The sequence below is a fragment of the Jatrophihabitans sp. genome (assembly GCA_036389035.1).
GTDB lineage: Bacteria > Actinomycetota > Actinomycetes > Mycobacteriales > Jatrophihabitantaceae > Jatrophihabitans_A.
In genome coordinates this window covers 1-115,343 of the sequence record DASVQQ010000034.1, presented here as the reverse complement: position 1 = coordinate 115,343, position 115,343 = coordinate 1, and the positions used below count along the sequence as shown (strand labels likewise).

94 protein-coding genes, 1 pseudogene and 1 riboswitch (1 of these 96 running past the window's edge) are annotated in these 115,343 nt (G+C 69.7%); of the genes and pseudogenes, 55 read left to right on the top strand and 40 right to left on the bottom strand.

The window, feature by feature from the left end; translation table 11 throughout:
- From VF557_18150 to VF557_18125, 6 genes are all read right to left on the bottom strand, one after another.
- Positions 1 to 881, bottom strand: the 5' portion of a protein-coding gene (locus VF557_18150; protein HEX8082139.1) for a heavy metal translocating P-type ATPase. Its footprint begins 1,441 nt before the window's first position; the window shows 881 of its 2,322 coding nt (coding positions 1-881); the start codon lies at positions 879 to 881; its stop codon lies off the left edge, out of view.
- A 28-nt stretch (positions 882 to 909) separates the two neighbouring features.
- The gene (locus VF557_18145; protein ID HEX8082138.1) at positions 910 to 1,947 is read right to left on the bottom strand and encodes a heavy-metal-associated domain-containing protein; all 1,038 of its coding nucleotides are present in this window, start codon (positions 1,945 to 1,947) and stop codon (positions 910 to 912) included.
- Positions 1,944 to 2,156 (bottom strand): heavy-metal-associated domain-containing protein, encoded by a 213-nt coding sequence (locus VF557_18140; GenBank protein ID HEX8082137.1) that lies wholly within the window; start codon positions 2,154 to 2,156, stop codon positions 1,944 to 1,946. The genes VF557_18145 and VF557_18140 overlap by 4 nt, the downstream gene beginning before the upstream one ends.
- 613 nt (positions 2,157 to 2,769) lie before the next feature.
- Positions 2,770 to 4,323, bottom strand: coding sequence for an MFS transporter (locus tag VF557_18135; GenBank protein ID HEX8082136.1), 1,554 nt, complete (start codon positions 4,321 to 4,323; stop codon positions 2,770 to 2,772).
- Between the two features lie 174 nt (positions 4,324 to 4,497).
- Complete coding sequence (locus tag VF557_18130) at positions 4,498 to 7,299, bottom strand: AAA family ATPase (GenBank protein ID HEX8082135.1); 2,802 nt, start codon at positions 7,297 to 7,299, stop codon at positions 4,498 to 4,500.
- A 90-nt stretch (positions 7,300 to 7,389) separates the two neighbouring features.
- Positions 7,390 to 8,154 (bottom strand): HD domain-containing protein, encoded by a 765-nt coding sequence (locus VF557_18125; protein ID HEX8082134.1) that lies wholly within the window; start codon positions 8,152 to 8,154, stop codon positions 7,390 to 7,392.
- Between the two features lie 260 nt (positions 8,155 to 8,414).
- On the opposite strand from VF557_18125, the gene VF557_18120 reads away from it, so the two are divergent.
- The 3 genes from VF557_18120 (at position 8,415) to VF557_18110 (ending at position 11,679) form a co-directional block, all read left to right on the top strand.
- The gene (locus VF557_18120; GenBank protein HEX8082133.1) at positions 8,415 to 9,797 is read left to right on the top strand and encodes an alpha/beta hydrolase; all 1,383 of its coding nucleotides are present in this window, start codon (positions 8,415 to 8,417) and stop codon (positions 9,795 to 9,797) included.
- 58 nt (positions 9,798 to 9,855) lie between these two features.
- Positions 9,856 to 10,023: a hypothetical protein gene (locus VF557_18115; GenBank protein ID HEX8082132.1), complete on the top strand. Its 168-nt coding sequence runs from the start codon at positions 9,856 to 9,858 to the stop codon at positions 10,021 to 10,023.
- Positions 10,024 to 10,239: 216 nt separating this feature from the next.
- Positions 10,240 to 11,679 (top strand): MFS transporter, encoded by a 1,440-nt coding sequence (locus VF557_18110; GenBank protein ID HEX8082131.1) that lies wholly within the window; start codon positions 10,240 to 10,242, stop codon positions 11,677 to 11,679.
- 382 nt (positions 11,680 to 12,061) lie between these two features.
- Here VF557_18110 and VF557_18105 read toward each other — a convergent pair whose 3' ends face one another.
- On the bottom strand, positions 12,062 to 13,123 hold the full coding sequence (locus VF557_18105) for a hypothetical protein (protein HEX8082130.1): 1,062 nt from the start codon (positions 13,121 to 13,123) through the stop codon (positions 12,062 to 12,064).
- Between the two features lie 666 nt (positions 13,124 to 13,789).
- On the opposite strand from VF557_18105, the gene VF557_18100 reads away from it, so the two are divergent.
- The 5 genes and pseudogenes from VF557_18100 (at position 13,790) to VF557_18080 (ending at position 20,818) form a co-directional block, all read left to right on the top strand.
- On the top strand, positions 13,790 to 15,307 hold the full coding sequence (locus tag VF557_18100) for a class I SAM-dependent DNA methyltransferase (protein ID HEX8082129.1): 1,518 nt from the start codon (positions 13,790 to 13,792) through the stop codon (positions 15,305 to 15,307).
- Entirely contained in the window at positions 15,307 to 16,428 is a 1,122-nt protein-coding gene (locus tag VF557_18095; GenBank protein HEX8082128.1) for a restriction endonuclease subunit S, read from the top strand. Before VF557_18100 ends, VF557_18095 begins: the two co-directional genes overlap by 1 nt.
- A pseudogene (locus VF557_18090) lies at positions 16,425 to 16,694 on the top strand (winged helix-turn-helix domain-containing protein). The gene VF557_18095 and the pseudogene VF557_18090 overlap by 4 nt, the downstream one beginning before the upstream one ends.
- A 242-nt stretch (positions 16,695 to 16,936) precedes the next feature.
- A complete protein-coding gene (locus tag VF557_18085) occupies positions 16,937 to 17,347 on the top strand; it encodes a restriction endonuclease (protein HEX8082127.1) in 411 nt (136 codons plus the stop codon).
- A 57-nt stretch (positions 17,348 to 17,404) separates the two neighbouring features.
- Positions 17,405 to 20,818, top strand: coding sequence for a DEAD/DEAH box helicase family protein (locus VF557_18080; protein ID HEX8082126.1), 3,414 nt, complete (start codon positions 17,405 to 17,407; stop codon positions 20,816 to 20,818).
- Positions 20,819 to 20,875: 57 nt separating this feature from the next.
- On the opposite strand, the gene VF557_18075 is transcribed toward VF557_18080, so the two are convergent.
- The 4 genes from VF557_18075 to VF557_18060 all read right to left on the bottom strand — a co-directional run bounded on the left by VF557_18075 (position 20,876) and on the right by VF557_18060 (position 28,425).
- The gene (locus VF557_18075; GenBank protein HEX8082125.1) at positions 20,876 to 21,460 is read right to left on the bottom strand and encodes a hypothetical protein; all 585 of its coding nucleotides are present in this window, start codon (positions 21,458 to 21,460) and stop codon (positions 20,876 to 20,878) included.
- A gap of 189 nt (positions 21,461 to 21,649) precedes the next feature.
- A complete protein-coding gene (locus VF557_18070) occupies positions 21,650 to 24,808 on the bottom strand; it encodes an efflux RND transporter permease subunit (GenBank protein HEX8082124.1) in 3,159 nt (1,052 codons plus the stop codon).
- A 16-nt stretch (positions 24,809 to 24,824) separates the two neighbouring features.
- On the bottom strand, positions 24,825 to 25,220 hold the full coding sequence (locus tag VF557_18065; protein HEX8082123.1) for a hypothetical protein: 396 nt from the start codon (positions 25,218 to 25,220) through the stop codon (positions 24,825 to 24,827).
- Between the two features lie 31 nt (positions 25,221 to 25,251).
- Complete coding sequence (locus VF557_18060) at positions 25,252 to 28,425, bottom strand: efflux RND transporter permease subunit (GenBank protein ID HEX8082122.1); 3,174 nt, start codon at positions 28,423 to 28,425, stop codon at positions 25,252 to 25,254.
- A 490-nt stretch (positions 28,426 to 28,915) separates the two neighbouring features.
- Between VF557_18060 and VF557_18055 the strand changes: the two genes are divergently transcribed.
- Positions 28,916 to 31,267 carry a DUF3376 domain-containing protein gene (locus VF557_18055; GenBank protein ID HEX8082121.1) on the top strand — a complete coding sequence of 784 codons (2,352 nt, stop codon included), beginning with the start codon at positions 28,916 to 28,918 and terminating at the stop codon, positions 31,265 to 31,267.
- 74 nt (positions 31,268 to 31,341) lie between these two features.
- Here VF557_18055 and VF557_18050 read toward each other — a convergent pair whose 3' ends face one another.
- A complete protein-coding gene (locus VF557_18050; protein HEX8082120.1) occupies positions 31,342 to 32,580 on the bottom strand; it encodes a cytochrome P450 in 1,239 nt (412 codons plus the stop codon).
- A 180-nt stretch (positions 32,581 to 32,760) separates the two neighbouring features.
- Between VF557_18050 and VF557_18045 the strand changes: the two genes are divergently transcribed.
- A complete protein-coding gene (locus tag VF557_18045; protein ID HEX8082119.1) occupies positions 32,761 to 33,759 on the top strand; it encodes a branched-chain amino acid ABC transporter permease in 999 nt (332 codons plus the stop codon).
- Complete coding sequence (locus VF557_18040) at positions 33,756 to 35,453, top strand: ATP-binding cassette domain-containing protein (protein ID HEX8082118.1); 1,698 nt, start codon at positions 33,756 to 33,758, stop codon at positions 35,451 to 35,453. The genes VF557_18045 and VF557_18040 overlap by 4 nt, the downstream gene beginning before the upstream one ends.
- 5 nt (positions 35,454 to 35,458) lie before the next feature.
- Here VF557_18040 and VF557_18035 read toward each other — a convergent pair whose 3' ends face one another.
- Both VF557_18035 and VF557_18030 read right to left on the bottom strand, forming a co-directional pair.
- The gene (locus VF557_18035; protein HEX8082117.1) at positions 35,459 to 36,796 is read right to left on the bottom strand and encodes a hypothetical protein; all 1,338 of its coding nucleotides are present in this window, start codon (positions 36,794 to 36,796) and stop codon (positions 35,459 to 35,461) included.
- Entirely contained in the window at positions 36,759 to 37,277 is a 519-nt protein-coding gene (locus tag VF557_18030; GenBank protein HEX8082116.1) for a hypothetical protein, read from the bottom strand. Before VF557_18030 ends, VF557_18035 begins: the two co-directional genes overlap by 38 nt.
- A gap of 130 nt (positions 37,278 to 37,407) precedes the next feature.
- On the opposite strand from VF557_18030, the gene VF557_18025 reads away from it, so the two are divergent.
- Positions 37,408 to 38,667: an ABC transporter substrate-binding protein gene (locus tag VF557_18025; protein HEX8082115.1), complete on the top strand. Its 1,260-nt coding sequence runs from the start codon at positions 37,408 to 37,410 to the stop codon at positions 38,665 to 38,667.
- Positions 38,668 to 38,691: 24 nt separating this feature from the next.
- Here VF557_18025 and VF557_18020 read toward each other — a convergent pair whose 3' ends face one another.
- The 4 genes from VF557_18020 to VF557_18005 form a co-directional block, all read right to left on the bottom strand.
- Positions 38,692 to 39,102 (bottom strand): hypothetical protein, encoded by a 411-nt coding sequence (locus VF557_18020; GenBank protein ID HEX8082114.1) that lies wholly within the window; start codon positions 39,100 to 39,102, stop codon positions 38,692 to 38,694.
- A 17-nt stretch (positions 39,103 to 39,119) separates the two neighbouring features.
- Positions 39,120 to 40,202 carry an NAD-dependent epimerase/dehydratase family protein gene (locus VF557_18015; GenBank protein HEX8082113.1) on the bottom strand — a complete coding sequence of 361 codons (1,083 nt, stop codon included), beginning with the start codon at positions 40,200 to 40,202 and terminating at the stop codon, positions 39,120 to 39,122.
- A 43-nt stretch (positions 40,203 to 40,245) separates the two neighbouring features.
- Positions 40,246 to 40,998, bottom strand: coding sequence for a GAF and ANTAR domain-containing protein (locus tag VF557_18010; protein HEX8082112.1), 753 nt, complete (start codon positions 40,996 to 40,998; stop codon positions 40,246 to 40,248).
- Between the two features lie 132 nt (positions 40,999 to 41,130).
- The gene (locus VF557_18005) at positions 41,131 to 41,550 is read right to left on the bottom strand and encodes a DUF5313 family protein (GenBank protein HEX8082111.1); all 420 of its coding nucleotides are present in this window, start codon (positions 41,548 to 41,550) and stop codon (positions 41,131 to 41,133) included.
- A 291-nt stretch (positions 41,551 to 41,841) separates the two neighbouring features.
- Between VF557_18005 and VF557_18000 the strand changes: the two genes are divergently transcribed.
- The 5 genes from VF557_18000 to VF557_17980 all read left to right on the top strand — a co-directional run bounded on the left by VF557_18000 (position 41,842) and on the right by VF557_17980 (position 50,449).
- Entirely contained in the window at positions 41,842 to 42,873 is a 1,032-nt protein-coding gene (locus VF557_18000) for an acyl-CoA desaturase (GenBank protein ID HEX8082110.1), read from the top strand.
- Between the two features lie 259 nt (positions 42,874 to 43,132).
- Positions 43,133 to 43,534, top strand: coding sequence for a hypothetical protein (locus tag VF557_17995; GenBank protein HEX8082109.1), 402 nt, complete (start codon positions 43,133 to 43,135; stop codon positions 43,532 to 43,534).
- A 229-nt stretch (positions 43,535 to 43,763) separates the two neighbouring features.
- Positions 43,764 to 45,299 carry a S8 family serine peptidase gene (locus VF557_17990; GenBank protein ID HEX8082108.1) on the top strand — a complete coding sequence of 512 codons (1,536 nt, stop codon included), beginning with the start codon at positions 43,764 to 43,766 and terminating at the stop codon, positions 45,297 to 45,299.
- Positions 45,245 to 47,857 (top strand): EAL domain-containing protein, encoded by a 2,613-nt coding sequence (locus VF557_17985; protein ID HEX8082107.1) that lies wholly within the window; start codon positions 45,245 to 45,247, stop codon positions 47,855 to 47,857. The genes VF557_17990 and VF557_17985 overlap by 55 nt, the downstream gene beginning before the upstream one ends.
- 99 nt (positions 47,858 to 47,956) lie before the next feature.
- Entirely contained in the window at positions 47,957 to 50,449 is a 2,493-nt protein-coding gene (locus tag VF557_17980) for a lysylphosphatidylglycerol synthase transmembrane domain-containing protein (protein ID HEX8082106.1), read from the top strand.
- Between the two features lie 313 nt (positions 50,450 to 50,762).
- Here VF557_17980 and VF557_17975 read toward each other — a convergent pair whose 3' ends face one another.
- Together VF557_17975 and VF557_17970 are read right to left on the bottom strand one after the other, a co-directional pair.
- On the bottom strand, positions 50,763 to 51,554 hold the full coding sequence (locus VF557_17975; GenBank protein ID HEX8082105.1) for a PIG-L family deacetylase: 792 nt from the start codon (positions 51,552 to 51,554) through the stop codon (positions 50,763 to 50,765).
- Positions 51,551 to 52,909: a glycosyltransferase family 4 protein gene (locus VF557_17970; protein HEX8082104.1), complete on the bottom strand. Its 1,359-nt coding sequence runs from the start codon at positions 52,907 to 52,909 to the stop codon at positions 51,551 to 51,553. The genes VF557_17975 and VF557_17970 overlap by 4 nt, the downstream gene beginning before the upstream one ends.
- Positions 52,910 to 53,285: 376 nt before the next feature.
- Here VF557_17970 and VF557_17965 point away from each other — a divergent pair, with 376 nt between their 5' ends.
- A complete protein-coding gene (locus VF557_17965) occupies positions 53,286 to 54,182 on the top strand; it encodes a DMT family transporter (protein ID HEX8082103.1) in 897 nt (298 codons plus the stop codon).
- Positions 54,183 to 54,306: 124 nt separating this feature from the next.
- Positions 54,307 to 56,538, top strand: coding sequence for an AAA family ATPase (locus VF557_17960; GenBank protein HEX8082102.1), 2,232 nt, complete (start codon positions 54,307 to 54,309; stop codon positions 56,536 to 56,538).
- A 122-nt stretch (positions 56,539 to 56,660) separates the two neighbouring features.
- Here VF557_17960 and VF557_17955 read toward each other — a convergent pair whose 3' ends face one another.
- On the bottom strand, positions 56,661 to 57,296 hold the full coding sequence (locus VF557_17955) for a transglycosylase family protein (protein ID HEX8082101.1): 636 nt from the start codon (positions 57,294 to 57,296) through the stop codon (positions 56,661 to 56,663).
- Positions 57,297 to 57,456, bottom strand: a riboswitch (cyclic di-AMP (ydaO/yuaA leader). It lies immediately after the preceding gene.
- A gap of 121 nt (positions 57,457 to 57,577) precedes the next feature.
- Positions 57,578 to 58,273: a hypothetical protein gene (locus VF557_17950; protein ID HEX8082100.1), complete on the bottom strand. Its 696-nt coding sequence runs from the start codon at positions 58,271 to 58,273 to the stop codon at positions 57,578 to 57,580.
- Between the two features lie 65 nt (positions 58,274 to 58,338).
- On the opposite strand from VF557_17950, the gene VF557_17945 reads away from it, so the two are divergent.
- On the top strand, positions 58,339 to 58,800 hold the full coding sequence (locus tag VF557_17945) for a hypothetical protein (protein HEX8082099.1): 462 nt from the start codon (positions 58,339 to 58,341) through the stop codon (positions 58,798 to 58,800).
- A 64-nt stretch (positions 58,801 to 58,864) separates the two neighbouring features.
- On the opposite strand, the gene VF557_17940 is transcribed toward VF557_17945, so the two are convergent.
- Complete coding sequence (locus tag VF557_17940; protein HEX8082098.1) at positions 58,865 to 60,076, bottom strand: MarP family serine protease; 1,212 nt, start codon at positions 60,074 to 60,076, stop codon at positions 58,865 to 58,867.
- Between the two features lie 216 nt (positions 60,077 to 60,292).
- On the opposite strand from VF557_17940, the gene VF557_17935 reads away from it, so the two are divergent.
- The gene (locus VF557_17935; protein HEX8082097.1) at positions 60,293 to 61,264 is read left to right on the top strand and encodes an aldo/keto reductase; all 972 of its coding nucleotides are present in this window, start codon (positions 60,293 to 60,295) and stop codon (positions 61,262 to 61,264) included.
- 184 nt (positions 61,265 to 61,448) lie between these two features.
- Here the strand turns inward: VF557_17935 and VF557_17930 are convergent, their stop codons facing one another.
- Entirely contained in the window at positions 61,449 to 62,798 is a 1,350-nt protein-coding gene (locus VF557_17930) for a hypothetical protein (protein ID HEX8082096.1), read from the bottom strand.
- Positions 62,799 to 63,282: 484 nt separating this feature from the next.
- Here VF557_17930 and VF557_17925 point away from each other — a divergent pair, with 484 nt between their 5' ends.
- Complete coding sequence (locus VF557_17925; GenBank protein HEX8082095.1) at positions 63,283 to 63,990, top strand: SRPBCC family protein; 708 nt, start codon at positions 63,283 to 63,285, stop codon at positions 63,988 to 63,990.
- A gap of 585 nt (positions 63,991 to 64,575) precedes the next feature.
- On the opposite strand, the gene VF557_17920 is transcribed toward VF557_17925, so the two are convergent.
- The 3 genes from VF557_17920 to VF557_17910 form a co-directional block, all read right to left on the bottom strand.
- Positions 64,576 to 65,079, bottom strand: a complete 504-nt coding sequence (locus VF557_17920; protein HEX8082094.1) for a hemerythrin domain-containing protein — start codon at positions 65,077 to 65,079, stop codon at positions 64,576 to 64,578.
- A 300-nt stretch (positions 65,080 to 65,379) separates the two neighbouring features.
- Entirely contained in the window at positions 65,380 to 66,687 is a 1,308-nt protein-coding gene (locus VF557_17915) for an MFS transporter (protein ID HEX8082093.1), read from the bottom strand.
- Between the two features lie 163 nt (positions 66,688 to 66,850).
- On the bottom strand, positions 66,851 to 67,495 hold the full coding sequence (locus VF557_17910) for a hypothetical protein (GenBank protein HEX8082092.1): 645 nt from the start codon (positions 67,493 to 67,495) through the stop codon (positions 66,851 to 66,853).
- On the opposite strand from VF557_17910, the gene VF557_17905 reads away from it, so the two are divergent.
- Together VF557_17905 and VF557_17900 are read left to right on the top strand one after the other, a co-directional pair.
- A complete protein-coding gene (locus VF557_17905) occupies positions 67,446 to 68,177 on the top strand; it encodes a hypothetical protein (protein HEX8082091.1) in 732 nt (243 codons plus the stop codon). The genes VF557_17910 and VF557_17905 overlap by 50 nt on opposite strands.
- 24 nt (positions 68,178 to 68,201) lie before the next feature.
- Positions 68,202 to 68,432: a hypothetical protein gene (locus tag VF557_17900; GenBank protein HEX8082090.1), complete on the top strand. Its 231-nt coding sequence runs from the start codon at positions 68,202 to 68,204 to the stop codon at positions 68,430 to 68,432.
- Positions 68,433 to 68,653: 221 nt separating this feature from the next.
- On the opposite strand, the gene VF557_17895 is transcribed toward VF557_17900, so the two are convergent.
- Positions 68,654 to 69,223: a hypothetical protein gene (locus VF557_17895; GenBank protein HEX8082089.1), complete on the bottom strand. Its 570-nt coding sequence runs from the start codon at positions 69,221 to 69,223 to the stop codon at positions 68,654 to 68,656.
- A 650-nt stretch (positions 69,224 to 69,873) separates the two neighbouring features.
- On the opposite strand from VF557_17895, the gene glp reads away from it, so the two are divergent.
- From glp to VF557_17865, 6 genes are all read left to right on the top strand, one after another.
- Positions 69,874 to 71,121, top strand: coding sequence for a gephyrin-like molybdotransferase Glp (gene glp, locus VF557_17890; GenBank protein HEX8082088.1), 1,248 nt, complete (start codon positions 69,874 to 69,876; stop codon positions 71,119 to 71,121).
- 97 nt (positions 71,122 to 71,218) lie between these two features.
- Positions 71,219 to 71,626: a TOBE domain-containing protein gene (locus tag VF557_17885; GenBank protein HEX8082087.1), complete on the top strand. Its 408-nt coding sequence runs from the start codon at positions 71,219 to 71,221 to the stop codon at positions 71,624 to 71,626.
- Positions 71,619 to 72,398 (top strand): molybdate ABC transporter substrate-binding protein, encoded by a 780-nt coding sequence (gene modA, locus VF557_17880; protein ID HEX8082086.1) that lies wholly within the window; start codon positions 71,619 to 71,621, stop codon positions 72,396 to 72,398. Before VF557_17885 ends, modA begins: the two co-directional genes overlap by 8 nt.
- Positions 72,395 to 73,246, top strand: coding sequence for an ABC transporter permease (locus VF557_17875; protein HEX8082085.1), 852 nt, complete (start codon positions 72,395 to 72,397; stop codon positions 73,244 to 73,246). Before modA ends, VF557_17875 begins: the two co-directional genes overlap by 4 nt.
- Positions 73,243 to 74,502, top strand: coding sequence for an ABC transporter ATP-binding protein (locus tag VF557_17870; protein ID HEX8082084.1), 1,260 nt, complete (start codon positions 73,243 to 73,245; stop codon positions 74,500 to 74,502). Before VF557_17875 ends, VF557_17870 begins: the two co-directional genes overlap by 4 nt.
- Positions 74,503 to 74,609: 107 nt before the next feature.
- Positions 74,610 to 75,092, top strand: coding sequence for a TIGR03668 family PPOX class F420-dependent oxidoreductase (locus VF557_17865; protein HEX8082083.1), 483 nt, complete (start codon positions 74,610 to 74,612; stop codon positions 75,090 to 75,092).
- A 111-nt stretch (positions 75,093 to 75,203) separates the two neighbouring features.
- On the opposite strand, the gene VF557_17860 is transcribed toward VF557_17865, so the two are convergent.
- From VF557_17860 to VF557_17845, 4 genes are all read right to left on the bottom strand, one after another.
- Positions 75,204 to 76,613, bottom strand: coding sequence for an NADP-dependent succinic semialdehyde dehydrogenase (locus VF557_17860; GenBank protein HEX8082082.1), 1,410 nt, complete (start codon positions 76,611 to 76,613; stop codon positions 75,204 to 75,206).
- Between the two features lie 60 nt (positions 76,614 to 76,673).
- On the bottom strand, positions 76,674 to 77,429 hold the full coding sequence (locus tag VF557_17855) for an SRPBCC domain-containing protein (protein ID HEX8082081.1): 756 nt from the start codon (positions 77,427 to 77,429) through the stop codon (positions 76,674 to 76,676).
- On the bottom strand, positions 77,401 to 77,856 hold the full coding sequence (locus VF557_17850) for a metalloregulator ArsR/SmtB family transcription factor (GenBank protein ID HEX8082080.1): 456 nt from the start codon (positions 77,854 to 77,856) through the stop codon (positions 77,401 to 77,403). Before VF557_17850 ends, VF557_17855 begins: the two co-directional genes overlap by 29 nt.
- A 415-nt stretch (positions 77,857 to 78,271) precedes the next feature.
- Positions 78,272 to 78,460: a hypothetical protein gene (locus tag VF557_17845; protein HEX8082079.1), complete on the bottom strand. Its 189-nt coding sequence runs from the start codon at positions 78,458 to 78,460 to the stop codon at positions 78,272 to 78,274.
- 378 nt (positions 78,461 to 78,838) lie between these two features.
- On the opposite strand from VF557_17845, the gene VF557_17840 reads away from it, so the two are divergent.
- Positions 78,839 to 79,447 carry an ATP-binding protein gene (locus VF557_17840; GenBank protein HEX8082078.1) on the top strand — a complete coding sequence of 203 codons (609 nt, stop codon included), beginning with the start codon at positions 78,839 to 78,841 and terminating at the stop codon, positions 79,445 to 79,447.
- A gap of 890 nt (positions 79,448 to 80,337) precedes the next feature.
- On the opposite strand, the gene VF557_17835 is transcribed toward VF557_17840, so the two are convergent.
- Positions 80,338 to 81,528, bottom strand: a complete 1,191-nt coding sequence (locus VF557_17835) for a CapA family protein (protein ID HEX8082077.1) — start codon at positions 81,526 to 81,528, stop codon at positions 80,338 to 80,340.
- A gap of 124 nt (positions 81,529 to 81,652) precedes the next feature.
- Here VF557_17835 and thrS point away from each other — a divergent pair, with 124 nt between their 5' ends.
- Entirely contained in the window at positions 81,653 to 83,761 is a 2,109-nt protein-coding gene (gene thrS / locus VF557_17830) for a threonine--tRNA ligase (protein ID HEX8082076.1), read from the top strand.
- The gene (locus VF557_17825; GenBank protein HEX8082075.1) at positions 83,758 to 84,309 is read left to right on the top strand and encodes an HIT domain-containing protein; all 552 of its coding nucleotides are present in this window, start codon (positions 83,758 to 83,760) and stop codon (positions 84,307 to 84,309) included. The genes thrS and VF557_17825 overlap by 4 nt, the downstream gene beginning before the upstream one ends.
- Before the next feature lie 22 nt (positions 84,310 to 84,331).
- Here the strand turns inward: VF557_17825 and VF557_17820 are convergent, their stop codons facing one another.
- On the bottom strand, positions 84,332 to 85,129 hold the full coding sequence (locus tag VF557_17820; protein ID HEX8082074.1) for a hypothetical protein: 798 nt from the start codon (positions 85,127 to 85,129) through the stop codon (positions 84,332 to 84,334).
- 156 nt (positions 85,130 to 85,285) lie between these two features.
- Between VF557_17820 and VF557_17815 the strand changes: the two genes are divergently transcribed.
- The gene (locus VF557_17815; GenBank protein HEX8082073.1) at positions 85,286 to 85,699 is read left to right on the top strand and encodes a VOC family protein; all 414 of its coding nucleotides are present in this window, start codon (positions 85,286 to 85,288) and stop codon (positions 85,697 to 85,699) included.
- A 53-nt stretch (positions 85,700 to 85,752) separates the two neighbouring features.
- Positions 85,753 to 86,613 (top strand): GNAT family N-acetyltransferase, encoded by an 861-nt coding sequence (locus VF557_17810; protein HEX8082072.1) that lies wholly within the window; start codon positions 85,753 to 85,755, stop codon positions 86,611 to 86,613.
- Between the two features lie 135 nt (positions 86,614 to 86,748).
- Here the strand turns inward: VF557_17810 and VF557_17805 are convergent, their stop codons facing one another.
- The 3 genes from VF557_17805 to VF557_17795 form a co-directional block, all read right to left on the bottom strand.
- Entirely contained in the window at positions 86,749 to 87,129 is a 381-nt protein-coding gene (locus VF557_17805; protein ID HEX8082071.1) for a hypothetical protein, read from the bottom strand.
- A gap of 508 nt (positions 87,130 to 87,637) precedes the next feature.
- Positions 87,638 to 87,997 (bottom strand): hypothetical protein, encoded by a 360-nt coding sequence (locus VF557_17800; protein HEX8082070.1) that lies wholly within the window; start codon positions 87,995 to 87,997, stop codon positions 87,638 to 87,640.
- A gap of 234 nt (positions 87,998 to 88,231) precedes the next feature.
- Positions 88,232 to 90,334 carry an elongation factor G-like protein EF-G2 gene (locus VF557_17795; protein HEX8082069.1) on the bottom strand — a complete coding sequence of 701 codons (2,103 nt, stop codon included), beginning with the start codon at positions 90,332 to 90,334 and terminating at the stop codon, positions 88,232 to 88,234.
- A 171-nt stretch (positions 90,335 to 90,505) separates the two neighbouring features.
- Between VF557_17795 and VF557_17790 the strand changes: the two genes are divergently transcribed.
- The 9 genes from VF557_17790 to VF557_17750 all read left to right on the top strand — a co-directional run bounded on the left by VF557_17790 (position 90,506) and on the right by VF557_17750 (position 98,005).
- Positions 90,506 to 91,117 carry a CDP-alcohol phosphatidyltransferase family protein gene (locus VF557_17790; GenBank protein HEX8082068.1) on the top strand — a complete coding sequence of 204 codons (612 nt, stop codon included), beginning with the start codon at positions 90,506 to 90,508 and terminating at the stop codon, positions 91,115 to 91,117.
- Complete coding sequence (locus tag VF557_17785; protein HEX8082067.1) at positions 91,114 to 92,046, top strand: phosphatidylinositol mannoside acyltransferase; 933 nt, start codon at positions 91,114 to 91,116, stop codon at positions 92,044 to 92,046. Before VF557_17790 ends, VF557_17785 begins: the two co-directional genes overlap by 4 nt.
- 46 nt (positions 92,047 to 92,092) lie before the next feature.
- Complete coding sequence (locus tag VF557_17780) at positions 92,093 to 93,343, top strand: glycosyltransferase family 4 protein (GenBank protein ID HEX8082066.1); 1,251 nt, start codon at positions 92,093 to 92,095, stop codon at positions 93,341 to 93,343.
- 66 nt (positions 93,344 to 93,409) lie between these two features.
- Positions 93,410 to 93,970, top strand: coding sequence for an NUDIX hydrolase (locus VF557_17775; protein ID HEX8082065.1), 561 nt, complete (start codon positions 93,410 to 93,412; stop codon positions 93,968 to 93,970).
- 106 nt (positions 93,971 to 94,076) lie between these two features.
- Positions 94,077 to 95,174 carry a DUF3048 domain-containing protein gene (locus tag VF557_17770; protein HEX8082064.1) on the top strand — a complete coding sequence of 366 codons (1,098 nt, stop codon included), beginning with the start codon at positions 94,077 to 94,079 and terminating at the stop codon, positions 95,172 to 95,174.
- A gap of 107 nt (positions 95,175 to 95,281) precedes the next feature.
- The gene (gene pdxS / locus VF557_17765; GenBank protein HEX8082063.1) at positions 95,282 to 96,223 is read left to right on the top strand and encodes a pyridoxal 5'-phosphate synthase lyase subunit PdxS; all 942 of its coding nucleotides are present in this window, start codon (positions 95,282 to 95,284) and stop codon (positions 96,221 to 96,223) included.
- 94 nt (positions 96,224 to 96,317) lie between these two features.
- Entirely contained in the window at positions 96,318 to 96,611 is a 294-nt protein-coding gene (locus VF557_17760) for a DUF2277 domain-containing protein (GenBank protein ID HEX8082062.1), read from the top strand.
- A gap of 6 nt (positions 96,612 to 96,617) precedes the next feature.
- A complete protein-coding gene (gene pdxT, locus VF557_17755) occupies positions 96,618 to 97,259 on the top strand; it encodes a pyridoxal 5'-phosphate synthase glutaminase subunit PdxT (GenBank protein ID HEX8082061.1) in 642 nt (213 codons plus the stop codon).
- On the top strand, positions 97,256 to 98,005 hold the full coding sequence (locus VF557_17750) for a YebC/PmpR family DNA-binding transcriptional regulator (protein HEX8082060.1): 750 nt from the start codon (positions 97,256 to 97,258) through the stop codon (positions 98,003 to 98,005). Before pdxT ends, VF557_17750 begins: the two co-directional genes overlap by 4 nt.
- Before the next feature lie 55 nt (positions 98,006 to 98,060).
- Here VF557_17750 and VF557_17745 read toward each other — a convergent pair whose 3' ends face one another.
- Complete coding sequence (locus VF557_17745) at positions 98,061 to 100,310, bottom strand: MMPL family transporter (protein ID HEX8082059.1); 2,250 nt, start codon at positions 100,308 to 100,310, stop codon at positions 98,061 to 98,063.
- Between the two features lie 218 nt (positions 100,311 to 100,528).
- Positions 100,529 to 101,335: a site-2 protease family protein gene (locus VF557_17740; protein ID HEX8082058.1), complete on the bottom strand. Its 807-nt coding sequence runs from the start codon at positions 101,333 to 101,335 to the stop codon at positions 100,529 to 100,531.
- 144 nt (positions 101,336 to 101,479) lie between these two features.
- On the opposite strand from VF557_17740, the gene ruvC reads away from it, so the two are divergent.
- The 8 genes from ruvC (at position 101,480) to VF557_17700 (ending at position 111,106) form a co-directional block, all read left to right on the top strand.
- A complete protein-coding gene (gene ruvC / locus VF557_17735; GenBank protein ID HEX8082057.1) occupies positions 101,480 to 102,079 on the top strand; it encodes a crossover junction endodeoxyribonuclease RuvC in 600 nt (199 codons plus the stop codon).
- Entirely contained in the window at positions 102,076 to 102,684 is a 609-nt protein-coding gene (ruvA, locus tag VF557_17730; protein HEX8082056.1) for a Holliday junction branch migration protein RuvA, read from the top strand. The genes ruvC and ruvA overlap by 4 nt, the downstream gene beginning before the upstream one ends.
- Before the next feature lie 28 nt (positions 102,685 to 102,712).
- Positions 102,713 to 103,750, top strand: coding sequence for a Holliday junction branch migration DNA helicase RuvB (gene ruvB / locus VF557_17725; protein HEX8082055.1), 1,038 nt, complete (start codon positions 102,713 to 102,715; stop codon positions 103,748 to 103,750).
- Between the two features lie 100 nt (positions 103,751 to 103,850).
- Entirely contained in the window at positions 103,851 to 104,222 is a 372-nt protein-coding gene (locus VF557_17720; GenBank protein HEX8082054.1) for a preprotein translocase subunit YajC, read from the top strand.
- 152 nt (positions 104,223 to 104,374) lie between these two features.
- Positions 104,375 to 106,552: a protein translocase subunit SecD gene (secD, locus tag VF557_17715; GenBank protein ID HEX8082053.1), complete on the top strand. Its 2,178-nt coding sequence runs from the start codon at positions 104,375 to 104,377 to the stop codon at positions 106,550 to 106,552.
- Entirely contained in the window at positions 106,552 to 107,643 is a 1,092-nt protein-coding gene (gene secF, locus VF557_17710; protein HEX8082052.1) for a protein translocase subunit SecF, read from the top strand. Before secD ends, secF begins: the two co-directional genes overlap by 1 nt.
- Positions 107,640 to 108,185: an adenine phosphoribosyltransferase gene (locus VF557_17705; protein ID HEX8082051.1), complete on the top strand. Its 546-nt coding sequence runs from the start codon at positions 107,640 to 107,642 to the stop codon at positions 108,183 to 108,185. The genes secF and VF557_17705 overlap by 4 nt, the downstream gene beginning before the upstream one ends.
- A 143-nt stretch (positions 108,186 to 108,328) precedes the next feature.
- Positions 108,329 to 111,106 (top strand): bifunctional (p)ppGpp synthetase/guanosine-3',5'-bis(diphosphate) 3'-pyrophosphohydrolase, encoded by a 2,778-nt coding sequence (locus VF557_17700; protein ID HEX8082050.1) that lies wholly within the window; start codon positions 108,329 to 108,331, stop codon positions 111,104 to 111,106.
- A gap of 61 nt (positions 111,107 to 111,167) precedes the next feature.
- On the opposite strand, the gene VF557_17695 is transcribed toward VF557_17700, so the two are convergent.
- Positions 111,168 to 112,052 (bottom strand): peptidylprolyl isomerase, encoded by an 885-nt coding sequence (locus tag VF557_17695; protein ID HEX8082049.1) that lies wholly within the window; start codon positions 112,050 to 112,052, stop codon positions 111,168 to 111,170.
- Positions 112,053 to 112,286: 234 nt separating this feature from the next.
- Between VF557_17695 and VF557_17690 the strand changes: the two genes are divergently transcribed.
- From VF557_17690 to aspS, 3 genes are all read left to right on the top strand, one after another.
- Positions 112,287 to 112,973, top strand: coding sequence for an MBL fold metallo-hydrolase (locus tag VF557_17690; protein HEX8082048.1), 687 nt, complete (start codon positions 112,287 to 112,289; stop codon positions 112,971 to 112,973).
- Positions 112,970 to 114,355 (top strand): histidine--tRNA ligase, encoded by a 1,386-nt coding sequence (gene hisS, locus VF557_17685; protein HEX8082047.1) that lies wholly within the window; start codon positions 112,970 to 112,972, stop codon positions 114,353 to 114,355. Before VF557_17690 ends, hisS begins: the two co-directional genes overlap by 4 nt.
- 63 nt (positions 114,356 to 114,418) lie before the next feature.
- The coding region (aspS, locus tag VF557_17680) for an aspartate--tRNA ligase (GenBank protein HEX8082046.1) at positions 114,419 to 115,343 on the top strand (925 nt) is incomplete at its 3' end.

Genomic DNA, 115,343 nt, shown 5'->3' with positions numbered 1-115,343 from the left:
TCGACTGCGGAGCTGCCGGAGGCGATGACACCGTCGGTGGCGATCTTCTCGCCGGGACGGACCACGAACTCGTCGCCTTCGGTGAGCTCGGAGGTCGGGATGCGGACCTCGACGCCGTCTCGGATGACTGCGACGTCCTTGGCGCCGAGCTCGAGCAGCGCCCGTAGCGCGGCACCGGCTTGGCGTTTGGACCGCTTTTCGAAGTAGCGGCCGGCGAGCAGGAACATGGTGACGCCGGCAGCGACCTCGAGGTAGATGTTCGCGGCGCCGTCGGTGGGCTCGACGGTCAGCTCGAACGGGTGGGTCATCCCGGGGGTGCCGGCGGTGCCGAGGAACAGTGCGTACAGCGACCACAGCAGTGCCGACAGGGTGCCGAGGGAGACCAGGGTGTCCATGGTGGCGGCGCCGTGACGCAGGTTCATCCACGCGGCGCGGTGGAAGGGCCAGGCTGCCCAGAGCACCACGGGTGCTGCCAGGGTCAGGGACGCCCATTGCCAGTAGTCGAACTGGAACGCCGGGATCATCGACATGGCGATGACCGGCACAGCGAGAGCGACTGAGCCAACGAGGCGCTGTCGCAGGGCGAGGAGCTCGGTGTCTGGCTGGTCCTCGTCCGAGGCGTCGACGGTGGCCGTGTTGTCCTTGCTGCGCGGCAGGGAGGCGGTGTAGCCGGCCTTGGCCACCTCGGCGATGAGGACTTCGGTGTCGACCCCTTCGGGGGCTCGGACCTGCGCCTTCTCGGTGGCGTAGTTGACCGTGGCAGTGACGCCGTCAAGCTTGTTGAGCTTCTTCTCGATCCGCATCGCGCAGGAGGCGCAGGTCATCCCGCCGATCTCGAGCTCGATGCTGGGGCCCAGGGTGTGGGCCGGGGATGCAGTCATGGGTTCCTCCTTCAGTGTGTGATGCGGATCAGTGACCGTGACCGTCGCCGGACTCGGCGCCCGGGTCGGCATCCGTGTCGGGCTTGGGGTCGGCGGGTGTTTCGTTGTTCGCGTGGGTGGAGTCGGCGTGTCCGGCCTCGTCGGTAGCGGTGGCGGTGGTGTCGACGACGAACGGGGCGCTGTGGACCTTTCCGTCGACCTGGAAGTCCAGGTACAGCAGGTAGCGGCCTGCGGTGGGCAGCTCCGCGACGAACCCGACATCGGGCCCGGCGGTGTCGCCCTGAGTGGGCTCGTCACCTTCGGGGTGGACGTGGAGGAAGGCCAGGTCGCCGTCGCGCAGCGCGACCAGGTGGCCGAACGCGCCGAGGTAGGGCTCCAGGTTGGTGACGGGCTTGCCGTCCTTGGACACGGTAAAGGTCAGCTCGGAGCTGGACCCGGCGGTCACCTGGCCGGTCAGGTCCACGGTGTACCCGTCCACGGTCGCGGTGTTGGTCGCCTCAGGGGTGGCGGGGGTGAACTGGCCGGCCACCTCGACCGTGCGGGTCAAGGTGATGGTCTCTCGGGTCTCGTCGGTGTCGGGGACGAAGTCGGCGTAGATGCGGTAGGTACCGGCCTCGGACCACTGCCAAGGCAGCGACCAGGTGCCGTCGGCGTCCATCGTGGGGTGCACGTGGCGGAACTCGGTGCCGTCGGTGCGGACCACGATCAGGTGAAGCAGTCTCTCGTGCGAGGTGGCGAAGCTCGTCAAGGCTTGGCCGTCTGCGTCGAGGATGCGGAACGACAGGTCCCCGGCCCGGTCGGCCTCGGCAGGAGCGGCGACGGGCATGAGCAGGTAGCCGCCGTGGGCGCTGGTGACCCCGGGGACGGCAGCGCTGGTCTGGGCGGGGGTGCTGGCGTCGTGGCCGCCGTGGCCGCCGGTGGTGCTGTCCATGTCGTGTCCCTTGGCTTCGTTGGTCCAGTTGCTGACGGTGCTCTGCGGGACGCCGGCGTCGGCGGCGACGAATGCGCCGCCGAAGACGAGGGCCAGTCCTGCGCCGTACGCGCCGAGTCGGGTTGCGGTGTTCACGAGGCGCGCACCGCCTTGTAGCCGGCCTCGTCGACCGCGGCGAGGACGGCGTCGTCGTCGACGGGGGAGGCGGAGGTGACGACCAGCTTGCCGGTCTGCGCGCTGACCTCGATGTCCTGGACGCCGGGGACGGTGCTGACTTCCTCGCGGACCGACATCTCGCAGTGCCCGCACGTCATGCCGGTGACCTGGTACTCGGTGGTGTTCATCGCTGACTCCTGACTAGAAGGTGAGTAATACGTATAGGGGGATCTGAGTGCGCTAACCCTATACCCCCCAGGGGTATTTTTACAAGTTGCGGTCTAGTCCATGGGGCGGGCTCTGGGGGCCTTATTGCGTTGGAACCCAGCGTGCGCTGCCGCCCTGTCCGTCCCCTGTCCAAGCGGCTCCGCTGCAGCACCCGGCAGCGCTGAGGACAGCCGCTCGACAGCGATGCCTGCCCAGCCCACGACGGTTATGAGTGGATTTACGTTCTGTCCGGCCACGGCGGCTCTGCTCGGAAATAGGGACTGGGTCATTGGACCCGGGGAGGTCGCGGAGTTCGAAACCCGGGTGCCGCTCTGGTTCGGAAGCCTCGGGCAGGAGCCGGCGGAGATCCTGAGCATCTTTGGCCGTCCTGGGGAGCGCATGAGCATCCGGGTCGGTCCGGCTCGGGAGTAAGACGTGTGCGGCCACGGAATGGGACCGGCGCGAAAGGGGATTGTGCCGGTCGCTTGAAGCGCCGAGGGATGGATGTGGCGAGCCAGGAGCCCGGACCTCCGAGGGGGCGGAAGTCCGGGCTCGCTTGGTGGCCCGCTGCGAGGCGGCGTGTGTGTGGCTTGGTCAGTGGTGCATGTGCATCGCCGCGCCTTCGGCTCGGACTGCGGGCATCCGCAGGTACGCGAACACGGCCATCACGGCGGCGATGCCGGCGGCGGCGAGAAACCCGCGGGGGAACCCCTCGATGACACCGGTCACGCTGGTAAGGCTGCCGGCCGTGCTAGCGACCGCCGAGATGACGGCGACGCCGAGGGCAGCGCCAACCTCGTGTCCTGTCATGAGAAAGCCGGAGGCCATGCCAGCGTGCTGCGGCGGGATGCCGCCCATCGCGGACACCGAGACCGGGACGAAGACCATGCCCACACCGAGGCCAATGATGACCATTCCGGGAAGGACGTCGGTGGCGAAGCCCGCCCCAGTGGATGCCTGGGCGAGGAGGGCCGCACCGCCGGCCACCAGGAGCAGGCCGATCGCGGCGATGGTGCGCGGTGTGCCGTGGGCGAGGGCGTGCTTGGCGAGAACGGTGCCGACGGTGATGGCCAGGGCGAGCGGGATGAATGCGACGCCGGCGCGGATGGCGGAGTACCCCATCACGGTCTGGACGAAGATGGAGGTGAGGAAGACGGCGCCCACGAGGATGCCGGTGACGCCGAGCATGACGGCCGTGCCAGAGACGAGCGACTTCACCTTCCACGTGTGCGGCGGGACGAGCGGGTTCGCGACGCGACGCTCCATGCGGATGAACGCGACAGCGAGCAGCGCGGAGGCGGCCAGGGCGAGGAGGACTCGCGGCGAGAGCCACCCGTGCTGTTCGGTGGCGCCGAGGGCGTAGACGAGGGCGACGAGGCTGCCGATGACGGTGGCGGCGCCGGTCAGGTCGAACTGATTCAGCGAGGCCCGCGGCGTCGTCACGGCGGGGATGACCTTGAGGCCGGCCAGGAGCGCGACGGCGCCGATGGGGGCGTTGATCCAGAAGATGGTCTGCCAGCCGGCCCAGGTGGTCAGGCCGCCGCCGAGCAGGGCTCCGGCGGCGACGCCGAGAGAGCCGACGGCACCCCACAGGGCCAGGCCGGTGCGGCGCTGTGCGCCGGAGTAGGTGGTCATGATGATGGACAGTGCGGCTGGGGTCATCAGGGCGGCGGACAGCCCTTGGGCGGCGCGGGCGGCGATGAGCTCGGTTGCGCCGCCGGCGAACCCGCTGACGATGGAGGCGATGGTGAACACGGCCAAGCCGGTCAGGAACACCCATTTGCGGGAGAGCAGGTCGGCGATGCGGCCGCCGAACAGCAGCCCTCCTCCGGACATCATGAGGTAGGCGGTGACGACCCACTGCATGTCCGAGCCGTCCAGACCAAGGTCGCGTCCGATGGTCGGTAGGGCGGTGTTGACCACAGAGATGTCCAAGACGACGAGAATCTGCGCGGCGAGGGCAAGGGCCAGGACGGCCCAGGATTTGCGCGGCCCGTTGTCCGTGTCGCCGTGGTGCGCACCTGTGTGGTGGGCATGGGCATCAGCGTGGGTGGCAGCAGGCCCGTGACCGTGGTGGGCGTGGGGTGCGTGGACGGGGTGCGTGGCGGTGTGGACCGCGAGCGGTTCGGCGGCGGGCTTGGCGTGCATGACTACTCCTCGACGAGGTGCTGGCTGGGGCGGTTTCCTGTGGTCGCACCGGGGGATGTGCTGTGGCGGTGTGACATCTACCGTCGCCGGAACGCCAGCGGGTCGCGCCGGTCAAATGGCCGGGGTATCAGCGGCCCTCAGACAAGGGCGCCAACGCGGTCGGCTGAAAGGGCTTCAGCTGAAGTCGAGCCGGGCGAGCTCGGTCCGCGAGCTGACTCCGACCTTGGTGAACACGTTCCGCAGGTGGAACGCCACCGTTCGTGGGGACACCCAGCACTGGGCGGCGACGTCCTTGTTCGACAGCCCGGTGCTGACCAGCTGGGCGATCTTGCGTTCCATCGGCGTCAGGTTCAACAGGGTGGACGGGTCGCGTTTACGGGCGGTCTCCCCGGAGGCTCGAAGTTCTTGTTCGGCGCGGGCGACGAGGGGGGTGGCGGCCAGGTCGGTGAAGGTCTCCAGCGCGGACCGCAGGTGGGTGCGGGCGTCGACGCGGCGGTTGGTGCGACGCAGGAACTCTCCGTAGGCGAGCTGGGCCCGCGCCAGGTCGTAGGGGCGCGAGGCGTGCTGGTAGTGGCCCACCGCCCGCTCGAATGCCGCAGTAGCGTCGGCCGGGTCCGCCGCCGTCAAGGCCCGACCCAGGTCGAGGGCGGCCAGCGCCCACGGGTGGTTGGTCGCGGTCGCGAACGGGGTGAGCTCCGCGACCCAGGCCAGGGCCTGCTTCCTGTCGCCGGCGCGCACGGCTGCTTCGATGCGGTCGACTGTCGCCATCCGATGCAGAGCGGGGACTCGCATTCCGGACAGGTGGTGCAGCGCTGCGGGGGCGTCCCCTTCGGCGGCGGCACGGCTGCCTTTGGCCCATCGGGTCGCGTCGTGGACGGGATCGGTCAGGATTCCCAGCGGGTGTCTGGCCACGATGTCTTTGACCTCTGCCAGGTGGCGGTCGAAGTCGTTGCTGCCGGATAGAGCGGCCAGGAGCGTTAGCGATGCCAGGGGTGCCGCGGTCAGAGTGGGCTGGCCGACGCTGCGCGCCAAGGTCAGGGCTTCATCGACGGAGCTTCGCATGGCAGTCCACGCTCCGGTGGGGAGCTGGGCGAACGCGAGCCGTTCCAGCGCGTAGATGACGACCATGCCGGCCCCGTGTTCGCGGGCGGTGGACACCATGGCGGAGTAGTAGAACCGGGCGCCCTCGTCGTGGCCCAGGTGGAGGGCGGCGTTGCCGAGGTTCCCCATCACGTCCAGGTCTTCGACCTGGCGTCCAGCCTCCAGTGCGTCCTCGAGGGTGGCGGCGGCGCGGGCCCAGTCACCTTCGGCAGAGGCGGTCAGCGTGCCTAGCAGCAGCCGCAGGCAGGCGGTGCGCTGGGTGTCAGCGTCGGTCTGGGTCAGTAGGCGCGTCAGCACCTCAGCGGTCAGGGCAGCTCCGCTGTCGCTGCCGTAAATACGGTTCAGGGCGGCCGCGCATGCCATCTCCAACGACCGACCGGCATCGAAGTCGGCGACAGTTCGCGCCGCCACGGTGAAGATCCGATGGGCGGAGACGGCGGAGCCGACGTTGACCTCGATGCGAGCCCGGAGCCGGTCGATGTCGGCTCGTAGCAACGGGTCGGCAGCCAGCTCACGGGCTGAGCTGGCCAGCGCTCGGGCGCGTACTGCCTGCCCGGCCGCCCACGCGGTGCGCGCGGCCCCGAACAGGCGTGCCGCACGGGCTGGCTCGTTCGCCGTGAGGGAGGCGGTTCGCTCGTAGGCGTCGGCTGCGGCGACGTGCCCGCCGCGCTGTTCGGCGCGAACGGCCACCTCGCACAGGGCGTCTGCGATGTCGGCGTCGGGTCCGTCGATTGCGGCGGCACGGTGCCACGTCGCCCGGTCCGGGTCGTCCGATCCGACCGCGTCCGCCAACGCGCGATGTGCCTGGCGCCGTTCGAAGCTGGTAGCGGCCTGGTACACCGCGGACCGGACCAGGGGGTGCCGGACCTCGACGACATCACCGGTGAGAGTCAGCAGGCCGGACCGTTCGGCATCCTGCCACGCGTGCGCCTGCACACCCAGAACACCGGCTGCCTGGCGCACGGTGCCTGCCCTACCGGTGGCGTCGGCTGCCGCTACCAGGAGCAGCGTCTGCACCTGTTCGCTGAGTCGGCGGCACCTGTCCAGGAACGCGCGCTCGACCCCGGCGGTCAACGCCAACTGTGGTGGCAACGGCGCGTCGCCGTGCAGCTGAGCGGGACTCAGCCCACTCGGCAGTTCCAGCAGGGCCAGGGGATTCCCACCGGTATCGCTCACGAGCCGGTCGGCGACCTCACTGGGCAGCCGATCACCGCTGCGCTCGCCGAGGAGTTGACGGGCTGCGTCGTCGTCCAGGCCGCCCAGTTGCAGCACGGGAAGTCCTGGCGGGGTGAACGCTGCCGCTCCGGCCTCGCCGGTGCGGGCGGCGAAGACCATGGCGACGGGGTCTGCGGACAACTGGCGGGCGGCGAACAGCAACGCGTCCGCCGATGCCGAGTCCAGCCACTGCGCGTCGTCCACCACACACAACAGGAGTGCGCCTACGTCGGCTGCCTCGGTCAGCACAGACAGGGTCGCGACCCCGACCAGGAACGGATCAATGGTGGGACCGTCCTCAAGGCCGAACGCGACCCGCAACGCACGCGCTTGTGGGGCTGGCAGCCGGTCGAAGTTCGTCGCGGGACGCAGGAGGCGGTGCAGCGCGGCGTAGGGCAGCGGTGACTCGGACTCCACACCGGCAGTGCGAAGGACGCCTGCGCCTCCGCCCCCCGCGGCCTGCTCTTGGGAGGTCATCAGGTCGTGAAGGAGGGCGGTTTTGCCCACGCCGGGCTCTCCCAGCACAACCAGCACACCAGCGGTTCCGGCGCGCGCTTGCTCCACCAGGGCGGCGAGCTGCGCGCGTTCCCGCTCGCGGCCGTGTAGCACCAGCCGACCGTACCGCTCGCAGCGACCGCCACACGGGGCATCCCGGCACATTGACCGGGCGACACCCGCCGCCCAGGACCCGTGTATCGCAGTCCGAGCGAAGGTTCAGTCGTGGGCGGGGCTGAGCCTGACCTGACAGGGTCACTCCTGGAACGGGGCAAGGGAGATGGCGGCTGTGAAGGCGCCATACCGGCGCAGCAGCCTTGCCCGGCCGCGCGGGACCCGGGCTGCCTCGTCCGCCCACGCCAGGGCGAAGTACTTCTTGAAGCTCTCGCGGGGGTGTTCGCGGACGGCGTCAGCCAAGGTGGCGCTAGGCAGCTCCCAGCAGCGCAACCCAGCCACATCAACGCCTGCTCCCGCGGACAGCAGGTAAGCGACCGGTCCGGCGGCGAGGGTGACACGAGGGCTGTGGTGCATGGTGATGGCCGTCTGCAAGGTCTCGGTTGCCGCCGTGGACAAGCCGACCTGTTCGGCGACGTCCCTGGCCACGCGTGCTGAGGTGAGGGTGAAGTCGTCCCGCCCGGTGGCCATGACCAGGCCGGTGTCGTGCAGCAGCGCGGCCGCGAACAGCAGCTCGGCATCGACCTCAACCTCGCCGAGCTCGCCCAACGCCCGGCCGAACCGGTACGTGCGGTAGCTGTGGTTGAGCAGGGTTGGCGGCAGGGCGCGGGTGGCGGCGTCCTCCGCGGCGCGCGTCAACGGCGAGTCGGGCGGCGCCAACCGGGCAGCCGGCACGTACGCGTTCCTGCCCGAGTTGAGGTGGGCGAGAACGCTGAGACGGCCGACAGCGTTGCCGACGTGGACACGGGCAAGGTCAGCGACGAGGCGACGTCTCTCGCAGGGTTCGAGGCGTCCGCCCGTGCGGTGCGTCCAGTCGACGGTTCCCACGGTCATAGCGGCGTTCATGTCGTTCTCCTTGCTCACGGTTGGTCGTCTCCGACTGTGGCGCACGAGCGCCGGGCTCGCCCCGGTCAAGTGACCGGGTTCCTGACCACCATGCGGCTGTGCAGGCCGGGCACGTGCGAGGCGCCCCCAACGCCGTGGCGGCAGCCCAGCCTGTCCCGGCTGCCGTTGGCCTACCCGATCAATCCCGGCCATGTGACCGGGGCGAGCAAATCTCGTCACCGCGACAGTTGTTCCGCGGCCGCCGCACCGGGCGGCCAGGAATGGGGAACATCATGACTACCGCAACCCGCACATCAACATCCGTCCCGACCAGCGTGCCGGCCACGCCGACTGGCTCGGTCGGCCGCATCATCGCCGCCTCCTTGGCCATCGGAGCTGTGGGCGCGGCAGCCCTGACGTTCGCTTTTCTGCCGAACGCGTCCGAGGCTCGCATCGTCGGCGGCGCGATCGTCGCGTTCGCTGCCGGCTGGGCGATGCTCGCCTGGCTCACCACCCGCAGGACGACGTGCCCGCAGCGGTGGGCGTACGTCCCCGCCACCGTCCTGGCCACGTCGGGCGTGGCGCTGCTGGTGGTCAACCCGGGTGAGCCGGCCATGACCCGCCTTGCTTGGGTGTGGGCGCCGGCTTTGGTGGCTCTGGCTGTGTGGGCCCAGCGGCGCACCCGCCAGAACGTCCCTGGACGAGGCCGCCTGCTCATCTACCCTGTCACGCTCGTGATGCTGTTGGCCGGGCTCGGCGGCCTGTACCAAGTCACGTCCAAGGCGCCCGACGTCACCGCCGGCGCCATGCCGGGCAGGCTTGTCGACGTCGGCGGGTACCGCCTGCACCTGGCCTGCACCGGCACTGGCGCACCCACCGTGGTCCTGCTCAACGGCCTTGGTGAGACGTCGCCGCTGTGGGCACGCATCAATCCGTCCATCGCCGCGACGACCCGCGTCTGCGCGTATGACCGCGCAGGACAGGGCTGGAGCGACGACTCACCCAACCCGGCCGATGCCATCAACGCTGCCACCGACCTGCACCGCCTGCTGACCGCCGCCGGGGAGCCCGGCCCGTTCGTGCTGGCCGGTCACTCCAGTGGCGGCGTGCACGCCCTCATGCACACGCACCTGTACCCCCACGACGTGGCCGGAGTGGTCCTTCTCGACAGCGCCAGCCCGCACCAGGCAGACCTGGTGAAGCCGTTCAACGGTGAATACCAGCTCATGCGGCGCGTCCTGGCGCCTGCGCCCACCTTGTTCCGGTTCGGCGTCGGTCACCTCATCGGCGCGTTGAGCACCCCGATGCTGCCCGGTGCGGCCGGTGAGCAGGTGTCCGTGTTCGCGAACAGTCCTCGTGGCATGGCGAACATGCGGGCCGAGCAGGCCGCACTGCCTGACACGTTCGGTCAGGCTCAGGCGCTCACCACGCTCGGCACCACCCCGCTGGTCGTGCTCACCGCGAAGGACAACGTCGACCACAAGCCGGGATGGGGCACCGCTCAAGACCAGCTCGCGACCCTGTCGACGAATACCCGGCACACGGTCGCCGACCTCAACCACATGGCGTTCCTGACGGACCCGGCAGGTTCGGCCCTGTCCATCACCGCCATCACCGACGTTGTCACTGCAGTCCGCACCCACACCCCGGTGCGCACCCCGTAGCACCACCGCCCGAGCACCTTCGGACTACCGAACCCCCGGTCACCTCATCCCCTTCCAGGTGACCGCCAAGGCCGCCGCCATCCCCTGCACGGCAGCGACCGGCCTGGGAGCGGCCCGCACCACTGCCGGGCCGCTCCGACGCCCCAACCGGTTGCGGAGTCCGCGCTGGGTGCTGCTGCACCCGCGGGTCGAGCTGCTTGGCGACGGCGGGAATCCGCGGCTTTGAAACGGGCCGGTGGCACGATAACCTGCCGGGCCCGCAGCACGCCCGTGGACGTGGTCACAACGAAGGCGCCGTCCTCGCGGTGCATCCGCAGCACAAGCGAGTTCAGCCGCACAGGAACTTGAGATCCGGTTTCCCGGCCATTTCGCCGGGGTGAGCCCTCAGCGCCAGCGCGATGGTGGGCGTAGGCCACACCCCACCTCGCCGAAGGAAGCCATTGTGTCCACCACCATCCAGACCAGGCCCACCGCGACCCATCAACGTGAGGGCGTCAAAGACTCGGGCGTCAGCGCACGCCGCCGCCGCTGGGCTGCGCTCGGGCTGCTGGTGTCCGCCCAGTTCGTCGTCATGCTCGACACCTCCGTCGTCAACGTTGCACTGCCCTCCATCCAGGCCGACCTGCGCCTCAGCCCCACCGCCGTCACTTGGGTCATCAACGCGTACGTCCTGGCCTTCGGCGGCCTGCTGCTCCTGTCCGGTCGTGTCGCAGACCTGTTCGGGCGCCGCCGCATGTTCGTCGCAGGCTCCACCCTGTTCATGGTCGGCACCCTGCTGGCAGCGTTTGCAGTCAACCAAGGGCTCATGGTCACCGGCCGCATCGTCCAAGGGGTCGGCGCAGCAGCACTCAGCCCGGCCGCGATGTCGCTGCTCCTGCTCACCTTTCCGGGTGAAAAGCGGGCCAAGGCCATGAGCATCTGGGGCGCTGCCTCAACGCTCGGAGGAGCAACCGGTGTCATGGCTGGCGGGCTGCTGGTCGGCTCCTTGGGCTGGTCATCGGTCTTCTTCGTCACCGTGCCCGTCTCCGTCGCCGCGGTCATCATGGCCCCGACCGTCCTTGATGAGGCGGCGCGTGGTGCGCGACGTCGCTTCGACGGGCTCGGGGCAGCAACCATCACCGGTGCAGTCATCGCCTTGGTCAACGGCGCCCTCGGCGGCGCCGACCACGGCTGGACGTCCCTTCCGGTTGTCGCGAGCCTGGCCGGCTCCGCCGTTCTCATCGCGCTCTTCGTGAACGTCGAGCGCCGCACCACCGACCCGCTCGTGCCACTCGAACTGTTCAGCAACCGGACCCTGTCCACCTGCGTCGCCCTCGCGGTCCTCGGCGGAGCCGCCCGTGCGTCCACGTTCGTGCTCGTCGCCCTCTACCTGCAGCAGGCACTGGCCATGGCTCCGCAGCAAGCCGGGCTCGCAATGGTGCCGACATCACTGACCGGGTTCGCCGTCTCCCTCGCACTTCTGCCGCGAACGCTGCGCACCCTCGGCCCGCAGCGCACCCTCGTCATCGGACTCGTCGTCCTCGCCGCCGGCCACCTGTGGCTGGCAAACGCGCCGCTCGGCGCCGGCTACCTGGTGGCCGTCCTGCCCGGTCTCCTGCTCGTCGCCCTCGGCGTCGCGCTCAGCTTCACACCCACCACCATGGTCATCGCCGCGGCCGCGCCTGCGTCGCACACCGGGCTCGCGTCCGGGCTCGCCGGGTCAGCGACCCAGGTAGGCGCGGCACTTGGCACCGCCATGTTCACCGCGATCGGCCTGTCCGTGGCAGAGGCGGGCACCGGGACGCTAGGGGCAACCGGGTTCTCCGCAGCGTTCACCGCAGCTGCAGTAGTCGCACTGGCAACCGCTGTATTCGGGTTGACGATCACCCGCACCCAGCGATGAACTGCCCACGCCCACCTGCTCACGCGAGCCGGAGTGCCAGAGCATCGGGCCAGCGAGTGTCCCGCCCAGTAACAACCATCTCTGACGAGTTGCCACATCTCCATACCCAGGGCCGCGTGACGGCGTCCCCTGAAGCCGACTTTGATCAAGGACTTGGAGTTAACGCTTTACCGATAGGAGGGAGATCCTCACATGCTGGGACGCTGACCTCCTCGCAAGTGACGTTATGTCGTGTGGATGCTTCGTGTTGAGCCGGCCGGGCAGCTGGAAGTGCATCTGGCGGGCAGCCTTCGGCCTACCTCAGCGGTGACGGGCGTAGCGGTCTCGATACCCGGGCCTAGCTTCAGGAATCACAGGGCGGCTCAAATGTTGCGCGTCGGGTTCATGCTGCGTTGCTGTGCTTTCGGTACCGCGAAACGGTACGCGTGCTGGTCGAGAGAATGGCGGCGATGGTCGGTATGGATCGACCACGGTCGGACAGTCGCCGGACCACTTCGACTTGCTCGGCGTGGGTGAGTCGGACCTCGACGTCGCCGCTCATCGCCCGTTCGATGGCGATTTCGTCGAAACCGTCGTTCCGAGAGCTGAATACGCATGCAGTCGGACCTGGATCCGGATCGTCGTCTATGTCGTCCCAGGCAAGCGGTGGAAGCCAGTGGTGCTTTGCCGCGTGTGCTCGAGCTGCGGCGCTTGCTCTGCGCTGAGCGGCGAGTAGGTGTGGGGGCTCGGCGTCCCAAAGCCTCTCGTACATCTCCTGGACGAGATGACGTGTCCGAGCAGTGACTGAGCGACTGGCCATGCTGCGGCGGAGGTTGGCCGGTGATCGGCCCAATTCGTCGGCCAGCAATTCTTGGGCCCAGCCGATCGCGACGAGGGCTTGCAGTCGGCGGCGGGTTCCGGTGGCGTCGACGCGGCTGTTCGCAGCGCGGCTGCTGTCATCGACAGGCACGGCGAGGATGCGCTCGGCGGTCTCGTGGCGGATCTTCCGAAACGGTGGCTTGCCGTTGCTGGAGGGGTAGATCAGGCCGCGCAGGTGGCTGGGGGACAGCCCGGTGAGCTTTGCGATCTGATCGACGCCGATCCCCGCTGCGCGGAGGGATGCGATGTGGGCACGCGACGGTGAGGCGTCGATGTAGGGCTTCCATCGGCCATAGGCGCGTTCCCGGTGCAGCCGGTTGCTGACCGCGGTATTGGCGGCGGTGCAGCTCGGACAGCGACATTGGTCACGCACGTACGCAGTGCGGGTGCCGTGCAGGTGCCTGGCTCTAGGGTGTTGACAGTTGCGCTTCGGGGCGCACCTCGCCCGATCAGCCCGTCGCTGGGCGAGTTCGGTGCGGCGCAGCTGCTTGGCGCAGGAGTGTCGGGGGTGGTGGTGCTCGGCCATCGCCTCGCTGATGTAGGTGGCGTTGAAGCCGCAGCGAGGGCAGGAGCGAGTGTTGCTCATGTCCCGCTCGCCTCCCCTCCTGGTCACCCGTTTACTCGCACCTTCGAGCGCACTGTACTTTTCGTACAGTGCACCGTTTGGATGCCTTGCAAAGCTGTGGACAGTCAGCCGACGGTCGTGGCCATGGCCCAATCGAGGGCTTACTTTTAGTGATCGCGTGCAGCCGCAGATTTCCAGCACGATGGAATGGCCAGGACGGCCTGACGTGGCTAGCCCTTGGGGGTGACTCTTAGGGCCCCTCCGGTTGGAGCCGCTCGTCCACCGGAGACGGATCCGGAGCCGGCTGGGCCACGCTGGGGCCACACCGCAACCGCAAGAGACCGTTGCCAGCCGTGTCAACCAACATCGGAGGTCCCGGAAACCGACGGGTCCAACGCCACTAAGAGCAACCAACGCTCCCGGGAAAGCATTCACACGGCAGGGGTCACTGGTTCGATCCCAGTATCGCCCACCATCCTCAAGGCCCCGGATTCCGGGGCCTTCAGTTATTTTGAGACTCTCGTCGACTGATCGAAGTCGGCCTGTGGGCATCACTTTGGGTATCAGTGACGTCCGGTTGGAATTCCGCATTGACTGGATTACGCCGCGTCACCAAACACCAGGTCTGAGCTGAATGGCCCATGCCGCATTCAGCGTCATTGACGAGCGCTGACTAGGCTTCCCGGCGTGATAACAGGTGAGCTGAAGAACAAGGTCGACCGCGTCTGGGACGCATTCTGGTCCGGCGGCATCGCCAACCCGCTGGAGGTTATCGAGCAGATCACCTACCTGCTGTTCCTGCGCCGCCTTGACGAGCTGCAGACCCTTGCCGAGAACAAGGCCAACCGCACTGGCCGGCCCCTGGACCGCGTCATCTTCGATGGCGGCACCACTGACCCTCGCCGGTGGCAGAGCTTCAAGCAGGCCGACCCCGCCTCGATGTTCAGCACCGTCTCGGAGCAGGTCTTTCCTTTCCTCCGCGCTCTGGGAGGCGAGGACTCCACGTACTCCAATCACATGAAGGATGCCCGGTTCACCATCCCGACGTCGGCGCTGCTGTCCCGCGTCGTGGACATGCTCGACGACATCCCGATGACCGACCGGGACACCAACGGCGACCTGTACGAGTACATGCTGGGCAAGATCGCCAGCGCGGGGCAGAACGGTCAGTTCCGCACCCCACGGCACATCATCAGCTTGATGGTCGAGATGATGGAGCCGAAGGCCAAGGACGACATCTGCGACCCGGCCTGCGGCACCGCCGGCTTTCTGGTGGCGGCAAGTGAGCACCTGCGCCGCGAACACCCGAACTTGCTGCTGAACGCCGAGTCGAGCCGGCACTTCAACCACAGCATGTTTCACGGCTACGACTTCGACAGCACCATGCTGCGCATCGGCAGCATGAACATGCTGCTGCACGGCATCGAGGCGCCAGACATCCGCTATCGCGACTCGCTGTCCGACGGCGCAAGCGACGAGGCCGACTTGTACTCGCTGATCCTTGCCAACCCACCTTTCGCCGGTTCGCTGGATTACGAGTCCACTGCTAAGGATCTGCAACAGGTGGTCAAGACCAAGAAGACCGAACTGCTGTTCCTCGCATTGTTCCTGCGGCTGCTGCAGACCGGCGGACGGGCCGCGGTTATCGTTCCGGATGGGGTGCTGTTCGGCTCGTCGAAGGCGCACAAGGAGCTACGGCGCACGCTGGTCGAGGACCACAAACTCGATGGTGTGGTCAAGCTGCCGAGCGGAGTTTTTAAGCCCTACGCGGGCGTGTCGACCGCGATCCTGCTGTTTACCAAGACCGGTGTCGGCGGCACTGATCACGTCTGGTTTTACGAGGTGACGGCGGACGGCTGGTCACTGGACGACAAGCGCACACCGCTGCTTGCCGAGGACAAGCTCGGCCCACGACCGGCGGCTGGGCTATCAGAGGACGAGCACGCGAAGAACAACCTGCCGGATGCGCTTGCTCGCTGGCGCTCACGCGATGCGGAGGAGCGTTCCCGTGGGCGAACTGAGCAATCGTTCTGCGTTGCAAAGGATGATATCGCAGCGGAGGAGTACGACCTGTCGTTGAACCGCTACAAGGAGGTGGTGCACGACAAGGCAGAGCACCGGCCGCCACTGGAGATAATCGCCGATTTGGAGCGAATTGAAGGTGAGATCCTGCAAGGTCTGTCTGATCTGAAAGCTATGCTCTAATGTCTTGGCCAACAGTAACGCTCGCCGATCTCTGCGAGTTCAAATACGGCAAAGCACTTCCGGCGGCGAACAGGACGCCAGGCAGTGTTCCTGTCTATGGTTCTAATGGCCAAGTTGGCAACCATGATACGTCAATAACACATGGACCAGCGGTGATCGTCGGACGTAAGGGATCGGTCGGCGAGGTCCACTATTCGCCGAATCCTTGTTGGCCGATCGACACGACGTACTTCGTAGACCAGACGGCGACTACTGCCGATCTTCGCTGGCTCGCGTACAGGCTTCAAGGCCTCGGCCTAACGCGGATGAACAAGGCTGCTGCCGTTCCAGGCTTAAACCGCGCCGACGCATACCGCCTTAGCTTGCTTTTGCCGCCGATCGAGGAGCAGCGAAGGATCGCGGACATCCTGGACCGCGCCGAAACTCTGCGCGTCAAGCGCCACCAAGCACTCGCCCACCTCAACGACCTCACTCGGTCGATTTTCCTTGAGATGTTCGGCGAACGGGCTTACAAATGGACCACCTTCAAGGTCGTTGATCTCGTCGACACAGACGCTGGCGGAATGAGGACTGGTCCATTTGGCAGCCAGTTGTTGCACAGCGAATTCGTAAATGAGGGCATTGCTGTGCTTGGTATCGACAATGCGGTGACAAACCGTTTCACCTGGTCCGAGCGGCGATACATCAGTCCTCAAAAGTATGCGCAACTCGCTCGATACACTGTCAACCCAGGGGATGTTCTAATCACGATCATGGGTACGTGTGGGCGGGCAGCAGTTGTGCCCGGAGACGTACCAGTTGCTATCAACACAAAGCATTTGTGCTGCATCAGCCTTGATCGAACGCGCTGCCTCCCCGAGTACCTGCATGCTTACTTCCTTCAACACCCTGCCGCACGTGACTATTTGACTAGAACCGCCAAGGGCGCGATCATGTCAGGGCTTAACATGGGAATCATCAAGGCAATGCCGGTTTCAATCCCACCCCTTGAGGTCCAGATCGAGTTCGTGATGAGGCTTCGCGCCGCAGAAGGCACCGGAGAAAGGTGTAAGGCGCAGCTTGCCGGATTAGACGGGCTGTTCACGTCGCTTCAGCAACGAGCGTTTGCGGGGACGTTGTGAGCGCGCCGGTGGAGCTGCCGACCTGGGAGGGGTTCCTGGCACCCGTCTTGCAGGTGGCCTCGGACGGCCGGGTGCGAACGCGACGCGAGATGTACGCCGATGTCGCCGACCACATGCGCCTGACCGAAGCTCAACGGGCGGAGACCCTCAAGTCCGGGCAGGGCAAGGCCGACAATCGGATTGGCTGGGCGATGTCATTTCTCGTCCGAGCCGAGGCCCTGACCCGTCCGCGTCGCGGATCTTCTGTGATTACCGATGCTGGCCGCACGCTGCTGGCGGCGCATCCGAACGGCATCACCGAGAAAGACCTGCAGGCTATCCCTGCGTTTCGCGATTACGTTCCAATCGAGCGATCCGGCTCGACACGCGCATCCATAGCTTCCGAACCTGTCGAGACCGTGCTCGACCCGGTGGAGCAGATCGAGCAGGGCATCCAGCGCATCAACGCCGACGTTAGCGCGCAGCTGCTCAAGCGACTGCGAGAACAGGATCCCGCCTTCCTGGAGCAATCCGTGCTGGACGTGCTCGTCGCGATGGGTTACACGGCGGCACCGACGGGCAGGCTCGCCGCATCGGCGGCACAGGCGACGGTGGAGTCGACGGCGTCATTGATCAAGACAAGCTTGGACTGCAGCGTATTTACGTGCAGGCCAAGCGTTATGGCGCTGACAATACGGTTGGCCGTGAGGCGATCCAGGCATTCGTCGGTGCGCTGCACGGACGCAACGTGACCCAGGGCATCTTCATCACCACCAGCCGGTTTTCGCCGGGCGCAGTGGATTACGCCAGAAACATCGGCACCAGAGTCGTGCTCATCGACGGAGCCCGACTGGCCGAGCTGATGATTTCCTACGGCATAGGAGTGCAGCAGCGCGAGACCTACCGAGTAGTCGATATCGATGAGGACTACTTCGAATAACTGGCTGCCCGGCGTGCAGACTGGGATGATCTACGTCGGCCCGAAGGAAGGAGCGCGGTGAGCAACTTCGCGTTCCTGCGTGCCGAGTGGCCGGAGCTGTTCGGCGAAGCGGTCCGGGCCGAACGCAACGGCTACTCCGACCCTCGCGCGGCCTGCTTCTACGCCCGCCGCGCGTTGGAGTTGACGGTTAGCTGGCTCTACGAGGCCGACCGCACGCTGCAGCAGCCATACCGCGACGATCTCTCCGCGCGGTTGTTCGAGCCGACATTTCGAACACTGGTCGGCAATGACATCCAGACCAAGGCGGACCTGATCCGCCGACAAGGCAACGCAGCGGTGCACAGGAGCCGGCCGGTGTCGCCGAATGATTCGCTGCCGGTGTTGGGACAGCTGTTCCAACTGCTCTACTGGCTGGCTCGCAATTACACCCGCGATCCGGCGAATGTCCCGTCCGCCGCCCTGCAGTTCGACCCAGAGCTGGTTCCCCGGCCACTGTCACCGCAGGCCAGGATGCAGCGGCAGGCCGAACTGGCCGAGCGGGAGCGAGAGTATGCCGAGGCGGACCGCCGGTTGGCCGAGGAGCGGGAGGCGAACGCAGCGCTGCAGGCCGAGCTCGCCGAGCTACGCAAGCAGGTCGCCGCTGCGAAAGCGGTCAACGAGGCCCAGCCGGACAAGCACGACTACGACGAGGCGACCACCCGCGACCTGTTCATCGACGTCCTGCTGAAAGAAGCCGGCTGGGCACTGGACCACCCGGAAGCCCGTGAATACCCGGTGACCGGCATGCCCAACGCCGAGGGCACCGGATTCGTCGACTACGTGCTCTGGGGTGAGGACGGCAAGCCGCTCGGCGTGGTCGAGGCCAAGCGCACCCGCCGCGACGCCAAGGCCGGCGAGCAGCAGGCCAAGCTCTACGCCGACTGCCTGGAGCAGCGGTTCGGCCAGCGACCGGTGATCTTCTACACCAACGGCTACCAGCATTGGATCTGGGACGACACCGACTACCCGCCACGGCCGGTCGAAGGCTTTTACACCCGAGACGAACTGGCGCTGCTGGTACAGCGGCGCACCACCCGCAAGGCGCTGGCCGACCTGCCCATCAATGAGGGAATCGTCGAACGGCACTACCAGCAGCGCGCGATCCGCCGAATCGGCGAGACGTTCGAGGGCAAGAGACAACGGCAGGCGCTGGTCGTGATGGCCACCGGTGCAGGCAAGACGCGTACCGTCATCGCGTTGACCGACCTGCTGATGCGGGCCAACTGGGCCAAGCGAGTGCTGTTCCTTGCTGATCGAGTGGCGTTGGTCAGCCAGGCCGTCAACGCGTTCAAGGCTCACCTGCCCGAAGCGACGACCGTCAACCTGGTCACCGACAAGACCGCCGACGGCCGCGTCTACGTGTCGACCTACCCGACCATGATGGGGCTGATCAATTCCGGTGCCGGCGACTTGCGCAAGTTCGGACCCGGCTTCTTCGACCTGATCGTCATCGACGAGGCTCACCGGTCGGTCTATCAGAAGTACCGTGCGATCTTCTCGTGGTTTGACTCACTGCTGGTCGGGTTGACCGCGACGCCGAAGGACGAGATCGACCGCAACACCTACCGGCTGTTCCATCTGGAGGACGGCGTTCCCACCGACTTCTACGACCTGCCGCAAGCCGTCGATGAGGGATACCTGGTGCCGCCCAGGGCGGTGTCGGTGCCGTTGAAGTTCCCTCGCGAGGGCATCCGGTATGACGAGTTGTCCGAGGAGGAGAAGGACGACTGGGATTCTCGTGAGTGGGACGAGGACGGCGACGTGCCGGACCTGGTTGCCTCCGACGCCGTCAACAAGTGGCTGTTCAATGCCGACACCGTCGACAAGATGCTCGAGACGCTGATGCTCAGGGGTCACAAAGTCGCCGGTGGCGATCGGCTCGGCAAGACGATCATCTTCGCCCGTAATCAGGACCATGCTGATGTCATCCGCGCACGCTTCGACGCCAACTACCCCGAGCACGCCGGCTCGTTCGCGCGGGTCATCACCTACCGGACGGAGTACGCGCAAAGCCTGATCGACGACTTCGCTGTCAGGGACAAGGCACCGCATATCGCTATCTCGGTCGACCTGCTCGACACCGGCATTGACATCCCCGAGGTCGTCAATCTGGTCTTCTTCAAGCCGGTCCGTTCCAAGTCGAAGTTCTGGCAGATGCTCGGCCGCGGCACCCGGCTGTGCCCGGACCTGTTTGGACCCGGTCAGAACAAGCAGGACTTCTTCCTCTTCGACTTCTGCGGCAACCTCGAATTCTTCAACACCGATCCCGCGACGGCAGAGGGCCGGGTCGCCGCGTCGCTGGCAGAGCGGTTGTTCGCCGCCCGGCTGGCGTTACTCGCCGGCCTCGACACCGAACTACCCGATGACACTGACGAGGCCGAGCCGGACGGCACCCGTAGCGATCACGGCCTGCGGGCGGACATCGCCCATACCCTGCACGACATCGTCGCTGGCATGAACGTGCACAACTTTGTGGTGCGCCCGCACCGACGCTGGGTCGAGCTGTACAGCGACGGCAGCCGATGGCACCGCCTCTCCGCCGATGACGCCCGTGAGATCGCCGAACACCTCGCCGGACTGCCCAGCAACGTGCGCGATGACGACGAGACGGCCAAACGCTTCGACCTGCTCATCCTGCGGCTTCAGTTGTGCGTGCTCGCGGCCGAGCCCGGTTTCGATAGGCTGCGCGACCAGGTCCGCGACATTGCATCGGCGCTGCTGGAAGTGGTCAACATTCCGGCCGTCGCCGCTCAACAACAGCTTCTGGACGAGGTCGCCGGCGAGGAGTGGTGGGTCGATGTCACGCTACCCATGCTGGAACTGCTGCGTCGCCGGGTCCGCACCCTCGTTCGCCTGGTGCCGAAGGCACGCCGGTTCATCGTCTACACCGACTTCGAGGATCAGCTCGGCGACGCCACCGAGATGACCCTGGCCGGGTTACCGGTCGGAACCGATGTGCAGCGCTTCGAGGCGAAGGTGCGCGTATACCTGGCCACGCACGCCGATCACGTCGCGTTACAGAAGCTGCGGCGCAACCGCCCCCTCACCGCCGCCGACCTCGCCGAGCTGCAGCGCATGCTCACTGAATCCGGTGCCGGCGATCCAGCCGAACTCGACCGCGCTGCCGAGCAGGCGAAAGGGCTTGGTCTGTTCATCCGCAGCCTTGTCGGCCTTGACCGTGAGGCAGCGGCCGACGCTCTTTCCGGATTCATCGCCGGACGCACCCTGACCGCGAACCAGCTCGACTTCGTCAACCTGATCATCACCTACCTGACCGAGCACGGTGTCATGGACGTCGGCCGGCTCTACGAAGCGCCGTTCACCGACCACGCTCCAGCCGGTCCTGAGGCGTTGTTCAGCGGCTCTGACATCGACGCCCTCGTCGAACTCCTCGATCAGGTCCGCGCGACCGCGTCACCGGACGTGGCTTGAGCTGACAGCGCTCAACGGACGGCAGGCCCCGAAGGGGACTGCTGCCGGCGACGGTTCTCAGTCCCGCTCGCCTGAGCGGTCGATGGCAGCCTGCAGGCGGTGGGCCAGGGCAGCGCCGCGGTCATCGGCGGCGGCGTGCCGGTTGAGCCGGGTACGAGCCCGGTCGGTCGCAGCCGCGCGTCGGTCGATAGCGGCGGCCGCCAGATGCTGGGCGACGTGGTGGAGGTCGTCCCGGATGGCATGGCGTTCGATGCTGGCAGCGATCAGTGGCCCGGTTTGGGCCTCGCTGCGGGCCTCCGCTTCGATCAGCGAGTGGCGGGACGCTTCGGTGCCGGCCGCTACGTGCTCGGCCCGGGCTGCTTCGACGACTGCGAGGGCCGCTGCCCAGAGCTTGCCGTCCTGGCGGTCGGCGTCGTTCAACCGCTGGTGCGCCGCCGTCGTCCAGCCGGCCGCTTCCCGTTCGCGGCCGGTCGCGGCCTCGTCGCGCCGCGCGGCGCTCGCGTCGTGCTCCTCTGCGGCCTGATCGCGCAGGCGGGCGGCCTCGTCGGCACGGTCGGCTTCCCGGTCGCGGTCGGCAGCCGAGATCCACCAGGCTGGACGAGTGCGGCGGTGAGGCCAGTTGTTGGCGGCTGCTTCGTCCATCCAGGCACTCCTAGCGGATACGCGAGAGTGCGGGGGGGGGCACCCTTGATCGGCCTGGCTTAGCCGACCGTTGATCTCCCGTCCCACCCTACAGAAGAAGTGGGGTGCCAGCGCCGTTTGCGGCCTCGGCCCGCCTGGTGCGAGGGCATGGAGCAGGAAGCGTGGCTGGTTTCCAGCCAAGCAGGGCACTCAGCGGACGGCGGGTTGCGGCTCCGGCGCGCTGCTCACGACCTTGCTGGAATCAGGCTCATTCCGCCGGCTCTTGCCGAAGCGCAGGTAGAGCGAGGGCACCACGAACAGGTTGAGCAGCGTCGAGGAAATCAGCCCGCCGATGATCACCACCGCCATCGGATGCTCGATCTCGTGCCCGGGGATCTCTCCCAGCACCACCAGCGGCACCAGCGCGAGCCCGGTCGCCAGCGAGGTCATCAGGATCGGCGCCAGCCGTTCCCGGGCGCCGCGCAGCACCAGGTCAGGGCCGAAGGTCTCGCCTTCGTACTTCTCCAGGTGCTGGCAGTGGTTGATCAGCAGGATGCCGTTGCGGGCGGCGATGCCCAGGATGGTCAGGAACCCGACCAGCGAGCCGAGTGAGATCACGCCGCCGCTGAGATAGGCGGCGATCACGCCGCCGACCAGGGCCATCGGCAGCATGAGCATGCTCAGGGTCGCCAGCCGGAAGGAGCCGAACGCCGCCTGCAGGAGCGCGAAGATCACCACCACGGTCAACCCGCTGTAGATCAGCAGCCGCTGTTGGGCCGACTCGCGCTCGGCGTACTCACCGAGCAGTTCGGCGTTGTACCCCTGCGGGTAGGACACCTGCTGCAGCGCGCGCTCCAGGTCTCCGACGACCGCGCCCAGGTCACGGCCGCTGACGTTGGCGCCGATGTCGATCCGGCGGGATCCGTCCTCGCGACTGATGATGTTCGGCGTCGGCGCGGCCCGCACGTCGGCCACCTCGCCGAGGCGCACATGGCCGCCATCAGGCGTGTCGAGCAGCAGGTCGCGCACGCTGTCGGGGTTGTTCCGGGTCGCGGGCGTGCTCCACACCCGCACGTCGAACGCCTTGCCCTGCCGGAACACGTCGTTGACCTCTTCACCGGCTATCAGCGTGGCGGCGGCGCGGCGGACGTCGCCTGGCTTGATTCCGTACCGCTCGGCCTTGGCCAGGTCGACCTTCACCTCGAGTTGCGGAATCTCGGACTGCAACTCCACATGCTCTTCGATGGTGCCGTCGATGCCGGCCAGGACCTCGCGGATCTCCTCGGCCTTGGTCCGCATCTCCTCGAGGTCGGTTCCGTACAGGCGGATCACGATGGCCTCACCGGCGCCGGACAGCACCTCTCGGATGCGCTCCTTCAGATACGTCTGCACGTCCCGTCGCAACCCCGGGTACCCGGCGACGACCTCATTGACCTCGGCCAGGGCAGTGTCGTAATCGGCCTTCGGGTCGATGCTGATCCAGTTCTCGCCGAAGTTGATGCCCACCACCTCATCGGCGTTGTCGGCCTGGCCGATGTGGGAGCCGAAGTTGCGCACGCCCGGAACGGCCAGCAGCTCCTTGCTCGCCTGGTTGGAGATGCGGACCATCTCAGGATGCGAGGTGCCCGGCTGGGTCACCCAGTGCATGAGGAAGTCGCGTTCCTTGAAGGAAGGCAGCATCGACTGGCCGAGCATGGGCACCAGCAGCACCCCGAGGATCACGACCATGCCGAACGCCCCGTAGGCCCGGCGCGGCCGGCGGATGATCCGCGACAGCACCGCGGTGTAGCCCCGCTGGAGCACCCGGACCAGCGGCGGCTCCTTGTTGGTGAGCGGCGCCTTGCGCAGCAGGATCAGAGCGAGCGCCGGGGTGATCGTCAACGCCACGATCATCGAGACCGCCACCGCGATGGTGTAGGACGCCGCGAGCGGCCGGAAGAACGAACCGGTCAGGCCCTCGAGGAAGAACACCGGCACCGCGGCCGCGATGATGATGAGCGTCGCGTACACGATCGGGCTTCGCACTTCCAGCGACGCCTCCAGAATGATCGAGGCGGTGGAGCGGCCTTTCTTCTCCCGGGCGTTCTCCCGGAGCCGGCGCATGATGTTCTCGATGTCGATGATGGCGTCATCGACCACCACGCCGACCGAGATCACCAGGCCGGCGAGCACCATCGTGTTGATCGTCGAGCCGCGCCAGTAGAGCACCAGGCCGGCCGAGACGAGCGACAGCGGAATGGCGACCAGGCTGATCACCGCGGTGCGCCACGCGAACAGGAACATGATCAGCACCAGCACCACGAGCAGGCAGCCGAGCAGCAGAGCGTTGGACAGGTTGCTCAGCGCGGACTCGATGAACGTCGCCGGGCGGAAGATGGTCGTGTCGACCCGCACGCCCGGCAGGCCGGGCTGCAGCTCGGCCATGACCCTCTCAACGCCCTTGCTCACCTCGAGCGTGTTGCCCCAGGGCAGCTTCTCGACGATGAGCATCAGGCCGGGCTTGCCGTCGATGACGGCGTCACCGATCAGCGGCTGATGGTCGACCACCACGTCGGCCACGTCGGCGATGGTCAGCGATGCCTGGGCGTTCTCGCGCAGCGAGACCCGTCCGAGCTCGTCCGGGCGCACGATGGGCAGCACGTGCTCGATGCCGAGCCGCCGGTCGGGGGTGTCGATGAACCCGCCGGTGCCTACTACCGCTCCGTTGGCGTAGGCGAGCAGGCCGGCGTCCATCGAGTCGGCCGTGACCTGCATGAGCTCGTTCAGCGAGACCTTGTGCTTCTGCAGCAGCGCCGGATCCGCCTGCACCTGCAACTGCTCCTGGCGCATGCCCCAGATCGCCACGTTGGCGACACCGTGCACCCGCATCAGCTCGGTCCTGATCTTGTAACGCGCAAGCGTGGAAAGCTCGATCAGCGACAAGGTGTCCGACGAGATGCCGATCTTCATGACGCGGCTGGTCGCCGACAGCGGCTGGATCATCACCGGCGGGCGAGCCCAGGCCGGCAGGGTCGGGCTGACGGTCGCGACCCGTTCCTGCACCAGTTGACGGGCATTGAGCAGGTCAGTGCCCTGATCGAAGATCAGCTCGATGGAGGACAGCTGGGAGACCGACTTCGACCGCATGACGTCGAGCCCCTCCACCCCGTTGAGAACCTCCTCGAGGGGAACGGTCACCAACTGCTCGACCTCGGCGGCCGTCAGGCCCAGGCACGCGGTCTGCACCTCGACCCGCGGCGGGGAGAACTCGGGAAAGACGTCCACCGGGGCGTTCACCAGTTGCACGCTGCCCATCAGCAGCATGCCCAACCCGAGCGCCAGCGCGAGGAACCGGAAGCGGAGGCTGGACGAGACGATCCATCGCATCATGGTGATCCCTCCCGGCTCAGCTGAGGCCGGCTTCGGCGCCGAACAGTTCGGCCGACCCGTCGGTCACCACGCTGGCGCCGACGGGCGGTCCCGAAGCCAGCACCGCCAGGTCGCCGTCATAGTGGTCGACCACCACCGCCGACCGCGCGAAGACCCGCTGCCCGACGACCAGGTAGGTCACGGGCTTGCCGGTCTTGTCGAAGAGCAGCGCGGCGTAGGGAATCGCGATGCCGCTCGTCCCGCCCGCTTTCAGCGTGGCCTTGCGAACCTGGGCAGTCTTCACTCCCAGCCGCTCGACGGCGCGTTCGGTCAGCGTCAGCTTCGTGGGCTGGCCGGTGACTTTCTCGACCTTCACGGGCTTGGCGAATTTCATCTCGTCCTCGGCCGCCTGCTGGCAGCCGGCCACGCTCAAGCAGCTGAGTAGAACGACGGCAAGGCACGTCTCACGGCGCGACATGGGTCAATTTCGGGGTCAGGCCATTGCTGCTCTTACCGTGTGCCTCCCACGGCAGGGGTTCGGCTCCGTCCGGCACGGACGTGTCGGGCTGCCGGGTCGGGGCGTGGCGCAGGTAGAGCGGCGGAAGGAGGAACAGGATCACCAGGGTCGAGGTCACCAGCCCGCCGAGAATCACCGCGGCCATCGGCCTGATGAGCTCCTGGCCTGCGATGGCGCCCAGGAAGAGGAACGGGGCCACGGCCGCGGCTACCGCCAGCGCGGTGGTCACGATGGGTGCGAGCCGCTCGTGCAGCACGGCAGAAACCGCCGCCTCCTCAGGCCGGCCGTCCGCCGCGCGTTCGAGTTCTTCCCACTGCCGGATGAGCGCGAGGCCCTGCCTGGCAGCGATACCGGCAACCGTGAACAACGCCAGCAACGTGGTACGCGAGAGGGTGCCCTGATCCAGCCGGGCGACGGCGACCCCGCCGACCAGCGCGGCGAGCAGGACCACCGACATCAGGACCGCCAGCCGCCAGCTCGCGAACGCGGCCTGCAGCAGCAGGAAGATCAGCAACGCCGCCGCCAGGCCCAACAGGCCGAGCCGCAACCGCGCGTCCTGCCGGTCGGCGTAGTCGCCACGCAGTTCGGCGTGGTAGCTGACCGGCAGCTGCAACGTCGATAAGGTCGCGCGGACATCGTCGGTGACGGCGTTGACGTCCCGGCCGCGCACGTCGGCCACCACGTCGACGTAGCGGGACACCGAGTCGTGTCGCAGCACGTTCGGCGCCGGCGTCACCCGCACGTCGGCGACCTGCCGCAGCCGCACGTGCTTGCCGTCGGGGGTGTCGATGAGCAGGTTCTGCACGTCGCTCAGGTTCTCTCGGGTGGCCGGCGTGCCCACCACGATCACGTCGAAGACCTTCTGCTCCTCGAACAGGCTGCCGACCTGGATCCCGGCGATCAGGGTCGCGGCCGCGCGGCGCACGTCACCGGGCTTGAGTCCGTACTGCTGCGCCCGCGTGAGGTCGACCTCGATCTGCACGGTCTGCTCCACCGGCGCCATTCTGAGCTGAGGTTGGACCGTTCCCCTGATAGCGGTGAGCTTCTGGCGCACGTCCTCGCCCTGCTGGCGCAGTTCCTCCAGGTCCTCGCCGTACACGCGCACCACGATCGGCGGATCGTTGGTGGGACCGAGGTCGAGCATCCGCTGCTCCGGGTACCCGATCGCTTCGGCCTGCGGTCCGGCGCGGTCCTTGACCACGCGCTGCACGTCCTGGACCGCGCGGTCATAATTCGCGTCCGGCTTCAGGCTCACCCACAGCTCGCCGGAGTTGACTCCCACCACCTGATCCGAGGTGACCGCGCGTCCCACGTGCGCTCCGACGCTGCGGACGCCGTCAAGGGCACGCAGGTCACTGGTCAGCGCGGCGGCCTGCTGGCGCATGGCCGGAAGCGAGGTGCCCGGCGCGGCGTCCCATCGCACCAGCAGGTCACGGTCCTGCCGGGTGGGCATGGTCGAGCCGCCGCCGAGTCCCGGCAGGAAGGCGAGCCCGACGAGCAGCAAAACACCGATACCCGCGTAGGCAAGCACCGGTCGCCGCAGGAAGCGCGGCAGCGCCTTGCGGTGACCGGCCCTGAGCCAGCGCACGGCCGGGCGGTCGCGGTTCTCGGTCGGCTTCGCGCGCAGGAGGTAGATGGCCAGCGCCGGCGTGAGCGTCAGCGCGACGAGCAGCGACGCCAGGACCGCGAGCACGTAGGACATCACGAACGGGGAGAAGATCGAGTCGGTGACACCTTCGAGCAGTAGCAGCGGCAGGGCCGCGACGATGAGCACCAGGGTGGCGAACAGCAGCGGGCTTCGCAGCCGCGCGACGGAGGCGGCCACCGCATCGGCAGGGGATAGCCCGCCAGGGCCACTGTCGCGCTGCTGGAGGCCGCGCCTGACGTTGTCGGCCTCGGTGACGGCGTCATCGATTATCACGCCGAGGGCGACCACCAGCCCCGCCAGGATCATCGTGTTGAAGGTCGTCCCTCGCAGCTGGAGCACCGTCAGGGCCGCGGTCAACGACGCCAGCACCGTCAGCACGCTGATCAACGCGACCCGCCAGGACGAGGACAGCGCGCCGATCACGATGACCATGAGCAGCAGCCCGAGAAGTGCCGCGATGCCGAGGTTGTCCAGCGCGTTCTCAAGGAACGTCGCCGGGCGGTAGACCTGAGTGTCGATGACGATGCCCTGCAGCCCGGGGGCCAGGCTCCGCATGGCGTTCTCGACATCCCGGGTGACCGTCAGAGTGCTGGCGCCAGGGAACTTCTCGATCACCAGCAGCAACTGCGGATCGGCGCCGGACAGGGCGTCACCGATCAGTGGCTGGTGGTCCTCGGTCACCGAGACGACCTCGCCCAGCGTCGTGCCGGCGCCCCGCTGGCCTTCCAGGCTCACCCTCGACAGATCAGCCGGCGTGGTGATGGGAAGCACGTGCTGAATCCCCAGCCGCTGCTGGGGTGTGTCGATGAACCCGCCGGTTCCGGGGGTCGAGGCCTCGACGAAGCTCAAGGGTGACACCCACAACGAATTCGCCGTGGTCCTGATCACCTGGCTGAGAGTGACGCCGCGGTCAGACAGCCGCTGCGGGTCCACCTGGACCTGCAGTTGCCGCTCGCGCTGACCCCAGATGGCGACGTTGGCGACGCCCGGAACGCCCATCAACTTCGGCCTGATCTTCCAGCGGGCCAACACCGAAAGGTCAATGAGTGAAACGTCTTCCGAGGACAGACCGATCATCATGGCCCGGCCGGTGGAGGACAGCGGCTGGATCATGACGGGGGCCTTGGAGACGTTGGGAAGCGCTCTGGCCTCGGTGAGGCGCTCCTGCACCATCTGCCGGGCCCGCAACACGTCGGTGCCCTCTTCGAAGTACAGCTCTATCGAAGAAAGGCCCGGTACCGACATGGATCGGATCTCGTCGAGGAAAGCGACTCCGTTGAGGAGGTCGGCTTCCATGGGCGAGGTGATCAGCTGTTCGACCTCGACGGCGGACAGCCCCAGCGCCTCGGTCTGCACCTCGACGTAAGGCGCCTTGAACTCGGGCAGCACGTCTACCTGCGCATCGCGCAACTGGAAGAAGCCGAAGGACATGATGCTTGCTGCGAGAAGAACGACGACCAGCCGAAACGACATGCTTCGCCGAGCTAACCATGCGGACAAGGCGGCCCCCGCTCACCTTTAAGTCTTATCTCGGGTGCGTCCAGCGCTGTCGGCTCGGAAACCCGTGCTGGAAAGATGGCAGACCGTCAAGGTCCTGTCAATTGCCCTTCGGGCAACTTGATAATGGCGTTACACAGTCGCCGACGGCGCGCCCGAGCGGTGCCGTGAACGCCGTGGGCACAGGTGCGATCTGCCGCTGGACCAGGGCGCATTCACGCTGAGCACGGTTGGTGACCCTGGGTGACAAGCCGCAGACGCGGGCGGCAAAGCAGGGGTGGCCTGAGGCTTTCGCGATCCCCCCGTCTCGTTGCGGTGGGATGACCGACGCCACCAACTCCAAGGTCTAATTGCCTTCACCTGTTCACCGACTAAACGGTGAGAATCTAGCCAACCGTTTACAAGAAACACGATCGGGTTCACGATCAGGAGACTCAGAATTCGCGCTGACCTGGAAGGCAGCATGATGGATAGTGGCAAAAAGCCGGTTGACGCGGAATTACTTAAAGAAGTCCGCGTGGCTGTTGTTCTCAACGGTGGCGTCAGCCTCGCGGTCTGGATAGGTGGGGTGACCCACGAACTCAATCTGGTGCGGCTTGCCTCCCGAGGCGCCGTCTTCGACGGCCGGCCCGCCGACGAGGGTGAAAATGCCGTCGTCGGAGTGTGGAAGGAGATTCTTGACTTCGCCAAGCGGCGGGTCGAGATTGACATCATCGCCGGAACTTCGGCGGGCGGGTTGAACGGCGCCTTCCTCGCGGCAGCCATCGCTGGAGGGACGAGCCCACCTCACATGGGACAGAAATGGGCCCAGCTTGCCGATTTGGCGAGCCTGGCCGACCCACCCGAGGAGGGAGTCAAGTCACTGCTCAACGGGACATACTTCCAGGATCAGATCAGAAGCGTGCTGACCCAGATCAGAGAGTCACCGTCATCGAGCAGTCTTGAGGGCGATTGCACGCTGCTGATCACGGCAACCGCAGTGCGCGCGCCGTCGCGGCCTCGGCTTCTGGAAAGGAACAAGCAAGCATCCGTGGTCGACAGCAGACGGGTGTATCGGTTCGAGCATTGGCGGGCGGACCCCTCGGCGCAAAGCGACGAGACCGGCGACGGCGACCGGAAGGCCGGGGCGCCGGCACCCGCACGCGCCCCGGACGCCTTCGCTGACGTGGAGACGCTGACTCAGGCGGCGCGGGCCTCGGCGTCGTTCCCGGTCGCCTTCGAGCAGGTGAGGGAATCCGCAGAGCTGTACAAGCGCCGCACGCCGCTGTATCTCGCCGATGATCCCGGGGTTCAACGTTCGTTGCTGATGGATGGCGGGGTGCTGGACAACGCACCGTTCGAACCGCTGCTGGAGGCGCTGCTGGATCGCCCGGTGTCGACTCCGTTCGACCGCACGCTCCTCTATGTCACGCCGTCGGTAGAGACCGTGGTCATGCCCAGTACAGGTGACGCCTCGCAGACACCGGATATCGTTGGCGTGTTCGGCGCGCTGTTGGCAGCTGTTCGCGAGCCGGACCAGAGGCTGGACGACGATGCCCTCAGAGACGCCTTCCGTCTGATGGGGTATGCCGTTTCACAGCCGCACAGCGCGATCCAAGAGCTCCTCACCGGTAAGAATTCCAACCCAGCGGATTACCGCAATGCGGCCGCGAGCCTGTTCTCTTTCTATCAGCGGGGCCGCAATGAGGCTCTGGAGCGCCAGTTCGCTGAACTCGGCAGCCCAACCGGCCGGGTCTGGCGAATTCCGGATGCAGCGACAAACCCTCCACTACGCCCGGGCATTCCCCAAGACTTCGCGCAACCGGATGGCCACTGGACCTACGGCCTGCCCGTCGCCGATCGGGTGCTGCGATGGTGGGGGCGTGCCCTGGTTGCCGCTGCTGACGCCGAACCCGCGCATGCTCAGCGTCGATTCCACGACTCGATGCTCATAATCGGCCGCGCACAGCGAAGGATCACCGAGCTCAAGGACGAATATCACCGTTGCATGCAAGCCATCAGCCAACAGGCACTGATCGAGCCTGACCAGATCGCCGCGCTGCAAGGCTTCTACAACGATCGGACGGCCGTGATCCAGGAAACCGTTCACCAGGCTGCGAACGCGGTGGCCGCCTGCTTTTCCAAGGTGAGCGCAACAGAGTTGATCGCATTCTCCCTCGCGGTCGAGATCGTGAGCTCAGTGCATTCATGGGGCGCCTCACGTAATGACGTGCCTCGTTTCCGCTACGTCAACCTCACTCCTGCTGCCCAACCGATTGTCAAGGCTCTCAGAGAACTCGAGAAGCAAGCCTCTTGGCCCAAGAACAAGCTGCAGGGAGAGCGCCTGCAACACTTCGGAGCCTTCGCCTCGGAAAGTGGTCGCTGGTACGACTGGACGTGGGGACGGTTGGACGGAGCATCGGCCCTGTTCGACCAGATCGTGAGTGAACGGCTGGCTTCATCCGAGGAAGGTATCGCCGACAGATGCGAGGATCTGCGAAGGAAGCTGGCCGACGCCATCCTGGCCGCCGAGAAAACCATGACCAGCGACCTACGCGCCGAGACCGAGCGAGTCCTGAAATCCGGTCCCTACGACATCCTGGAAAGGATGCCCCAGCGCAATCAGACCATCCGGGTGTTGCGGCGCAACGCTCAAACGCTTGTGCGGAACTCTCGAATGAACTCGCTGTTGAAATTCACGGTCAACCGCCTGATCGGAATGGCCGTGTCCGTTGCCACCACGACGCTGACGGTCACCATCGCCCGGACCCGGCTCGAGAATGGGGTGCGCAGGCTCCTGACCTGGCCGGGACGGATCTTTCGGCGCAGCCGGCACTAGCCCGAGCGCTGGTGGCCTCGGGCTAGCGTGCCGGCTTGCTCGGAAAGGAAACGACAGCAGGACTCGAGGCGGGATCAGCTCAGCGACACCGGTAACTTCGCCAGCCCACGCATCAGGGCGCCCTTCTCCCATTCCAGCTCGTCTGCGTCGACCGCCAGCCGTAGATCAGGGAACCGGGTCAGCAGCTTGGTCAGCGAGACCTCGAGCTGGATCTTGGCCAGCGGCGCGCCGACGCAGTAGTGGGTGCCGTGCCCGAAGCTGAGGGTGGAGTGCGGACACCGGTTGATGTCCAACCGGTCGGCATCGGGGTACCTGCTGCTGTCACGATGGGCCGAATGCATCGACAGCGCAAGGATTTCCCCGGCCGGGATGGTCACCTCGCCGAGGGTGATCGCCTCCTTGGTGAACCGGAAGGTCCCCACCGCGACGCCGCTGTCGAAGCGCAGCAGCTCATCGACGGCCACCCGCATCAGCGACATGTCCGCGCGCAGCTTGGCCAGCTCATCCGGGTGGGTCAGCAGGCTGTGGATGGCGTTGGTGAGGCTGTGCATCGAGGTGACGTGGCCGGCCATCGTGAGCAGGAAGAACATCCCCACCAGCTCGTCGGAGGTGAGCCGGTCACCGACCTCCCGGCCCCGCACCAGGGCGCTCAGCATGTCATCGTCGGGAGTGACCCGCTTGGACTCGATGCTCGCCTTGGCGTACTCGATGATGTTGTTGGACGCGGCCTCGACCACCGCGGCGGGCTGACCGGCGCCGACCAGCTCGGCCGCCCAGCGATGGAACAGCGGCTTGTCCTGCGGCGGCACGCCGAGCACGTCGCAGATGGTGGTGATCGTCATCGGCTTGGTGAACTCGGCGACCAGGTCCACCACCGGCCGGCCGTCATCGAGGGCGTCGAGCAGCTCGTCGGCCGCCCGCTCGAGTCGTGGACGGGAATCCTCCATCCGCTTCGGGGTCAGCCCCTGGTTCACCAGCGAGCGCAGCCGGGTGTGCCGCGGCGGGTCGCTGTTGAGCATGTGCCGGGTCAGCTCGTCGTTGACGCCGATGCTGCCCGGCTCGTCCTCATCGGTCTCCATGCCCGAATGCCGGGCGAACAACTCGTTGGCCCGCAGGCCGTCCTTGCTCACCCGCGGGTCGGTCAGCAACTGGCGGACGTCGGCGTAACGAGTCACCAACCAGACCTTGGCGCCGTGCGGGAACACCACCGGGTGGGCGGGTCCTGCCGCGCGGAGCCGGGCAAGGATCTCGTACGGGTTCTGCATGAATTCCTTGGGAAGCTCCTCGATGGCCTGCGACGAATCCACGCTCATGCCACGTTCACCTTTCTTCTTTGCGCACGCCCCGAGTTGCGCATGCCAGTTGAATCTCCACTGCTGGAAAGGGGCTCATCATGGTGACTGCCTCCGTTGCACCGCTCACTGCACTAGCGGATACACCCGGGTGGCCTGTGAAACGGTTCGTCACACATTGTCTGGCTGTAGGTTGGCAGCATGGTTTCCGGCGTCCTGTTGCAGGTCGTGCTGGCCGGCCTGGCGCAGGGCGCCGTGCTGGGACTGGTGGCGCTCGGGTTCTCACTGGTCGCGGGAACGGCCCGAATACTGCCTTTCGCGCACGGGGACATCGCGGTCGGCGCGATCTTCATCGCTGTCCTGGCGGTTGTCGGGCAGACCCCCACCGCCGCGCGGCTGGGCGCGGCGCCCTCGATCGTGCTGGTGCTGCTGAGCTTGGCCGCCGGCGTGCTGCTCTCGGGTCTGGTGGCCGGCCTGGTGGTGCTGCCGCACCTGAGCGGTCCGGACGGCGCCCGCCGCCGGCTCAGCCCGTTGAGCTGGATCGCCGGCGGCCTGGCCGCGGGCCTGCTGCTGCGCGCGGTGCTCGGGTTCTTCCTTCCGCAGCAGGCCTATGCGCTTCCCGACCCGCTGCGCATCGACGCGCTGACTCCCGGTGGCCTGCTGCGGCTGCCGGGCGGCAGCACGGTCACGGTTCGCGCGGTGTGCGTGCTGGCCATCGGGTTGGCCGTGGGCCTGCTGGTCGAGGCGGTACTGGTCCGGTCGCGCTTCGGGATGTCGCTGCGGGCGGTGGCCGATGACCAGGTCGGCGCGGCGCTGTGCGGAGTGTCCGCCCGGCGGGTGGTGTTCGGAGCCTTTCTGGTGGCCGGGCTGCTGGCCGGGCTGGCCGGCGTGCTGGCCGCGCCCGGGCGCGCGCTGTCAGTCGATGACGGCGCCCTGCTCGGCTTGTACGCCGCGGCCGCGGCAGTGCTCGGGGGAGTCGGGTCCTTGCGCGGAGCCCTGGCCGCCGGGTTGGTGGTGGGAACCGTCCAGGCGCTGGCCGGCTACGCCTTCGGCACCGGCTTCTACGACCTGGCGCCGCTGGTCCTGCTGCTGGCGGTGCTGGTCCTGCGGCCTCCGGTGGGACGGGCCCAAGCGCTGTCACTGGCTCGAACGTCTCGTACGTCCTCAGCCGCCCGAGCGTCTTCGACAGCCGGCAGGTGAGCGTCCTCGGGCTGGCCCAGGCGCTGTGGCTGCTGGTCGCGGCACTGGGCCTGGCCCTGTCGGTGCGCTATGCCGGGGTGCCGATGCTCGGGCAGAGCGCGTTCGTGGCGGTGGGCGGTTACGGGGTGGCGCTGCTGGGCCCGGGCGGCGCCGGGCTGCCGCTGGGCGTGGCGGCCGGGCTGGCGGTGCTGCTGGCCGCGGCCGCCGGCTACCTCACCGCGCTGGGGACGGCCCGGCTGGACGGCGGCTACGTCGCGCTGGCGACCTGGACGCTGGCGTGGCTGGCCCAGCGGGTGCTGATCGCCTTTCCCGAGCTGTTCGGCGGGGCCGAGGGGATCACCCGTTCGGCGCCGCCGGAGCTGGTCTCGCGCACCCTGGGAATCCAGCTGACGCTCACCGACCGGATCAACCTCGGCCTGGCTGCCGGAACCTGCCTGCTGGTGCTGGCTGCCCTGTACCGGCTCGGGCGCGGACCGGCCGCCCTGGATCTGACCGGGCTACGTGAGTCACCCGAACTCACCGCCTCGCTGGGGATCGCGGTCGCGGCCCGCCGCCGGGCGGTGATCACTGCCACGGCCGCCTTCGGCGGGGTCGCCGGCGTCGGGTCCACGGTGCTGCTCGGGGTTATCTCGCCCGCGGACGTCAGCCCGCTGCTGTCGCTGGAGTTGCTGGCCGCGGTGCTGCTGGGCGGGGTGCTGCTGGGCGGAGCGGCGCCGTGGTTCAGCCCGGTGCTGGGGGTCGCGGTGCTCGCGATGCTGCCGGGTGGGCCGCTCTCCCTGACCGGCCCGGGGGTCCTGGCCGGCGCGCCCTGGCGGGCTGTGCTGACGGCGCTGTTGCTGCTCGCGGTGGTCGCCGCGCTGGCTCGCCGGCCTGCCGGATCGCCGATGCGGGGATGGCCGCCTTCGGCCGAGCCGGCGCCCCCGCGGATCAGGCCCGGGGTGCGCCTGGAACTGGACCACGCGAGCGTGTCCTACGCCGGGGTGACCGCGCTGGACGATGTCAGCCTCACCTTGCGCGGCGGCCAGGTGCACGCGCTGATCGGCCCGAACGGCAGCGGAAAGTCCACCCTGCTCGCGGTGCTGGCCGGTGACCTGGACGCCGGCTCGGTCCGGCTCGACGGCGTGCCGCGACGCGCCCGCTCGGCGCCCGACCGGGTGCGGGCCGGCGTGGTGCGCACGCCGCAGCAGGCCAGCGTGCTTGCCGGGCTCAGCACCGCCCAGGAGGTCGCCCTGGGAGCCCGCGGCGGCGCGGTCTGGCCACAGGCCGTGGTGCGCCACCTGTTCGGCACCCCCCGGTCACGGTTGCAGACCGACCAGCTTCGAGCCACCGCCGCCGGAGTCCTGAACGTGCTGGGCCTGGGCTGGATCGCCGACCTGGATCCGGCGAGGCTGACCACCGGCGAGCGGCAGTTGCTGCAGCTGGCCCGCGCGGTGGCCACCGGAGCGCCGGTGTTGCTGTTCGACGAGCCGGCCGCGGGGATGACCGCCGCCGAGCGCGGCGTGCTGCGACGGGTGCTGCGCGACCTGGCCGACGGCGGCGCGGCCGTCCTGATCGTCGAGCACGACCTGCGGCTGGTCGCGGCGGTGGCCGATCAGGTCACCGTCTTGGACGCCGGGCGGGTGCTGGCCACCGGCGAGGCCGCCTCGGTGCGGGCCGATCCCGCGGTCCGCCAAGCATTGCTGGGACCGGGCTGAGTCGCTCAGGATCTGCGCCACAGCACCGCGCCGGAGCCGAGCAGCGCCAGCGCGCCCAGCACGGTCAGCCCGATCGGCACCGGACGCGGGGTCAGCCGAGCGGGTTCGGCGGTCACCGGGCGGGTGGTGGCGAGCATGTAACGGAACGCGGTGCGGCCCCGGGGCTCCAGCTGTGAGCCGAGGTAGGGGCTGTAGGCCGAGGCCCGCGAGCCCGTCGCCGCGGCCTGCACCAGGGCGTCGAGCGCAGACCGGCGTTCGGCGATCGGCGGATCGGAACCGGCCCATGCCGACCACGAGGCCGCCCCGCGCGGCGGGGTGAGGGGGCGCGGGTCCAGGGCCGGCACCGCGGTCAGCTCCAGCGCCACCTTTCCCGGCTGGCTCACCCGCAGGTCGAACCGGGCGCTGCCCTGCAGCAGCGAGTCGATCCGGACGGCGCTCGCCGCCGCGCCAGCGGGCTGCTGGCCGGTGGCGGCCACCCGCAGCGCGCCGCGCAGCCGCAGCGGCATCACCTGCGCAGCCTGCCTGGTGGCGCCCGCGCTGACCCGCAGCTGCGCCGGGATGCCGGACCGGGTGGTCGACAGCCTGCCGCCCGCGCCGCGGGCCTCGGCCAGCAGCCGGTCCAGCGCCGGGGCCAGCTGCCGGGCGTCGGCGTCGGCGCCGGTGGGCAGGCTGACCTGCTGGCGGGTGAGGTTGTCCAGGGTGAGCGTCAGGACGCCGGGGCCGGGCAACAGGCCGTCCGGGCCGACCGCGCTGCGCCGGCCGCCGGCGGTGAAGCTCAGGCGCATCCGCATCGGCAGGTGGCTGGACTCGAGAGCGGGGTCGAGTTCGATCCGGGCCGCGAGTTCCCGGCCGCCGGTGGAGAAGCCCTGCCAGATGATGTCGCCGAAGCTGAGCACCGGCGCGTCGCCGCCCAGGGCGACGGCGGCACGCGCCGGCCCGGCTATCCGCAGAAAGTAGTCGCCGGTTCCGCTGAGCCGGATCCGCTGCTCGTCCCTGACCCGGGTGACCCGCCCGTCGCCGGACACCTCGACCTGGACGAGCTCGTCATTGCTGAGCGGCCCGGGAGCCAGGTAGCCGGGCAGCTGGTCCTGGGGCGTGCCCAGCGCCTGGAACAGCTCCGAGCCGCCGAGCTGGTCGGCCTGCGGCACCGGCAGGTCGATGGTGTCGGCGTGGCCGGGACCGGCCAGGGCCAGCAGGCCGGTGACCGCCGCGCCGATCAGGCCGAGGCGACGGCCAGCGGGCCGACAACCACCGGAGCGGCGGCTACCGAGGCCTCCGCACTCGAGGCGACGGCCGGGGCGACGGCTACTGCCGGACGGTGTAGGTGAGGACCAAGTGGTCACGGCATAGCGGCCTGACCTTGATGCTTACCTCCTGAGGCCCTTCGAACTCGGCCTCGGCCTCGTAACCGACCTCCTCCTCGGATCCGGCCTGGGTGTAGCCCTGGGTGACAAGCTCATCGGCGGCGTTGTCGCGAACGGTCACCAGGTCAGCGACCTCGCCGCGCAGCGCGCCGCTGACCGCGCGGGTCTGGCCCTGGTTGACGACCTCGGTGGGCTCCCAGCCGACAAGGGTCGGGAAATCGGCAGGCAGCTCTCGGATGAGTTCCGGACGCGCCGTGGTCTTCTGCCCGCACTCGGACTCCGCGGCGGCCGCGGCCTCGGAGGCCTCGGCCGGGGCCTCCTTGGTGGCACTGCTGCTGGCACTGCCGCCGGCACTGGCCAACGATGACGCGGCGCTGCGAAGGCTGGTGGTCGCATCGGATGCCGTGTCGCCATCGTCACCGGCGCAGCCCACCAGCGCCATACCCAGGACCGTCGTCACAAGGACCACGCTCAGCTTCATCAGGTGTCTCCGCCCTGCATGCCGGCGTGGTTTGCTCGGCTGGTTGCCAACCTACCCGGCGCTGGAGCACGGTGGGAGATCTGGCCCCGGCTGGAAGAATCGTCAGCGGGTGGGTTTCGGCGACGTCGAAGTAGGAGGTTCGGGGGCTGCCATGCGGTTGCTGGGCGTCGTCCTGCTGCTCTGCGCGGTGCTGTCGGGCGCCGGCTGCCAGTCAGGTCTGTCCGGCTCGCCGGCCGGCGACGGGCCGCTGATCGTGGTGTCGGCGCCGCTGGCCGCCCAGCCGTGGATCGGGCGGTCGGTGGTACGCGGCGCCCAACTGGCCATCGCGCAGCAGGCAGTCGTGCCGGGAGTGGCGAAAGGTCGGCTGCGACTGGAGATCCTGGACAACAACGCCTCCCCGAGCACCGCGGTCGCCAACGCCAGGACGGCGGTCAGCAGGAATGCCGCGGCGCTGATCACCGACGGCACCGGGGCGCTGGCGGTGTCGGAGGTGACCGACCCGGCGTCCCTGCCGGTCTTCGTGGTCTTTGACGGCGGCGCTTCGTTCGTCGACCCGGTGGCGCACCCGACGATCTTTCGGCTGGCGCCGGCCAACAAGTACATGAGCCGCCGGCTGGCCGACTACCTGGCCGCCCGCCGGACCCAGTCGATCGCCCTGATCAGCGACGACTCCTCCTACGGCCGCGAGGGCGCCCGGCAACTCAGCTCCGACCTGGCGCAGAACGGTCTTCAGGTGGTGAAGCGGATCGTCCTGCCGGTGGCCGCCGACGACGTGAGCGCCCAGGTGCTGTCCGCCCGCCGGGCCGGCGCCAAGGCACTGCTGCTGTGGGCCGGCGCGCCCGACGTCGCGCAGGTCATCAGGGCGGCCCGGTCCGCCGGCTGGACGGTGCCCATCTTCATGAGCCCCACCGGTGAGGACCCCCTGGTGCGCCAGCAACTCGCCGACCATCCGCGGTGGCTCGACGGCGCCACCTTCGTGTCCTTCCGGATCACCAGCGAGATGGGCCCGGCGCCCTTCCAGCGGTTCCGGACCGCCTACGAGCAGTACTTCGGCCCCGAGCGGGTCGGCATGTCAGCGGGCGGCCGGCCGGTGCTGCAGCCTCCGGACTGGGCCATGTACTCCTACGACGCGATGCTGCTGATGTCGGCCGCGCTGACGATCACCGCAGGCGCCACCGGCGCGCCGTTGCTGGCCGCGGTGGAGGGCGCTTCGGTGATGGGGGCCAACGGCGACCAGCGCGGCTTCGGACCGGAGGACCGGGAGGGGGTCAGCGCCAGCGACATGTACTTCGGCCGGTTCTCCGACATGCGGTTCGCCGCGGTGACCGACGACGCGCTCTCGACCCAGCTTCCCGTCGTCGCCCAGTGACCCGCGTCAGGCCAGCGACCCGCGTCAGGCCTGCACCTGCCAGCGGGTGGTGCAGGCGTCGAGCGCCGTCATCTGCAGCACCCCGGGATTGCCGCTCCTGGTGAACGGCAGCCGGGTCTCGCTGGCGCCGGCGATCCCGCGGCCCACCGTGTAACCCGCTTTCTGCAGGGCGCCGGTGATCTGCACCAGGTTGGCGCGCACCGTTCCGGGGGTTGTGAAGGTCACCAGCGTGAAACCGCTCTCCAGCTGCTGGACAGCGCTCAACCGGGCGCCGGGCGGCATCGGCAGGCCGGCGGGGATGCCGGTCGGCCAGCGGAAGCCGGGACCGGGCGCCGCGGAGCAGGAAGGGCTGGCCGCGCTGCTCGGACCCCTCTCACTGCCGGTGCAGCCGGCGCCGAGCCCGGCGCATCCCACGGTGAGCAGGGTCAGGGCCACGCCGCCGGGCCGGTTCCTCAGGGCAGTCGCCGGTTACCCAGCGGCCCGGCCGTCACCAGCTTGCGCAGCTGGTCGAGGCCGGATCGGACTCGCAACACCGGGCTCGGGCCGCCTCGGCGGTCTGCCATCGCCTGGACGGTCATGCGCAACGCCTCGCGCGTGTCGAGGGCCGGGGTCCAGCCGAGCTCGGTCCGGGCCCGGTTGGTGTTGAGCAGCGGAACCGAGAAGGCGAGGTCGATCCAGCCCGGGTCCAGTGCCTGCACCCGGGCGTGCCAGCCGACGCCGGCCAGCATGCTCAGCACCTTGGCCGGCAGCTGCACCGGCCGGGCGCCGAGCGCGGCGGCGATGTCGTCCCGGGTGATCGGCGGCTCACCGGCGAAGTTGAAGGCCCCCGCGGCGCGCCGTTCGATCACCCGGACGATGCCGTCGGCCAGGTCATCGGAGTGCACCAGCGGGATGCTGAGCTTGCGGTCCAGCGGCAGGATCGGCAGCAGCGTCACGATCCTGGCCGGCACGAAACCGGGCAGCCCGTAGCGCAGCAGCGCGCTGGCGGCGTCGGGCTGCACCACGAAACCGGGGCGCAGCCGGCTCACCGTCATCGGCTGCTCGCCGACGATGCTGGCCGTGCGCTCGTAGGTGTCCAGCAACCGCTCGGCCTCGGCCTTGTGCTGGCTGTAGGCCAGGCTGGCGATGCCGTCCCGGTCGGCGGACTCGTCGACCCGCTGGCCCGGCGCCCGTGAGTAGGCGCCGACCGAGGACATGTGGATCAGGTGCCGAACGCCGGCCGCCTGAGCCGCCTGCAGGACGGCCGCGGTGCCGCCGACACCGAGCCGGTACAGGTAGTCCAGGTTGTGTGAGGGTTGAAATCCCCAGGCCAGGTGCACGACGGCGTCCACGCCGGCGAAGGCCGTCCGCAGCTTGGTCTCGGCGTCGGCCTCGGCGAGGTCGACGCTGTGCCAGGACGCCCCGCTGTAGGGCGGCGTGCCACCCTCCGGGATCCGGCGGGCGATGCCCACCACCTCGTGCTCGCCGCCGGCGTCGAGCCGCCGCAGCAACGCCGTGCCGATATTTCCGCTGGCCCCCGTGATCGCGATCCGCATGAATTCAGTGTGCCCGCAACTTCGGCGCTGCTGTTCGGTGGACTCAGTGGGAGCGGACCACGTTGTCCGGGTAGGCCAGGGCTCCGGTCTCGATCACGTCGAGGGCGACCTCGTAGAGCTTGCGGTGGCCGTGCTGGCTGGCGATCCGGAGCAGGTCGAAGGCCTGCTCCCTGGTGATCTTGTGAACGGCCATCAGCACGCCGACCGCCGCGCCGATGTCGCGGTTGGTCGACAGCGCGTGCTCCAGGTGGCTCACCTTGGCGGCCAGCCGGGCCGTCCGCAACGCGATCGCGGCATGGGTGGCATACAGCCCGCCCAGCAGCTCGGCCGAGTAGTCGAAGGCGTCTCGCCGGCGGGAGTAGAAGTTCAGCGCCGCCACGGTGTCCCCGACCTCCAGGAACAGCCGGAAGGACAGCATGCTCAGCACGCCTTCTTGCTCGGCGGCCCGGCGGCCGAACACGGGCCAGCGCTGATCCAGCAGCAGGTCACCGGTGCGGTAGGCAGCCTGGGACACCAGGGCGTCGATGCAGGGTCCGGACCCCAGCTCGTACTGGATGGCGTCCACCCGGTTCACCAGCTCCGCCGTCGGGGCCCGGGTGGTGAGCCTGCCGCCGGCCACGACGGTGACGCCCGCGGCGTGCGCGCCGCCGACCATGCCGAGGCCGTGGCGCACGATCGAGGTGAGAGTGGACTGCTCGTCCTTGCCGATCAGGGCCCGCGCGATGGTGGTGAAGGTGGCAAGCAGCTCGAGCTGGGTAAGGCTGGAAGTGGAACCGGAAGTGGGGAGATTCGACATCGCGCTGCCCGCCTGCACTAGGCCGCGGCTCGAAGATGAGGATGTCAAAAAGGGTCACGACAGGTCAGCCGGTACGGGCTTTCCTTGGCTAACGGTAGCGCACAATTCCGGCGCGCAGAAGATGCGGCGGCCCTAGCGGCGCCGGTTCTCCATGCGCTGAAACATCTTCTCCCGCCGCTGCCGGGTGGCTGCGGACCGGTCGTCCACGGCCCGCCCCTGCCGGACGGCCGCGCCGGTGCCGGCCGGATAGCCGGCTTTGACCAGCCGGTGCTCGGCGGTCTCCACCAGATAGCCGAGCGAGTAGATCAGGCTCATCAGCATGCCGCCCAGCGCGCTGAGCGCCCGGATCCAGAACGGGCCCGGGACGAATATCAGCAACACCACGATCAGCGGTGAGATCACCAGCAGCGAACGCACCACCTGGCGCAGTGCCCAGGTCCGGCAGGTGGTGTCGTGCAGCACCCATTCGGACAGCTCCGAGGGCAGCTTGGCGCCCAGGCTGTAACGCAACCACTGCCACGGGGTCGGGCGGCGCCGGGTGCTGCCCTTCATGGCCGGGTGCTGCCCTTCATGCCGGATTCCCTCCGCCGGCTGCTCCGACTCGATTTCTCCGGGACGGCGCAGCTGATGTCGTGTACGGCCGAGCTGTGCCAACCACGTTATCGGGGAGCGGAAACAGTAGCCAGTGGCCGCTGAACAGGTAGGGTCTAGAGCATCCGTTTATCGTCAGACGGCGGCCCCGTGTCGCTGCAGGAGTCTCGCGCTGGCAGCGGCGCAGTCAGGTCGCCTCATGCCCATCGCCTTGCCCGTTCGCAACGACCGCACCCTGCCGCGGGAAACCCGTTGACGGCCTCCGCGCAGACCGCGCGAGGCAGCGATTTCGCGGCCCTCAGCCGGCAGGTGCGAGCGGCGAACCTGCTGCAGCGGCGCCGGCGCCATTACGCGGTCCGGATCTCACTCACGCTGCTGGCATTCCTGCTGGTGTCGGCCGGGTTCGTGCTGATCGGTGACTCCTGGTACCAGCTGGGCATCGCGGCGGTGCTGGGTGTGGTGTTCACCCAGCTGGCATTCATCGGCCACGACGGCGGCCACCAGCAGGTCTGCAAGTCCCGGCGGGCCAACGACCTGATCGGCCTGCTGATCGGCGACCTGCTGGTCGGACTGAGCTTCGGCTGGTGGCTGGACAAGCACAACCGGCACCACGCCAATCCCAATCACGAGGAGCACGACCCGGACATCGGGGAGTCCGTCCTCGCCTTCACCGCCGCGCACATCGCCGAACGAACCGGTGGCCCGTACCGGCTGATCGCCCGCTACCAGGCCTGGCTGTTCTTTCCGCTGCTGTGCTTCGAAGGGCTGCAGCTGCACGTGGCCAGCGTCCGCTCGCTGATCCAGGGCAAGCAGCGCCGCTACCTGCGTACCGAGTGGGTGCTGTTGTCCGCGCATCTGCTTGGTTATTTAGCGGCGGTCTTCCTGGTGCTCTCACCGGTCAAGGCGCTGGCGTTCATCGCGGTGCACCAGGCGATCTTCGGCATCTACATGGGCAGCTCGTTCGCGCCCAACCACAAGGGCATGGCGGTGATCGGCCCGGACGAGCAGCTGGACTTCCTGCGCCGCCAGGTGCTCACCTCGCGCAACGTGCGCGGCGGCTGGTTCACCGACCTGCTGCTGGGCGGGCTGAACTACCAGATCGAGCATCACCTGTTCCCGAACATGCCCCGGCCCAACCTGCGCAGGGCGCGCGGGCTGGTGTACCAGTACTGCCAGGAGCACCACATCTCCTACACCGAGACCAGCCTGGTCGGCTCCTACCGGGCCGCGTTGGGCTACCTGCACCAGTTGGGCGCCCCGCTGCGCCGGACCCGCACGGGCTGAGCAACCCGCCCGGCAAGCGGGTCAGCGGCGACCGGCTGCCAGCGGGTCAGCGGCGCCCGGCTGCCAGCGGGTCAGCGGTGCCCGGCTGCCAGCGGCTCCCGGCTGCCAGCGCGTCGGCGCGCTGAACCGGCCGGTCGCGATGCTCCGAAGTACAATCAGCAGCCACTGGCCCGGGCTGCAAACAGCGCACGCCCCGTCCGACCTGACTTGGGGGAAACCGAAGATGGTCCTGATCGGCCTGCTCCTGATAGCCGCCGCGGTGACTGCGGCAATCATTCTCGTCGTCCAGAACGAGGGCAACATCACTGTCCACGTCTTTGAGACCGACTACGACATCGCCGCCTACTGGCTGGCGATCGCCGGCCTGGTGATCATGGCCGTGCTGGCGCTCGGCCTGCTTGCGCTGCGCATCGGCGCCGCGCACGCGGCACGCCGGCGCCGCGAGCGCCGCGAGCTGGTCCAGGAGAATCGCCGGCTCAGCGAGCGCGCGGCCAGCCTGAACAGCCCCGGCGCCGACCAGAGCGGGACTGCGGGCCGGCTGCACGGCTCGACGGCCGGCGGCGCGAGCACGGGCACCGGAGTCGGTGGCGCTCATGCCGATCCGGCCCACTCGCGGGCCGACGAGCCCGGCCGGATGCCTCCTGCCGAGGGTGGCCGCTGACTCTGCGCAAGCGCGGAGGTGACACGCCGTACCCAAACTGCTGACCAATCCGGCATTCGGGTTGAGGTCTGTGTTATGTAGCTGTAGGGTGCGCGTTAAGTGGCTAACGGTAGCCGCTTGTCTACGGGTGGGAATCGCCCGGTAAAGGAGGCCACGGATGGCCACGTGCAGTGCGGAAACAGCCTTGCGAACTGCTAGGACGGGCGTAGTCGGCCTGGCCAGCATCGGCTTGTCACTCGCGGCCTCCACCTTCATCAGCCCCGCCGCCATGCAGGCGGCAGCCGACCCGGTCCGCCCGGCGCCGGTAAGCAATGCCACCTTCGACGACGCTCGCTGGGGCAACGGCGCCGCCGACCGGGCAGCCCTTGACCGGCACGGCCGGAACAAGGCCGACGCCGACGCCGGCTCGCTCTACACCGTGGGCAACGCCATCGGCGCCCGGGCCGTCTGGAAGCAGCGTGACTCGGCCAACCGGCAGCTCACCGGCCAAGGGGTCACGGTCGCGCTGCTGGACTCCGGCGTCGCCGCGGTCAACGGCCTGGACGACGCCGGCAAGCTGAGCCTGGGCCCGGACCTCTCGATCGAGTCCAACGGCGTCCTGATCGATCAGGACACCTACGGTCACGGGACCCACCTGGCCGGCATCATCGCCGGTCGAGACGCGGCCGTGCTCACCGACAAGACCATCGCCGGCCTGGACCCCTCGGTGCAGCTCGGAGTGGCTCCGGACGCCCGCCTGCTCTCGATGAAGCTGGCCACCACCGACGGCAGCACCGACGTCAGCCAGGTGATCGCCGCGCTCAACTGGATCACCGAGCACCAGACCAATTACGACGGCAGCCGGGTGCGGGTGGTCAACCTGGCGTTCGGAACGCACTCGGTGCAGCCCTACCAGCTGGACCCGCTGGCCGCCGCGGCCGAGAACGCCTGGCGTCACGGCCTGGTGGTGGTGGTCTCCGGTGGCAACGAGGGCCCGAACGCCGGCCGGCTGACCAACCCGGCCATCGACCCCTATGTCATCGCCGTGGGCGCCTCCGACAGCAAGAACACCGTGGCCGGCTGGAAGGTGCCCACCGTGGCCGCTTTCAGCAGCAGCGGCACCGTGCAGCGGCATGTCGACCTGCTCGCCCCCGGCTCCTCGATCGTCTCACTGCGGGCGCCCGGCTCGTACATCGACGCGACCCACCCCGAAGGCCTGGTCGCCGGTGACACCACCGGGCGGCTGTTCCGCGGCAGCGGCACCAGCCAGGCCGCGGCAGTGGTCTCCGGAGCCGCGGCGCTGTTGCTGCAGGCCTACCCCGCCCTGACCCCGGACCAGGTGAAGGCCGCTCTGGTGAGCACCGCCAGCCGGGTGCCGGCCAGCGCCGTGCACGCCGGCGCCGGCCAGCTCGACGTCGCCGCGGCGCTGTCGGCGCTGCGCTCGGCAAGCCTGTCGGAGTCCGTCACCGGGCTGGAGAAGGTGACGGCGCAGGACTTCGAAATCTCCACCGGTCAGGGCTCGCTGGACGAGGCCCGGGGCGGTGACAGCCTGGTCGACCCCGACGGAGTCCCGCTGACCGGCGAGATCGACGTGCAGGGCAACCCCTGGAACGCCCCCGCGTGGTGGGCCGCCTCCTCGACGCTGTCCTCCTGGGTGGGCGGCGACTGGATGGGCGCCACCTGGACCGGCTCGGGTTGGGCGTCGGAGAGCGACGGCCTGGAGGCGTCCCGTTGGTCGGCGTCCCGCTGGTCGGCGTCCCGCTGGTCAGATGCGACCTGGGGCTGAGCATGAGCCGTTCGCCCAGAGGTGGCGCCGCTCGATGGACCCTGACGCTCAGCGGCGTCCTGGCCGTGATCGCCGTGGCCCTGACCTGGCACGCGGACTCCGAGCCCATCCTGACGCTGGACCTGCCGACTCCGGTCCTGGCGCTCATGCTGGCCGCGCTGTTCCTGCTCGCCGAGCAGTTCCTGATGAACGTCGAGTTCCGCAGGCAGGCGCACTCGTTGACCCTGGCAGGCGTTCCGCTGGTGCTCGGCGTGCTCCTGGTGTCGCCGCAGACCTTCGTGATCGCGCGGCTGGCCGCGGCCATGATCGCGTTCATCCTGCAGCGGATCAACTTTGACAAGATCCTCTACAACGGAGCGGCCTACGCGTGCGAGGCGGCCCTGGACGCCACCATCGTCCATCTCTGGCTCAGCCAGCGCGACCAGATCGACCTGTGGACCGTCGCCGTCGTCCTGACCGTCGTCGCCGGCGTCGACCAGCTGATGAGCCTGCTGGTGCTGAGCCTGATCCGGTTGCACAACGGCCCGCTCAGCCCTCGCGAGGTCGCCGACGTGCTGGTCTCGGCCGCCGCGCTGAGCGCGGTGTCCTGCGCGTTCGCGGTAATCGTGCTGTTATTGCTGGGCAACGGGGCGCTCGGCGCCGGCCTGGTGGTGCTGGTGATCGCTGTCGGGGCCGGGGCCTATCGAGGCCACGCCTCTACCCGCAGGCGGCACCAGGCGCTGACCCTGATCCACGAATTCGTCTCCGACGGCGTGGGGGCGGAGTCTCTGGAGCAGCTGGCCGGCCAGCTGCTGTCCCGGATCCGCCAGCTGCTGCGAGCGGCCACCGTCGAGGTGATGATCGTCGACGGCCAACTGGCCAACCTTGGCGCTGCCCGGTCCGACGCCGAGCCGACCGCGGCGCTGACCCTGACGATCGGCGAGGACGAGAACCTGATGGTCGGCCGGCGCACGGTCGACTACTCCGATTGGATCGCGGTGCGCGCGCTCATCCAGGAGGAGCCGACCCTGGCCGCCCGGACCACCAAGGACCGCGGCCTACGACGCTGGCTGCTCGAGCGCGGCGTGCGCGACGCGGTCGTGGTGGCGCTGCCGCTGTCCAGCGGATCGGCCGGAACCCTGACCGTGATGGACCGCCTCGGTGAGACCGCCACCTTCGTCGAGGACGACCTGACCTTGCTGCAGACCCTTACCGGCCACCTTGCGGTCGCCATTCGCAGCACCCGGCTGGTCGAGAAGCTGGGCTACGACGCCACCCACGACTCGCTCACCGGGCTGTCCAACCGGGCCCACCTGAGCGAGCAGATCAACCTGGTGCTGTCCACCGGCACCGGGGCGGCCACCGTGCTGCTGCTGGACCTCGACCGGTTCAAGGAGGTCAACGACATCCTTGGCCACGACGTCGGGGACCGGCTGCTGAAAGTGGTCGCCGACCGGTTGCGTGGCTGCCTGCCGGCCTACGCCACGGTGGCCCGGCTGGGCGGCGACGAGTTCGCGGTGCTACTGCCCGGAGTCGATGACGCCGCCGAGCTGGCCGAGCTGGTGGCCGACACGCTGGCCGAGCCGGTGCGGTTCGAGGAGGCGATGCTGACTCCGGAGAGCAGCGTCGGGGTGGCTGTCACCAATGGCCTGTCGGCTCAGCCGGATCTGCTGCGCCAGGCCGACACCGCGATGTATGAGGCCAAGGCCAATGACCGCCGGGTCGCGGTGTACGGGCCCGAGATGGACCGCGGCCGGATCGAGCGGCTGGCCCTGGTGGCCGACCTGCGGATGGCGCTGAGCGACCACCCCGAGCAGATGCTGCTGCACTACCAGCCCAAGATCGACCTGCAGACCGGCATGGTGACCGGCGTGGAGGCACTCGTCCGGTGGGCGCACCCCACCCTGGGCGTGCTCGGGCCGGACCGTTTCATCCCGCTGGCCGAGTCCACCGGCCTGATCGAGGGGTTGACTCCGCTGGTGCTGGAGGCCGGGCTGGCCGAATGCCGCAAGTGGACGGCCGACGGCTACCCGATCAGCGTCGCGGTCAACCTCTCGGCCCGCAACATCAGCGACCCGCGGCTGCCCGACCGGGTGGCCGCGGCCATCGCCCGGATCGGGCTGCCTGCCGACCGGGTGATCCTGGAGATCACCGAGAGCAGCGTGATGGGCGATCCGGCGCAGACGTTGCCGGTGCTGCACCAGCTGCGCGACCTCGGGGTCTGCCTGTCGCTGGACGACTTCGGCACCGGTTACTCCAGCCTGTCCTACCTGCAGCGGCTGCCGGTCGGCGAGGTCAAGATCGACCGGTCCTTCGTCCAGGGCCTGTCCGGAGAGAACCGGTCCAGCACCCGCGCGCTGATCAAGACGATCATCGGCCTGGGCGCGGACCTGAACCTGCGGATCGTGGCCGAGGGCGTCGAGGACCTGGCCACCCTGGACGAGCTGCGCGGGCTGGGCTGCCAGGTCGCGCAGGGTTACTACATCAGCCGGCCGATGGCCGGTGCGGACCTGCACAAGTGGCTGGGCCGGGCGGCCGAGGCCGCGCCCCGGCTGCGACTGCTCAGCGTCGGCAGCTGACAGGCGGACGAATCCGACCTCGTCCGGTGCCGCGGTGACGCTGTAATACCCTCGCGTTTGTCCTAGCAGCCGCCGACCGGACCGCCATGGTGTTCGCCCGTGAAGCCTCAGCAGCGCCCGCAGCCGTCCTCGGTGTGGCCGGCGACTGTCACCGGGCCGGCTAAGGCGGGAATCGGACCGGCTGACGTCGGGCCGGCTGCGGCTGACACCGGGCCGATCCCGGCTGAGACCGGCCGGCCGCCGCCGGCCGTGGAGATCATCGACGTCATGCCGGTCCGGGTGCGCCGGCCGCTGGACCTGGTGCGGCTCACCGCCCTGGTGCTGGCCGCGGTGCTGCTGGCCGGCCTGGGACTGATCGCCAGCGACACCGGCCGTGGCGTCAACGACGACCTGGTGAGGCTGCTGGCGGACCTGCCGCCGGTGCTGGTCAGGGCCTTGCGGACCCTGGCCGCCTTCAGCGCGCTGGCCTTGACGCTGGCGTTCATGGTGCGCGAGATCGTGCGCTCGCAGACCCGGCGGCTGATCGAGGCGCTGCTCACCGGGATGATCGCGATCGCGGTGGTCCAGGTGCTGGACCGGCTGATCGAGGCGTTCGCCTCCGAGGCGCTGCAGTCGGCGCTGATCCGGCCCGGCGTCGGTGACACGGTCCGGCCGCTGGACACCTACCTGGCGGCGATGCTGGCCTTCGTCGCCGTCGTCGGGGTGGCCCAGGATCCGCGCTGGCGGTCCCTGCTGATCGCCGTCACCGCCCTGTACGTGGTGTCGGTCTTCACCTCCACCCGGGCGTCGCTGCTGTCGCTGCTGCTCAGCATGGTGATCGGGGCGATCGTCGGAATCTCGGTGCGCTACCTCGCCGGCAGCGTCAACAAGCGGCCCGACGCCGGCCAGGTCGTGGCCGCGCTGGCCGACCGGGGAATCGTGCTGCGTCGCCTGGAGCGCACCTCGCCGGCCGAGCAGGACTACCGCAGCTACCTGGCCGTGGACTTTGAGGGCCGGCAGCTGCGGGTGCACGTGCTGGACCGGGACCTGATCGCCTCCGGGGCGGTCTACAACGCCTACCGGCTGATGCGGATCCGCACCGAGATCGCCTCGTCCCCGGCCCTGTCGCTGGAACGGGTGGCCGAGCACCGGTCGCTGCTGGCGATGGCGGCGGGGGCCACCGGCGTGCCGATGCCGCGGTTGCTGGCCGGGGTGCGCTGCGGCGCGGACGCGATCGTGCTGGTCTACGAGCGGGTGGACGGCAGCCCGCTGCTGGAGCCGACCGACCACCAGCTGGACGCGCTCTGGGCCAGCGTGCTGAAGCTGCACCGCAGCCGGGTCACCCACCGGGGGCTGCGGGCGGCCAACCTGCTGGTGGAGCCGGACGGCACGGTGCTGCTGCCCATCCCGCAGGACGGCACCGCCTTCGCCACCGACCTGCGGATCAACCTGGACCGGGTGGAGTTGCTGATCAGCACCGTCGAGCTGGTGGGCGTCCAGCGTGCGGTGCGCAGCGCCCGCGGCGTGCTGACCGACGACGAGCTGGCGGCCATCGTCACGGTGCTGCAGCCGATCGCGCTCAGCCGGCAGACCCGGGAGGCGATCCGCGACGATCCGGAGCTGATCGAGGCGGTCCGGGAGGAGATCGAGGGCCAGACCCACCAGCAGCCCCCGGAGCTGGCCCGGGTGGAACGGGTCCGGCCGCGCACCATCATCTCGGTGGTGGCGATCATCGTGGCGGGTTACCTGATCGTCGGCCAGCTCGGCTCGGTGGACCTGGTCACGGTGCTGGCCGGCGCCCGCTGGGAATGGCTGCCGCTGGTGCTGGCGGCCTCGGCGGCCAGCTACCTGGCCGCGGCCCTGTCGCTGACCGGCTACGTGGGGGAGAAGCTGTCCTTCGCCCGGACCGTGCTGGCGCAGCTGGCGGCCTCGTTCGCCGGTTTCGTCACCCCGCCGGCGGTGGGCGGCCTGGCGGTCAACATCCGCTACCTGCGCAAGGCCGGGCTGCGGACGGCCGGCGCGGCGACCAGCGTCGGGATGGCCCAGGTGGTCAACGGCGCGTCGCACGTGGTGCTGCTGATCGCCTTCGCCGCGGTCACCGGGGTCACCACCCGGCACGACGTGCCCGTCCCGGGCTGGGCCTTCGGCGTGCTGGGCGCCCTGGGCGTGCTGGTCTCGGTCATGCTGGCGGTGCCGACGGCGCGGCGCTGGCTGCTGGCCCGGCTGCTGCCGCCGTTGCAGGAGGCGCTGCCCAGGCTGCTGAACCTGCTGACCAATCCGGCGAAGCTGACCCAGGGACTGCTGGGGGCGCTGCTGCTCAACGGCAGCTACATCGGGGCCCTGTGGTTCTCGGTGCTGGCCTTCGACGGGCAGGCCACCCTGGCGCAGGTGGCGGTGGTGTACCTGGCCGGCGCCGCGATCGGATCGGTCGCTCCGACGCCCGGCGGCCTGGGCGCGGTGGAGGTGGCCCTGTCGACCGGGCTGGCCGCGGCCGGCATGTCCAGCGCCGCGGCGATCAGCGCCGTGCTGCTGTACCGGCTGGCCACCTTCTGGCTGCCGGTGCCGGCCGGTTGGCTGGCCATGCGCTGGCTGCTGCGGCGCGACGCCTTGTAACGCCCGCTACCCGGCGGCAGCCCGCTGCAAACGGTTACTGCGTGACGTCAACGCCGCCATTCCAGCACTCCGGGATCAGCGCGGCAGGAGTCGAGCAGGCCGGCCGGGCGCTTCTGGAGAGAGTCGACCTGGGCTGTGAAAGGCCGTCCGGCAAAGCCTTATCCGCGCTGGGCCGGTGTGCCCGGGCAAGGCGAAAGCCGCTACGCCATTCCTGCCACGGGGGAGACACGAAGGTTTAGCGGCTTTCGTGTGATTACTCTACGTAACATCAGCCGGCTGTCAAGCCCACGGCGAGAAAAGCTGGACCGGAGCTTCAGCGCAGGCTGGCGAACAGGTCGGCAACCGGCGGCCGGGACGGCGTCCGGCGGGTCTCGATGAACCACTCGGCGCCGAACACCCGCCGGTACAGCGGGCCCGGCAGCTTCAGGAAGAGCGCCAGCGTCCTGGGCCCGGCGCCACCGGCGGCCTGGCTGGCGTGCGCGGCCATCGACCGGCGCTTGTGATCGGCGTAGCGGCGCACGTCGATGCGGTGGGTGATCGAGGCCCGGTCGCTGTAGCTGTCGCGCAGCCGGTGCGGTGCGAAGTCGGCTGGCAGCAACCTGGTCCAGCGCACCAGTGACAGCGCCCGGATCAGCGCGGTCCGGTCGACGGTGGCCTCGAGCACCAGCCGGGTGCCGGCCAGTTCGGCGGCTCGGTGCCCCACCCGGTGCACCTGAACGTGGTCGGGGTGGCCGTAACCGCCGTTGCGGTCATAGACCGTCAGGGCGTCGGCCCGCTCGGCGCGCAGGATCGCGGCCAGCCGCTCGGCCGGTTCGTCCACCGGCAGCGAGGCGAAGCCGCGGTGCTCGTTGCGCATCCCCGAGTCCGGGTAGTCCAGCCGGATCACCTTGGCGCAGCCGAGCGCCGCGGCCGAACGTTCCAGCTCGTCAGCGCGCCGCTCACCCAGACCGCCGCCCGGCGCGCCGTCGCTGAGCCCGGCCTCGCCGCGGGTGGCGACCACCAGCACGACCCGGTGCCCCTCGGCCGCGGCCCGCGCCAGGGTGCCTGCCGTCAGCAGCGCCTCGTCGTCGGGGTGGGCGTGGAAGGAGACCAGGCAGAAGCTCATGGATGGCGCAGGACGGGCAGCGATCCCGGCACGGACGGCGGGCCAGCGGCAGGCAGCGATCCCGGCACCGGGTTTGGCGGCATCGGCTTGCTCACCTGCTCGAAGGCCCGCCGGTACACCTGCTCGCAGGTCTGCAGCAGGTGGTCCCAGGTGTAGCCGAACTCGTCGCCGCGCTGGTCGCCGGACGGCTGGTCGCCGGCCAGTTCGACCCGGGCTGCCGGTGACTGTGCCAGCTTCGCCAGCGCGGTGGTCAGCTGGTCGTCACTGCGCACCAGCAGGCCGTTGCGCCCGTGCTCGATGAAGTCCGACACCCCGGTGCCGGCGAAGGCCAGCACCGGCAGTCCCGCGCACCGCGCTTCCAGAGCGGCGATGCCGAAGGACTCCAGGGTGGCCGGCGAGACGTAGAGATCGGCGTCGGCGAACCGGTCGCGGATCGCCGGCTGGTCCAGCTGGCCGGTCAACTCCACCCAGCCGGTCATCCGGTGCCGTCTCAGGTAGCTCAGCATGGTCTCGCGCTGCGGACCCGCGCCGATGATCTGCACCTCGATGCCGATGCCGGCCGGCACTTGAGCCCGGACCTCGCGCAGCACCCTGAGCAGCTGCAGCGGACGCTTGCGGGCGGCCAGCCGCATCACGCTGACGATCACCACCCGCTGGGGGTCCGGGGGCCGGCGCGTCTGTTGCCAGCGTTCGGGGGAGATGCCGTTGGCCAGCACCGAGATCTCGGTGCCCGGCCGCAGCACCTGCGCCAGCGAAGTGGCCGCCGCGGTGCTCACCGCCGTCCAGGTGATCGGCCAGGCCCGCCAGTCCAGCGCGACGTCGAAGCCACGGAAGATCGGGGTGGCGTAGGACCACAGCGAGTGCAACGTCGCCACGGTCGCCACTCCGGATCGGCTGGCGGCGCCGGCGGCCAGGTAGGCCAGTGGCGAGAAGGTCGAGGCGTGCACGTGCACCAGGTCATAGCCGCCGTCCAGCACCGCCTGCCGGCCTCGCAGGCTGGTCAGGTAGCGGATCGAGCCTGGACGGCCGCCCGGCCCGGCCGGCCTGATCACCCTGAGCTCGGCCGGCTCGGTCTGGGCCGGCTCGGTCTGGGCTGGCTCGGTCTGGGCCGGCTCGGCCGTCCCCGGCTGTGCCGTGTGGGCCGTTCCTGACCGGGCTGGCTGGGCCATCCGCGACTGGGCCCGAGTTCGTGCCCGAGTGGTTCCTCGCGGCGCCGGTGGGGCATCCGCGGGCACCGAGGTGATCACGGTGACCTGGTGCCCGGCCGCGAGCTGGGCGGTGGCCAGGCCCTGCACCTGGCGTTCGATTCCGCCCAGCCTGGGCAGGTAGCAGTCGGTGACGTGCGCGATCCTCATTCGCCAGCGCCACCGGACTGCCGGCTACCCAGCTCAGATCGATGACCGCCCAGCTCAGATCGACGGCCGCCAGCGGGTCGCCGGGCGGCCATGGGCCGGTGAGGGGAGGGGTCGGCTGACATCCAGCGAATCGTACCGAGGGCCGTCCGGACCGCACCGGCGGCACGCGCGCAGCCAGGCGGCTTGATCGTCACAGCAGGCGCCGTGCCAGCCGCGGGGCGATGCCGCCGCGCTCGCCGTGCCAGCCGCGGGGCGATGCCGCCGCACAAGCGCACAACCGCGCTCAAGGCTGGCTCCGGGCTCAGTTACCCTTCCCAGGCCGGGAAGGAACGGGGTCGCCCTTGCGTTGCTGGGCAGAGGCGGAACGGAGCCGAGGATGTCCGTGCACTGGCACGTCGTCGTCCTGAGCCTGGGAGCCGCTCTCGCTTTCGCCATCTCGACCAACCTCAAGCATTCCAGCGCGGCCCAGGTGCCCGACCTCAGCCTGCTGCGGGTCGGCTCGGTGGCCCGGTTCGTCACGGCCACCCTCAGCCATCGGTTGTGGCTGGCCGGCGTCCTCGCCGACGGCGTCGGTCTGAGCCTGCAGGTGCTCGCCCTGCACTTGGGCGCGCTGGCGGTGGTGCAGCCGCTGCTGATCAGCGGGCTGCTGTTCTCGCTGCTGCTGCGCCGCAGGCAGGGTCGGCGGGTGAGCGGCGCCGAGATCCGGTGGGCGCTGGTGCTGACCGGGTGCCTGATCGGTTTCCTGTCACTGGTCGGAACCGATCCCGGGGCCGGCGGCGACGGACCCGACCGGCTGCCGGCCGCGGTGGCCGCCGTGGCAGGGGTGGGGCTGGCGCTGGTCTGCCTGATGTTGGCCCACCGCCGCCGGCCGGCCGCCGACGCCGCCGCGCTGATCGGGGTGGCCGTCGGCATCGTGTACGCGGCGACCGCCGCCCTGCTCAAGGGCCTGACCGACCGGGCGGTGCTCGGGCCGATGGCGGCCCTGACCAGCTGGCAGCTCTACACCGTGCTGGTGGTGGGGGCGATCGGGCTGTTCCTGAGCCAGGCGGCCTTTCAGGCCGGCCCGCTGACGGCCAGCCTGCCGGCGATCGCCACCGTCGACCCGTTGCTTTCCATCGTGGTCGGCGTGCTGATCTATGACGAGCACATCCATCGCGGCCCGTGGTCCGGGCTCGGCCTGGTCGCGCTGCTCGCCCTGCTGGGCGCGGCCGTCATCCAGCTCGGCAAGGTCGACATGGACAAGCCGGCGCGGCAACGGGTGCCCGGCGGTTAGCCGGTGAACACCGGGTCGTCAGCCCGCTGACCCGGCCCTGCGGCGGGTAGGGCAAGATCGACGGGCGGCGTGGGCAAGCGGCGCATATCTTGGCACCGGTACTCGGCAAGCACAGGGAGCCTGAGTGAACGACGCGGCGATGGCTGAGCTGCTGCGCGCCGAACAGGCTGACCTCGACGTCCGCTACGCCCGCCTGGACGAGCTGCGGGCCGAGACCGACCGCACGCTGGCCCAGCTGCGCAGCTCCGGCACCGCCGGCACCCCCGCCGCCCGGGTAGAACGCGACGCCTTCCTGGCGCTCAACGCCCAGAACCAGCAGCGACTGGCCGCGGTCGAGCAGCGGCTGTGCATCGGCCGGCTGAAGATGGCCGACGACTCCGATCGCTACGTGGGCCGGATCGGGCTGACCGACCCCGACGGCGTCCGGCTGCTGCTGGACTGGCGGGCGCCGGCCGCGCAGCCGTTCTACCGGGCCACCCCGGCCGCGCCGGACGGCGTGGTCAGCCGGCGGCACCTGAACACCACCGGGCGCAAGGTCACCGGCATCTCCGACGAGGTGCTGGACCTCGACCGGTTCACCGCCTCCCGGGCCAGCACGTCGACGGTGTCGGCCGACGGCGCGTTGATGCTGGCGCTGAACGCCAACCGGACCGGCCGGATGCGCGACATCGTAGCCACCATCCAGGCCGAGCAGGACGAGATCATCAGGGCGCCGCTGGCCGGCGTGCTGGTGGTGCAGGGTGGCCCGGGCACCGGCAAGACCGTGGTGGCACTGCATCGGGCGGCCTACCTGCTCTACGCCCACCGCGACCGGCTGGCCCGCAGCGGGGTGCTGGTGGTGGGACCGAACACCCGGTTCCTGCGCTACATCGAGCAGTTGCTGCCCAGTCTCGGCGAGACCGGCGTGGTGCTGGCCACCGCCGGCCAGCTGTTCCCCGGGATCGACGCCCAGGGCGTCGACAGTCCCGAGGCGGCGCGGGTCAAGGGAGGCCTGCGGATGGCCCGGTTGCTGGCCGCGGCGGTGAAGGCGCGGCAACGGGTGCCCGCCGGCCCGCTGCGGCTCGAGGTGGAGGGCAACACCGTCACCCTGTACCCGCGCGACGTGGAGCAGGCCCGCGGCCGGGCGCAGCAGTCGCGCAAACCGCACAACGTGGCCCGGGTCCGGTTCGTCGGCGACCTGCTGGAGCGCCTGGCCGGGCGGCTGGCCAAGGAGCTCAAGACCGACCTGGACGCCGACACCAGGCCTGAGCTGATCAACGCGCTGCGCAACTCCGCCGACGTCCGGCGCGAGATCAACCTGTGCTGGATGCCGTTGACCCCCGAGCGGCTGCTGCGCGACCTGTACGCCGACCCGGACGCCCTCGCCGCGCTCGCGCCCCGGTTCTCGGGCGCCGAACGCCGGGCGCTGTACCGGCCCCGGTCCGCGCCCTGGACGCCGGCCGACGTCGCGCTGCTGGACGAGGCGGCGGAGTTGCTGGGCGCCGATGAGGCGCAGGCCGACGAGTCGGCCGCGGCCGAGCGGGCTCAGGAGGTCGAGTACGCCGGCCGGGTGCTGGACATGATCGCCGAGATGGAGCCCGACGCGCCCCAGATGACCACCGCCGACGTCCTGGCCGAGCGCTACGAGGCGACGGCGGTCCGGCGGGCGCTGGTGGACGAGGCGGCCAGTGACCGCAGTTGGGCGTTCGGGCATGTGGTGGTCGACGAGGCCCAGGAGCTCTCGGCCATGCAGTGGCGCCTGCTGATGCGCCGCTGCCCGTCCCGGTCGATGACGGTGGTCGGGGACACCGCTCAGACCGGCTCGCCGGCCGGCGCCAGCTCCTGGGGCCAGATGCTGGACCCCTACGTCGAGGGCCGGTGGCGGCTGGCCGAGCTCACCGTCAACTACCGCACCCCGGGCCGGATCATGAAGGTGGCCACCGCGGCGCTGGCTGAGGCCGGAGTCACCGCGACGGCGATGACCTCGGCCCGTCACGGCGACTGGCCGCCGACCGCGGAGCTCCTCGGCGGTGAGCTGACGCGGGCGGTGGTCCACGCTGTCGAGACCGAACTCGCCGCTCTGGGAGGCGAGGGCCGGCTGGCCGTGCTCAGCGCCACCGAGGCCCAGCCGGAACTCACCGAGGCGCTCAACGGGCAGTCCGGAGTCGGCGAGCGGGTGGTGGTGCTGTCACCGGCCCAGTCCAAGGGCCTGGAGTTCGACGTGGTGGTGCTGGTCGAGCCGGCCGCGATCCTGGCCAGCTCCAGCCGGGGCGCCAGTGACCTGTACGTGGCGATGACCCGGTCCACCCAGCGGCTGCGGATCCTGCACAGCCGCGCGCTGCCGACCGCGCTGGCCGGTCTGAAGCCGCCCGAGTAGGCAGCGCGCCGCGGTGACCCGGCTTCGGGCCACCACGGCGCGCGGAATCGCCTCGATCAGGCAGGCTCGGTCAAGTCCGCCCTCAGGCAGGCTCGGTCAGTCCGCCCCTCAGGCAGTCAGGCTCAGACGCCCAGCCGCTGACCCACGTAGATCAGGTTCGGGTTCTTGATCTGAGGGTTCATCCGCGCCAGCGTCGGCCAGCCACCGCGGATCCGGTGGGCGACGGCGATCTTGTACAGGGTGTCGCCGGAGCGGACCGTGTAGACGCGGGTCGAGCGCGGCGGCGCGGCCGCCGGCCTGGCCGCGGGCCTGGCAGCGGGCTTGGCGACCGGCTTCCGGGTGGGCTGCTGCACCCGCACCGGGGCGGTGTTGGTGCGCAGGTACCGGCCGCAGGTCGGCCAGGCGCCGATTCCCTGGCCGATCAGGGTCCGCTCGGCGATGACGATCTGCTGGGCCTTGGTCGCCAGGTCGGCCCGTCGCGCGTACGCGCCGCCACCGAAGGCCAGCCAGGTGCTGTAGCTGAACTGCAGGCCGCCGTAGTAGCCGTTGCCGGTGTTGATCTTCCAGTTGCCACTGGACTCACACTGGGCCACCCCGTCCCAGTTGTGGGCCGGCGCGGCGTGGGCGTTGGGGCTGATGGCGGTCAGCGAGGCCACCGCGGCGGCTGTCGTGAGTGTGCCGGCCAGCGCCAGGCGAGCACGCGAGGTGGGGGCGGTCGGCGCCCGGTGGCATCCGACGTATTTCCTGGTTACGGACATGGATCCTCCCGATCCACCGTCTGCGGGGTTAGCTGTCGGATTCGGACGATCGGTGTCCGGCCGGGTGTTGGCCCGGCTTTACCCCAAGACGCACCAGGCGTCGCATTATGGGTTCCCCGCCCCTGTCTCAAGTTTCTTCCCGGGGCGACCGGCAGACAGGGCTGAACGGACCGGTTACGCCACACCTGCCATTGCCGAGGTGCCTGGTCACAGTAGCCGACGATCGAGCCAGCGCCAGACCTGCGGGGCAGCGCTGTGGACTAGTGCCAGTTCGGCCTTCGCTACAGCTGGCCGACCCCGTAAGAAATCACCAGCACCGAGAGCACCAGCGCCGACACCGACTCCACCGCCATCAGCATCTTGGCGCGCGGTGACAACGGCATCGTGTCGGTGGGGCTGAACGCCGAGGAGTTGGTCACCAAGACGTAGAGGTAATCGACGAATCCGGGCGCCCAGCCGGCCTTCAGCGAGGACCGCTTGGCGACTTCCGGCGCGGCGTCGTGATCCTCGTCCTGCGGAAACCGGAAGTCGGCGATCGGCAGCCGGGGCCGGGCGGTCTGGGTCCGGCTGACCGGGCCGCCGCGGTCGAGCTCCCAGTAGGCCAGCGCGAACACCAGGACGTTGGTGAGCCAGATCTGGCCCGCGGCCAGCAGCAGGGCGGCGGCCTGGTTCTCGTCGTGGCCCGCGACCAGCTGGCGGATCAGCAGCACCATGGCGCCCGCGTTGCTCAGGGTGATCAGCAGCACCAGGGCGATCGCCAGCCGGCGCAGCTCCCGGTTGCCGCGGGTCATCCGGCGCGGGTTGGCGGCGACCAGCGGGATGAACAGCAGCAGCTCGAGCGCGGGGATGGCGAACCTCGGCAGGAACAGCAGCTTGTTGGGCAGCAGGCTGTACAGCGCGATGGCGGCCAGGACCGCCAGAGCGGCCGGCAGCCGGGGCTCACCAGGGTGCTGCTGGTGGTTGCGCTCGATGGCCACGGGTCATTGATAGGGCATCGGGGCTCCCGCCCACCGCAGGCAGGCCGGGCGCTTAGGGTGCAGGTATGTCGGTTCTCACCCGCGCCACCCTGCTCGGCCTGGCCACCGGTGGCCGTAGCACCTCTGCCCTGGCCGCCCTGACCCTCACCAACAGCTCGTCCGGCGGAGTGCTGGGCAGCCCCTGGGCCCGCCGGCTGGCCCGGCTGGCCGCCACCGGCGAGCTGGTCGGTGACAAGCTGCCCCAGACGCCGAGCCGGTTGCAGCCGGAGGGGCTGGCGCCACGGCTGGCCTTCGGGGCCGCCGCCGGGGCGATCCTCACCCATCGCGAGGGCGGCAGCCGTGGCCGCACCGCGCTGGCCGCGGCGCTCGGCCTGATCGGGGCCGCGGCCGGCAGCCAGCTCGGGGCGTCCTGGCGGCAGGTGGCCGGGAAGCGGTTCGGCAAGGACCTGCCCGGCGCGCTGATCGAGGACGCCTGCTGCGCCGCGGCGGTGCGCTATGCCAGCCGGGCCGGCCGCCGCCGGGCTTAGTCGGCCGCTGGGTTCGGTCAGCCGCTGGGTTCGGTCAGCCGTCGGGCTTAGTCGGCCGCTGGGCTTAGTCGCAGCCCAGGGTGCTGACCGACGCGGTCGCGGTCCGTCCAGCCTGGAAGTCCGGGGCCACCTCGGCGTTGGTCAGCACGTAACCGACCTGGGACTGGTCCACGCTGGCGGCGAAGACCACCCCGTAGACCTGGCCGGTGGTGCTCAGTAGCGGCCCGCCGGAGTTGCCCGGCCGCACCCTGCCGCGCACGGTGTAGACCTCTCGGGTGACGGTGCGGTTCTGGTAGATGTTCGGGCCGGTGACCTTCGTCCGGGCGGCGACCCGGGCCGGCAGCGCGGTGAACGGGCCGTTCTCCGGATAGCCGGCGACCACTGCCGCGGTGCCGCTGGACACCGGGCCGGCGAGTCGCAACGGCTGCCGGTTCAGCCCCGGCACCAGCAGGACCGCGATGTCTCGGTTGGGGTCATAGACGACCACCCGGGCCGCCAGCGTGCTCCCGCCGGGCGCGGTGACCCGCGGGTTGGTGACACCGGCGAGCACGTGGGCGTTGGTCATCACCCGGTCGGGCGCGAAGACGAAGCCGGTGCCCGCGATGGCCCGGTTGCAGGACGGCGCCGCGCCGGTGATCTTGACGATCGAGGAGCCGGCCACCCGGATCGCGGCCGGCACCACGGCCGGATCGGGCGGGGCCACCGATGGGGCCAGCAGGGTCGAGAACGGGCCGGTGACCACGGGCAGGTCGTGCCGTTGCACCTGCCGCAGCAGGCCGGCCAGCACCTGCTGACCCTCGACCGGGATCACCCGGTCCACGGTCTGCAGCACGGTGCTGTTGCGGACCTGCCGGGCAAGGCCGGTCGCGGGGGTGTAGGCCAGCATCAGGCCCAGCAACCAGGCGAACACCAGCAGGGTGGCGACCGAGATCACCGCGCCGCCGACGCCGTCCACCGGCCCGAGCGCGGTCCGGTGGATCTGGGCGCGGAGCCGGATTCCGATGGCCTGGCCGAGAAAGTGGCCGATCATGGCGATCAGGAACACCGCGATCAGCGTGATCATCCGCTGGCCTATCGCCTGATCGGCGGCCACCGCGTCGGTGGGTGCCTTGAGCACCGACCGGGCCAGCGCGGGCGCGACCTGGACGCCGATCGCCGCGCCGGCCAGGAAACCGGCGAACGACGTGATCGAGCAGATCAGTCCGCGGCGGTAGCCGGCCGCCGCCGACAGCAAGGCCAGCACGACCAGCGCCACGTCCAGGAAATCTCCATGCATCACCAGATAGTGGCCTACCCGGCTGTGCGGCGCATGTAGGCGGCCTCGCCGCGCCGCAATCGATGGACGTCCCGGCGCAATCATGACGTCCCGGCGGATCGGTGGCCGCCCAGCCGCACTCCGACCGGCGAGTCGTCCTGCTCAGCGGCCAACGATCGGCAGCGGCCAGCGATCGGCCTAGGCAATCGACAAGGCCGCAGCGCATAGGGTCGGGGGATGGAGTACACCAAGCTCGGCTCGACCGGCCTGGACGTCTCGCGGATCTGCCTGGGCTGCATGAGCTTCGGCGTCCCCGAGCGCGGCAATCACGAGTGGACCCTGGACTCCGAGCGCAGCCGGCCGCTGATCCGGCGGGCGATCGAGGCCGGCGTCAACTTCTTCGACACGGCCAACGTCTACTCCGACGGCACCAGCGAGGAGATCCTCGGCCGGGCGCTGCGCGAGTTCGGCGACCGGGACGAGATCGTGCTGGCCACCAAGGTGCACGGCCGGATGCGGCCGGGTCCCAATGGCGCCGGCCTGTCCCGCAAGGCGATCATGTCCGAGCTGGACGCGAGCCTGCGCCGGCTGGGAGTGGACTACCTCGACCTGTACCAGATCCACCGGTGGGACGACAACGTCCCGATCGAGGAGACCATGGCGGCGTTGCACGACGCGGTGCGCTCGGGCAAGGTCCGCTACTTGGGAGCCTCGTCGATGTATGCCTGGCAGTTCGCCAAGGCCCAGCACCTGGCCGAGCGCAACGGCTGGACCCGGTTCGCGACCATGCAGAACCACTACAACCTGCTCTACCGCGAGGAGGAGCGCGAGATGCTGCCGCTGTGCGCCGATCTGGGAGTGGCGGTGATCCCGTGGAGCCCGCTGGCCCGCGGCCGGCTGACCCGGGACTGGGACGCCGGCACCGCGCGCAGCGAGACCGACGAGTTCGGCAAGATCCTGTACGTCGAGGAGGACCGGCTGATCGTCGAGCGGCTCGCTGAGCTGGCGACCGAGCGCGGGGTGTCGCGGGCTCAGCTCGCGCTGGCCTGGCTGCTGCGCAATCCGGTGGTGGCTGCGCCGATCGTGGGGGCTACGCGTTTGGAGCACCTGGAGGACGCGTTTGCCGCGCTGGACGTCTCGCTCAGCGACGCCGAGGTCGAGGCGCTGGAGAGCGGGTACCGGCCGCATCCGATCGCCGGCTTCCGCTGAGCCTGCTCAGGGTTTGACTCCCGACTGGCGCACAAACATTGTAATTCGGTCAACAAGGCTCCGGGCAATAGAACGGATCTGTGCAAGCATCCGGGCCGTCGGCAGCGGTCGGCAACTCCGCGGGAATATCCGTCGATCTCGCGCAAGCTAGACGTTTCAACGTGGGGCCAGTCCTTCTCTGGCATCATCGGCCGAATTTGACCCATCCAAATCGGCGAAGTTTCAGCAACCGATACGTCTCGATAGCTGGCCCGATTGGTGCCAGGAAAAGCGCTGTCAGAGACCCATTGATGGCATCTGCAATGCCAATGGGAAGCGAAACATAGCTGACCAAACTTCCTATCTTGGCGAGATCTTCAAGACCCCCCGTCACGGCATTCGCGGCTGTGATCTCCTTCCGAATTTCTTGAACAAGCTCGGCCTCGTCCTGGCCTGCCGCGTACCCCGCGTGCCACCGATCTAAGGCCCGGCGCAGCGAGCGCAGACGGCTGTCCTCCCGCAGTCGTAGCGCATCGTTGAACGTGCGCGGTGTGGGGAGCAACCCCGATTCGGAAAGGTAAACCCGGTACACCCTGAGGAGGTCAGGAGTGATGCTTTTCGGTCGAGTGTTATTGGGTGTCACCGCCACATCGCTCGGCAGCATGACCGGGCAACTCGAATCTTCCGCCAATCGCAGCGTATGGAGCAAGCCGAAAAAGGTACTCCAGTACGAATGTACGGCGATGAAGTCCTTGGGATTGATCCCGCCGATCGAATTCAGCAGCATCGCGACCTGAACTTCATCGTCGAAGTCAGCGCGCATTCCAAGCAGACGGTCAATTTCCTCCATCTGGCTCATTAGGCTGGGGGTGTACGCGATACCATCTTGTAGCCGCAGGCCGGACCGGACACCGATCCCCATTGCGTTATAGAACCCGGCTCCGCTCCCCAACGCTAAGGGCTCGCCGGCTAAGTCGAGATAGTCGCTATTTAGATCCTCCAGCACGCCATACATGTGTTCCATCCGGCTTTCCCAGTACGAGCCGAAAATGTCCAAGACGCCGTTGGCAAGTGGTTCCACGTACTTAGCAAGTTGGCGATGGGAGTAGTCGAGTTCGCTGACGTCGGTAGCAGCATCGATTCGATTGCCCATGCTAGGTCCGCTTCTGTCGTCCAGATACTTCATCGTGGAAGACGCAGGATTCGATTCGAGCCTCCTACTCAGGCCGAAGCAGCGTTCGTAGAGGCGAGTCACCGAGCTTCGTATATCTGGAACATCTTCACCGATTACCAAGTCCAAGAGTTCTTCTTTAATCAGTGGTTCGGCAATGATGCTTTCAGCGAGATACTGCGGCAGTGGGACTCGAGCCTGACCTAAGAGCACCAGTGTCGTCAGCGCATCCTGATAAACAGATTGAAATTCTGGAGCTTCGTACCATCCGGCGACTTCATGGGGGTTAAAGAGGTCCTCGATGTGACCCTCATAGGAGAGCCCGGTGAGCAGGACCAGCAACTGGTCGTGAGACATCACGACTCCGGGCCGGTGGGCACTCATAACGTCACCTTAAGCCCTCACCTTACGCTCAGACGTGGCTTTGGCTTGGGTGCCTAGAACCCCACAGGGGTTGGAAAGCTGTCCCAAGAGGTGCACAACGTTGTAATTCGAACATCACGCTTTGGCTGTCAGGCGTTGCCGGGGTGAGCGAGCACAGGTCGCGCAGGATGCGGCAGGCCTGAGCACCGGCCGGCGCGTGCTGCTCACAGCGAGCGCTGTCCACGGGACGCACCTGACTGTCGTGCGCCTCCTCGAGCACTTCAGGATGGACATCGGCGCCTGGCAGATGAGGGCCTAGCCGCCCTTGTCCATCGGGGTGATGCAGCGCCCGCTGGTCATCGGTAGGCCGCTTTACCCTTCTATTTACACGCTGTGCTGGATCGGCTGAGTACGCAGTGGGAGCGATATCGTCCCTGCATACGAGTCACCGCCCCGAGACAGGGCTGGCTTCGGTGAGCGAATATCCAGGATATGGAGTGGTCAGGTGTGGAGCCGTCTGAACCGTGAAGTCGATCCGGTCGAGATCGTGTGGGTACTCGTCCTGGGTGTGCCACTCGTGATTCTGTTCGCCTTGCCCGAGCACCGCGATGCAGCAGTGGCTCTGATTGCTGGGGTCGTCTTCTGTGACTTTAGGATGGCCATTGTGCGTCGCCGAGCAAGGCGACGGCTTCAACAATTGCCGACTGGACTGGCGACTGTCTCTTTGAGGGAAACGGCGTACCTGCCGGTCCCGCCTGCGACCGTATGGGCCTTGCTGCACCCTGCCGAATCGGCGCCGCTCATCAATCCCGACATCGTGAAGGGATACCGCGTACCCGGGACGCCCGACGGTGTCGGTGAACAGCAGGCGTTCATCGACACTGCTGGCAACACGACGGTGATTGAAGTCATCGAATACTCGCACGGGCAGAGGGCAACTACGCGACAGGTCTCGCCGAAGCCACCAGTAGACACGCTGAGCACCTGGGCTGTGCAGTCCAACGGTGACGGCTGCATCGTTTCCTTCCAGCAGGACATAACGGTGTCACCGGCACAGCGACCGGATGCCGAGGCGCAGAATGGCTGGCGCGCCGGCGTACGCGACATGCTGCAAAGAGTTCGGCAAACGCTGCATGACCGGCCTTACCCGAATGTGGCTGGCGATCACGTTGAACAAACTTTGACCGAAAACCCGCCACCTGACCACAGATGACCTTGATCCGGAGACAGCCCCTGGCAAGCCCGCGTGAGGCACCCGCCCACTGAATATTGGATTTAAGGGCGGGAGGGGAGTTAGTCCCCGAGATGACTACGGAGGTGAGCCCTTCGTATGTCAGCAACGCGGCTGTACCTGCCCTCACCAACCATCGCTCAGCCGGTCCTGATCGTCGGTGTGCCAGCATGCCTGGCCGTACTGGAACGAAGCACCAAGTATGCCGAGAGGAATCCGGGCGGGCCGGTGAGCCTGGCGTGGGCCTCCTCGAGCCAGCCCTCCCACGCGCCGCCACAGTAGGAGGATCGCCGCGAGCCCTGGCCGGGCTAGTAGAAGCGGTTAGGCTCGTGCGGCTTCGACGTCTGACCGCACACGCCCACAACGCGCATGCATGACTCATCTGGTCCGGTGTTGCGGTTCCCAGAATCGGCGTTATGGGATGCACGGTGCCCCTGTGGGGTGCGGAGGGGTCAGGCGGCGGCGGCGTCAGGGTTGGAAAGCTGTTCGGTCAGGGGCGCAAACGTAGGCGGTGACGGTGGCGTTGCCGCACTCGCTCTCTCGCTCTCGGCGGCCCAAGCGTGCTAGTCAGCTGTTGGATTCGATGTACTCCTCGGCGTCCTTGTTCTTGGTGTTCACCCCGGCGCCAGCTTGGTGCTCGGCATAGAACTGCAACCACGCCATCGCCAATTGGTGACGCAGCTCGGGTGTGGTGCTTTTTATGAGGTCCGGGATCGCCTCACGCTCCTCCTCGTCCAGATGCTCGCCGTTCTCGGCACGGGCCTTGCCGACCGCCTCGAACCAGTCTTCGCTGCCTACTCGGTGCCTGCGGGCCTCGGCGACCGCGTCGCGAATCTTGTTGTGATCCTCGATCGCGTCCTCGGTTTCATCCTCGGGGTCGCCGGCTATACCCTTCTTCAGCAGCGCTGGGTAGAACACCGTCTCCTCGGCATCAGCGTGGGTGTTCAACCTGGTTGTCAACACCTCCCACACGGCCGCCAACTCCACATCGCTGGTGGCGTAGTCCAGGTAGAAGAACTGGCGCCGAAACCAGTCATGATCGGCATAAATCAAATCGACGATGTCTGCCATCCCGCGCTCCGTTCAGTTTGCTCGAGCGTGCTCCGCCAGCTGAGGCCATGCCTGTGGACTCTATGGCCTCACGACCCCGACTGACCGGCATCACCATCGCAGATGACGGCGCGCGCCCTTCGGCTGTCCTCATGCTGCGGGGCGGCCTGGTGCGGATTGCGCGCACAGACCCGAGGCGGCAAGCACCCTCCTGCCGGCGATTGCCAACTCACTCGCTTATGCCACTTCATTCGCCTGCACATGCGACCAGGGCTGCGGATGTGCGGAACGAGGCTAGGGCGCGAGTCACCTGCATCGGAATCACGTTCGGCGCAGCGTCTCCGGCGCGCGGAACGCGATCATGGCAGCGGCCAGCAGCACCGCTGTGGAGAGGGCGAAGGCGCTGGAGAAGCCGGCGCTGTCGGCCAGCGCCCCGGCCAGGATCGGCCCGGTCAGGCTGCCGATGTCACCGGCCATCTGAAAGGCAGCCACCGCCGTGCCGCCCCGGCCGCCGGCCACGTCGCCGAGCATCGCCCCCGGCGCCACGCTGAGCAGGCCGCTGCCCAGGCCGAATACCACCATCGCCACCAGGAACAGCGGCAGGGAGTGGGGTAGCACCAGCAGGAACGTTCCGGTGGCGCTGACCAAGCAGCCGCTCAGCAGCAGCGGCCGGCGCCCCCGGCGGTCGGCGAGCCGGCTGCCCAGGGTGAGAGTGAGGATATTCGCGGCCGTGAACACTGTCAGCCCGATCCCGGTCCAGATCGGAGAGCGGTGCAACACCTCGACCACCAGCAGCGGCACCAGCGCCGCCCGGACGCCGATCGCGGCCCAGTTCTCGGCCAGGTTCACCCCGGCCGCGGCCCGGAAGGCGGGCATCTTGAAGGCCTCCCGGACGGTGAGCAGCGGCTGCTCGGAGCGGGTCGCCGGCTGCCCCTGCTTGTTGAGCCGGCGCGGCAGCATCAGCAAACCCACCCCGCCGGCCGCGGCCAGGGTGACCGCGTACAGGAAGAAAGGGGCCCGCAGCGACCAACCGGTCACCACGCCGCCCAGGCCCGGGCCGGCGATGCCACCGAACAGGAAGCCGCCGGTGAAGGCGCCCATCGCCCGGCCCCGCTGCTCCGAAGAGGTGACGCTGAGCAGCAACGAGGCGGCCGACACCGAGAACATCGCCGAGCCGATCCCGCCGATTCCGCGCAACGTCAGCAGCTGGCCGTAGTTGGCCGACAATCCCGCCAGCGCGCTGCTGACGGCGACGATGGTGATGCCCGCGCCCAGGACCAGGCGCTCGCCAAAATGGTTGACCAGCTTGCCGCAGCCCAGGGCCGACACCAGCCGCATCAGGGCGAACGCGCTGATCACCGCACCCGCCGCGGTGTAGGACACCCCGAAGCTGCGGGCGAAGACCGGGATCGCCGGGGCCACGATTCCGAAGCCGGCGGCCACGAAGAACGCCACCGCCGACAGCACCGCGACCTCGACCGGCAGGCCCCGCAGTGGGCCCCGCCGGATCACGGCTTGGGGGGTCTGCTCCTGGGGCTTGGCCGCCTTGACCAGGCTGGGCACCTCCGTCACCGCGGACTCGGTCGGGCCGATGCCGTCCGGGGTGATGGGCGGCTGCGCGGACGACATCCGCCCAGCATGCCTGACGGGGATGGCTCGACACTCGCCCGGCATGCTCGAAAAGGGTGTCGCTCACAGCACTCGGAGCCGACCGCGGGCGGGGGCTCCGCGGTCGGCTCCGGCGCCGGCCGGCCAGTGCTGTTCAGGCCGGTGGCCGGTCAGGCGGCGTTGGTCAGGCGGTGACGCGCCGCCGCATCAGGCAGAGCGCGAACCCGATGAACGCCAAGCCGAGCCCCAGACCCGCGAGCAGGCTGGTCGAGGCGCCGGTGAAGGCGAGCGAGCGTCCCGGCGAGGCCAGTCCGGCTTCTTGCTCGTTGCCGGCGCCGACGCCGACGCCGGCACCGTTGCCGATGGGCCGGTCAGAGCCCCGGTTATCGGTGATCGGCAGGACCTCGAAGGCCGGCGGGATCACCGGCTGCGGGGCGGGGTTTCCCGGGGTGCCGGGCGTTTCGGGTCCGGCCGGGGTGGCCGGGGTGCCGCAGTTGGCGTTGGCTGAGCCGGCGATGCCGGCGCCGTTGCCGCAGACCGTCACCGGCACGGTGACCGGGGCGTTGACGATCGGCTGGTTGTTACCCGGGGTGCCGGGGTTGGAGCCGCCCGAGGACGAGCCGGCCGGGGTGCCGCAGCTGGCGTTGGCCGAGCCGGCCACCCCGACGGCGTTGCCGCAGACCGTCACCGGCGCGGTGACCGGGGCGTTGACGGCGGGCTGGTTGTCACTCGGGGTGCCGGGGTTGGAGCCGCCGGACGGGCCGGCCGGGGTGCCGCAGTTGGCATTCGCTGAGCCGGCGATGCCGGCGGCGTTGCCGCAGACCGTCACCGGTGCGGTGACCGGGGCGTTGACGGCGCCGGACTGCGATCCGCTGTCCGAGCCGCCCCCCGAGGACGAGCCCGCGGGGGTCCCGCAGCTGGCGTTGGCCCGGCCGACGGCGTTGCCGCAGACGGTCACCGGCGCGGTGACCGGGGCGTTGACGGCGCCGGACTGCGAGCCGTTGCCCGAGCCGCCGGTCGAGCCGCCCGAGGACGAGCCCGCGGGGGTGCCGCAGCTGGCATTAGCCGAGCCGGCCACCCCGACGGCGTTGCCGCAGACGGTCACCGGTGCGGTGACCGGCGCGTTGACGGCGCCGGACTGCGAGCCGCTGTCCGAGCCGCCGGTCGAGCCGCCCGAGGACGAGCCTGCCGGGGCGCCGCAGCTGGCGTTGGCCCGGCCGACGGCGTTGCCGCAGACCGTTACCGGAGCGGTGACCGGCGCGTTGACGACGCTGGCCCGCGAGCCGTTGCTGCCCGAGTTGGCAGCCGGCGTGCAACTTGCGGCGGCCCGACCGAGGACGCCGACGGCGTTGCCGCAGACCGTCACCGGAGCGGTGACCGGCGCGTTCAGTGCCGACCGCCGGGAGTGCGACCAGCCGTGGTTGCCAGCCGCCTGCGACCCGGACGACGCAGCCGCGTTGCCGGAACCACCGGCGTTCGGCTGGGCCGTCGCCGACCCGCTGCCGGCCTGAGAACGCCCGAGCACCGACACCGCGTTGCCGCTGATCCTGACCGGCGCGGACACCGGCAGGTTCACCGTGGCGCGCCGGGCACTCGACGAGCCCGAGCCGGTCGAAGTGACCGAAACCGAAACCGAAACCGAAGCCGACGCCGACGCCGACGCTGACGATCCGGGGTGGCTGTGCCGGGCATGCCGGTCCAGCACCGAAACGGCGTTACCGCTGACCGTCACACGTGCTGAGATCGGCGCGTTGACCGTGGGGTGATGGCCGCCGATCACACCGTGCGACCCATCGGCTGAGGCGATGCCGGATCCGAGGATCCAGGCCCCGCCGACGAATATGCCTGTCGTGAGACAGCGCTTTGTCCAGAGATTCATGACAGAGATTCCTTCGCTTGTGGGCTCTTCGGGAAAGGGCTGCTGACAGCCCTGGGGACCTTCGCGTGGCGGGCGCTACCGCGGTTGCGGTGGCCGGCCCGGCGAGGTCTAGTCCGGAGAGGTCGAAGGTGCGGTTGCCCGCTCACGCGGCGGCGTGTGGTCACGGCCGCGGCAGTCGCCAGCCGGCGTGTTGCCGAGGCTGGAAAGGTCGGTGGGAGCCAGGCCGGAGTCCAGCGGGTGATGCCCACCGCTGAGACCCGGTCCCGGAACGGTGCCGGGCCGGTGGCCTACCGGCGGGGTCGAAGGCTGCTGCGGCAGCGCCGGGCCGGCTGCGGTCTCACCGACCGGCCGCTGGCTCGGGTGCTGCCCGGCCGGCTTGTCGATCGACGCCACGTCGCTGGACGGACCGCTGAGGCCACCCTGGTTACCTGCAGTAGCAGCCGGAGCCGGCAGCCCGGTCGCTTCGGCCGCCTGCTGGGCCGACGGGAGGACCTGGGCGGGCTTGACCGGACGGGCCGGCAGAACCGGCAGCGCCGGGGCGATAACGGTGGGGACGACGGCTGCCGGGCCGGGAACCGACACGGCGGGCAGCACCGAAATGGCCGGGGCCGGCGTGCGCAGCACTGGCGCCGCCGGCAGCGGCACGGCGGACGCCGACCGGGTCACCTCAGCCGCCACCTTGACCACGGTGGAGACGGATCGCCGGGCGGCGCCTGACCCGGGGGCCGGCGTCGCGCCAGAGGCGTCAGATCGCGCCTTCGATAGCGTGCCGAGCCCGCCGGCGGCGCCTGCCGCGGCTGATCCTGTCGAGCCGGTTTTGCGTTGTGAAATAGGGCTAATCTGTACTGCCTGAGTCGCTGCCGATGGCCGGCTGGAGTGCCGGCCTGCCGGTGCTGTGACCGAGCCGGCGCCAGCGGCGTCCGGGCGAACCGACGCGTCACTGGTCGTGCTCACGGCGGGGCGCTGCGGCGCGCCGGACGGGGCAGCCTCGGCGGCTGGGGCCTGGCTCAGGGAGCCCGCCAGCCAGAGGCCGGCGGTCAGCGTGCCGACGGCCAGGCCGCGGTGCACCCACGGCCGGATCCGCCTCGTGAGAGGCGCCGTTGCGGCCCGATGGGCACCGGTGTAGCCCGCGCTGCGTACCGGTGTCAAGGACACCGGGAGCTGCTGGGCCACGGACGTCACGACGCACTCCAAACCGTAGTAAACCTGATTACTCAGAGTGTTCAACGACGGAGTTTGGTGGGGGTAACGCGTCAATGTGGTTGTTTGTCGCATTCCAGTGCCGGCTGGCTCGACGACCGCCACGGGCCCCGTCGTAAGGTAGGCCGGTGATCGAGTTGGCCGAGGCCCGCCGGGTGCTGCTGGCGGCCTGCCCGCGGCCGGAGCCGGTTCGGCTCGACTCGGCCGGAGCCGATGGCTGCGTGCTGGCGGCGGACGTGATCGCGCCCGCGAACGTGCCGCCGTTCGACAACAGCAGCGTCGACGGTTACGCGGTGCGCGCGGTGGACGTCGCCGGCGCCGCCGAGAGCAGTCCGGTGCGCTTGCACGTGCTCGGCTCGGTGCTGGCCGGTTCGGTGGCCGGCCGGCCGGTCGGCGAGGGTCAGGCCTGGAAGGTGATGACCGGCGCCCCGCTGCCGGAGGGCGCCGACGCGGTGGTGATGGTGGAGCGGACCTCGGCCACCCGCACCAGGCAACTCGGCACGGCCGGTGACCTGGTCGAGGTGCTGAGCGGGGTCGCCGCCGGCGCGGGGGTGCGCCGGGCCGGTAGCGACGTGCGGGCCGGTGAGCTGGTGCTGGCCGCCGGGACGGTGCTGCGCCCGGCGCACTTAGGGGTGCTGGCCAGCGTAGGCGCCGAACAGGTCCAGGGCTACCGGCGGCTGCGGGTGGGCGTTCTGGTGACCGGTGACGAGCTGGTGACCGGCGGCGCCGAGCTGCGTCCCGGCCAGATCTATGAGTCCAACCGGGCAATGCTGCTGGCGCTGCTGGTGCGGGCCAACTGCGAGCCGGTGGATCTGGGGGTGGCCGGTGACGACGTCGCCGGCCTGCACGAGCTGCTCAGCTCGGCCCTGCGGCGCTGCGATGCGGTGCTGACCTGCGGTGGGGTGTCGATGGGTGACTCCGACCCGGTCCGGGCGGTGCTCGATCAGTTCGGTGGCCTGAACTGGCTGCAGGTGGCGATCCGGCCGGCCAAGCCCTTCGCGTTCGGGGTGCTGCCCGGCCCGAGCGGTCCGGTGCCCGTGCTGGGCCTGCCCGGCAACCCGGTGTCGGCCCTGGTCAGCTTCGAGCTGCTCGCCCGGCCGGCGCTGCGCCAGATGATGGGCCACCCGGACCCGTACGGCTGCACCGTCCTGGGCATCGCCGACGCGCCGCTGCCGCGCCCGCACGGGGACGGCCGCACCGCCTTTCTGCGGGTCAGCTGCCGGTTCGGGCCGGACGGCCGGCTGCACGTGCGGCCGGTGGCCGGCCAGGACTCCCACCAGCTGTCGGCTTCGGCGGCTGCCACCGGGCTGGCCGAGGTCCCGGACGGCCGCCGGGTCGAGGCCGGCGACGAGCTTCCGGTGCACTTGCTCAGCTGAGTGCGGAACCGCGCCAGCGGAGTTCAGGCCAGGCCTGCCACGTATTCGCTGATTGATAGCGCGAATTCTTCCGCACCTGCGATTACAGTTCGAAGCCATGACGACCTTCCGGATCCGGGAAGCCGCCGAGCTGCTCGGCGTCAGCGACGACACGGTGCGGCGGTGGGCCGAGGCCGGCCGGCTGCCCACCATCACCGAAGGCGGCCGGCTGGCGATCGAGGGCGCGGAGCTGGCCCGGTTCGCCACCGAGCTGGCCGCCTCGGCCGAGCGCTCCGCGATCCGGCCGATGGCCAGCGAGTCGGCGCGCAACCGGCTGGTCGGCCTGGTCACCCGGGTGGTGCGCGACACCGTGATGGCGCAGGTCGAGATGCAGGCCGGGCCGTTCCGGATCGTGTCGCTGATGAGCCGCGAGGCCGCCGACGAGCTGGGCCTGCAGCCGGGCACCCTGGCGGTCGCCTCGGTCAAGGCCACCAATGTGGTGGTCGAGGTCCCGGCCGGTGCCTGAACGGCCGCGCCGAGTCGCGGCGGTGGTGGCCATGCTGGCGCTGACCGCCGGCTGCCAGCAGGACGCCGCGCCGGCGTCGGGCGGGGCCAGCAACCAGGTCGGCGGCACGGTGACGGTGTTCGCGGCCGCCTCGCTCACCGAGACGTTCGGCACGCTGGCCCGGCAGTTCGAGGCCGCCCATCCCGGAACCCGGGTCACGCTCAACATCGGCGCCAGCTCCGCCCTCGCGCTGCAGATCACCCAGGGCGCCCGGGCGGACGTCTTCGCTTCGGCCGCCGCGGTGAACATGGATCAGCTGGTGCGGGCCGGCGCGGTGGGCGAGGTGCGTGATTTCGCGGCCAACGTCCTGCAGCTCGTGGTTCCGGCGGACAACCCGGCCGGCGTGCGCGGGCTGGCCGACCTGGCCCGTCCCGGGGTCAAGGTGGCCCTGTGCCAGGTCCAGGTGCCGTGCGGCGCCGCCGCGGTCGCGGTGCTCGGCAAGGCCGGCGTACGGGTCACGCCGGTCACCCTGGAGGAGGACGTGAAGGCGACCCTGACCAAGGTGCGCACCGGCGAGGTCGATGCCGGCCTGGTGTACCTGACCGACGTCCGGGCGGCCGGCACGGCGGTGCGGGGCATCGAGATTCCGGCCGCGCTCAACACCAGCACCCGGTATCCGATCGGCGTCCTGCGCGAAGCCCGCAACCCGGCCGGCGCGCAGGCCTTCGTGGCCTACGTGCTGTCCGCCGCCGGCCAGGATGTGCTGTCCGCCGCCGGTTTCACCCAGCCATGAACCGGACTGTCCGTGGCGTCGAGGCGGGCCGGCGGGTCGCGCCTGAGCGGCTGACCGTCGGGCGCGGGGTGCCCGCGGTGCTGGCCGCGCCTGCCGCGATCGGCTTCTGCTTTCTGCTGGTCCCGCTGCTGGCGTTGCTGGTGCGCGCTCCGTGGCGAGGGCTGCCCGGCCTGCTGTCGGACCCGGTGGCGCTGACCGCGCTGCGGCTGTCGCTGCTGTGCGCCACCGCGGCGACGGCGGTCTCGATCGTGCTGGGGGTGCCGCTGGCCTGGGTGCTGGCCCGGGCGCGGTTTCCGGGGCTGGCGGTGCTGCGCGCGCTGGTCACGGTGCCGCTGGTGCTTCCGCCGGTGGTCGGCGGCCTGGCGCTGCTGCTGGCCTTCGGGCGCAACGGCATGGTCGGACGGCACCTGGACGCCTGGTTCGGTCTCACACTGCCGTTCAGCACCGCCGGCGTCGTGGTGGCCGAGACGTTCGTGGCGATGCCGTTCCTGGTGGTCACCGTCGAGGGCGCGCTGCGCTCGGCTGACCGGGAGCTCGAAGAGGCCGCGGCCACCCTGGGCGCCGGCCGGCTGACGGTCTTCATCCGGATCACGCTGCCGCTGGTGGCGCCGTCGCTGCTGGCCGGCGCGGTGCTGTGCTGGGCCCGGGCGCTGGGGGAGTTCGGGGCCACCATCACCTTCGCGGGCAACAACCCCGGCACCACCCAGACCCTGCCGCTGGCCGTCTACAACGCCCTGCAGACCGATCCCGAGCCGGCGATCGCGCTGAGCCTGGTGTTGCTGCTGGCCGCCGCGGCGGTGCTGGTGCTGCTGCGTGACCGGTGGCTGCGTCCGGTGGGCGCGCCGTGACCGGCCTGCGGGTGACCGGCCCGGCCGCCGGATCCGAACGGGACTCCGGAGCCGGCCTGCGGGTGAGCGGCGAGGTTGAGCGCGGCGGCTTCCGGCTGGCGCTGGACTTCACGGTGGCAGCCGGTGAGGTGCTCGGGGTGCTGGGGCCCAACGGGGCCGGCAAGACCACCCTGCTGCGGACCCTGGCCGGCCTCGGCGCGCTGTCGCGGGGACGGATCGAGCTGGCTGGCACGGTGCTGGACGACGCGGAGCGGGGCCTGTTCGTGCCGCCCGAGCGGCGTCCGGTCGGGCTGGTGTTCCAGAACTACCGGCTGTTCCCGCACCTGACGGTCCGGGACAACGTGGCTTTCGCGGCCCGGGCCCGTGGCGCTCGCCGCCAGCCGGCCCGGCGGCGGGCCGAGGACTGGCTGCAGCGGTCCGGGCTGGCCGAGTTCGCCGGTCGCAAGCCGGCCGAGCTGTCCGGCGGCCAGGCTCAGCGGGTCGCGCTGGCCAGGACGCTGGCCGCCGACCCCGACCTGCTGCTGCTGGATGAGCCGCTGGCGGCCCTGGACGCCCGCACCCGGCTCGAGGTGCGCGGCGAGCTCCGCCGGCACCTGCGCGCGTTCGGCGGCCCGAGCCTGGTGGTCACCCACGATCCGCTGGAGGCGATGGTGCTGACCGACCGGCTGCTGGTGATCGAGGACGGCCGGGTGGTGCAGCAGGGCACCCCGGCCGAGGTGGCCCGCCGGCCGGCCAGCCAGTACGTCGCCCGGCTGGTCGGGCTGAACCTCTACCCGGGCGTGCTCGGCGCCGACGCGGCGGTGGCTCTGGACGACGGCGGCGTGCTGCACGCCCACGGCGACGGGACCGGCGGTCAGCTCGGCGAACTCGGAGGTCAGCTCGGAGGTCAGCTCGGCGGGACCGGAGGTCAGCTTGGCGAACTCGGAGGTCAGCCCGGAGGTCAGCTCGGCGGGACCGGCGGCGAGCTCGGCGAACCGGGGCCCCCTAGCCGCCGGGTGCTGGTCGCCCTGCGTCCCAGTGCCATCTCGCTGCACACCGAGCGGCCCCGGTACGCCAGCCCGCGTAACGTCTGGCCGGGAACCGTCACCGGCGTCGAGCTGCTCACCGACCGGGTGCGCGTCCAGGTCAGCGGCAGCCCGCCGGCCCTGGTCGACGTGACGCCGGACGCGGTGGCCGAGCTCGACCTGGCCGCCGGCTCGCCGGTGTGGCTCAGCGCCAAGGCCACCGAGATCGACTGCTACCCCGACCCGCGCTGACAACCGCGATCCGACCCGGACGCCGACGCTGCGAGCCCGACCGGGGTGACGCTGCGAAACCCGACCCGGATGACGGTCCGAAACCGACCGACAGTGAGGAGCCCGCGATGCCCAGCCTGAGTCCGACGGCGATGCGCCGGCTGGTCCAGACCGCCCGGGTCGCCCGGCTGGCCACCGTGGACGCCGCCGGCCGCCCACACCTGGTGCCGGTGTGCTTCGTCCTGATCGGCGGCGAGGGCGGCGCCAGCGGCCCGAGCGACGACCACGGCGGCCGGGTGCACATCGCGGTCGATCACAAGCCCAAGCGCAGCACCGAGCTGCGCCGCACCGCCAACCTGCGAGCGACCGGCCAGGCCTGCCTGCTGATCGACCACTACGACGAGGACTGGTCACAGCTGTGGTGGGTGCGCCTGGACGGCCATGGCGCGCAGGTGGACGATCCCGGCGAGGTCAGTCGGGCCCTCGACGCGCTGGCCGCCAAGTACCCGCAGTACCGCGAGCACCGTCCGGACGGCCCGGTGCTCACCATCGAGATCCAGGCCTGGCGCGGCTGGGCCGCGACCGCCCGCGCCTCCCTGTTCGACGAGTAGCGATTCCGTGCGCTCCAACGTTCGAAATCGCTACGCGTCGGGCTACGGCCTGGACTACGGCCCTCGGCCTGCGGCTGGCGCGGGATTCGGGGGGCGGTCAGCCAGCCCGCGCTACTCGCTGTGCGAGCCGGCCCGTCCCGGTTCGGTGTCGCCGACCCAGACGGACTTGGTGTTGCAGAACTCGCGGATCCCGTGCACCGACAGCTCCCGGCCGTAGCCGGAGTTCTTGATGCCGCCGAAGGGCAGCTCGTTGTACGAGGTGGTCATGCCGTTGATGAACACCGCCCCGGCCTCCAGGTCGCGGGCAAAGGCCTCCTGCTCTTCGGGGTCGGTGGTCCAGGCATTGGAGCCCAGCCCGAAGTGGGTGCTGTTGGCCAGCGCGACCGCCTCGTCGTAGGACTGCACCCGGTACAACCCGGCCACCGGGCCGAAGACCTCCTCGGCGAACATCTCCATCTCGGGGCTGAGCTCGGCGACCACGGTCGGCGGGTACCACCAGCCGGGCCGGTCGATCGGCTCGCCGCCGCACAGCACCTTGGCGCCCTTGTCGACGGCGTCGCGGACCTGGCCGGCCACGTCGTCGCGGCCCTGCTCGGTGGCCAGCGGGCCGATGTCGGTGTCGCTGTCCATCGGGTCACCGATCGTCAGGGCGCTCATGCTCTCGACGAAGGCGGCGGCGAAGGCGTCATAGACGTCGGCGTGCACGATGAAACGCTTGGCCGCGATGCAGGACTGCCCGTTGTTCTGGCAGCGCGCGGTGGTGGCCACCTTGGCCGCCTTGGCGATGTCGGCCGAGGGCATCACCACGAACGGGTCGCTGCCGCCGAGTTCCAGGACGGTCTTCTTGAGGTTGCGCCCGGCGGCCTCGGCCACCGAACGACCCGCCGCCTCGCTGCCGGTCAGCGTCGCCGCGGCCACCCGGTCATCGCCGAGGATGGCCTCGACCTGGCTGGCGCCGATCAGCAAGGTCTGGAACGAGCCGTCCGGAAAGCCGGCCCGGCTGAACAGGTCCTGCATGAACAGCGCGGTCTGCGGCACGTTCGAGGCGTGCTTGAGCAGGCCGGCGTTGCCGGCCATCAGCGCCGGGGCGGCGAACCGCATCGCCTGCCACAGCGGAAAGTTCCACGGCATGATCGCCAGCACCGGCCCGAGCGGCTGGTAGCGGATGTAGGCCTGGGTGGCGCTGACCTTGCCGGGCTCGACCTGCTCGCTGCTCAGGAACGCCTCGGCGTTGTCCGCGTAGAACCGGCAGGCCTTGGCGCACTTGGCCACCTCGGCCTTGGCCGAGGCCAGCGTCTTGCCCATCTCGGTGGTCATCATGGTCGCGATCTGGTCCTGCTCGTCGTCCAGGATGTCGGCGGCGGCGCGCATCCAGCCGGCCCGGTCGGCGAAGCTCGTCCGGCGCAGGGCCTGAAAACCCTGGGCGGCCGCTTCGAGCCGGGTGTCGATCTCGGCGTCGGTCAACGCCTCGAAGGTGGTGATCACCTCGCCGGTGGCGGGGTTGGTCGTCGCGATGGGCATCTGCGAACTCCTGCGTCGATGTCGATGGACTCCGGCGGGTCGCCGACCCGCGTTCCCAGGCTAGTCCCGGGCCTCGGCGATCAAATCGCCGGTGACCTGCACCAGCCACGGCGCGACCTCGACGCTGAGTACGCCGCGCGCCACGCTCAGGTCGTCCTCGGTGGCCAGCCGCCGGACGTCCAGGTCGGGCGTGGCCCTGACCACCGTCATCCCCGTGCCGATCTTGTCGGCGAGCGGGCCGGATGCCACCAGCAGGCCCCGCTCGTCCAGCCGCTGCAGGAACGCCAGGTGCTCGATCAGGTCCGGGTGCTCGGACAGGGGCTGGCCGGCCACCACGGCCGGCCCGGGCTGGTGCAGCAGGACGTACCAGTCGGTGGCCGGCGGAGGGGCTGGGTCCAGTCGCCGCTGGAAGGCTTCCAGCACGAGTGGCCAGCCGCGCTCGTACTCGTCGTGGGCGCCCCGCGGATCGGCCAGCCGGTGCCAGCCGCGGTGCTCCAGGCTCACCGCCGTCGAACCGTCGAGGTCGGTGAACCGCACCGACAGCTCGGTGGCGCGGCTGGCGTCATGGCCGGGATGCCAGCTCAGTTCCAGGCTGTTCGGCGGGTCGATGCTGAGCACCTTGCCCCAGATCGAGCGCTGGTTGCCCGATCGCTCGACAAGCTGGTCGCCTTCGAACGCGATTGTGCCGCCCGCGCCGAAGACACTGTGGTTGGCCAGCGGCCACCACGAGCCGATGTGGGCGGTGAACAGGGCGAAGGCGGTCTCCGGCGGCGCGGCGACCACCACCTCACGACGGACTGGCGCCGGTTGGGTCATGGTCGGACCTCCTGATCTCTCGGTCTGTCTCTCGGCTGGTTTCTCGGGTGGCGCGCTGCTCCGAATCGCGCTCTCGGGTGGCGCGCTGCTCTGGATCGGCTTCTCGGATCGAGCGCTGCTCGGCCTGGACGTAGTCGGCGAAGGCGGCCAGGGCGGTGTCCCACACGCCGACCAGCCACTGCTGGACGCCGATCAGGCCCTCGGGCGCCAGCGCGTAGAGGTTGCGGGTGCCTTCGCTGCGGTGCCGCACCAGGCCGGCGCCTTCGAGCACCCGCAGGTGCTTGCTGACGGCTGGACGTCCGATCGGCAGCTGCTCGGCCAGCTCGCCGACCGGTCGCGGGCCGGCGTGCAGCAGTTCCAGCAGCCGGCGGCGCATCGGGTCACCGAGCGCGTCGAGAGCGGCCTCGGCCGCTGATTGGTTACTCATAGGCAACGGTTACTCTAGAGTGACCAATGCTTTGGCGCAAGGGGAAGATTCTCTGAAAGTGAGTAGACGGGGACTTCAATAGTTACACTTATAGTGATACGATTGAAGTATGCAGCGGCGGGAACTCGAACGCCTGATCGGGGACCTCGCTGAGGCGCAATGGGGCCTGATGACGTCTGCGCAAGCGCGTCGGTCCGGAGTGTCGCGCGTCCAACTTGCCCGCCTGGCCGGTGACGGAGCCCTGATTCGCCTCGCGCACGGGGTGTACAGGCTCCATGGAGCGGCAGGCATTGAGCACCTGGAACTTCGCGCAGCATGGCTCGGGCTCGATCCCAAGCGGATGGCTGCCGATCGCCTGCGCAAGCGGACTGAGGAAGCCGTCGTCTCACATGCCTCGGCGGCCAGACTTCACCAACTAGGTGATTTGGACGCCGACCGGCACGAGTTCACGCTTGTCGACCGCAAGCAGTCCCGCCGTTCCGACGTGCGGCTCCACCGAGGATTTCTCCCGCTCGATGACATAGCGGTCATCGCGGGGCTTCCTGTCACGAGACCGGAGCGCGTCGTCGTTGACCTTCTCACGGACCGCCACGACGGGGAGCACGTTGCGAGAGTGCTTGCGGGGGCGGTCGCCTCGCGTTCGATAAACCTTGAGCGGCTCGCTCCGCGGCTGGGACCCTTCGCGGCACGTTTCGGATTTCCGGTTGGAGAAGGTGAGCAGGTGCTGGCCCACCTACTCGAGCTAGGCGGCGCCACTGACCAGGTGGTGGCCGATGGACTCATCGAAATTGCGCGAGCGCATAACCTTGGTCTGGCCGAGATGCTGCGGGCTGTCAGCGCGCCGGGAGCACTAGAGCTATCGGAGACGCTGCAGGTCGCTCTGCGCGTACTTCAGCACCAAGCTGTCAGTACAGCTGTGCTCTAGGGCTTTCAGCCGGGCCCCATCTAGCTATGCGGCTGGTCGGAACAGCGAAGGAGACCCATGCAGTTCACTGCGATACACCGCATGCTCGGCCTGGAACCACAGCCCTTGACGCGGCAAATCATCGATGACGCGGTCGCTGCAAGGCTGGCGGAGCAACCCGATCTCGACTGGAAGCGGGAGCGCTATGAGGGCAAAGCTGACTGGCAGGAGGAATTCGCCAAAGACGTCGCAGCAATGGCTAACACTGGCGGGGGCCTTTTGGTACTCGGGATCAACGAGCACCGGCACACATCAGAGGCGGACACAATTGCAGGCGTCCAGCCGTTAAGTGACAGTGATGAACGCACCCTGCGCCAGGTCGCGTTCAGCCGGATCGCGCCGCCTGTGTCGGGAATCGCATTCGCCAATATGGTCGGGGAAGACGGAGCGTGCGTCGTCGCGGTCTGGGTTCCGCCATCCAGCGATGTGCCGCACCTCGTGTACCGCCAAGCGCTGTTCGGTGCCCCGTTCCGGGACGGTACGCGGACGGAATGGATGCGCGAGCAGCAGATCCAGGCCGCCTATCGTCGCCGCTTCGACGCGCGTTCGGATCAGGGCGCAACGCTCGATGCCTTGTGGGATGAGCTCTCGGTCAATAGCCCAAGCGATCGGCGTATTGCTTCGTAGGGGTTGCCGTGCCTAATCCACCTCGACCCAGCGCGCTGGGGCGGATCGACCAGACAGCCGCCCGCGCCATCCTTGCCGACTCACTCACCGTGCGCAGAAGTCTTCTCGATCCGAACGCCCTCTCGCCGCTCAGAGACAACGCAGGCGAGTTGACTGATCCTCGCCCCGGTCCTCGCCGCATGACAGCCCGGTACAGGCTCGAACAATTGGACAATCCCCGGTACAGATCCGCAAACGGCTCAGTGCACGACGACGGCTCGGTGTCCATGTGGTGGTCGCTAGGCGGCAGCCTGCAGGCCGAAATCGGGGAATGGAACGAAGTGTCCGCCTCCTTCGTGGAGTCCGCAGTCGGCGATTTTATAGCCCTGCTAGGTGCTGCTGCCCGACGCCTCGGCATCGGGGCAGCCTACGAGGTCCGCGCTGGGCTCGTCTTCAGACCGACTGGACCTATCGTTATCCGCCTCCCTGCGCCCGGCGTGGCCTTCCGCGATGCAACCGCCCATGACAGCATCCCGCTCTATCGGTTCGTGCCCGCTCGTGCCGGATCCGGGCGCACGCGACGGACCTTGACCTGCTCACTACCGCGAGGGACCTAGCGCTTGACTGCGTTTCCCAAGCCGGCGTTCAGCGGCTCGATGCGCTGGCTGCGCCGCCAACCTGACACCAGGCTTGCCGCAGATCCCCAGTTATGTGACACCGTCCGGCTCGCGAGCGACATATGCGCGGCTGGCACGCGACGTAGCCGAGTGCCGGGAGCATCGGACGTATGACCGGGCGGTCGGCCTCGTCCAGTCCTTCCTCGACCCGGTACTTAAGGACGTCGAGGCTGCCGGGCGGTGGGATCCCGACGTCTCAGGCTGGACGGCCGGCTGATCGACGTCCCCGATGACTTAGCGGGGCGGCGCGGGCAACAGGTCGGCGCACTGGCGGAACTGCTCCAACTCCGACCGGATCCGGCTGGCCGTCTCGCCCGTGGCCGGCACCGCGATGCCCCGCTCGTCCAGCCGGGCGGGGGCGAAGGAGGAGCCGGTGACCTTGTCGCCGGTCAGCGTCAGGGTCAGCACGCCGGTGTCGTCGCGCCCGTCGCCGAAGGAGTACCACCAGAGGTAGTTGCCCAGGCCGTAGGCGATGTAGGTGCCGTCCGGACGCCAGCCCGCGCCCTGCAGGCCGTGCGCGTGGGTGCCGACCACCGCGGTGGCGCCCTCTTCGGCCAACCGGTCCGCCAGCCCGGTCTGGTCGGTGTTCGGGCAGTGGACGTACTCGGTGCCCCAGTGCAGGTACACGATCACCGCGTCCGCCTTGGCCTTGGCGGCGCGTACCGCCAGCGGTAGCCGCTCGGAGTAGGCGCTGGCCACCCCCGGGTCGGCGTCGGTGGCCGTGAAGTTGGCCAGCGTCTCCTCGCGCACCTGGTGGGCGGCGATGAAGGCCAGCCGCACCCCGTTGATCTCGGTGTAGTACGGCGCGTAGGCCTCCCTGGCGTTGGCGCCGATGCCGACCACCGGAAAGCGGGTGCGCTTGATGGCGGCAAAGGTCTGGGCCAACCCGTCGGAGCCGTAGTCGGCGCTGTGGTTGTTGGCCATCGAGACCAGGTCGATGCCGGCCGCCTTCAGCGCCGTGAACGCCGACGGCGGCGCCTGGAAGGTGAACGCCTTGTTCTCCGCCTGGCCGCCGACCGAGATCGCTGTCTCGAGGTTGACCATGGTCAGGTCCGGCGCGGAGAGCCCCGGCACGGCCGGGCCGAACACGGTCTTCGGATCGTTGGCCAGCCGGTCGGCGGTGCGCAGCGCGAAGTGGACGTCACCGGCGAAGCCGAGCCGGACGACGCCACCGGCCGAGGCCGAGCTGGACTGAGCCGAGCCGGACGGGCTGGCCGAGCTGACTGAGCCGGACGGACTCCCGGAGCCGGACACGCTGGCCGAGCCACCGGATTGGCTCGCGCTGACCGAAGCCGAGCCGGTCGGGCTTGCGCTGGCCGACGCCGGGTCAGACGGCGCGGATGAGCTACCGCAGGCGCCCAGCAGGAGCAGGCCGGCGACGCCGGCGAGGGCCAGGGCGATATCGCCTCGGGAGTTCAGGGGCATCGCACTAGCATGCACGGTGCAGTGCGTTCCAGTCCTCAACAGGCCCGTTCAAACCTCAACAGCACCCCGGAATCCTCAACAGCACCCCTGAATCCTCAACAGCACCCCTGAAGGAGAGCAATCCGTGTCCAGCGTCGCATCGCAGTCCACCGTCCAGGCCAACCGGCCGTCGGTTGCGGTCGCCGCCGGAACGACTCCGCGCGCCGCGCTCGAAGCGGCCGGGGTCGACCTCAACGGCCCGTCCGGGGCGGTGGTGGTGCGCGACTCGCGAGGCGAGCTGCGCGACCTGGACGTGGTCTTCGACGCCGCCGATGACGTCGAGCCGGTCGCCATCGACTCACCGGACGGGCTGGCGGTGCTGCGGCACTCCACCGCGCACGTGATGGCCCAGGCGGTGCAGCAGCTGTTCCCCGGCACGCTGCTGGGCATCGGGCCGCCGATCGAGAACGGCTTCTACTACGACTTCCTGCCCAGCCGGCCGTTCACCCCGGAGGATCTCGGGGCGATCGAGAAGAAGATGACCGAGATCATCAAGGCAGCGCAGCGTTTCGCCCGGCGCGAGATCAGCGACGAGCAGGCGCGCGCGGAGCTGGCCGGTGAGAAGTTCAAGCTGGAGCTGATCGGCCTCAAGGGCGGCGGCTCGGCCGACTCGGGCAACTCGGACGCCCATCACACCCCGACCGAGCTGGACGCCGAGGAGATGTCCCAGGTCGGCGGCGGCGCGCTGACCATGTATGACAACCTCGACCGCGACGGCGGGCTGGCCTGGACCGACCTCTGCCGCGGGCCGCACCTGCCGACCACCCGGCGGATTCCGGCGTTCAAGCTGATGCGCAGCGCCGCGGCGTACTGGCGCGGTGACCAGGCCAACGAGCAGCTGCAACGGATCTACGGCACCGCCTGGCCCAGCAAGGACGCCCTCAAGGCCTACCTGGTGCAGCTGGAAGAGGCGGCCAAGCGCGACCACCGCAAGCTCGGCGCCGAGCTCGACCTGTTCAGCTTTCCCGACGAGCTGGGTTCGGGCCTGCCGGTGTTCCATCCCAAGGGCGGCATCCTGCGCCGGGTGATGGAGGACTACGTCCGGCAGCGGCACGCCGAAGAGGGCTTCGACTTCGTCAGCACCCCGCACATCAGCAAGGAGGCCCTGTTCCACATCTCGGGTCACCTGCCCTACTACGCCGACAGCATGTTCCCGCCGATGGAGCTGGAGAACGCCTCGTACCGGCTCAAGGCGATGAACTGCCCGATGCACAACCTGATCTACCGGGCGCGTGGGCGGTCCTACCGCGAGCTGCCGCTGCGGCTGTTCGAGTTGGGCAACGTGTACCGCTTCGAGAAGTCCGGCGTGGTGCACGGGCTGACCCGGGTACGCGGGTTGACCATGGACGACTCGCACAGTTACTGCACCCCCGAGCAGGCGCCGGCCGAGATCAAGCACCTGCTCGACTTCTGCCTCGGCCTGTTCCGCGACTTCGGGCTGTCGGACTTCTACCTGGAGCTGTCGACCCGGGACGACTCCAAGCCGGACAAGTTCATCGGCACCGACGAGCAGTGGGCGGCCGCGACCTCGGTCCTGAGCCAGGTCGCGACCGAGTCCGGGCTCGACCTCGTCCCCGACCCCGGCGGCGCCGCCTACTACGGGCCGAAGATCTCGGTGCAGGCCCGTGACGCGATCGGGCGCACCTGGCAGATGTCGACCATCCAGTACGACTTCAACCAGCCGGCCCGGTTTGGGCTGGAGTACCAGGCCGCCGACGGGGCCCGGCAGCAGCCGGTGATGATCCACTCGGCGAAGTTCGGCTCGATCGAGCGGTTCATCGGCGTGCTCATCGAGCACTACACGGGCGCGTTCCCGGCATGGCTGGCGCCGGTGCAGGTCATCGGGATCCCGGTCAGCGACGAGCAGGTGGAGTACCTGCACGGGATCGCGGCGCAGCTGAAAGCCCGCGGCATCCGGGTCGAGGTGGACGCCGGGTCTGACCGGATGCAGAAGAAGATCAGGACGGCGCAGCAGGCCAAGGCGCCCTTCATGCTGATCGCCGGAGGCAAGGACGCCGAGGACGGCGCGGTGTCCTTCCGGTTCCGCGACGGCGAGCAGCTCAACGGCGTCGGAGTCGAGCGGGCGGTGGATCAGATCGCGGCGTTCGTGGCGAGCCGGACCAACCACTCGCCTTCGCTCGCGGACTTCGAGATCGTGCAGCCGAGTGACCTGACTGGTGCCGAGCAGCCGTGACCGATCCCGGACTGGAGGACGCCGGAGGTTATGCCGGCACTCCGGACGCCTTCCAGCGGCTGTGGACGCCGCACCGGATGGTGTATATCGGCGGCGAGGCCAAGCCGGTCTCCGACGAGGTGCGGCACTGCCCGTTCTGCGAGGTGCCGGCCCGTTCGGACTCCGACGCCCTGATCATCAGCCGGGGCGAGCTGGTCTTCGTGGTGCTCAACCTGTACCCGTACAACCCGGGTCACCTGATGGTGGTGCCGTACCGGCATGTCGGTGACTACACCGACCTCAGCGCTGCCGAGGCCGCCGAGGTCGCGCTGTTCACCCAGCGCGCGATGGCGGCGCTGCGGGCCGCCGCCCGGCCCCAGGGATTTAACATCGGCATGAACCAGGGCAGGGTCGGGGGCGCCGGCATCGCGGCGCACCTGCACCAGCACGTCGTTCCGCGCTGGGGCGGTGACATGAACTTCATGCCGGTGATCGGCCACACCCGGGTGCTTCCGCAGCTGCTGTCCGAAGCCCGTGATCAGCTGGCCGCGCATTGGCCACGGGACTGAACTTCAGCTGGGCCGAGGGCGCTCAGATTCGCGGCTCGGGCTGCGTCGGCTGGACCGTGGGCTGGTAGGACGACTGCCGGGGCGGCTGGTTCCACGGCTGCTGGTCCGGCTGGTTCCACGGCTGCGCGTCCGGCTGGTTCCACGGCTGCCCGGGAGGCAGGCCGTCCCCGGCCAGCTTGGTGCGCACCAGTTGGGCCGCGGCGGCCACGGCGCCGGCGATCAGCAACAGTCGCCCGGCCTTGAGCTTCTTGCTGGTGGTCGGCTGCTCCCGCCGGACCAGCGCCGTCGCCGCTCCGGCCGTTTCCGCTGCCTGAGCCCTGACGTTGGCCATGGCCCGGCGGCCGCGCCGCTTGGCCTTGCGCGCCTGCTTGCTGGCTTGCTTGCGGCGGGCCGCGGCCTCTGATTTGGCGATCTTGCGAGCCCGGCGTCCCCGGGCGGCCAGCGCCACGGCGCCCGCTTCGACAGCGGTGCCGACCGCGTCCACGGCGCCGCCGACCGCCTCGACCGCCTCGGCGACGGCCCCGCTGGCCGCTCCCACGGCGGTGCTGAGCGCCTGGGACGCGCTGGCGGCAGCGACCTTGGCGCTCTCGGACGCCGCCGCGCCGGCTGACCTGGCGGTCTCGGACGCGGCGACGCCGGCTGACCGGGCGCTGTGGGACGCGGCTGCGCCGGCTGACCTGGCGCTGTGGGTGGCGGCTGCGCCGGCTGACCTGGCGCTCTCGGCCAACGTCGACTTGGCGTCCTCGGTCACGGCGGCGCCGGCTGACTTGGCGGCCTGCAGGGCGTCAGAGACCTCGGACCGGGTCTTACGTGTGATCACGGGTAGCTCCATTCGGGTTGAGGAGTCATGGGGCCGTGCGGGTAAAACCTACCCAAGGACGCCGCCACCGTCCCGGCTGACCACGATCTTCGCGGCGCCGGGTCAGTGCCTGCCCCGGCCTTGCCTGACCGACCGGTCCCGGCCAAGCTGGTCGGTATGAGCTCTGACGCGCCGCCGCCGCAGGTCTGGCCGACGTTGCGGGCCGCTGACGCCCACGGCCTGATCCGGTTCCTGGTCGATGTCCTGGGCTTTCGCGAGACCGCGGTGTACCCCGAGGGCGAGCTGGTCATGCACGCCGAGCTGGCGTGGCCGCCCGGTGGCGGCGTCATGCTCGGCTCGGCCCGCGAGGACGACGCGTTCGCGTTGCAGCCCGGGTCCTTCGGGGCCTACGTGGTGACCGATGACCCGGAGTCGGTGTACCGGCGAGCCGTCGACGCCGGGGCCGAGATCGCCCGCGAGCTGCACACCACCGACTACGGCTCCCGCGACTTCACGGTGCGCGACCCCGAAGGCAACTGGTGGGCCTTCGGCACCTACCGGGGCGAGCCGCCTCAGCCGAATCAGTCCTGATCGTCGCGCTTAATCAGCTCGACCCGGCCGGGCCGCGATGAGAGCGTGGGCCCATGACCTGGTCCTTCACCGCTGATCCCGAGCGCTACGCCGAGCACGTCCTGGACCTGCTCAGCTCGCGCCCGGACGCCAACACCGTCGCCCTGACCGTGCTGGAGACCGTTCGGGCCGGCCAGCGCTACTCCGACATCGAGCCGCTGTTCGGCTGGCACCGGGCCGGCGGCGCCGTCACCGGCGCGATCTCGATCACCCCGCCGTACGGGGTCCTGCTGGGTGAGCTGCCGCCGGACAGCGAGACGGAGCTGGTCACCGGGCTGCGCGAGCGGGGCGCCGCCGTCCCCGACGTGATCGGCACGGTTGACGCCACCGGCCGGTTCGCCGCCGCCTGGACGGCCGGCACCGACCTGGGCGTCGAACTGGCGATGCGGCAGCGGCTCTACACCCTGGACGGCGTGCGCCCGCCCACGCCGCCGCCGGCCGGCAGCGCGCGGCTAGCGGCACCCGCCGACCTGGAGCTGGTGATGGCCTGGGTGATGCGGTTTCACCAGGAGGCGGAAGCGTCCTCGGCGACGCCGCAGCGCGCGATGTATGAGCGCCGGATCGAGCTCGGGCTGCAGTGGCTGTGGCAGGACGAGAGCGGCGAGCCGGTCTCGATGGCCGGGCGCAACATCATGGTCGCCGGCGTCAGCCGGATCGGGCCGGTCTACACCCCGCCGGAGTTCCGCCGGCACGGCTATGGCGCGGCGGTGACGGCGGCCTGCACCCAGGACGCCCTGGACCGCGGCGCCCGCCAGGTCGTGCTGTTCACCGACGAGGCCAACCCGACGTCGAACGCCATCTATCAGAGGATCGGCTTTCGGGCACTGGACGATCGGCTGATCCTGCGGTTCGTCGACCCGGCGACCGAGGGTTGATCCTGCCTCACCACGGTCTCGATTCAGCGGGGTCTGAACGCGCACGGTGGCGCCGTCATTGCGACGACGCCCACCCGCGCGACATTCGATAGGCGACCCGGCTGTCACATGAACTGATGTGGGCGGCTGAAACTATTAGCGGTGGTACCACCCTGAGCAGCCGATGTTCTCGGCGCAGACCCGGAACACCTGCCACGTCTGTGAGTACCACCGGGGATCGATGCAGCCCCGGCTCGGCGCCCAAGGGGTGATCGAGACGTTCGTCGAGCCCAGGTAAGGGGCTACGTGCGCACGGACCCCGTTTCCGTCTACGGCCCTGTCGCAGACCTCAAGCCAGTCATTGGCGTTCCACCGCGCCTCGCCGGCGATGCCCCCCGAGGTGCCGCCCACGATGATCCAGCCGGTTTGAGCGGATGCGATGGGGGCATGAGAGAAGGCGAGGACGAAGCTGGCTGCGACGACCGCGACTCCTTTCGCCACAGTGGCCAGGGGTGTGCGCTTCTGAGAGACCTTCACGTAGAGCTCCTCGGGGGTGGGAAGGGTGGAACAACCACATCGCCCAGTGCCCGTAGTGATTTCCCTCGACGGAAGCCAAGCGATGCGCGGACGCTACCCCCGACAGGAGAGGATGGACAGACCCCGAATCCTTGAATTCGCATGCTGCGTTCAATTCGTGACCTATGGCTGTCCATTCGCACAGTTCACCATTGTTCAGAGTTCAACAATTGGAACTCATGGACCCGCGAAATGGCGTTGCTGACTGAACTCAGAAAGCAGCACTGCTAGGCCGAGCGTCCGATCCTTGAGGCAGACGCCGGCTTCAGTGGACCCACCGGGGGCGACAAAGCATTTTCAGTTTGCGCGGATGACTATCCAACTCCTTGCAGCCAGTTCATATCTGCGGTCGTCATATCCCGCTGGGGTCATGGCGACGCCGCGACGCACGGTGGCGCCGTCATGGACGACAGCGCCACCGTGTGTCATTGGCCTGGATCACCGATCAGGCCCAGGCGGAGGGGCCGGCTCAGTAGCGAGCGTGCCAGGACGAGCAGCCGATGTTCTCGGCGCAGACCCGGTACTGGCTGATCCAGCTCGGGTGCCCTTCGCTGTGGCGGCCCTGGCTCGGCGCCCAGCCGGTGAAGTAGACGGTTGCTCCCTCGAATTGCCGTAGCTGCACCCGGACCCGGTTTCCATCCATCGCGGTGTCGCACACCTGGACGAAGCTGCCGTTCCAGGTGGCCTGGCCGCCGGTCACGTAGATCCAGTGACCGCCGTGAGCTGAGGCGGGAGTGGTGTTGGCGAAGGCGAGAGCGGCGCCGGCCGCGACGACCGCCGCGCCCTTTGCGACGGCGGCCATGGGTGAGCGTTTCTGAGAGAACTTCACGTAGAACTCCTTGAGAGGAAGGGAAGGAGCAACCACATCGCCAGTGCCCGCAACTCTTTCTCCTGACGCGCAAGCCAAGCGATGCGCGGAAACTACCGTCTCAAGGCGCGAGGGGAAGTGTCTGCAGAAATAAATGCGAGATGCAAAGAAGCAGGGCTCCGAGCCCGACTTGGCTGATAAAATAACGGCAAGGTCCGGTTCAGGGACTGCTCGTTATTGCTTAACGGGTCGGGTTTAGCCGAGCAGCGCGGCGGCCACCGCGGCCGGGGCCGGGTCATGGCGCAGGTAGCGGCGGGTGAAGCTGCCGGCCCCGCCGGTCAGCGAGCGCAGCACGGCCGGGTAACGCAGCAGCTCCACCGCGGGCACCTCCGCGTGGATCACGCTGCGGTTGCCGGGCCGGTCCGAGGCCAGCGGCTCGGTTCCGGTGACCCGGGCCCGCCGTCCGGACAGGTCTGACAGCACCGCGCCGATGTGGTGCTCGGCGACGGTGATCTCAACCGAATCCACTGGTTCCAGCAGCTGAATGCCGCCCGCCGAGGCGGCGTCCTTCACCGCCAGCGCCCCGGCCGTCTGGAACGCGGCGTCGGAGGAGTCCACGCTGTGCGCCTTGCCGTCCAGCAGCGTCACCTGCACGTCGACCACCGGCACCCCGGCCTGCACGCCCCGGGCCAGCTGGGCCCGCACGCCCTTCTCGACCGAGCCGATGAACTGGCTGGGCACCGCCCCGCCAACCACCCGGTCCAGGAACTGCACGCCCGAGCCGCGCGGCAGCGGTTCGACCGTCACGTCGCACACGGCGTACTGGCCGTGGCCGCCGGACTGCTTGACCTGGCGGCCGTGTCCGCGTGCCGGGGCAGTGAAGGTCGCCAGCAGCGGCACCCGGACCGGCTCGGTCTCGATGGTGGCGCCGCCGGAGCGCAACCGGGCCAGCGCCACCTCGGCATGCGCCTCGCCCAGGCACCACAGCACCAGCTGGCCGGTGCCGGCGTTGCGCTCGATCCGGACGGCCGGGTCCGAGGCCGACAGCCGGGTCAGCGCCTTGCCCAGCGCGTCCTCGTCGTTGCGGGTGGCGCCCCGCACGGCGATCGGCAGCAGCGGCTCGGGCAGTTGCCAGGGCAGGATCACCAGCGGCTGGCGCTGCTCGGAGATCGTGTCGCCGGTCTCGGCGCTGGCCAGCCGGGCCACCACGCAGAAGTCGCCGGCGAATGCCGAGCTGGTCGGGGCCAGGGTCGGGCCCAGCAGCGTCGCGCCCTTCTCGTCGGCGTCGTGGTCGGGATGGCCCCGGTCCGCGCCGCCGTGGCCCGAGACGTGCAGCGCGGTGTCGCCGGTGATGGTGCCCGAGAACACCCGGGCCAGCGACACCCGGCCCAGGTAGGGATCGACCCAGGTCCGTACCACCTCGGCGGCCAGCGGGCCGGCCGGGTCACAGGACAGCTTGGGGCCCGGCGCCCCGATCGGCGTCCAGCAGTCCGGCAGCGGGCGCTCGGTCGGGCTGGGAAAGCCCCGGATGATCAGGTCCAGCAGCTCGCTCAGCCCGAAGGCGCCGAACTCGCCGCCGCCGCAGACCGGCACCACCGGGTGAAAGTGCCCGCGACCCACCGCGGTGTGCAGGTCGGCGTCCAGCACGGCCGGGTCCAGGTCATCGCCGGACAGGTAGCGCTCCAGCAGCGACTCGTCCTCGCTCTCGGCGATGATGGCCTCGATCAGAGCCGATCGGTCGGCCTCATGGGCCGGGTCGGAGGTGTTGAGCAGCTCGACCAGCCCTTCCAGGGGCTGCGCGGCGCTGGCCGGCAGGTACAGCGGCAGCACCGCGTTGCCGTCCACCCCGCCGAAGGCCTGCCGGCAGGCGGCCAGCGTCCGCGCCAGGTCCGCCCGCGGCGCGTCCAGCCGGTTGATCACGACCGCTCGCGGGGTGCCCAGGGCGGCGCACTCCTCCCACAGCGCCAGGGTGATCTCGTCCAGCTCGTCGGCGGCCGAGACGACGAACAGCGCGGCGTCCGCGCCCCGCAGCCCGGCGCGCAGCTCACCGACGAAGTCCGACGAGCCGGGGGTGTCGAGCAGGTTGATCACCATGTCGCGGTAGCGCACCGGGCAGACCGAGAGGAACGCCGAGCGCTGCTGGCTGATCTCGACCGGATCGGCGTCGGAGACGGTGTTGCCGTCGGCCACATTGCCGGCCCGCGGGATCGCTCCGGCAGCCGCCAGCAGGTGCTCGGTCAGGGTGGTCTTGCCGACCCCGCCGTGGCCGACCAGCGCGACGTTGCGAATCTGGTCGGGGCTGCTGGGCGTCACCGGGGTGAGCCGGCTATGGGTCCTGGCCGCTGTCTTGACTGTCATCTTCACAGCCCCTTCTGGGGCTGGCCCGACCCCGGCCGGGCGTGCCGGGGTGATCTTCAAGCGTGGCCCTGCTTTGCATTTGACACCAGCCGCGGCTCACCGGGCAAGGCCTGCGGCCGGCCGAATCGCGGTTGCGCCGGGTGCGGGAGCCGCGACCGATAGAGTTGAGCGGTGCTGAACCTGCTGCGAGCCCCGATCGGCAAGGCCATCGCGCCGTTGGGCCGGTCGCTGGCGCAGGCGGGGGTGAGCCCCGACATGGTCACGGTGGTCGGCACCATCGGCGCCACCGCCTCGGCGCTGGTCTTCTACCCGCGCGGGATGTTCTTCGTCGGCACGCTGTGCATCTGGGCCTTCGTGATGTTCGACATGGTCGACGGCGCGGTGGCCCGGGCCGGTGGCGGTGGCAGCCGGTTCGGCGCCGTGCTGGACTCCAGTTGCGACCGGATCGCCGACGCGGCGGTGTTCTCGGCGCTGGCCTGGTGGTTCGCCCGGCACGACCAGCCGGCGCTGCTGGCGGCGGCGCTGCTGTGCCTGGTGCTCGGATCGCTGACTTCCTACATCAAGGCCCGGGCCGAGGGCGCCGGGTTCAGCTGCAACGTCGGCATCGCGGAGCGGACCGAGCGGCTGATCATCGTGCTGGTGGGCACCGGACTGACCGGCTGGCCGTTTCACCTGCCCTACGTCCAGGCGGTCGCGCTCTGGCTGCTGGTGGCGGCCTCGGCGGTCACCGTCGTCCAGCGGCTGGCCACCGTGTGGCAGCAGTCCCGGACGCAGCAGGCGTGAGGCTTGCCGGTGACTGGCTGAGCACCGCCGGCTACGCCGCCGGCTGGCGAATCATCCGGGCGCTGCCGGCCCCGCTGGCGGGTCGGTTGTTCGCGGCCGCCGCGGACCTGGCGGTGCGCCGGGACGGCCGGTCGGTGCGGCAGTTGCGCCGCAACCTGGCCCGGGTGGCCGGATCCGAGGCGGACCCGGCGGAGCTGGACCGGCTGGTACGCGCCGGCATGCGCTCCTACGCCCGGTACTGGCTGGAGACCTTCCGGCTGCCCAGCATGGACGCCGCCAAGATCGTGGCGAGCGTGCGCACCGACGGGGCGGCCAACGTCGACGAGGCCATGGCCGCCGGGCGCGGCGCCGTCTTCGCGCTGCCGCACAGCGGGAACTGGGACATCGCGGGGCTGTGGCTGGTGCGGCGCGGCTACCCGTTCAGCACGGTGGCCGAACGGCTCAAGCCCGAGTCGCTGTTCGACCGGTTCGTGGCTTACCGGGAGAGTCTGGGGATGCGGGTGCTGCCCCTGACCGGGGGGCCGCGCCCGCCGATGCAGGTGCTGGCCGAGCGGTTGCGCGCCGGCGAGGCGGTGTGCCTGGTCGCGGACCGGGACCTGTCCAGGAGCGGGGTCGAGGTCCGGTTCTTCGGCGAGCCGACCCGGATGCCGCCCGGGCCGGCGCTGCTGGCCGCGACCACCGGCGCGGCGCTGATACCGGTGCACCTGTACTTCGACGGCGACGGCTGGGGACAGTGGATCGGCCAGCCGATCGAGCTGGGCGAGGGGCCGCTGCGGGAGCGGGTGCAGCGCGGCGTCCAGGCGCTGGCCAGTGCCTTCGAGAGCCGGATCGCCCAGCACCCGCAGGACTGGCACATGCTGCAGCGGCTCTGGCTCGCCGACCTGGACCCGGCCCGGCTCCAGGCCGGCCGTGAGGATCGCGTCGCATGAGGATCGGCATCGCATGAGGATCGCGTCGCATGAGGATCGGCATCGCATGAGGATCGGCATCGTCTGCCCCTACTTGTGGGACATCCCCGGCGGCGTCCAGGCGCACGTCCGGGATCTGGCCGAGACCCTGATCGGTCTCGGTCACCAGGTATCGGTGCTGGCGCCGGGGGAGGAGGACTCGCCGAGCCTGCCCGGCTACGTGGTGGCCGCCGGCAAGACCGTGCCGATCCCGTACAACGGCTCGGTAGCTCGGCTGCAGTTCGGGCTGGTCTCGGCGACCCGGGTCCGGCGCTGGTTGCGGCAGGGCGAGTTCGACGTGGTGCACGTGCACGAGCCGGCCCCGCCGAGCCTGTCGCTGCTGACGGTGCTGCTGGCCGACGTCCCGCTGGTGGCGACCTTTCACGCCGCGTCCAGCCGGTCGCGGTTCCTGACGATGTTCGACAGCGCGGTGCAGGCCCTGCTGGAGCGGCTGTCCGGGCGGATCGCGGTCTCCCAGGCGGCCCGCAAGATGATCATGGAGCACCTCGGGTCGGACGCGGTGGTGATCCCGAACGGGGTGTCGGTGGCCGCCTATGCCCGGGCCAAGCCGCTGCCCGGCTACCCCCGCGACCCGGCGCTGGGCGGCGTCATCGGCTTCATCGGACGCTACGACGAGTCGCGCAAGGGCATGTCGGTGCTGCTGGCGGCGATGACCGAGCTGGTCCGCAGCCGTCCGGGCGTGCGGTTGCTGGTGGCCGGCCGCGGCCAGGAGCAGGACTTTCTCGACAAGCTGCCGGACTCGCTGCGCGCGTCGATGGTGATGCTGGGCATGGTGAGCGAGCAGGACAAGGCGGCGTTGCTGCGCAGCGTGGACGTCTACGTCGCGCCGAACACCGGCGGCGAGAGCTTCGGCATCATCCTGCTGGAGGCACTGGCCGCCGGGACCCCGATCGTGGCCAGCGACCTGCCCGCGTTCCGCCGGGTGCTCGAGCCTGCCGAGGCGGCCGACCCCGATCCGGCCGTGGCGCTGCGCTCGGGCAGCCAGGCCCGGGCCGATTGGCGCTCGGGAGCGGGGACGCACCGGCGCCGCAGCGAGGACTGGGCCGATGGCCTGCTGGTGCGGGCCGGCGTGCTGTTCCGCAATCGCGACGCGGCGGGCCTGGCCCGGGCCCTGGACCGGGTGCTGTCGGACCAGGCGTTGCGCGAGCAGCTGGCCGCCGCCGGCGCCGAGGTGGTGCGGCCCTACGACTGGGAGCTGGTGGCCGCCCAGATCCTGCGGGTGTACGAGATCGCCATCGCCGCGGACGTCCGGGCCTGACGCGGCGTTAACCTGCTGTTAGCGAGCCTCCCGGCGGCGGCCGGTGAGAGTTTGTAATCTGGCCCGGTGCTATCGGCGGGCTGGCTGATCGCGGCGGTTTTCGTCGCGATCTTGCTGACCTTCTGGGTCACCCTGACGCTGACCCGGCTGGACCGGTTGCACGCCCGGGTGGACGCCGCGCAGGCAGCCCTGGACGCCCAACTGGTCCGGCGGGCCGCGGCGCTGTTGCAGCTGGCCGAGCGGCCCGATTCCGGGCTCGCGCCGGAACGGTCCCGCGAGCTGATCAGCACGGCTCGGACAGCGCTGGCGGTGCGGCAGTGGCAGGAGTCTGACCGCCGGGTCGTGGAGAACCAGGTCGGGCGTGCCATCGCCGGCCTGCAGCAGGACCGCCCACGGCTGCCGGTGGACGCGGTCACCGAACTGGCCGAGGCGGCAACCCGGGTGATGATCGCCCGGCGATTCTTCAACGATGCGGTCCGTGACACTCGTACGCTGCGGGCGCGCAGAATGCCCCGGTTGTTACACCTGGCCGGCCGCCGGGAGTTGCCGCTGTTCTTCGACATCGACGACACCAGCCTGTTCACCGAGAGCTTGGCGCCCGATCAGCGGCCGGGCTCCACGCACTGACCTGAACGCCTGACCTGAACGCCTGACCTGAACGTCCCTTGAGCCACCGACGCAGACTTATCGCAGGACGGCTGAACAGCCAGCCTCGACCGCAGGGAGCACCGAGATGATCGCCGGACTGTCCAAGGCCCAGGCCCTGACCGCGGGGGGTGCGGCCGCGGTCCTGGTGATCGGAGGCGCCTCCGCCATGGCGCTGCGCGGCGATGACAAGGACATCGCCGCCGCGCCCGGCAGCTCGGCCGTCGTCTCCGCCACCCCGACGCCGACCCCCACCCCGACGCCGACTCCGACCCCCACCCCGACGCCGAGCAAGAAGCCGGTGGCGGCGCCGGCGCGGGTCAACCCGCTGACCGGGCTCGGCAAGCCGCCGGCCGGACCGATCCTGGCGGTCAAGATCGACGACACGGGCAACGGCCGGCCCGCGGTGGGCTTGAACAAGGCCGACGTGGTCTACATCGAGCAGGTCGAGGGGGGTCTGACCCGGATGATCGCGATGTTCGGCACCCACAGGCCGGTGGTGGAACCGGTCCGCAGCGTCCGGCCCAACGATGCCGAGCTGCTCAGCCAGTACGGCGCCATCTCACTCGTGGCATCCGGTGGCTCGGCCGACTCGGTGGGTCGACTGGACGCCTCGATCGTCAAGGGCGTGATTCTCGACCGCGGCGCCCCGGGCTTCTCCCGCGACGCCAACCGGCCGGCCCCGTACAACGTGCAGTCCAACCTCGCCCAGGTCGCGGCGGCGGTGCGCAGCGCGGGCTCCCGTGACGTCGGCTTCAGGTGGGCTAAGACCGACCCCCGGGTGAAGGCGGCTCCGGCCACCGCCGGGGTCCGCACCGTGGTCGGCAGCACGCCGGTCTCCTTCGACTGGGAGCCGACGATCGGCAAGTACGCCCGCACCATCGGCGGCGGGCACGTCCACACCGCTGACGGAACCCTGGTGGCCACCCCCAACGTGCTGGTGCAGCTGTGCAAGGTCGAGGTCAACTACCGCAACATCGACGCGGCCGGAAATCCCTCGCAGCACACCAAGACCGTCGGATCCGGCCGGGTGGTGCTGTTCCGGGGCGGGCACCGGATCGAGGGCAAGTGGTCACGGCCGTCAGCCGGTGCTCCCACCAAGTTCACCGACCTGAAGGGCAAGCCGCTGCTGCTCGCTCCGGGAGGCGCCTACGTCCTGCTGGTGGCCGACGGAGCGCCGGTCTAGCCGAGCTCGACCCGAGCCGGCTCGCCAGACCCTGGCTGCCCCGAAAGGGGTGTGATTTGGTGACAGTGACCGGTTACCCGAGTCCGGCGGGGCCGTAGAATGCAGCCATGACTTCTCAGCACGGCAGCGCCGCCAGCACCGACAGCAGCACCTCGTCCCCGGCCAGCCCGTCCGTGGGCACCGCCCGCGTCAAGCGCGGCATGGCAGAGATGCTCAAGGGTGGCGTCATCATGGACGTCGTCACGGCCGAACAGGCCAAGATCGCCGAAGACTCCGGCGCGGTGGCGGTGATGGCGCTCGAGCGGGTGCCGGCTGACATCCGGGCCCAGGGTGGGGTGTCCCGGATGAGTGACCCGGACATGATCGATTCGATCATCTCGGCCGTCTCGATCCCGGTGATGGCCAAGGCCCGGATCGGGCACTTCGTCGAGGCCCAGGTGTTGCAGGCGCTCGGCGTGGACTACATCGACGAGTCCGAGGTGCTGACCCCGGCCGACTACGCCCACCACATCGACAAGTGGCAGTTCACCGTCCCGTTCGTCTGCGGGGCCACCAACCTGGGCGAGGCGCTGCGCCGGATCACCGAGGGCGCGGCGATGATCCGGTCCAAGGGCGAGGCCGGCACCGGCGACGTCTCCAACGCCACCACGCACATGCGCAAGATCGGTGGCGAGCTCAGGCGGCTGTCGTCGCTGTCGCCCGACGAGCTGTACGTGGCCGCCAAGGAGCTGCAGGCGCCCTATGAGCTGGTCGCCGAGGTCGCCAAGTTGGGCAAGCTGCCGGTCGTGCTGTTCACCGCCGGCGGCATCGCCACGCCGGCCGACGCCGCCATGATGATGCAGCTGGGCGCCGAGGGGGTCTTCGTCGGCTCGGGCATCTTCAAGTCCGGCAACCCGGCACAACGGGCCGAGGCGATCGTCAAGGCCACCACCTTCTTCGACGACCCGGACGTGCTTGCCAAGGTCTCGCGCGGACTGGGTGAGGCCATGGTCGGCATCAACGTCGAGGACATCGCACAGCCGCACCGGCTCGCCGAGCGTGGCTGGTGACCTGATTTCGTATCGGTCACGCACGCCTGGACGTACATAACTGATACGCGTTCGTCAGCCGGAGCGGTTCGTCAGCTGAGAGGTAGGCCCCACCATGTGCCGCAGCATCAAGACACTGCGCCCGCCCTACACCGAGGACGCCACGTCCGAGGACAGCCGGGCGGCGGCCTTGCAGTACGTGCGCAAGGTCGCGGGGATGCGCAAACCGTCCAAGGCCAATCACGAAGCTTTCGACGAGGCGGTGGCCCGGATCGCGGCGGTCACCGACGAGTTACTGGCCAGCCTGGTGCTGCCGGCGCGCTCCACCACCGGGCCGCACTCGCACGCCACCACCGAGCCGCACTCGCACGCCACCACCGGGTCGCACTCGCACTCCATCGCTGGCTGATAACGAGTGAATGCGCGGCCGCTGATCGGGGTCCTGGCGCTGCAGGGCGACGTCCGCGAACACCTGGCCGCACTGCGTTCGGTCGGCGCCGAGGCGCTGCCGGTCCGGCGCAGATCCGAACTCGACGCCGTCGACGGCCTGGTGATACCGGGCGGCGAGTCGACCACGATCGCCAAGCTGGCGCATTCCTTCGAGCTGTTCGAGCCCTTGCACAAGCGGATCGCCGCCGGCATGCCGACCTACGGCTCGTGCGCCGGGATGATCCTGCTGGCCGACCGGATCCTGGGCGGAACCGCTGACCAGGACACCTTCGGCGGCATCGACATGACCGTCCGGCGCAACGCCTTCGGCCGGCAGGTGGAGTCCTTCGAGGAGCCGGTGTCGGTCCAGGGCGTCCCGGGCGGCCCGGTGACCGCGGTGTTCATCCGGGCGCCCTGGGTCGAGGAGGTCGGCCCCGGCGCCGAGGTGCTCGCCCGGGTGGAGGCCGGACCGGCGACCGGTAGAATCGTCGGGATTCGCCAGCAGCACCTGCTGGCCACGTCTTTCCACCCCGAGCTCACCGGTGACGCGCGAGTGCACGGGTACTTTCTTCAGATGGTGCGGGAGGCCGAGCAGCCCGCCACGAGCAGGGACGAGCATCTGATATGAGCGGCCATTCCAAGTGGGCCACCACCAAGCACAAGAAGGCTGTCGTCGACGCCAAGCGCGGCAAGATGTTCGCCAAGCTGATCAAGAACATCGAGGTCGCGGCCCGCACCGGTGGCGGTGACCCCAACGGCAACCCGACGCTCTACGACGCCATCCAGAAGGCACGCAAGACCTCGGTGCCCCTGGACAACATCGAGCGGGCCGTCAAGCGGGGTTCGGGAGCCGAGGCCGGCGGCGCCGACTGGCAGACCATCATGTACGAGGGCTACGGGCCCTCCGGGGTGGCGGTGCTCATCGAGTGCCTGACCGACAACCGCAACCGCGCGGCCGGCGAGGTGCGGATCGCGATGACCCGCAACGGCGGCAACATGGCTGACCCCGGCTCGGTGGCCTACCTGTTCAGCCGCAAGGGCGTGGTGATCGTTTCGAAGAAGGGCGTCTCCGAGGACGACGTGCTCGCCGCGGTGCTCGAAGCAGGCGCCGAAGAGGTCAATGACCTGGGCGAGGAGTTCGAGGTGATCAGCGAGGCGACCGATCTGGTGGCGGTGCGCACCGCGCTGCAAGAGGCCGGCATCGACTACGACTCGGCCGACTCCTCGTTCCTGCCCAGCGTCCAGGTGCCGCTGGACGAGGACGGCGCCCGCAAGGTTTTCAAGCTGATCGACGCTCTCGAGGACTCCGACGACGTGCAGAACGTCTACGCCAACTTCGAGGTCTCCGACGACGTGCTGGAGGCGGTCGGCTAGCGCCGTTTGCCGTTTGCCCCGCTGGGTCTGGCTGGCGATTCCCGGCCGGTGACTCCTAGACGCCGGCCAGCTCCCGGTTGCCGCCCGGACCGGCCGGGTCCTGCTCAGCGGTGTCGGCGGCCTCGATCGAGACCTGTGGCGTGATCCGGTCCAGCCACTTCGGGTAGTGCCAGTTGGAATTGCCGAGCAGGTGCATCAGCGAGGGCACCAGGACGGTGCGGACCACGAAGGCGTCCAGGAACACCGCCGTGGCCAGGCCGATGCCGAACAGCTTGATCACCCGGGCGTCGCCGAGGATGAACCCGCCGAACACGGCGATCATGATGATGGCGGCGGCGGTGATGATGCCGCCGGTCTCGCCCTGGCCGACCGTGATCGAACGCCGGTTGTCGCGGGTGTGCAGCCACTCCTCGTGCATCCGGCTGACCAGGAACACCTGGTAGTCCATCGACAGGCCGAACAGGATCGCGAAGAACATCACCGGGACGAAGGCCTCGATCGGGCCGCCGCCGCCGATGCCGAGGGCTTCGGACAGCCAGCCCCACTGGAAGATCGCCACGATCACCCCGAAGGACGCCCCGGCGGCCAGCAGGTTCATCACCGCGGCGGTCACCGGGATCATCAGGCTGCGGAAGGCGACCATCAGCAACAGGAACGACAGCCCGATCACCGCGATGAAGAACAGCGGCATCTTGGCCGACAGCACCTTGGCGAAGTCGACGAAGATCGCGGTGATCCCGTAGACGTAGATGTGGTTGTCGGTGCCGGCGTACAGCGGCGGGAGCACCGTCGCGCGCAGCTCCCTCACCAGCTCGGTGGTCCTGGCGTCCTGCGGCGAGGTGGTGGACTTGAAGGTGACCAGCGCGATCTGGCGGCCGACCGGCAGGGCCCGCACGCTCTCGGGCGCGACGTCGGTCACGCCGGTGAGGGTCTGGCTGACCTTGCCCAGAAAGGCCTGGTCGGTGGCTTGCGGACCGCTGATCACCAGTTGCAGCCCGGAGTTGTAGCCGGAGCCGAAGCCCTGCGCGATCAGGTCATAGCCGGCGCGGGTCGTCGAGCCCTTGGGGTCGTTGCCCTGATCGGAGGAGCCCAGCTGCATCGAGAAGAACGGGATCGCCAGGACCGCCAGCAGCGCCATGGCCGCCACGCCCAGTCCCAGCTTGCGGCGCTCGACCAGGTGCGACCAGCGGTACCAGAAGTCCCGGTGCTCGCTGAGGTCGAAGGTGCCGGCGCGGACATCCCTGCGCTGGCCACGGGGCAGCACCCTGACCCCGAGGAAGCTGAGCAGCGCGGGCATCAGGGTCAGCGAGGCGAGCATCGTCAGCGCGACGCCGATCGCGGTGCCCAGCGACACCCCGTACAGGAAGCTGACCCCCAGCGCCCACAGGCCCATCAGGGCGATGCACACCGTCGTTCCGGCGAACAGCACCGCCCGTCCCGAGGTGTTGAGCGCGACCACGATCGAGTCCTCGACGCTCATGCCCCGCATCAGGTTCCGCCGGTGCCGGGTGACGATGAACAGCGCGTAGTCGACGCCGACACCCAGGATCATCAGCAATGCCAGCTGATTGGCGAAGGTGGCCACCGGCATGAGGTGCGAGAGCAACCCGATCAGGGCCAGCCCGCTGCCCATCGCGGCGATCGCGCTGATCAGCGGCAGCACGGTGGCGCCGATGGTGCGGAACACCAGCAGCAGGATCACCAGGGCAGCCAGGAAGCCGAGCACCTCGGGCGGGATGCCGCCGGTCTCGGCGGCCAGCACCTCGAAGACGTTGCCGGTGAACTCGACCTGCAGATCGGCGGAGTTCAGCGGCTTCAGGGCATCGTGCACGTCCTCGATCTGGGCGATCGTCGGCTGCTGCTCGGCCCAGTTCAGCTCCACCAGCCCGATGGCGCGGTCCTTGCTGAGCTGTGCCGCCGCTGCCGCCTCAGCGCCCGGGCTGCCGGCCGGGCCGCTGGGCTGGGCGCAGGAGACGATGCCGTAGGGCGAGGTCGCCGAGGCGATCCCGAAGTCGCCGTCGCACAGCGCTCGCAGCGCCGGCTGCACCCGCTGGGCGTAGTCAGGGACGGCACCGGTGCGGGCGTGCAGCACCATGGTGCCGGTGGCGCCGTTCTGACTGTCCAGGCCGGCCTCGGACAGCAGCTCCGACACCGTCTGGGTCTCGGTGCCCGGAAGCTTGAAGTCGTCGCGGTAGTCCGAGCCGCCGAGGCCGGCCAGCAACGCCTGCGCCGCGACGATGAACAGGATCCAGCCTGCCACCACGGACCAGCGCCGGCGAACCGCGAACCGAGCGAGTGTCTGCATTGCTGATGCTCCCCTGACGTTCTTGATAACCCGACCTGGCCAGCTTGCCGGGCGAGCGTGACAACGACGTGTCGGCTCTCAGGCCGCCCCCAGCTAACGCCACTGCGGCCCGCTGTCAGGAGCCGCCGTCGTGAAGAAAAATACCTGCCCCGTCCGGGCGTCCTGCCACGCCCGGGGTGCCCTGCCGCTCAGGTGCGCCCTACCAGAACCTCAGGCGCCTACCAGATCCCAGGCGCCTGCCAGAACCTCAGCAGTCGCATGCCGAACTGGGGCCCCTCGCCGTGCATTCCCGAGAGCTCGTACAGCCAGTAGATGGCATCGAAGAAGACCCGGTTCACCGACGGGATCATGATCAGCGCGAACAGCGCCAGCATGCCGAACGGCTTGAACTGCTCGGCGGCGCGCTGGAACTTCGGGTCCAGATAGGGCTCGATCGCGGCGTAGCCGTCCAGTCCCGGAATCGGCAGCAGGTTCAGCACCGAGGCCATCACCTGCAACAGCGCCAGCGCAGCCACCGCCAACCAGAGGACGCCGTGCCCGTGGAACAGGTCCCCCTGCTTCAGCAACACCAGCAGGCCGGCCGCGAAGGCCACGTTGATCGCCGGGCCGGACAGCGACACCAGCGCCCGCTGGGCCTTGCTGCGGAACCGGTGCGGGTGCAGGTAGACCGCGCCGCCGGGCAGGCCGATGCCTCCGAGGGCGATGAACACCACCGGCAGCAGGATCGACAGCACCGGGTGGCTGTACTTCAAGGGGTTCAGGGTCAGATAGCCGCGCTCCTGGACCTCGTGGTCGCCGAAGCGCCAGGCCAGGTAGGCATGTGCGAACTCGTGCAGGCAGACGGTGGCCACCCAGCCGGCCACGACGAACACGAAGATGCCGAACCGTTCCGTCTGGGTGGGGCCGGTGGGCTCGGTGGCCTGCCAGGCCACGTAACCCCCGGCCGCGGCCAGCGCCAGCACCGCGAGAAAGACCGGGCTGGGCCGGACGCCGGCTCGCGGCGTTCGGCGAAACGGCAGGGTCATGCTGAGGGAGTCTAGGCACCCCGGCTTGGACCAGGCTGGGACTGCCGCGTGTCTGAGGGGACGGCGCCGCGCCCACAGGTAAAGTGTCGAACGCCCGTTCGATTGAGTGGTTCGACAAGACAGTTTCTGGAGTGAGGCGTTCTCATGCGGGTGCTCGGCGTGGACCCTGGCCTGACCAGGTGCGGCATCGGAGTGGTGCAGGGCAGCACCGGCCGGGCGCTGACGCTGGTGCACGTCGAGGTCGTCCGGACCCCGGCCACCGACCCGCTGGCGGCCCGGCTGCTGAGCCTGGCCGACGCGCTGGCCGCCGCCGTGGAGGAATACCGTCCTGACGTGGTGGTCGTGGAGCGGGTGTTCGCCCAGCAGAACGTCCGGACGGTGACCGGCACCGCGCAGGCGGCCGGCCTGGCGATGGTGGCCGCGGCCCGGCACGGCATCGCCGTGCACCTGCACACCCCGTCCGAGGTGAAGGCCGCGATCACCGGTTCGGGCACTGCGGACAAGGCGCAGGTCACCGCGATGGTGACCCGCATCCTCAAGCTGGACGTCGCCCCGACCCCGGCCGACGCGGCTGACGCCCTGGCGCTGGCGATCTGCCACCTCTGGCGCGGCACCGCCCAGGCCCGCCTGGACGCCGCCCTGACGCAGGCCAAGGCAGCCGCTCGCCGACCGGTCCGCGGCGGCGGGTCGGCGCCGCTGGGCCCGACGCCGCTGGGCTCGGCACCGATCGGGGTACGCCGATGATCGCCAGCGTGCACGGCCGGGTCGCCGCGCTGGGGCCGGACGGGGCCGTCGTCGAGGTGGGCGGCGTCGGGCTGGCCGTCTCGTGCTCGCCGGGCACGCTGGCCAGGCTGCGGGTGGGCGAGACCGCCCGACTCGCCACCAGCCTGGTGGTGCGGGAGGACTCGCTGACCCTGTACGGCTTCGCCGACGACGACGAGCGCGGCCTGTTCGAGCTGCTGCAGACCGCCAACGGGGTCGGTCCCAAGCTCGCGCAGACCATCCTCGGGGTCTACCCGCCACGCGAGGTCCGCCGGGCGATCGCCACCAGTGACCTCACCGCGCTGGTCAAGGTGCCCGGCATCGGGCGCAAGGGCGCGGAGAAGATCGTCATCGAGCTGCGAGACCGGATCGGCTCGATCACCGGCTCGGACGCCGGCTCCGCGCTGGCCGGTGTCACCGCGATCGCGCCGTGGAAGGACCAGGTGCTGCACGCCCTGGCCGGCCTGGGCTTCACCGGCAAGGAGGCCGCCGAGGCGATCGAGGAGGTGGCCGCCGGGTCCAGCGACAACCCCGAGGTCGCGGTCATCCTGCGCCGCGCCATCCAGCTGCTCGGCCGGACCCGATGAGCGCTTGCGCGAAGAGCGGCCCAGCCCGATGAGCGAGGATCGCGACGTCGTCTCGCCGTTTTCCGACGCCGATGAGACCGAGGTCGAGGCAAGCCTGCGACCCAGGCGGCTGGCCGAGTTCGTCGGCCAGCCGAAGGTCCGCGAGCAGCTGCAGGTGGTGCTGGAGAGCGCGCTGCGCCGTAGCCGGCCGCCCGATCACGTGCTGCTGTCCGGCCCGCCCGGCCTGGGCAAGACCAGCCTGGCCATGATCATCGCCGCTGAGCTCGGCGCGCCCTTCCGGCTGACCTCCGGGCCGGCGATCGAGCGGGCCGGTGACCTGGCCGCGCTGCTGACCAGCCTGGGCGAGGGCGAGGTGCTGTTCATCGACGAGATCCACCGGATCGCGCGGCCTGCCGAGGAACTGCTCTACATGGCGATGGAGGACTTCCGGGTCGACGTGATGGTCGGCAAGGGGCCGGGCGCGACCGCCATCCCGCTGGAGCTGGCGCCGTTCACGCTGGTCGGAGCCACCACCCGGGCCGGCCTGCTGACCGGGCCGCTGCGGGACCGGTTCGGCTTCACCGGGCACATGGACTTCTACGAGGTGCCGGAGCTGGAGCAGGTGCTGAGCAGGTCGGCCCGACTGCTGGAGGTCCGGCTCACCCCCGAGGGCGCGGCCGAGATCGCCAGCCGGTCCCGGGGGACGCCCCGGATCGCCAACCGGCTGCTGCGCCGGGTGCGCGACTTCGCCGAGGTGCGCGCCGACGGCCTGATCACGGCCGAGGTGGCGCACGCGGCGCTGCAGGTCTACGACGTGGACGAGCTGGGCCTGGACCGGTTGGACAAGGCCGTCCTGAACGCGCTGGTGCGTCGCTTCAACGGTGGCCCGGTCGGCGTGAGCACCCTGGCGGTCGCGGTCGGTGAGGAGATCGAGACCGTCCAGGAGGTCGCCGAGCCGTTCCTGGTCCGGGCCGGGCTGCTGGCCCGCACCCCGCGCGGCCGGGTCGCGACCGCGGCCGCCTGGCACCACCTGGGCCTGCGGCCTCCGGCCGGTCACGCCTCCGCGACACTTTTCGACGACCTGTGACGTTGGAGTGGGCAGACCCTGTCCGAATGCTGTCCTGAGCTCGCCTGAAGGGCAGCCGCGCCGGCCCACCACCGGCTCCACCTAGATGGGATTGACGCAGATGGAGATGTTTCCGCTGCTCCTGCTGACCCTGCTGCTGGTCGCCATGATCATGTACTCGCGCCGCAACAAGCAGCGGATGGCGACCGCGGACCGCCTTCGCCGGGAGCGGATCACCGCCGGCACCGACGTGATGACCACCTCTGGCCTGTACGGGACAGTGGTCTCGGTGAACCCCGACGACACCGTGTTGCTGTCCATCGCGCCCGGGGTCGAGGTGCGCTGGACGATCGCGGCGCTGCGCGAGGCGAGCGAGCTGCCCGAGCACTACCGCGAGCCGATCGCCGGAGACGGCGGCGGGCAGGTCAGCCTGACCAAGGACTCCGCGGACTCGGACCGCGGCCCTCGGCCGGACGGCGCCAGCCCGAGTTAGACCGGTTTGCCGGTCGTGGTGCGCAATCCACAAGACGATCGGTCATACTATCGGCCGAGTCCGCAACCGGGGAGAATACGGTGATCGGCTGAGGCGCCCGCACCCGTGAAGGGCATGCGAGCGTGTAATTACGAATGAGGAGATCAATTTCCGTGGCACCAACTGCCGGAACGCTGCGCGTCGGGCGTTATTTCGCAGTGCTCCTGGGTTTGTTCGTCGTCCTGTACGGCATCGTCTTCCTGCCCAATCACTCGCGCACCCCCAAGCTGGGACTGGACCTCGAGGGCGGCGCGCAGGTCATCCTGAAGGCGCAGACCGAGAACGGCAAGGCCCCCACCAAGGCCTCCATGGACCAGGCGCGCCAGATCATCTCCAACCGCGTCAACGGGTTGGGGGTCTCCTCGGCCGAGGTGGTCACCCAGGGCAATGACCGCATCGTGGTCTCGGTGCCCGGCGCCGGCGCCGACGACATCAAGGACGTCGGCGGCACCGCGCTGCTGCAGATGCGCCCGCTGCTGATGGAGCCGGTCTCGGCCGCGCCCGCGCCGTCGGGCTCCGGCTCGGCCACGCCGTCGGCCTCGGCCAGCACCTCTCCGTCCGGCAGCGCCGCACCGTCGGGCAGCAGCTCTCCGTCTGGCAGCGCCGCACCGTCGGGCACCGCCAAGCCCGCCGGGTCCGGCTCGGCCTCCACCTCGCCGTCACCGCGCGGCCGGATCGTGCCGAACGCCGCCGCTACCACCTCGCCGGCGCCCTCGGCCAGCCCGTCCGCGCCGTCGGCCAGCGGATCGGCCGCGCCGTCGCCGTCGGCCAGCGGATCGGCCGCGCCGTCGCCGTCCGGGTCGGGCAGCGCCGCCGTCGACCCGTCCGCGCCGGTCGACCAGTGGAAGCAGCTCGGCTTCACCCCGCCCACCACTCCGGCGGCCCTGGCCGCGATGCCCGCCGACCGGCAGGCCAAGCTCAAGGCCGCCATCGACGCCTGGCCGTGCAACGACACCACCAAGCCGCTGGACGTCCCCAGCAAGCCGATGATCACCTGCGACCAGGCCAACCAGACCAAGTACCTGCTCGGGCCGGTGATCGTGCCCGGCACCGAGGTCAAGACCGCCACCGCCCAGGCGCCCGGCACCAGCCCGGGCCAGTTCAGCTGGACGGTCAGCCTGGACCTCAAGCCCAAGGGCCAGGCCGCCTGGGCTGACTACACCTCCAAGCACAACGTCAAGGTCAGCCCCAACGACATCGGCAACCAGGTCGCCGACACCCTCGACACCAAGGTGATCGTCGCCTCCACCATCCAGGACACCATCGCCGGCACCACCGAGATCAGCGGCAACTTCAACGAGGCCTCGGCGACCAATCTGGCCAACTCGCTGAAGTACGGCGCGCTGCCGCTGAGCTTCGTCCAGCAGTCGGCCACCTCGGTCTCGCCGACGCTGGGCATCGAGCAGATGAAGGCCGGCCTGCTCGCGGGTGGCATCGGGCTGTTCCTGGTGGTGATCTACTCGCTGCTGTACTACCGGGCGCTGGGGCTGGTGACGGTCGTCTCGCTGGCGGTCTCCGGTGGCCTGACCTACGCGATGCTGGTGATCCTGGGCGAGCAGATCGGGTTCACGCTCACCCTGGCCGGTATCGCCGGTTTCATCGTCGCCGTCGGTATCACCGCCGACTCGTTCGTGGTCTTCTTCGAACGAATAAAGGACGAGGTGCACGAAGGCCGGACCATGCGGGTCGCCATCCCGAGAGCCTGGGAACGGTCCCGGCGCACCATCCTGTCGGCCGACACGGTCTCCTTCCTGGCCGCCGCGACGCTCTACTACTTCGCGGCCGGTGAGGTGAAGGGCTTCGCGTTCACCCTCGGCCTGTCCACGGTGATCGACCTGATCGTGGTGTTCCTGTTCACCCACCCGCTGGTGTCGCTGTTCTCCCGCAGCAAGGCGTTCGGCTCGGCCCGGTTCACCGGGCTGGACCAGGCGCGCGCCGGCGGCATCGTCACCCGCACCCTTCCCGAGCCCGAACTCGCCACCGCCGGAGTGGGCGCGGGCATGGCCGCGCCCGCGATGAGCTCAGGGGCGATGAGCTCGGGCTCGGTTCCGTTGACCAAGGCCAAGGGCGGCGGTGGTCAGCGAACCAGCGAGCCCGTGCACACCGCCACCGCGATGGACGCCGGGGACCGGCCACCGGCCGGCTCCGCCACCCGGGCCGCCACCACCAAGCCGACAGTGACCACCGGCGCGGCGACCCCGATCACCGGCGCCACCGCGGCCGAGCGCGCCGCGGCCCGCCGGGGCCTGCGACGACAAACCGATGACCAGAGCGGACGGGACGACAGCTGATGGGCATCCTCACTCGGCTCTACCGGGGCGAGACCAACTTCGAATTCATCGGCACCCGCAAGCGGTGGTACCTCGCCTCGCTGGTGCTGCTCGTCCTCTGTGTACTGAGCATGGTCGTCCGCGGCTTCAATGTCGGGATCGACTTCAAGGGCGGCACCCAGTTCCAGATCCAGGCCGCCAACACCTCGCTCACCACGACGCAGGTCGAGCAGGCACTGGAGGAGACCGGCCACCCGTCCGAGAGCGCGGCGCAACAGGTGGGCTCCGGCGCCACCCGGCAGATCGTGATCAAGACCGCCGAGCTGGGCATTGACGAGCAGGTCAAAACCCAGCAGGAACTGGCTTCGACGCTCAAGATCGATCCCGACAGCATCTCGGTTGACTCGGTGTCCTCCAGCTGGGGCGGTGAGATCACCAAGAAGGCCATCCAGGGACTGCTGGTCTTCCTGGTGGTGGTGTTCGCCTACATCGCGTTGCGCTTCGATGTGAAGATGGCGGTGGGGGCCATGGTGGCCCTGCTGCACGACCTGGTCGTGACGGCCGGCATCTACTCCCTCGTCGGCTTCGAGCTGACCCCGTCCACCATCGTCGGACTGCTGACCATCCTCGGCTTCTCGCTGTATGACACCGTGGTGGTCTTCGACAAGGTCGCCGAGAACACCAGAGGCCTGCTGGCGACCGCGCGCGAGACCTATGCCACGGCCGCCAACCGCGCGGTGAACCAGACCCTGATGCGCTCGGTCAACACCTCGGTGATCTCGCTGCTGCCGGTGGGCGGGCTGCTGTTCGTCGGCGCCGGCATGCTCGGGGTCGGCACCATCAAGGACCTCGCGCTGATCCTGTTCATCGGATTGTCGGTCGGGATGTACTCCTCGCTGTTCCTGGCCACGCCGGTGGTGGTCGACCTCGTGGAGCGGGAACCGGAGCACCAGCTGCTGGCCAAGCGGATCGAGGCCAAGCGGGCCTCGGCCCGGGCGGCCGAGCTGTCGATGGTCGGCGCTCCCGCTCCGGTGATCCGGCGGGGCTCACCCGCGCCGGCTCCCAAGCCCGGCGCCCGACCGGCTAGCCGGCCCGCCCGCAAGCGTCCGTGACCCAGCCGGCCGGCACTCGACCGGCGATCAGCGAGATCATCGCCAGCCGGCTGCGGGACGTGCAGGACTTTCCCCAGCCCGGCGTGCTCTTCAAGGACATCATGCCGTTGCTGGCCGACGCGGCGGCGTTCGGCGCGTGCATCGATGAGTTGGCTGAGCTTCCCGCGGCCTACGAGGCCGACCTGATCGCCGGGGTCGAGGCCCGGGGCTTCGTGGTGGCCGCGGCGCTGGCCCGCGCTGTCGACGCGGGCGTGGTTCCGGTCCGCAAGGCCGGCAAGCTGCCGCCGCCGACGGTCAGCGCCCGCTACGAGCTCGAGTACGGCAGCGCCGAGATCGAGGTGCCGGTGGGCGTGCTGGAAGGCAAGCGGGTCTACGTGGTGGACGACGTGCTGGCCACCGGCGGCACGCTGGCGGCCTCGTTGGAGCTGCTGTCCCGGGCCGGCGCGACCGTCACCGGCGTGGGGGTGCTCATCGAGCTGGAGTTCCTGGCCGGCCGGGCCAGGCTGGCCGGCCACGAGCTGACAGCGCTGCTGCGGCTCTGACGCCTCGCAGCTTCGGCACAGCCCTGTCGTGGCTGACCCTCGGTAGCCTGGGGCACCCTGCATAACTTTTGCAGGGCCGGACCCGGTCAGCATTCGGGCTCGAACGGGCCTAGACTGGATCTCGTAACGATTCGGGTCCAGCCATGGAGGTTTTCCTGACCACCGAGGCGCCAGATTCGGGGGCCGCCGGCGACACGGCGGCCGGTGCTGCCCTGCCCGCTGCGCCGCAAGGCACAGCCGCCTCCCTCGCCGGCAGCAGGACCGGCGCGCGCGGCACCGCGCCGGCGTGGACCCCGAGCGCGGTGACCTCCTCGGCCAAGGCCGACCCGGCAGCCCCAGCCATGGCCGACCCCGCGGTGACCAACCCGTCCGCTGGTAGCGCTCGGACCACCCACCGGGCCGGCACGGCGGCCGTCAGCAAGGACGGAGCGGCGGCCAGGACGGCGCCACGGCCAGCGGCGCATCGTGCACCGGTGGTCCCGCCGGCGGCCACCGCGGCAACCACCACCGCGCCGGCGGAAAGCGCCACCGCGCCGGCCGCCACCCCGCCGGCCGCTAGCCCGCCGCCGCCCACCCCACCGCCGCCCGCCACCGCGCCGGCCACTCATCCGATGGTCACCGAACCCGTCGCCGCGTCGCCGACCGAGGTGGCCAACGGCGCCCATCGCCGCCGGGTGCGTGACCGGATCGCCCGCCGGCTGGTCACCACACCCCGCCAGAGCGCGGTCAGGCCGGTGCTGGAGCCGTTGCTGGCGGTGCACCGGGCCGCCCATCCCAAGGTCGACGCCAAGCTGCTGCAGCGGGGTTATGACCTGGCCGAGGAATGCCACCGCGGTCAGCTGCGCAAGTCCGGGGATCCCTACATCACCCACCCGCTGGCGGTGGCCACCATCCTGGCCGAGCTGGGCATGGACACCATCACCCTGGTGGCGGCGCTGCTGCACGACACCGTCGAGGACACCGGGATGACGATCCCGGCGCTGACCGTGGAGTTCGGCGCCGAGGTGGCGCACCTGGTCGAGGGCGTCACCAAGCTGGACAAGGTCAAGTACGGCGAGGCGGCCGAGGCCGAGACGATCCGCAAGATGATCGTGGCGATGGCGCGTGACCCCCGGGTGCTGGTGATCAAGCTGGCCGACCGGCTGCACAACATGCGCACCCTGCGGTTCCTGCCGCCGGCCAAGCAGGAGCGCAAGGCCCGCGAGACGCTGGAGGTGCTCGCCCCGCTGGCGCACCGGCTCGGTATGAACACCGTCAAGTGGGAGCTGGAAGACCTGGCCTTCGCCACCCTGTACCCCAAGCGCTACGACGAGATCGTCCGGTTGGTCGCCGACCGGGCGCCGCAGCGCGACGTCTATCTCAACGACGTGATCGAGCGGGTCAACGGCGACCTGAAGACCGGCGGCATCAAGGCTCACGTCTACGGCCGTCCCAAGCACTACTACTCGATCTACCAGAAGATGATCGTGCGCGGCCGGGAGTTCACCGACATCTACGACCTGGTCGGCATCCGGGTCCTGGTCGAGTCCGAACGTGACTGCTACGGCGCCCTCGGGGTGATCCACGCGAACTGGCAACCGGTGCCGGGCCGGTTCAAGGACTTCATCGCCATGCCGAAGTTCAACATGTACCAGTCGCTGCACACCACGGTCATCGGCCCCGGCGGCAAGCCGGTCGAGCTGCAGATCCGCACCCACGCCATGCACCGGACCGCCGAGTTCGGGATCGCGGCGCACTGGAAGTACAAGGAAGTCGGCCTGGCCACCGCCACCCCGGCCGCCGTCAGCGATGAGATGGTCTGGCTGCGCCAGCTGCTGGACTGGCAGCGCGAGGCCCAGGAGCCCGGTGAGTTCCTCGACACCCTGCGCTTTGACCTCGGGACCGGCGAGGTCTACGTCTTCACCCCCAAGGGAGACGTCTTCGGGTTGCCGGCCGGCTCCACGCCGGTCGACTTCGCCTACGCGGTGCACACCGATGTCGGCCACCGCTGCATCGGCGCCCGGGTGAACGGCAAGCTGGTGGCGCTGGAGACCAAGCTCGACCACGGCGACACCATCGAGATCTTCACCTCCAAGTCCGAGACCGCCGGGCCGTCCCGGGACTGGCTGGCCTTCGTCGCCTCGCCGCGCGCCAAGACCAAGATCCGGCAGTGGTTCGCCAAGGAACGCCGCGAGGACGCGGTGGAGGCCGGCAAGACCGCGCTGACCCGGGCGATGCGCAAGTCCTCGCTGCCGATGCAGCGGCTGCTGGGCGGTGACCAGCTGGTCACCATCGCCCGCGACATGCACCTGACCGACGTGACGGCGCTCTACGTGGCCATCGGCGAGGGGCACGTCTCGGCCCAGTCGATCGTGCAGAAGCTGGTCGCCTCGCTCGGCGGGGTCGAAGGCGCCACCGAGGACCTGGCCGAGACCGCCATCCCGATGCAGAGCGCTCCCAAGACGACCACGCCGCGGCGTTCCGGCGGCGACGCGGGCGTGATGGTGTCGGGGATGTCCGACGTCTGGGTGAAGCTGGCGCGCTGCTGCACCCCGGTGCCCGGCGATGACATCCTCGGCTTCATCACCCGCGGCGGCGGCGTGTCGGTGCACCGGCGCAGCTGCACCAACGCCGGGTCACTGGAGGAGCAGAAGGACCGGCTGGTCGACGTCGAGTGGGCGCCGTCGGCGGACTCGGTCTTCGTCGTCTCGATCCAGGTCGAGGCGCTGGACCGGCACCGGCTGCTCTCCGACGTCTCCCGGGTGCTGTCCGACGAGCGGGTGAACATCCTGTCCGCCTCGGTGACCACCAACCGGGACCGGGTGGCGGTGTCGCGGTTCACCTTCGAGCTGGCCGAGGCCAAGCACCTTGCCAACCTGCTGCGCACGGTGCGCGGCGTCGAGGGCGTCTACGACGTCTACCGGGTGCACGCGGCCAACTGACGCCCAACCGGCCGACCGAGCCGCCCACTCACTGGACGGCCTCGGTGCGGAGCTTCCCGGGTCAGGCCTTCAACGTCACCGTCTTGAAGAACAGCGGGATGTTCGGCCTGCCGCCGCCGGCCTGGTTGGAGCCGTCGTCACCGCCGGTGGCCACCTTCTTCAGGATGTCCAGGCCGGCGCTCACCCGTCCGATCACGCTGTAGTTCTTGCCCAGCGCGCCGTTGCTGTCCTTGGTGATGAAGAAGAACTGGCTGCCGTTGGTGTTCGGCCCGGCGTTGGCCATCGCCAGGGTGCCCTCGCTGTAGGTGACCTTGGTGAGGTTCTCGTCCTTGGTGGTGTAGGTCGGCCCGCCCGAGGTGGTGCCGGACGGGTCACCGCACTGCACCACGAAGATCCCGGAGTTCACCGAGCGGGGGCAGGCGGTGTTGTCGTAGTACTTCTTGCTGATCAGGTACTTGATGCTCTGCACGTTGCAGGGCGCCGAGGCGCCGTCCAGGGTCACCGTGATCGGCCCCTGGTTGGTGTTGAACACCGCGGTCGACTTGCCGGTCGGGGTGGGCGCCGGGTCCGGTGGCAGGCCCACGTCGAAGAGGTTGCCGGCGGTCAGCTTGGCGGCGTCCTCGGCGTACTTGCACGGGCCGTCGGTCTTCTTCGCCGCCCGGGCCGCGATCGGGCTGGGCTTGCGGCTGGGCAGCGGCGCGGCGGTCGAACTCGGCGAGGCGCTGGCTGACGGCGAGGTGCTGGCCGCCGGGTCGGCGGTGTTGTCCTTGTTCTCATCCGAGAGCATCACCACGGTGGTGATCACCACCGCGAACAGCACCAGGACGCCGACCACGGTGCCGATCAGGTTCATCTTGCGACGGCGCACATCCCGTTGCTGCCGGCGGACCAACTGGCGCTCGAGGTGACGCCGGGCCTGCTCGCGACGCTGCTTGCTGTTGGGCACTGATGGTCCTCCTGGTGGGGCGCAGCTGGTTCTGCGTCCGGTTGGTGCGGCAACTCCGGGCGAATTGTAGAGAACCTGTTGAGTAGCTGCCTGTGGACCCGCTCAGAGCGGACGCTCACTCTCGGCAGCGGGTCAGGACAGCGGCGTCGGCACAGGGCCGCCAACCGGCCTGGGTAGGCTCGGCGAGGGGCCTGAGCCGGGCCGTCGCCTTCGAAAGATGCCGGAGAGCTAGCTGTGCTGATTGAGGGCTTCCCAGCCCAGGTGGCCGGGACGAACTGCTTCGTGGTCGCACCCGGGCCGGGCGAGCAGTGCGTGATCATCGACCCCGGGGTGGGCGTCACCGGCGAACTGGACGAGATCATCAAGGAGCACCGGCTGCACCCGGTGGCGGTGCTGCTCACCCACGGGCACCTGGACCACACCTTCTCGGTGCTGCCGGTCTGCCAGGCGCGCGAGGTGCCGGCCTACATCCATCCCGAGGACCGCTCGGCGCTGGCCGACCCGTGGACCAACCTCGGGCTGCGTCCCGGTGAGCCGATCTACGGGGGCACCGGGCTGACCTTCGCCGAGCCCGACGACGTCCGGGAGCTCGCTGACGACACCCGCCTGGAGCTGGCCGGCCTGGGCCTGGTGGTGCGGCACGCGCCCGGGCACACCCGTGGCTCGGTGGTGTTCAGCCTCGACCTGACCGGCGAGCCCGCCATCGGGATCAGCGACGTGCTGTTCTCCGGTGACGTGCTGTTCGCCGGCTCGATCGGGCGTACCGACCTGCCCGGCGGCTCGATGGACGAGATGTGGCAGTCGCTGCGCACGGTGATCCTGCCGATGGCCGATGAGGTAATCGTTTGTCCCGGCCACGGCCCGCAGACGACGATAGGCCGCGAACGGCTGACCAACCCCTTTCTGAGGACCCTGATGTGACTGTCGCCAGGCCCACCCCGCTGAGCGGGTTTCCCGAGCTGCTGCCCGCCGAGCGGTTCGTCGAGCTGCGGGTGCTCGACAGCTTGCGGGCCTGCTTCGAGCTGCACGGCTTCGCGCCGGTCGAGACCCGTGCCGCCGAGCCGCTGGAGCAGCTGCTGCGCAAGGGCGAGATCGACAAGGAGGTCTACCTGCTGCGCCGCCTGCAGGCCAAGGACGAGCCGGCCGAGCCCGGCGCCGACGGCACCGCCGACGCCTCGACGCTGGGCCTGCACTTCGACCTGACCGTGCCGTTCGCTCGCTACGTCCTGGAGAACTCCGGCAAGCTGGAGTTCCCGTTCCGGCGCTACCAGATCCAGAAGGTGTGGCGTGGTGAGCGGCCGCAGGAAGGCCGCTACCGCGAGTTCACCCAGGCCGACATCGACGTGGTGGCCCGTGACGTGCTGCCGTTCCATCACGATGTCGAGGTGGCCCGGGTGATGGCCGAGGCGCTGTCGGCGCTGCCGGTGCCGGCGCTCAAGCTCCAGGTCAACAACCGCAAGCTGATCGAGGGCTACTACCTGACCATCGGAATCACCGATACGCAAGCGGTGATGCGGGTGATCGACAAGATCGACAAGGTGCCGGCAGATGTCCTGCGCACGATGCTCGTCGGTGAGGCCGGCATTACTGACGAGCAGTCAGAGCTGGCCATCAGGTTCGCCTCGATCACCACCGGCGACGGTGAACAGCTCGGCTTCGGCATCGCCGAACTGGTTCCGGCAGCCGAATGGCATCCCTTGCTCGGTGAAGGGGTGGCCGAGCTGAAAACGGTGGTCGGTGGTTGTGCCACGCTCAACAGCGATCGGTTCAGCGTCGTCGCCGACTTGAGCATCGCCCGCGGCCTGGACTACTACACCGGCACGGTGTTCGAGACCCGGATGGCCGGCTTCGAGAGCCTGGGCTCGATCTGCTCGGGCGGGCGCTATGACTCCCTGGCCAGTGACGGCCGCACCAGCTACCCCGGCGTCGGCATCTCACTCGGCGTCACCCGGATGCTGGTGCCGCTGTTCAACCGCAAGAAGCTGACCGCCAGCCGGTCGGTGCCCTCGGCGGTGCTGGTGCTGCTGCCGGATGAGCACTCGCGGGCCGACTCCGACGCCATCGCCGGCCGGCTGCGGGCCAACGGCATCGCCACCGAGGTGGCGCCGCTCGCGCAGCGCTACGGCAAGCAGATCCGCTACGCCGAGCGTCGCGGCATCCCGTTCGTCTGGTTCCCGGCCGGGCCGGAGAATCCGCACGAGGTCAAGGACATCCGCACCGGCGCCCAGGAGCCGGCCGATCCGGCGACCTGGCGGCCGCCCGCGGAGGATCTGCGCCCGCAGGTGGTGCGGCCCGAGGCCTGAGCCCGGACGCTCCGGTCCTACCCGCGTGAAAGACTTCCCTTCTACGAATCGAGAGGAACCGCTGTGCTGCGCACGCATCAGGCCGGGACGCTGAGGGCGACCCAGGCAGGCGAGTCCGTCACCCTCACCGGTTGGGTGGCCAGCCGTCGCGATCACGGCGGCGTCGCCTTCATCGACCTGCGCGACGCCTCCGGAATCGTCCAGGTCGTGCTGCGCGACGACGAGAGCGCCCACAACCTGCGCAACGAGTGGTGCATCCAGGTCACCGGCGCGGTCCGCGAGCGGCTGGAGGGGCGGGTCAACCCCAACATCGCCACCGGCGAGATCGAGGTCGTCGCCGACAAGCTCGAGGTGCTCAGCGAGGCCGCGGTGCTGCCGTTCCAGATCGACGAGCACACCGAGGTCGGCGAGGAGGCCCGACTGAAGTACCGCTATTTGGATTTGAGACGCCCTGAGCCGTCTGCTGCGATCCGGTTGCGCAGCAAGGTCAACCGGGCGGCCCGCGAGGTGCTCTACCGGCACGACTTCGTCGAGATCGAGACGCCGACGCTGACCCGCTCGACCCCCGAGGGCGCCCGCGACTTCCTGGTGCCGGCCCGGCTGCAGCCCGGTTCCTGGTACGCGTTGCCGCAGTCGCCGCAGCTGTTCAAGCAGCTGCTGATGGTGGCCGGCATGGAGCGCTACTTCCAGATCGCGCGCTGCTACCGCGACGAGGACTTCCGCGCCGACCGGCAGCCGGAGTTCACCCAGCTCGACATCGAGATGAGCTTCGTCGACCAGGACGACGTGATCGAGCTGGGCGAGACGGTCACGGCGGCGCTGTGGTCGGCGCTGGCCGGGTACGAGATCCCGCGGCCGATCCCGCGGCTCACCTACGCCGACGCGATGGCCCGCTACGGGTCGGACAAGCCCGACCTGCGGTTCGGGGTGGAGCTCACCGACCTCACCGACTACTTCTCCGACACGTCCTTCCGGGTCTTCCAGGCCC

Excerpts from the sequence above, each read along its gene's own strand:
- VF557_17835 (HEX8082077.1), bottom strand. The coding sequence starts at position 81,528 with ATGCCCCTGAACTCCCGAGGCGATATCGCCCTGGCCCTCGCCGGCGTC.
- secF (HEX8082052.1), top strand. The coding sequence starts at position 106,552 with ATGGGCATCCTCACTCGGCTCTACCGGGGCGAGACCAACTTCGAATTC.
- VF557_17850 (HEX8082080.1), bottom strand. The coding sequence starts at position 77,856 with ATGAGTAACCAATCAGCGGCCGAGGCCGCTCTCGACGCGCTCGGTGAC.
- VF557_17860 (HEX8082082.1), bottom strand. The coding sequence starts at position 76,613 with ATGCCCATCGCGACGACCAACCCCGCCACCGGCGAGGTGATCACCACC.
- VF557_18015 (HEX8082113.1), bottom strand. The coding sequence starts at position 40,202 with ATGCGGATCGCGATCACGGGGGCCAGCGGAAATATCGGCACGGCGTTG.
- VF557_18045 (HEX8082119.1), top strand. The coding sequence starts at position 32,761 with ATGGTTTCCGGCGTCCTGTTGCAGGTCGTGCTGGCCGGCCTGGCGCAG.
- ruvC (HEX8082057.1), top strand. The coding sequence starts at position 101,480 with ATGCGGGTGCTCGGCGTGGACCCTGGCCTGACCAGGTGCGGCATCGGA.
- VF557_17810 (HEX8082072.1), top strand. The coding sequence starts at position 85,753 with ATGACCTGGTCCTTCACCGCTGATCCCGAGCGCTACGCCGAGCACGTC.
- VF557_17970 (HEX8082104.1), bottom strand. The coding sequence starts at position 52,909 with ATGAGGATCGCGCACGTCACCGACTGCTACCTGCCCAGGCTGGGCGGA.
- VF557_17955 (HEX8082101.1), bottom strand. The coding sequence starts at position 57,296 with ATGTCCGTAACCAGGAAATACGTCGGATGCCACCGGGCGCCGACCGCC.
- VF557_17740 (HEX8082058.1), bottom strand. The coding sequence starts at position 101,335 with ATGACCCTGCCGTTTCGCCGAACGCCGCGAGCCGGCGTCCGGCCCAGC.
- VF557_18005 (HEX8082111.1), bottom strand. The coding sequence starts at position 41,550 with ATGAAGGGCAGCACCCGGCGCCGCCCGACCCCGTGGCAGTGGTTGCGT.
- VF557_17920 (HEX8082094.1), bottom strand. The coding sequence starts at position 65,079 with ATGGCAGACATCGTCGATTTGATTTATGCCGATCATGACTGGTTTCGG.
- VF557_17940 (HEX8082098.1), bottom strand. The coding sequence starts at position 60,076 with ATGCATGGAGATTTCCTGGACGTGGCGCTGGTCGTGCTGGCCTTGCTG.
- VF557_17700 (HEX8082050.1), top strand. The coding sequence starts at position 108,329 with ATGGAGGTTTTCCTGACCACCGAGGCGCCAGATTCGGGGGCCGCCGGC.
- VF557_17760 (HEX8082062.1), top strand. The coding sequence starts at position 96,318 with ATGTGCCGCAGCATCAAGACACTGCGCCCGCCCTACACCGAGGACGCC.
- VF557_17750 (HEX8082060.1), top strand. The coding sequence starts at position 97,256 with ATGAGCGGCCATTCCAAGTGGGCCACCACCAAGCACAAGAAGGCTGTC.
- VF557_17885 (HEX8082087.1), top strand. The coding sequence starts at position 71,219 with ATGACGACCTTCCGGATCCGGGAAGCCGCCGAGCTGCTCGGCGTCAGC.
- VF557_17975 (HEX8082105.1), bottom strand. The coding sequence starts at position 51,554 with ATGAGCTTCTGCCTGGTCTCCTTCCACGCCCACCCCGACGACGAGGCG.
- pdxS (HEX8082063.1), top strand. The coding sequence starts at position 95,282 with ATGACTTCTCAGCACGGCAGCGCCGCCAGCACCGACAGCAGCACCTCG.
- VF557_18070 (HEX8082124.1), bottom strand. The coding sequence starts at position 24,808 with ATGATGCGATGGATCGTCTCGTCCAGCCTCCGCTTCCGGTTCCTCGCG.
- VF557_17770 (HEX8082064.1), top strand. The coding sequence starts at position 94,077 with ATGATCGCCGGACTGTCCAAGGCCCAGGCCCTGACCGCGGGGGGTGCG.
- VF557_17865 (HEX8082083.1), top strand. The coding sequence starts at position 74,610 with ATGCCCAGCCTGAGTCCGACGGCGATGCGCCGGCTGGTCCAGACCGCC.
- VF557_18120 (HEX8082133.1), top strand. The coding sequence starts at position 8,415 with ATGGGGAACATCATGACTACCGCAACCCGCACATCAACATCCGTCCCG.
- VF557_17815 (HEX8082073.1), top strand. The coding sequence starts at position 85,286 with ATGAGCTCTGACGCGCCGCCGCCGCAGGTCTGGCCGACGTTGCGGGCC.
- VF557_18125 (HEX8082134.1), bottom strand. The coding sequence starts at position 8,154 with ATGAACGCCGCTATGACCGTGGGAACCGTCGACTGGACGCACCGCACG.
- VF557_17875 (HEX8082085.1), top strand. The coding sequence starts at position 72,395 with ATGAACCGGACTGTCCGTGGCGTCGAGGCGGGCCGGCGGGTCGCGCCT.
- VF557_17855 (HEX8082081.1), bottom strand. The coding sequence starts at position 77,429 with ATGACCCAACCGGCGCCAGTCCGTCGTGAGGTGGTGGTCGCCGCGCCG.
- VF557_17840 (HEX8082078.1), top strand. The coding sequence starts at position 78,839 with ATGCAGTTCACTGCGATACACCGCATGCTCGGCCTGGAACCACAGCCC.
- VF557_17930 (HEX8082096.1), bottom strand. The coding sequence starts at position 62,798 with ATGAGTGCCCACCGGCCCGGAGTCGTGATGTCTCACGACCAGTTGCTG.
- VF557_17915 (HEX8082093.1), bottom strand. The coding sequence starts at position 66,687 with ATGTCGTCCGCGCAGCCGCCCATCACCCCGGACGGCATCGGCCCGACC.
- VF557_17795 (HEX8082069.1), bottom strand. The coding sequence starts at position 90,334 with ATGACAGTCAAGACAGCGGCCAGGACCCATAGCCGGCTCACCCCGGTG.
- VF557_18050 (HEX8082120.1), bottom strand. The coding sequence starts at position 32,580 with ATGAGCGTGGATTCGTCGCAGGCCATCGAGGAGCTTCCCAAGGAATTC.
- VF557_18135 (HEX8082136.1), bottom strand. The coding sequence starts at position 4,323 with ATGCACGCCAAGCCCGCCGCCGAACCGCTCGCGGTCCACACCGCCACG.
- VF557_18095 (HEX8082128.1), top strand. The coding sequence starts at position 15,307 with ATGTCTTGGCCAACAGTAACGCTCGCCGATCTCTGCGAGTTCAAATAC.
- VF557_18055 (HEX8082121.1), top strand. The coding sequence starts at position 28,916 with ATGGATAGTGGCAAAAAGCCGGTTGACGCGGAATTACTTAAAGAAGTC.
- VF557_18010 (HEX8082112.1), bottom strand. The coding sequence starts at position 40,998 with ATGTCGAATCTCCCCACTTCCGGTTCCACTTCCAGCCTTACCCAGCTC.
- VF557_17945 (HEX8082099.1), top strand. The coding sequence starts at position 58,339 with ATGTCGGTTCTCACCCGCGCCACCCTGCTCGGCCTGGCCACCGGTGGC.
- VF557_18075 (HEX8082125.1), bottom strand. The coding sequence starts at position 21,460 with ATGGACGAAGCAGCCGCCAACAACTGGCCTCACCGCCGCACTCGTCCA.
- ruvA (HEX8082056.1), top strand. The coding sequence starts at position 102,076 with ATGATCGCCAGCGTGCACGGCCGGGTCGCCGCGCTGGGGCCGGACGGG.
- VF557_17935 (HEX8082097.1), top strand. The coding sequence starts at position 60,293 with ATGGAGTACACCAAGCTCGGCTCGACCGGCCTGGACGTCTCGCGGATC.
- ruvB (HEX8082055.1), top strand. The coding sequence starts at position 102,713 with ATGAGCGAGGATCGCGACGTCGTCTCGCCGTTTTCCGACGCCGATGAG.
- VF557_18105 (HEX8082130.1), bottom strand. The coding sequence starts at position 13,123 with ATGAGCAACACTCGCTCCTGCCCTCGCTGCGGCTTCAACGCCACCTAC.
- VF557_17745 (HEX8082059.1), bottom strand. The coding sequence starts at position 100,310 with ATGCAGACACTCGCTCGGTTCGCGGTTCGCCGGCGCTGGTCCGTGGTG.
- VF557_17720 (HEX8082054.1), top strand. The coding sequence starts at position 103,851 with ATGGAGATGTTTCCGCTGCTCCTGCTGACCCTGCTGCTGGTCGCCATG.
- VF557_17965 (HEX8082103.1), top strand. The coding sequence starts at position 53,286 with ATGTCCGTGCACTGGCACGTCGTCGTCCTGAGCCTGGGAGCCGCTCTC.
- VF557_18130 (HEX8082135.1), bottom strand. The coding sequence starts at position 7,299 with ATGTGCCGGGATGCCCCGTGTGGCGGTCGCTGCGAGCGGTACGGTCGG.
- VF557_18060 (HEX8082122.1), bottom strand. The coding sequence starts at position 28,425 with ATGTCGTTTCGGCTGGTCGTCGTTCTTCTCGCAGCAAGCATCATGTCC.
- VF557_18140 (HEX8082137.1), bottom strand. The coding sequence starts at position 2,156 with ATGAACACCACCGAGTACCAGGTCACCGGCATGACGTGCGGGCACTGC.
- VF557_17780 (HEX8082066.1), top strand. The coding sequence starts at position 92,093 with ATGAGGATCGGCATCGTCTGCCCCTACTTGTGGGACATCCCCGGCGGC.